Source organism: Chryseobacterium angstadtii (assembly GCF_001045465.1).
In the GTDB taxonomy this organism is placed as follows: Bacteria; Bacteroidota; Bacteroidia; order Flavobacteriales; family Weeksellaceae; genus Chryseobacterium; species Chryseobacterium angstadtii.
In genome coordinates, this window is the sequence record NZ_LFND01000002.1 from 230687 (window position 1) to 346029 (window position 115343).

104 protein-coding genes and 1 pseudogene (1 of these 105 cut by a window edge) are annotated in these 115343 nt (G+C 37.2%); 31 read left to right on the top strand and 74 right to left on the bottom strand.

Translation table 11 applies throughout. The features are described from left to right. From ACM46_RS06330 to ACM46_RS06350, 5 genes are all read left to right on the top strand, one after another. Positions 1–168: the end of an HYC_CC_PP family protein gene (locus ACM46_RS06330; protein WP_048505797.1), read on the top strand. Its footprint begins 237 nt before the window's first position; the window shows 168 of its 405 coding nt (coding positions 238–405); its start codon lies off the left edge, out of view; it ends in the stop codon at positions 166–168. A 68-nt stretch (positions 169–236) separates the two neighbouring features. After that, a complete protein-coding gene (locus ACM46_RS06335) occupies positions 237–1622 on the top strand; it encodes a TolC family protein (protein ID WP_048505798.1) in 1386 nt (461 codons plus the stop codon). Positions 1623–1637: 15 nt separating this feature from the next. Continuing rightward, on the top strand, positions 1638–4790 hold the full coding sequence (locus ACM46_RS06340; RefSeq protein ID WP_048505799.1) for an efflux RND transporter permease subunit: 3153 nt from the start codon (positions 1638–1640) through the stop codon (positions 4788–4790). Between the two features lie 12 nt (positions 4791–4802). After that, complete coding sequence (locus ACM46_RS06345; protein WP_048505800.1) at positions 4803–5891, top strand: efflux RND transporter periplasmic adaptor subunit; 1089 nt, start codon at positions 4803–4805, stop codon at positions 5889–5891. 8 nt (positions 5892–5899) lie between these two features. Beyond that, on the top strand, positions 5900–6328 hold the full coding sequence (locus tag ACM46_RS06350) for a hypothetical protein (RefSeq protein ID WP_048505801.1): 429 nt from the start codon (positions 5900–5902) through the stop codon (positions 6326–6328). A gap of 405 nt (positions 6329–6733) precedes the next feature. On the opposite strand, the gene ACM46_RS06355 is transcribed toward ACM46_RS06350, so the two are convergent. Together ACM46_RS06355 and ACM46_RS06360 are read right to left on the bottom strand one after the other, a co-directional pair. Then, positions 6734–6982, bottom strand: coding sequence for a NifU family protein (locus tag ACM46_RS06355; protein WP_002977212.1), 249 nt, complete (start codon positions 6980–6982; stop codon positions 6734–6736). A gap of 47 nt (positions 6983–7029) precedes the next feature. Continuing rightward, a complete protein-coding gene (locus ACM46_RS06360) occupies positions 7030–8139 on the bottom strand; it encodes an Mrp/NBP35 family ATP-binding protein (RefSeq protein ID WP_048505802.1) in 1110 nt (369 codons plus the stop codon). A gap of 158 nt (positions 8140–8297) precedes the next feature. Between ACM46_RS06360 and ACM46_RS06365 the strand changes: the two genes are divergently transcribed. Then, entirely contained in the window at positions 8298–8753 is a 456-nt protein-coding gene (locus ACM46_RS06365) for a hypothetical protein (RefSeq protein ID WP_048505803.1), read from the top strand. A gap of 504 nt (positions 8754–9257) precedes the next feature. Here the strand turns inward: ACM46_RS06365 and ACM46_RS06370 are convergent. Then, on the bottom strand, positions 9258–11600 hold the full coding sequence (locus tag ACM46_RS06370; RefSeq protein WP_083997351.1) for a TonB-dependent receptor: 2343 nt from the start codon (positions 11598–11600) through the stop codon (positions 9258–9260). Between the two features lie 100 nt (positions 11601–11700). Here ACM46_RS06370 and ACM46_RS06375 point away from each other — a divergent pair, with 100 nt between their 5' ends. Beyond that, positions 11701–14523 carry a GH92 family glycosyl hydrolase gene (locus tag ACM46_RS06375; RefSeq protein WP_048505804.1) on the top strand — a complete coding sequence of 941 codons (2823 nt, stop codon included), beginning with the start codon at positions 11701–11703 and terminating at the stop codon, positions 14521–14523. Between the two features lie 222 nt (positions 14524–14745). Here the strand turns inward: ACM46_RS06375 and ACM46_RS06380 are convergent, their stop codons facing one another. The 3 genes from ACM46_RS06380 to ACM46_RS06390 are packed head-to-tail and all read right to left on the bottom strand — an operon-like array spanning position 14746 to position 17332. Continuing rightward, on the bottom strand, positions 14746–15339 hold the full coding sequence (locus ACM46_RS06380) for a hypothetical protein (RefSeq protein WP_131707549.1): 594 nt from the start codon (positions 15337–15339) through the stop codon (positions 14746–14748). A 13-nt stretch (positions 15340–15352) separates the two neighbouring features. Further along, a complete protein-coding gene (locus ACM46_RS06385) occupies positions 15353–16075 on the bottom strand; it encodes a phytanoyl-CoA dioxygenase family protein (protein ID WP_048505806.1) in 723 nt (240 codons plus the stop codon). A gap of 6 nt (positions 16076–16081) precedes the next feature. After that, on the bottom strand, positions 16082–17332 hold the full coding sequence (locus tag ACM46_RS06390) for a dicarboxylate/amino acid:cation symporter (RefSeq protein WP_048505807.1): 1251 nt from the start codon (positions 17330–17332) through the stop codon (positions 16082–16084). A 223-nt stretch (positions 17333–17555) separates the two neighbouring features. Between ACM46_RS06390 and ACM46_RS06395 the strand changes: the two genes are divergently transcribed. The 4 genes from ACM46_RS06395 (at position 17556) to ACM46_RS06410 (ending at position 23345) form a co-directional block, all read left to right on the top strand. After that, the gene (locus tag ACM46_RS06395; RefSeq protein WP_048505808.1) at positions 17556–18044 is read left to right on the top strand and encodes a BON domain-containing protein; all 489 of its coding nucleotides are present in this window, start codon (positions 17556–17558) and stop codon (positions 18042–18044) included. A gap of 7 nt (positions 18045–18051) precedes the next feature. After that, a complete protein-coding gene (locus ACM46_RS06400; protein WP_048505809.1) occupies positions 18052–18471 on the top strand; it encodes an SH3 domain-containing protein in 420 nt (139 codons plus the stop codon). Positions 18472–18567: 96 nt separating this feature from the next. Next, the gene (locus tag ACM46_RS06405; RefSeq protein WP_048505810.1) at positions 18568–21285 is read left to right on the top strand and encodes a TonB-dependent receptor; all 2718 of its coding nucleotides are present in this window, start codon (positions 18568–18570) and stop codon (positions 21283–21285) included. A gap of 200 nt (positions 21286–21485) precedes the next feature. Further along, complete coding sequence (locus ACM46_RS06410; RefSeq protein ID WP_048505811.1) at positions 21486–23345, top strand: CocE/NonD family hydrolase; 1860 nt, start codon at positions 21486–21488, stop codon at positions 23343–23345. A gap of 202 nt (positions 23346–23547) precedes the next feature. On the opposite strand, the gene ACM46_RS06415 is transcribed toward ACM46_RS06410, so the two are convergent. From ACM46_RS06415 to speB, 3 genes are all read right to left on the bottom strand, one after another. Continuing rightward, the gene (locus ACM46_RS06415) at positions 23548–24159 is read right to left on the bottom strand and encodes an alpha-ketoglutarate-dependent dioxygenase AlkB family protein (RefSeq protein WP_048505812.1); all 612 of its coding nucleotides are present in this window, start codon (positions 24157–24159) and stop codon (positions 23548–23550) included. 350 nt (positions 24160–24509) lie between these two features. Then, positions 24510–25370, bottom strand: a complete 861-nt coding sequence (locus ACM46_RS06420; protein WP_048505813.1) for a bifunctional helix-turn-helix domain-containing protein/methylated-DNA--[protein]-cysteine S-methyltransferase — start codon at positions 25368–25370, stop codon at positions 24510–24512. Positions 25371–25439: 69 nt separating this feature from the next. Further along, positions 25440–26297: an agmatinase gene (speB, locus tag ACM46_RS06425; protein ID WP_048505814.1), complete on the bottom strand. Its 858-nt coding sequence runs from the start codon at positions 26295–26297 to the stop codon at positions 25440–25442. A 390-nt stretch (positions 26298–26687) separates the two neighbouring features. Here speB and ACM46_RS06430 point away from each other — a divergent pair, with 390 nt between their 5' ends. Continuing rightward, entirely contained in the window at positions 26688–27347 is a 660-nt protein-coding gene (locus tag ACM46_RS06430) for an HAD family hydrolase (RefSeq protein WP_048505815.1), read from the top strand. 183 nt (positions 27348–27530) lie between these two features. Here the strand turns inward: ACM46_RS06430 and ACM46_RS06435 are convergent, their stop codons facing one another. The 6 genes from ACM46_RS06435 to ACM46_RS06460 form a co-directional block, all read right to left on the bottom strand. Then, complete coding sequence (locus ACM46_RS06435; protein ID WP_048505816.1) at positions 27531–28925, bottom strand: type III PLP-dependent enzyme domain-containing protein; 1395 nt, start codon at positions 28923–28925, stop codon at positions 27531–27533. A 110-nt stretch (positions 28926–29035) separates the two neighbouring features. Continuing rightward, a complete protein-coding gene (locus tag ACM46_RS06440; RefSeq protein ID WP_048505817.1) occupies positions 29036–29872 on the bottom strand; it encodes a tyrosine-protein phosphatase in 837 nt (278 codons plus the stop codon). Between the two features lie 35 nt (positions 29873–29907). Next, on the bottom strand, positions 29908–30555 hold the full coding sequence (locus tag ACM46_RS06445; protein WP_048505818.1) for a thiamine diphosphokinase: 648 nt from the start codon (positions 30553–30555) through the stop codon (positions 29908–29910). Further along, on the bottom strand, positions 30545–31114 hold the full coding sequence (locus tag ACM46_RS06450) for a cob(I)yrinic acid a,c-diamide adenosyltransferase (protein ID WP_048505819.1): 570 nt from the start codon (positions 31112–31114) through the stop codon (positions 30545–30547). Before ACM46_RS06450 ends, ACM46_RS06445 begins: the two co-directional genes overlap by 11 nt. Before the next feature lie 297 nt (positions 31115–31411). Continuing rightward, entirely contained in the window at positions 31412–33832 is a 2421-nt protein-coding gene (locus ACM46_RS06455) for a TonB-dependent receptor plug domain-containing protein (protein WP_048505820.1), read from the bottom strand. Positions 33833–34132: 300 nt separating this feature from the next. After that, positions 34133–34717: a hypothetical protein gene (locus tag ACM46_RS06460; protein WP_048505821.1), complete on the bottom strand. Its 585-nt coding sequence runs from the start codon at positions 34715–34717 to the stop codon at positions 34133–34135. 179 nt (positions 34718–34896) lie between these two features. Here ACM46_RS06460 and ACM46_RS06465 point away from each other — a divergent pair, with 179 nt between their 5' ends. Beyond that, a complete protein-coding gene (locus ACM46_RS06465) occupies positions 34897–35388 on the top strand; it encodes a DinB family protein (RefSeq protein ID WP_048505822.1) in 492 nt (163 codons plus the stop codon). Between the two features lie 245 nt (positions 35389–35633). Here ACM46_RS06465 and ACM46_RS06470 read toward each other — a convergent pair whose 3' ends face one another. Next, on the bottom strand, positions 35634–36590 hold the full coding sequence (locus ACM46_RS06470; protein ID WP_048505823.1) for a helix-turn-helix transcriptional regulator: 957 nt from the start codon (positions 36588–36590) through the stop codon (positions 35634–35636). Between the two features lie 253 nt (positions 36591–36843). Beyond that, the gene (locus tag ACM46_RS06475) at positions 36844–38571 is read right to left on the bottom strand and encodes an ABC transporter ATP-binding protein (protein WP_048506147.1); all 1728 of its coding nucleotides are present in this window, start codon (positions 38569–38571) and stop codon (positions 36844–36846) included. 225 nt (positions 38572–38796) lie between these two features. On the opposite strand from ACM46_RS06475, the gene hmpA reads away from it, so the two are divergent. Then, on the top strand, positions 38797–39999 hold the full coding sequence (gene hmpA / locus ACM46_RS06480) for an NO-inducible flavohemoprotein (RefSeq protein ID WP_048505824.1): 1203 nt from the start codon (positions 38797–38799) through the stop codon (positions 39997–39999). 6 nt (positions 40000–40005) lie between these two features. Continuing rightward, positions 40006–40455 carry an Rrf2 family transcriptional regulator gene (locus ACM46_RS06485; RefSeq protein WP_048505825.1) on the top strand — a complete coding sequence of 150 codons (450 nt, stop codon included), beginning with the start codon at positions 40006–40008 and terminating at the stop codon, positions 40453–40455. 626 nt (positions 40456–41081) lie between these two features. On the opposite strand, the pseudogene lptB reads toward ACM46_RS06485, so the two are convergent. Then, a pseudogene (lptB, locus tag ACM46_RS06490) lies at positions 41082–41807 on the bottom strand (LPS export ABC transporter ATP-binding protein); the annotation flags it as partial. A gap of 229 nt (positions 41808–42036) precedes the next feature. On the opposite strand from lptB, the gene ACM46_RS06495 reads away from it, so the two are divergent. The 3 genes from ACM46_RS06495 (at position 42037) to ACM46_RS06505 (ending at position 43419) form a co-directional block, all read left to right on the top strand. Beyond that, the gene (locus ACM46_RS06495; RefSeq protein ID WP_083997353.1) at positions 42037–42336 is read left to right on the top strand and encodes a TM2 domain-containing protein; all 300 of its coding nucleotides are present in this window, start codon (positions 42037–42039) and stop codon (positions 42334–42336) included. A 119-nt stretch (positions 42337–42455) separates the two neighbouring features. Next, positions 42456–43184 (top strand): hypothetical protein, encoded by a 729-nt coding sequence (locus tag ACM46_RS06500; protein WP_048505826.1) that lies wholly within the window; start codon positions 42456–42458, stop codon positions 43182–43184. Positions 43185–43230: 46 nt separating this feature from the next. Then, positions 43231–43419 (top strand): bacteriocin, encoded by a 189-nt coding sequence (locus tag ACM46_RS06505; RefSeq protein ID WP_048505827.1) that lies wholly within the window; start codon positions 43231–43233, stop codon positions 43417–43419. A gap of 81 nt (positions 43420–43500) precedes the next feature. On the opposite strand, the gene hemB is transcribed toward ACM46_RS06505, so the two are convergent. After that, complete coding sequence (hemB, locus tag ACM46_RS06510) at positions 43501–44490, bottom strand: porphobilinogen synthase (RefSeq protein ID WP_048505828.1); 990 nt, start codon at positions 44488–44490, stop codon at positions 43501–43503. Between the two features lie 119 nt (positions 44491–44609). On the opposite strand from hemB, the gene ACM46_RS06515 reads away from it, so the two are divergent. From ACM46_RS06515 to ACM46_RS06525, 3 genes are all read left to right on the top strand, one after another. Further along, positions 44610–44960 carry a T9SS type A sorting domain-containing protein gene (locus ACM46_RS06515; protein ID WP_048505829.1) on the top strand — a complete coding sequence of 117 codons (351 nt, stop codon included), beginning with the start codon at positions 44610–44612 and terminating at the stop codon, positions 44958–44960. 104 nt (positions 44961–45064) lie between these two features. Further along, positions 45065–45976, top strand: a complete 912-nt coding sequence (locus tag ACM46_RS06520) for an ABC transporter ATP-binding protein (protein WP_048505830.1) — start codon at positions 45065–45067, stop codon at positions 45974–45976. A gap of 4 nt (positions 45977–45980) precedes the next feature. After that, positions 45981–47291: an ABC transporter permease gene (locus ACM46_RS06525; RefSeq protein WP_048505831.1), complete on the top strand. Its 1311-nt coding sequence runs from the start codon at positions 45981–45983 to the stop codon at positions 47289–47291. A 304-nt stretch (positions 47292–47595) separates the two neighbouring features. Here the strand turns inward: ACM46_RS06525 and ACM46_RS06530 are convergent, their stop codons facing one another. The 9 genes from ACM46_RS06530 to ACM46_RS06570 all read right to left on the bottom strand — a co-directional run bounded on the left by ACM46_RS06530 (position 47596) and on the right by ACM46_RS06570 (position 55733). Continuing rightward, positions 47596–48264, bottom strand: coding sequence for a porin family protein (locus ACM46_RS06530; protein WP_048505832.1), 669 nt, complete (start codon positions 48262–48264; stop codon positions 47596–47598). Between the two features lie 21 nt (positions 48265–48285). Then, positions 48286–49158, bottom strand: coding sequence for a succinate--CoA ligase subunit alpha (gene sucD / locus ACM46_RS06535; RefSeq protein ID WP_048505833.1), 873 nt, complete (start codon positions 49156–49158; stop codon positions 48286–48288). A gap of 91 nt (positions 49159–49249) precedes the next feature. Next, positions 49250–50152: a UDP-3-O-(3-hydroxymyristoyl)glucosamine N-acyltransferase gene (locus ACM46_RS06540; protein WP_048505834.1), complete on the bottom strand. Its 903-nt coding sequence runs from the start codon at positions 50150–50152 to the stop codon at positions 49250–49252. 70 nt (positions 50153–50222) lie between these two features. Further along, positions 50223–50786, bottom strand: a complete 564-nt coding sequence (gene efp, locus ACM46_RS06545; protein ID WP_048505835.1) for an elongation factor P — start codon at positions 50784–50786, stop codon at positions 50223–50225. A gap of 17 nt (positions 50787–50803) precedes the next feature. After that, the gene (locus ACM46_RS06550; protein WP_048505836.1) at positions 50804–51196 is read right to left on the bottom strand and encodes a hypothetical protein; all 393 of its coding nucleotides are present in this window, start codon (positions 51194–51196) and stop codon (positions 50804–50806) included. 18 nt (positions 51197–51214) lie between these two features. Further along, complete coding sequence (lpxA, locus tag ACM46_RS06555) at positions 51215–52012, bottom strand: acyl-ACP--UDP-N-acetylglucosamine O-acyltransferase (protein ID WP_048505837.1); 798 nt, start codon at positions 52010–52012, stop codon at positions 51215–51217. Further along, complete coding sequence (locus ACM46_RS06560) at positions 52013–53410, bottom strand: bifunctional UDP-3-O-[3-hydroxymyristoyl] N-acetylglucosamine deacetylase/3-hydroxyacyl-ACP dehydratase (RefSeq protein ID WP_048505838.1); 1398 nt, start codon at positions 53408–53410, stop codon at positions 52013–52015. It lies immediately after the preceding gene. Further along, positions 53403–54434 (bottom strand): UDP-3-O-(3-hydroxymyristoyl)glucosamine N-acyltransferase, encoded by a 1032-nt coding sequence (lpxD, locus tag ACM46_RS06565; protein WP_048505839.1) that lies wholly within the window; start codon positions 54432–54434, stop codon positions 53403–53405. The genes ACM46_RS06560 and lpxD overlap by 8 nt, the downstream gene beginning before the upstream one ends. Positions 54435–54506: 72 nt before the next feature. Further along, positions 54507–55733: an HD domain-containing protein gene (locus ACM46_RS06570; protein ID WP_048505840.1), complete on the bottom strand. Its 1227-nt coding sequence runs from the start codon at positions 55731–55733 to the stop codon at positions 54507–54509. A gap of 218 nt (positions 55734–55951) precedes the next feature. Here ACM46_RS06570 and ACM46_RS06575 point away from each other — a divergent pair, with 218 nt between their 5' ends. From ACM46_RS06575 to ACM46_RS06600, 6 genes are all read left to right on the top strand, one after another. Beyond that, positions 55952–56725, top strand: a complete 774-nt coding sequence (locus tag ACM46_RS06575) for an NYN domain-containing protein (protein WP_048505841.1) — start codon at positions 55952–55954, stop codon at positions 56723–56725. 112 nt (positions 56726–56837) lie between these two features. Then, on the top strand, positions 56838–58481 hold the full coding sequence (locus ACM46_RS06580; protein WP_048505842.1) for a S41 family peptidase: 1644 nt from the start codon (positions 56838–56840) through the stop codon (positions 58479–58481). 167 nt (positions 58482–58648) lie between these two features. Next, positions 58649–59689, top strand: a complete 1041-nt coding sequence (locus tag ACM46_RS06585) for a YncE family protein (protein ID WP_048505843.1) — start codon at positions 58649–58651, stop codon at positions 59687–59689. 18 nt (positions 59690–59707) lie between these two features. After that, entirely contained in the window at positions 59708–60247 is a 540-nt protein-coding gene (locus ACM46_RS06590; RefSeq protein ID WP_048505844.1) for a thioredoxin family protein, read from the top strand. Between the two features lie 233 nt (positions 60248–60480). After that, the gene (gene porX, locus ACM46_RS06595; protein WP_048505845.1) at positions 60481–62025 is read left to right on the top strand and encodes a T9SS response regulator signal transducer PorX; all 1545 of its coding nucleotides are present in this window, start codon (positions 60481–60483) and stop codon (positions 62023–62025) included. Between the two features lie 227 nt (positions 62026–62252). Further along, positions 62253–63017 carry an exodeoxyribonuclease III gene (locus ACM46_RS06600; RefSeq protein WP_048505846.1) on the top strand — a complete coding sequence of 255 codons (765 nt, stop codon included), beginning with the start codon at positions 62253–62255 and terminating at the stop codon, positions 63015–63017. Between the two features lie 58 nt (positions 63018–63075). Here the strand turns inward: ACM46_RS06600 and ACM46_RS06605 are convergent, their stop codons facing one another. From ACM46_RS06605 to ACM46_RS06830, 46 genes are all read right to left on the bottom strand, one after another. Continuing rightward, positions 63076–63447 (bottom strand): septal ring lytic transglycosylase RlpA family protein, encoded by a 372-nt coding sequence (locus tag ACM46_RS06605; protein WP_048505847.1) that lies wholly within the window; start codon positions 63445–63447, stop codon positions 63076–63078. Between the two features lie 657 nt (positions 63448–64104). Then, complete coding sequence (locus ACM46_RS06610; RefSeq protein WP_131707550.1) at positions 64105–64803, bottom strand: hypothetical protein; 699 nt, start codon at positions 64801–64803, stop codon at positions 64105–64107. 36 nt (positions 64804–64839) lie between these two features. Then, positions 64840–65466: a hypothetical protein gene (locus tag ACM46_RS06615; RefSeq protein WP_048505849.1), complete on the bottom strand. Its 627-nt coding sequence runs from the start codon at positions 65464–65466 to the stop codon at positions 64840–64842. A gap of 436 nt (positions 65467–65902) precedes the next feature. Beyond that, positions 65903–67204 carry a 30S ribosomal protein S12 methylthiotransferase RimO gene (rimO, locus tag ACM46_RS06620; protein ID WP_048505850.1) on the bottom strand — a complete coding sequence of 434 codons (1302 nt, stop codon included), beginning with the start codon at positions 67202–67204 and terminating at the stop codon, positions 65903–65905. Positions 67205–67298: 94 nt separating this feature from the next. Further along, positions 67299–67844 (bottom strand): dTDP-4-dehydrorhamnose 3,5-epimerase, encoded by a 546-nt coding sequence (rfbC, locus tag ACM46_RS06625; protein ID WP_048505851.1) that lies wholly within the window; start codon positions 67842–67844, stop codon positions 67299–67301. A gap of 33 nt (positions 67845–67877) precedes the next feature. Continuing rightward, positions 67878–68447, bottom strand: a complete 570-nt coding sequence (locus tag ACM46_RS06630) for a sugar transferase (protein ID WP_048505852.1) — start codon at positions 68445–68447, stop codon at positions 67878–67880. A gap of 17 nt (positions 68448–68464) precedes the next feature. After that, positions 68465–69601, bottom strand: a complete 1137-nt coding sequence (locus ACM46_RS06635; RefSeq protein WP_048506149.1) for an aminotransferase class I/II-fold pyridoxal phosphate-dependent enzyme — start codon at positions 69599–69601, stop codon at positions 68465–68467. Between the two features lies 1 nt (position 69602). Continuing rightward, positions 69603–70244, bottom strand: coding sequence for a NeuD/PglB/VioB family sugar acetyltransferase (locus ACM46_RS06640; protein ID WP_048505853.1), 642 nt, complete (start codon positions 70242–70244; stop codon positions 69603–69605). 136 nt (positions 70245–70380) lie between these two features. Then, a complete protein-coding gene (locus ACM46_RS06645; protein ID WP_048505854.1) occupies positions 70381–70992 on the bottom strand; it encodes a sugar transferase in 612 nt (203 codons plus the stop codon). A gap of 42 nt (positions 70993–71034) precedes the next feature. Next, positions 71035–72459 carry a hypothetical protein gene (locus ACM46_RS06650; protein ID WP_206541000.1) on the bottom strand — a complete coding sequence of 475 codons (1425 nt, stop codon included), beginning with the start codon at positions 72457–72459 and terminating at the stop codon, positions 71035–71037. Between the two features lie 71 nt (positions 72460–72530). After that, on the bottom strand, positions 72531–73736 hold the full coding sequence (locus tag ACM46_RS06655) for a glycosyltransferase family 4 protein (RefSeq protein ID WP_048505856.1): 1206 nt from the start codon (positions 73734–73736) through the stop codon (positions 72531–72533). Between the two features lie 3 nt (positions 73737–73739). Continuing rightward, a complete protein-coding gene (gene wecB / locus ACM46_RS06660) occupies positions 73740–74876 on the bottom strand; it encodes a non-hydrolyzing UDP-N-acetylglucosamine 2-epimerase (RefSeq protein ID WP_048506150.1) in 1137 nt (378 codons plus the stop codon). Continuing rightward, positions 74824–76038 carry an O-antigen ligase family protein gene (locus tag ACM46_RS06665; protein ID WP_048505857.1) on the bottom strand — a complete coding sequence of 405 codons (1215 nt, stop codon included), beginning with the start codon at positions 76036–76038 and terminating at the stop codon, positions 74824–74826. The genes wecB and ACM46_RS06665 overlap by 53 nt, the downstream gene beginning before the upstream one ends. 3 nt (positions 76039–76041) lie before the next feature. Next, positions 76042–77160 (bottom strand): polysaccharide biosynthesis C-terminal domain-containing protein, encoded by a 1119-nt coding sequence (locus ACM46_RS06670; protein WP_048505858.1) that lies wholly within the window; start codon positions 77158–77160, stop codon positions 76042–76044. Next, positions 77160–77585, bottom strand: coding sequence for a WxcM-like domain-containing protein (locus tag ACM46_RS06675; protein ID WP_048505859.1), 426 nt, complete (start codon positions 77583–77585; stop codon positions 77160–77162). The genes ACM46_RS06670 and ACM46_RS06675 overlap by 1 nt, the downstream gene beginning before the upstream one ends. A gap of 34 nt (positions 77586–77619) precedes the next feature. Continuing rightward, positions 77620–78618 (bottom strand): NAD-dependent epimerase/dehydratase family protein, encoded by a 999-nt coding sequence (locus ACM46_RS06680; RefSeq protein WP_048505860.1) that lies wholly within the window; start codon positions 78616–78618, stop codon positions 77620–77622. Positions 78619–78633: 15 nt separating this feature from the next. Next, positions 78634–79824, bottom strand: a complete 1191-nt coding sequence (locus tag ACM46_RS06685) for a glycosyltransferase family 4 protein (protein ID WP_048505861.1) — start codon at positions 79822–79824, stop codon at positions 78634–78636. Positions 79825–79869: 45 nt separating this feature from the next. Further along, positions 79870–80904 carry a polysaccharide biosynthesis protein gene (locus ACM46_RS06690; RefSeq protein WP_048505862.1) on the bottom strand — a complete coding sequence of 345 codons (1035 nt, stop codon included), beginning with the start codon at positions 80902–80904 and terminating at the stop codon, positions 79870–79872. Between the two features lie 41 nt (positions 80905–80945). Then, positions 80946–81710: an AglZ/HisF2 family acetamidino modification protein gene (locus ACM46_RS06695; RefSeq protein WP_048505863.1), complete on the bottom strand. Its 765-nt coding sequence runs from the start codon at positions 81708–81710 to the stop codon at positions 80946–80948. 5 nt (positions 81711–81715) lie between these two features. Then, positions 81716–82330, bottom strand: coding sequence for an imidazole glycerol phosphate synthase subunit HisH (gene hisH / locus ACM46_RS06700; protein ID WP_048505864.1), 615 nt, complete (start codon positions 82328–82330; stop codon positions 81716–81718). After that, complete coding sequence (locus tag ACM46_RS06705; protein WP_048505865.1) at positions 82327–83475, bottom strand: N-acetyl sugar amidotransferase; 1149 nt, start codon at positions 83473–83475, stop codon at positions 82327–82329. The genes hisH and ACM46_RS06705 overlap by 4 nt, the downstream gene beginning before the upstream one ends. A 32-nt stretch (positions 83476–83507) precedes the next feature. Continuing rightward, entirely contained in the window at positions 83508–84680 is a 1173-nt protein-coding gene (locus tag ACM46_RS06710; RefSeq protein WP_048505866.1) for a glycosyltransferase family 4 protein, read from the bottom strand. Beyond that, positions 84680–86005 carry a hypothetical protein gene (locus tag ACM46_RS06715; protein ID WP_048505867.1) on the bottom strand — a complete coding sequence of 442 codons (1326 nt, stop codon included), beginning with the start codon at positions 86003–86005 and terminating at the stop codon, positions 84680–84682. Before ACM46_RS06715 ends, ACM46_RS06710 begins: the two co-directional genes overlap by 1 nt. Next, a complete protein-coding gene (locus ACM46_RS06720; RefSeq protein ID WP_048505868.1) occupies positions 86005–87288 on the bottom strand; it encodes a lipopolysaccharide biosynthesis protein in 1284 nt (427 codons plus the stop codon). The genes ACM46_RS06715 and ACM46_RS06720 overlap by 1 nt, the downstream gene beginning before the upstream one ends. Positions 87289–87290: 2 nt before the next feature. Then, a complete protein-coding gene (locus ACM46_RS06725; RefSeq protein WP_048505869.1) occupies positions 87291–88220 on the bottom strand; it encodes a UDP-3-O-(3-hydroxymyristoyl)glucosamine N-acyltransferase in 930 nt (309 codons plus the stop codon). A gap of 6 nt (positions 88221–88226) precedes the next feature. Further along, positions 88227–88862 (bottom strand): PIG-L deacetylase family protein, encoded by a 636-nt coding sequence (locus tag ACM46_RS06730; protein WP_241485974.1) that lies wholly within the window; start codon positions 88860–88862, stop codon positions 88227–88229. Continuing rightward, positions 88852–89883 carry a Gfo/Idh/MocA family protein gene (locus ACM46_RS06735; RefSeq protein WP_048505871.1) on the bottom strand — a complete coding sequence of 344 codons (1032 nt, stop codon included), beginning with the start codon at positions 89881–89883 and terminating at the stop codon, positions 88852–88854. Before ACM46_RS06735 ends, ACM46_RS06730 begins: the two co-directional genes overlap by 11 nt. Before the next feature lie 11 nt (positions 89884–89894). Next, positions 89895–90467, bottom strand: a complete 573-nt coding sequence (locus ACM46_RS23095; protein WP_048505872.1) for an acyltransferase — start codon at positions 90465–90467, stop codon at positions 89895–89897. A gap of 9 nt (positions 90468–90476) precedes the next feature. After that, a complete protein-coding gene (locus ACM46_RS06745) occupies positions 90477–91604 on the bottom strand; it encodes a DegT/DnrJ/EryC1/StrS family aminotransferase (RefSeq protein ID WP_048505873.1) in 1128 nt (375 codons plus the stop codon). A 41-nt stretch (positions 91605–91645) separates the two neighbouring features. Beyond that, entirely contained in the window at positions 91646–92836 is a 1191-nt protein-coding gene (lhgO, locus tag ACM46_RS06750; RefSeq protein WP_048505874.1) for an L-2-hydroxyglutarate oxidase, read from the bottom strand. 6 nt (positions 92837–92842) lie between these two features. Beyond that, complete coding sequence (locus tag ACM46_RS06755) at positions 92843–94138, bottom strand: nucleotide sugar dehydrogenase (protein WP_048505875.1); 1296 nt, start codon at positions 94136–94138, stop codon at positions 92843–92845. After that, positions 94138–96531, bottom strand: a complete 2394-nt coding sequence (locus ACM46_RS06760) for a GumC family protein (protein WP_048505876.1) — start codon at positions 96529–96531, stop codon at positions 94138–94140. The genes ACM46_RS06755 and ACM46_RS06760 overlap by 1 nt, the downstream gene beginning before the upstream one ends. Positions 96532–96540: 9 nt before the next feature. Then, positions 96541–97362, bottom strand: coding sequence for a polysaccharide biosynthesis/export family protein (locus tag ACM46_RS06765; RefSeq protein WP_048505877.1), 822 nt, complete (start codon positions 97360–97362; stop codon positions 96541–96543). A 35-nt stretch (positions 97363–97397) separates the two neighbouring features. Further along, positions 97398–99326, bottom strand: a complete 1929-nt coding sequence (locus ACM46_RS06770; RefSeq protein ID WP_048505878.1) for a polysaccharide biosynthesis protein — start codon at positions 99324–99326, stop codon at positions 97398–97400. 373 nt (positions 99327–99699) lie between these two features. Next, on the bottom strand, positions 99700–100155 hold the full coding sequence (locus tag ACM46_RS06775) for a regulatory protein RecX (protein WP_048506151.1): 456 nt from the start codon (positions 100153–100155) through the stop codon (positions 99700–99702). 58 nt (positions 100156–100213) lie between these two features. After that, complete coding sequence (glyA, locus tag ACM46_RS06780) at positions 100214–101479, bottom strand: serine hydroxymethyltransferase (RefSeq protein ID WP_048505879.1); 1266 nt, start codon at positions 101477–101479, stop codon at positions 100214–100216. A gap of 118 nt (positions 101480–101597) precedes the next feature. After that, positions 101598–102014 carry an arsenate reductase ArsC gene (locus tag ACM46_RS06785; RefSeq protein ID WP_048505880.1) on the bottom strand — a complete coding sequence of 139 codons (417 nt, stop codon included), beginning with the start codon at positions 102012–102014 and terminating at the stop codon, positions 101598–101600. 15 nt (positions 102015–102029) lie between these two features. Then, a complete protein-coding gene (locus ACM46_RS06790; protein ID WP_048505881.1) occupies positions 102030–102488 on the bottom strand; it encodes a DUF6428 family protein in 459 nt (152 codons plus the stop codon). Positions 102489–102543: 55 nt separating this feature from the next. Further along, the gene (locus ACM46_RS06795) at positions 102544–102870 is read right to left on the bottom strand and encodes an ArsR/SmtB family transcription factor (RefSeq protein ID WP_048505882.1); all 327 of its coding nucleotides are present in this window, start codon (positions 102868–102870) and stop codon (positions 102544–102546) included. Between the two features lie 109 nt (positions 102871–102979). Next, positions 102980–103879 (bottom strand): NAD(P)/FAD-dependent oxidoreductase, encoded by a 900-nt coding sequence (locus tag ACM46_RS06800; RefSeq protein WP_048505883.1) that lies wholly within the window; start codon positions 103877–103879, stop codon positions 102980–102982. Between the two features lie 236 nt (positions 103880–104115). Beyond that, positions 104116–104868 (bottom strand): subclass B1 metallo-beta-lactamase, encoded by a 753-nt coding sequence (bla, locus tag ACM46_RS06805; protein ID WP_048505884.1) that lies wholly within the window; start codon positions 104866–104868, stop codon positions 104116–104118. 78 nt (positions 104869–104946) lie between these two features. Beyond that, positions 104947–106464 carry a glycosyltransferase family 39 protein gene (locus tag ACM46_RS06810; RefSeq protein WP_048505885.1) on the bottom strand — a complete coding sequence of 506 codons (1518 nt, stop codon included), beginning with the start codon at positions 106462–106464 and terminating at the stop codon, positions 104947–104949. A 135-nt stretch (positions 106465–106599) separates the two neighbouring features. Then, positions 106600–107793: an efflux RND transporter periplasmic adaptor subunit gene (locus ACM46_RS06815; protein WP_048505886.1), complete on the bottom strand. Its 1194-nt coding sequence runs from the start codon at positions 107791–107793 to the stop codon at positions 106600–106602. 134 nt (positions 107794–107927) lie between these two features. Then, positions 107928–109199: an ABC transporter permease gene (locus ACM46_RS06820; RefSeq protein WP_048505887.1), complete on the bottom strand. Its 1272-nt coding sequence runs from the start codon at positions 109197–109199 to the stop codon at positions 107928–107930. A 124-nt stretch (positions 109200–109323) separates the two neighbouring features. Beyond that, positions 109324–110553 carry an ABC transporter permease gene (locus ACM46_RS06825; protein WP_048505888.1) on the bottom strand — a complete coding sequence of 410 codons (1230 nt, stop codon included), beginning with the start codon at positions 110551–110553 and terminating at the stop codon, positions 109324–109326. A gap of 98 nt (positions 110554–110651) precedes the next feature. Further along, complete coding sequence (locus ACM46_RS06830) at positions 110652–111341, bottom strand: ABC transporter ATP-binding protein (RefSeq protein WP_048505889.1); 690 nt, start codon at positions 111339–111341, stop codon at positions 110652–110654. A gap of 424 nt (positions 111342–111765) precedes the next feature. Here ACM46_RS06830 and ACM46_RS06835 point away from each other — a divergent pair, with 424 nt between their 5' ends. The 4 genes from ACM46_RS06835 (at position 111766) to ACM46_RS06850 (ending at position 115090) form a co-directional block, all read left to right on the top strand. Then, positions 111766–112740: a ribonucleotide-diphosphate reductase subunit beta gene (locus ACM46_RS06835; protein ID WP_048505890.1), complete on the top strand. Its 975-nt coding sequence runs from the start codon at positions 111766–111768 to the stop codon at positions 112738–112740. Positions 112741–112751: 11 nt separating this feature from the next. Continuing rightward, positions 112752–112970 (top strand): hypothetical protein, encoded by a 219-nt coding sequence (locus ACM46_RS06840; RefSeq protein WP_048505891.1) that lies wholly within the window; start codon positions 112752–112754, stop codon positions 112968–112970. A 116-nt stretch (positions 112971–113086) separates the two neighbouring features. Beyond that, positions 113087–113374, top strand: coding sequence for a hypothetical protein (locus ACM46_RS06845; RefSeq protein WP_048505892.1), 288 nt, complete (start codon positions 113087–113089; stop codon positions 113372–113374). Between the two features lie 48 nt (positions 113375–113422). Continuing rightward, the gene (locus ACM46_RS06850; protein WP_277619848.1) at positions 113423–115090 is read left to right on the top strand and encodes a ribonucleoside-diphosphate reductase subunit alpha; all 1668 of its coding nucleotides are present in this window, start codon (positions 113423–113425) and stop codon (positions 115088–115090) included. Positions 115091–115343: the final 253 nt, after the last annotated feature.

A 115343-nucleotide genomic window follows, 5' to 3' on the forward strand; every position in this document is an offset into this window, starting at 1 on the left:
AATCTGCCTGTTAAGTTTTTATCGGCTTCCATTCCTTACCATAATTTAGGAACCGTATTTGAAATTTCAGGGACTTATTCAGAACAGCCACCTACCCTTTTCGACTTCACCGAAGATCGCTCAAACTATCCTTCCCTATACATTCTCCATTGCGTTTACAGAATTTAGAATAACATTGAATCTTGTCGTCCCAAATCCGGGATCCTAATGTTCAATATTCATTCTAAATCAATCTTATGAATTCAAAATATAATGCCCTCATCATACTGTTGGGCTGCCCCGCCATTTTCTTTGGGCAGCATACCAGCCTGGAAGATGTATTGACGAGAGCCGGGAAAAACTATCAGTCTATCCAGAAAAAAGAAGTCTATATCAAAGCTTCCCATGAACGGCTGAATCTTCAGAAAACCTATTATTTGCCGGAAGTCACCCTGATGGCCCAGCAAAGTTTCGGAACCATCAACGCACAAAACGGCCCTATGTACAGCCAGGGTGGACTGGGAGTAGCTTCCACTTCAATGCCTCTTGCAGATCAAAACTGGAATGCTGCATTCGGAAGTTTATATCTCGCCAATATCAACTGGAACGTCTACTCTTTCGGAAGGCTTAAAACCAAAGAACAAATTGAAACCTCCGATATTGAAGTACAGAAATCTGATCTCAATCAGGAGATTTTCCAGCATCAGATCAAAGCAGCCGGAGCATATTTTAATTTACTGGTAAGTCAGCGACTGGAAAATGTACAGTTTGAAAACCATAAACGCTCAGAAGTCATTTACACCATTGCAAAAGCAAGAGCCGAAAGCGGATTAATTCCCGAAGTGGATGCTTCACTGGCGAAAGCAGAAATGTCTAATGCCCAGACTGCCATTATCAATGCCAATGATCATGTTCTGGAATACAATAAAAAACTCGCCGATCTTTTGGCTGAAAACTTCACCAGCTATCAACTGGATCATTATTTCAGTGAAAATACGCCCTTAATGATGGCCGAAACCTCTTCATTGGAGAAACACCCAAGTATCCTTTTTATTAACCAAAAAATTAATAAAAGTAAATTTCAGGAAGCTCATCTGGCCACCACAAGACTCCCTTCACTTTCTCTCTTCGGAGTTTTCCAGGGACGGGGATCCGGTTTTGGATGGAATTATGTTCAGGACAATTCGGCCTACACTTCGTCTTATTTAAAAGGAGCCGGTGTAGACCGGATGAATTACATCTTCGGGTTTAATTTAAGCTGGAATCTTACAGACTTTTACAGAAACAGCTCAAAGGTTAATGAACAGAAACTGATGACTAAAGCTTTGGATTATGACCATCAGCTGCTTCATCAGGAACTGACCAATCAGCAGAGTCTCGCAGAATCGAAATTCAAAAATGCACTGTCCAAAGTAACTGAAGCCAAAGTACAGATGGAAGCCGCCACTGATGCTTTTCACCAGCAGAAAGCTTTGTACGAAAACGGATTGACTACTATTGTGGATTTTACGCAGGCATTGTATCTGCTGAACCGCGCAGAAATCAATTATGAAATTGCGAAAAACAATTCCTGGCAGGCCGTCGTACTGATTGCGGCTTCCACGGGAGACATTTCAACGATTACCAGAGCCATTATCCATTAACCTAAAAACAGACTCATGAATCTTATAAAGTTTGCATTACGCAGACCGATATCTGTAATGGTATTGGTACTCGGCCTGCTGTTCTTCGGAATCAAGGCAGCCAAAGATGTAAAAGTAGATATTCTTCCGGAGATGGATCTTCCGGTAGTTTATATAGCCCATTCCTTCAACGGATATACTCCGCAGCAGATGGAAGGGTATTTTACCAAAATGTATGTGAATATGCTTTTGTTCACGAACGGAATCAGAAGCATAGAATCCAAAAATACACAGGGACTCACCCTGATGAAAGTTAATTTTTATGAAGGAACCAATATGGGGGAAGCCATTGCACAGATCAATGCGCTTTCTACCCGTTCACAGGTATTTTTACCACCCGGCGCACCGCCTCCATTTATTATTCGCTTCGACTCGTCTTCGCAGCCTGTAGGACAACTGGTATTCCGAAGCAGTACACAGACGAATAATCAGCTGCAGGATATTGCCAATTTCAATGCGCGTCCCTTCCTGATTGCTATTCCGGGACTTACTACTGCGCCACCGTTTGGAGGAAGCCCACGAACCATAGAAGTGAATGTAGATCCGTACAAACTCCGCGCGCACAGCTTATCTCCGGAACAGGTGGTTGAAGCCATAAGCCGTAACAATATCACGTCTCCGTCCGGAAATGTATATATTGGTGATACGAACTATTTAACTCCAACCAACAATACGGTAAAAAAGGTTGAGGAACTGGGAGATATTCCTCTTTTCAAAGGAACAGCAGATAACGTGTATATCCGTGATGTGGCAACAGTAAAAGACGGGGCGGATATCGCTACAGGTTATGCTTTAATTGATGGAAAACGCTCCGTTTATATCAATATTGCAAAAGCCAGTAACGCTTCTACCCTTGATGTGGTCAATAAACTGAAGGAAGCGTTGCCAAAGATTCAGAGGAATATGCCTGAAGGCGTACAGATCTCCTATGAATTTGACCAGTCAGTATATATTTCCAGTGCTCTGAAAAGTTTGATTGTTGAAGGAATTCTTGGAGCCTTACTTACAGGACTGATGGTGATGCTGTTTCTCAATGACAGACGTGCCGCTCTGATCGTTATTCTCACCATTCCGATTTCTGTTATTTCCGGAGTTTTATTTTTAAAATTATTCGGGCAGTCCATCAATATCATGTCGTTATCCGGACTGGCATTGGCCATCGGAATTCTGGTAGACGAAAGCACGGTAACCATCGAGAATATTCACCAGCATTTTGCCATGGGCAAAACCAGAGCTCAGGCCATTTGGGATGCCTGTAAAGAAATTGCCTTTCCAAAATTACTGATCATGCTCTGTATCCTGGCTGTATTTGCTCCTGCCCTGATGATGAGCGGAATCCCGGGATCTCTGTTTATGCCTCTGGCCATGGCGATCGGGTTTTCTATGATTGCTTCTTTCATCCTGTCGCAGACTTTTGTTCCTGTGATGGCTAACTGGATGATGAAACATGATCCTAAGACCTGTGAAAATCACAAGCCGGATTGGTTCAGTGGTTTCCGTGACCGTTTTGTTGGCTTTTTATCTTCATTGATGAAACGAAGAAAAATCATGGTCAGCATCAGTCTTGCAGCTGCATTATGTGCAGGACTGGCACTTTATCAGATTACGGGAAAAGATGTCCTTCCGACAGTTAATTCACGACAGTTTCAGGTCAGAATAAAAGCTGCCGAAGGAACCAGAATTGAAGTTACGGAAGTCAAAGTGAAAAAGTTTTTAGAGCATCTTAAAAATAAGGTAGGAAAAGACAATATTGCCATTTCTTCGGTATTTATCGGGCAACACCCTTCTACATTCGCTGTAAGTCCGATTTATTTATACAATGCCGGACCTCATGAAGCGTTAATGCAGGTCGCCATGAAAGAATTCAAAGGAAATTCAGATGAGCTGAAAGATGAGCTCCGTGCCTACTACAAAGAAAAAATGCCTGATCTGCAGATTTCTTTTGAACCAATAGAACTCACGGAAAAGATTCTAAGCCAGGGTGCCAACAATCCAATCGAGATCAGAGTTTCGGGAATGATGAAAAAAATGAACAGGATGTATGCGGAAAAGCTTTTAACCAAACTGAAAGAGATTGAATATCTGCGCGACCAGCAAATTCCACAGTCTATGAGCTATCCTGCCCTACAGATCAATATAGACAGGGTACGTGCAGCACAGCTTGGACTGGATGCTCAGGATATTGCCAAATCACTGGTTGCTGCAACCGCTTCCACCCGCTATACCAACAAAAACTTCTGGGTTGGCGGTATGATGGGAATTGCCTATGATGTACAAGTACAGACGCCTCAAAATATTCTTAACAGCAAAGAGGAACTGGCTAATCTACCTCTGTCTAAAAATGCGGACCGTCCTGTTTTAGGTGATGTTGCTTCTATAACCTCAGCCAAAGAACTTGGAGAAAGCTACAATCTCGGGACTATGGGTTACACCACGGTAACTGCAAATACCCATAAAAAGGATCTGGAACAGGCTTCCAAAGATGTAAAAAAAGCCATCGAATCTTTGGGTGAACTACCTAAAGGAGTGAATATTGAACTCGCCGGAATGACTCCTGTGCTGGATGAAACACTGAGCAGTCTGGCTTCGGGACTTCTCGTTGCTATTGTGGTGATATTTCTGATGCTTGCTGCTACTTTCCAGTCTTTCCGGGTATCGCTGGTTATTTTAACGACTGTTCCGTTCGTTGTTGTAGGATCACTTGCTTTGCTTAAACTTACCGGTTCTACGCTGAATCTACAGTCTTATATGGGACTGATCATGTCAATCGGAGTATCTATTGCCAATGCGGTCCTGCTGATCAGTAATGCCGAAACCATCAGAAAATCAACGGACAATGCTCCGGAGGCAGGAATTGAAGCGGCCAAACTCCGTATTCGTCCTATCATCATGACGACTCTGGCTATGGCTGCAGGAATGCTTCCTATGGCTATAGGATTCGGAGAAGGAAGTGACCAGGTTGCCCCTTTGGGTAGAGCCGTGATTGGAGGACTGATCTTCTCTACGTTCTCTGTACTCGTTATTCTTCCGTTAGTATTCGGATGGATGCAGAAAAATGCAGGAATCGTTTCACCATCGCTGGATCCTGAAGATAAGGAAAGCATTCATTATTTAAATCCCAACCCATAAATTTTTACATCAATGAAAAACATTATAATATATACAGCCATTACTATAGGTCTCATGAGTATTCAGGTTTCCTGTAAAGAAGAAAAAACCTCTGCTCCACCTGCAGAAATGAAACCTATGATGATGCACAGCATGGAAACTGTGGAGATCAAAAAGAGCAATCCCAAAGTGGAATTAAAACTTCCCGGTGAACTGATTCCGGATCAGGAAACTGCTTTATTCGCGAAAATACCGGGTTATGTAAAAAAGATCAACGCAGATATTGGTTCTTATGTGAGTGCAGGACAGGTTTTAATGGTTCTGGAAGCTCCTGAAATTCAGTCACAGGCTGCTAATGCCAAAGCCAGATGGCAGGCACAGGAGGCGATTTACGTTGCCACCAAATCTAATTATGACAGAATGTACAGAGCCAATGAAACCAAAGGAGCTATTGCGAAAGATGCATTAGATCAGATTACGGCAAGAAAACTCTCGGATCAGGCTCAGGTAAATGCGGCGAAATCAGCGTACCGGGAAGTACAGGACATTAACCAATATTTGGTTATCCGTGCTCCTTTCAGTGGAATTATTACGGAAAGAAATGTAGATCTGGGAGCTTATGTAGGTCCGAATGGCGGCGCTCCGCTGATGGTGATTCAAAATACCTCAAAGCTGCGTTTGAGCCTTTCGGTTCCTGAAGCTAATGTTCAGTATCTGCAGACCGGAGATACTATTTCATTCCGAATCAGCGCCATTCCGGAGAAAAACTTCAAAGCGACTATTTCCAGAAAATCAGGATCGTTGGATGTAAAGTTGCGTTCAGAGAAAATTGAGGCAGATTTTATTAATCATTCAAGAGAATTAAAACCTTTTATGATTGCAGAATCCGTTATTCCTCTACAAAACCGGGAAGCTACGTTCTTTATCCCGAGATCTGCCCTGGTAGAAAGTAATATGGGGATTTATATCATCAGAAATGAAGGAGGCAAGACCAAGTTTGTTCCTGTAAAAAAAGGAAGGATACTGAACGATATGATCGAAGTTTTCGGAGAACTGTCTGAAGGTGATAAGATCATTAAAAAAGGAAATGAAGAAATTTTAGAAGGAGTAAACATCAAATAATATCAATAATGAAAACAATATTCAGAAACACAGCCCTTATTATTTTTGGAGCGACTATTCTATATGCCTGCGGCAATGAAAAAAGTAAAAGTACTCCACAACCTGAACCTGTGCAAAAAGTACAGCCTGTAGCCTCTTCAGGGAAGTATAAAAAAGGAGATCAGGTCCCGAATGAAACCGTCTGCATGGTTAATAATGCCTACATGGGCAAAAAGCAGATAGAAGTTCCGCATGACGGAAAGATCTATTATGGCTGCTGCGAAATGTGTGTGGAAAAGATCCCCAACGACAAAAGTGTACGGGAAGCCATAGATCCTTTTAATGGAAAAAAAGTGGATAAAGCTACAGCTTATATCGTAATGATCAGTGATGAGGGAGAAGTGGCTTATTTTGAAAACGAAGAGAACTACAAACAGTTTTTAGCACAAAACTCATAATCTATATTTTTCTAATCTTGTTTTTGAGGCCTGGTGAATTTTTTCATCGGGTCTCTTTTATTTAGGGTGATAAAAAGTTTTTTGGTTAAACGCAATGGCGCAAGGAGTGATGAATAGGGCTCTTTTAAGGCGCGAGGATTTTATCTGTGATAAAATGGTATAGTGTGATTATAACTGAAAAAAGAGGATTGGGTGATTTGTTTTTTTATACAAAGTTTTAATTTAATCATGCATAGCTTAGAGTACAAAAAGAGGGAATCAATTTCATTGATTCGATGAAGTGGATGGATTCATAATGCTGTAAAAATCTGTAGAATTGGTGGGATCTTTTATACAAAATCTGAAATCAGAACAAAAAAAGACAGGCTTAAAAAACCTGTCTTAAAAAATATTTCGTGTAATTTTTTACTCTACATTGATTACTTTTTCAATTTCCGGAGCATGTTGCTTAATGGTATTCTCCACCCCTAGTTTCAGGGTAGAAAAATTCAGCGAACATCCGGAACAGTTCCCCAAAAGTTTTACAAAAACCTGGTTGTCCTTCACGTCAATAAGCTCAATATCACCTCCGTCCTTATTCAGGAACGGTCTGATGCTTTCCAGAGCTTCCATTACTCTCGTTACAGTATCTTCGTGTGTTATATTTGTTTCCATATTTCTTTTATTCAATTCGGCTTTTTTCAAACTTGAGTTGAAAATAATTATTTTTTTGCTTTCGGTGAGCATCCTGCCATCGTTGTAATCTTTACAGCTTCTGTAGGAGGAAGACTTTTGTTTCTTTCTACCAGGCTTTCCACCATATTTCTTGCTGTTTCAGTGTAGATTTCTCCTATTTTAGAGCCTTCCTGAAGCGCAGCTGGTCTTCCAACGTCTCCGGCTTCTCTGATGCTCTGGATCAACGGAATCTCTCCCAATACCGGAATCCCCAGATCTTCAGCAAGATACTGAGCTCCCTGCTTTCCAAAAATATAGTACTTGTTATCAGGAAGTTCTTCCGGCGTAAAATACGCCATATTTTCGATTAATCCAAGAACCGGGATGTTAATACTTTCCATCTGGAACATCGCAATCCCTTTTCTTACGTCTGCCAATGCCACATGTTGAGGGGTACTTACAATCACAGCACCCGTAACAGGTACTTCCTGAATAATGGATAAATGAATATCACCAGTTCCCGGAGGAAGGTCTATCAAAAGGAAATCCAATTCACCCCAGGCAGCATCTCTGATCATCTGATTCAAAGCTTTTGATGCCATAGGACCTCTCCATACCACAGCCTGATTGGCTCCTGAGAAATACCCTATTGAGAGCATTTTCACCCCATAATTCTCTACAGGCTTCATCATGCTTTTTCCGTTCACTTCTACAGAGATTGGTTTTTCACCTTCGGTATCAAGCATGGTAGGAACGGAAGGACCATAAATATCGGCATCCAGCAATCCTACTTTAAAGCCCATTTTAGCTAAAGTAACCGCCATATTTGCAGAAACCGTAGATTTTCCTACGCCCCCTTTTCCGGAAGCAATAGCAATAATATTCTGAATTCCCGGGATCTGTTTACCTTTGATCTGACTCTGCTGAATCTCACTTGGTTCCGGAGAAACAATTTTAAGTTTTAAGTGAATATCTTCTCCAAATTCACTGGCAAAGGCCTGCTTCATAGCTGCCTCCAGCTTTTTCTTTTCGTGCATTGCCGGTGAATGGGCAGTCATGTCTATATACACATCGTTACCCATTATTTGAAAATTACTCACCAAATCGTCTACTTCTATCTCTTTAAGGAAATCTTGAACCTTTTCTTTCGTCAACATACTAAATATAAATTGTTCACAAATTTACGGTTTTTTTTGACAATTTAGAATCAATAAAATCTATAACCTCATGTGATAAATAAGATGACAAAACAGACTTGCCACATATTTCTTATCTTCACAGGCAGAATAGAATTTCACCATCACAAAATACACGTATGAACCCTACCGCTTATCCTTCTAAATATGCTTCTCCCAAAGGTATCTTCACTGTTGGAAATACCCGATTCAAATGGTATGATCTTGCCGAAGACCCTGCCGTTATTTCCTCTCAGGATATCAATAATGCCAAAATATGCATTGAAAATGCTGACGAAAATTTCCAGAACAAAGATGATCTGGGATTTGTGATTATGCACAGATGCGGCGAAAAATATCTGCTGCTGGTCTGTACATGGAGAAGCGAAAACGAACTCTGGGAAAGTGTGTATTACGATGGTTCCGGAACGTTTGAAGTCTGGGACAGAAATCAGGTTCATCTTCCCACCTATTGTGTATGGGAAATGGGAATTGTATATCATGAATCCCAATCCTGGAAAAGGTTTCTGGGCACGGACCGAACAGAATCTCACAAGCAAAATTATTTAAATGACAGGTTCGAAGGAGAAGTTTAAATGATATTAATCAGCTTTTCATTTTTTTGATTGTAAATTTTTCTACCACAAAAGGCACAAAAGTTTTTTACTACTGTTCTGCCTTTAGGTGTAGATTGAGATTAAATGTATTAAAGCCCACATAAGAAAAAATAAAAAATCCGCAGCTATCTCTTAGAATAAAATCTCCGTTTCATCAATAGGAACGGGCTTTAGCCCGTTCAACCAATAGATCCCCATTCATCCGGCTTCAGCCAAAACCTAAATTCCCAAATTCAAATTCCACATCTGTGTCAATCCGTGCAATCTGTGGTAAAAAAAACAAAAAATCCGCTGCCATCTCTTGAATAAAACTTTCGTTTCATCAATAGGAACGGGCTTTAGCCCGTTCAATCAATAGATCCCCATTCATCCGGCTTCAGCCAAAACCTAAATTCCCAAATTCAAATTCCACATCTGTGTCAATCCGTGCAATCTGTGGTAAAAAACACAACAAACTCCCCATCACTCCCACTTCAGCCAAAATTAATTCGCCCTGTTCTTCTCATCAAACTTAACATTACGATCTGCTCCTTTCACCTTTTTATTCCCAAATGTATAAGTTACAGACAAAGTAAGCCTTCTCGCATCATAATAATTATTGTAATAATGCGTCCCGGTAGTATAAAAAATCTTGCCTTTGCTCTTCGCTTCTTTAAAAATATCTGAAACAAACAGATTCATCTGCAGACTTTTCTCCATTAAGTTCAGTTTCAAACCTGTTGCTAAACTTCCCGCATAATCCATATACACATTCCCGGAATTGGAAGGTAGTCTGAACCAGTAATTAAGAATAATCTGTACCGTTTTACTTTTGTTAAGTGAAATATTATTCTGAAAGTCAAAATTATAGCTGCTTCCTTTTCTTGAGGCAGCATCTGTCGCAAACACTTTGGTTTCCATATAAGAAAGATCCGCTGAATAATTAGCTTCCCAGCATGAAAAGAAAGTATCGTAATAATTGAACGTTACTCCCATACTGTTCTGATTGTAATAATTTTCGAAAGTACTGATTCTGTTCTCTCCTTTCAGATTGGCCAACTGGCCAAACGCTTCTACCGTTCTCTGGAAATAAGCGGATGTGGATAGTTTTCCTTTATAGATATGAGAAAATTCAAAATTATGATTAACAGAAGGCTTCAGAAGAGGATTTCCTGTAAAATAGGAATTGATATTAATGTACCATCGGTAAGGATTGATGGCACGAAATCCCGGCCTGTTGATTCTCTTGGAATAATTCAAACTGAATGTATGGTTCTCGTTACTTTTATAGCTAACATAGGCTGTGGGGAAAAACTTTCCATAAGAATTTTCCGTTAGCTGCCCCGAGGTCAGAGAATTTCCGTTCACTGTGGAATACTCATACCGGATTCCTGCTTTGGCAGACCATTTTTCACTGAAACTTTTTTCAAAGCTGAGGTAAGCAGCATAATTCTTTTCATTGTATTCAAATACATTGCTTTTCAGAGGATCTGTAATGAAGTTTCCGTTATTCAAATTCTGATACGAAATATCTGAATTGTTATCAAAATTCGTAAACTTTATTCCTGTTTCCATTTTAGCAAACTGATAAGGCAAAGTAAGATCTGCCTGTCCGGAATAGATTTTATAATCGACTCTGGACGGTGTTTTTACTACAAAGCTGTCCCCGTCGCTTTCCGTTGTGGTAAAATCAATTAAACTTTCCGGAATATTAGAGAAATAGTTTCCGGTAATACTCAGTTTATGATCCAGTTTTCCAAATTTAAGATCATAATAAGCACTTGCCGTCTGCTGCCGGTTTTTAGCTCTGTGTTCCGCATAGGTAGAAAGATTGTTCGTAAAATTTCCATTCTGAAAATACCTTGACGTATTTTCGATATCCATATTGGAGTGCCCGAATCCGTAATCATAAATAAAACCTATATTGGATTTTGCTCCTATCTGATAATCAACACTTAAATTTGCACCAAGTCCATCCCCGAAATCCCTCCTGTTATCCGAACTTTTAAGACCGTCTGCTCCTTCTATTGTATAATTTTCGTAAGATCTTTTCTGGTAGTCGTAATGTCGCAGCTTCAGCGAAGATCGCAGTTTTTCATTTTGATAATTGACCGTTGCACTGTTTGAGAAACCTGTATACGTCTGCTGCTGAAGACTTGTAGTAAGGCTTCCGCTCCAGCCCAGATTCTGGTTTTTCTTTAAAACGATATTAATTAACCCGCTGTTTCCCTGGGCTTCATATTTTGCAGGAGGGGTTGTAATCACCTCTATTTTTTCGATATTTTCAGATCTCAAACTTTTAAGATAAGTGACCAGCTCACTTCCGGAAATATTGACTATTCTTTCATTAATCATTACGGCTACTCCGTTTTTTCCTGCAATGGAGACTCCCGAATTATCATCCACTTTAAGCAGCGGCGTTGCTGCCAATGCTTCTGCACCGTCCATCCCCTGTGAGGCGACAGAATTAGACACATTAAAAATAAGACGGTCTGCTTTTCTTTCAATCATCTTTTTCTTAGCGGTGAGCGTGACTCCTTCAATCTGTTTTTCCTTTTTTTTCTCGATGAAAAAATCCTGTTTTGTATCTCCGTTTACCAGGATATCCGCTGAAGATATTTCTGTCCCGTCCTGGATAAGCTGGATATGATAATGACCATTCTCAGGAAGTTTCAGGCTGAAATTTCCTTTCTCGTCCGAAATAGCGGTCTGTTTCTTCTGATCTTTAACAGCTATGATCTCAATGTATGAAAGAGAGGTTCCTGTCTGCATTATTTTTCCTGTAATGCTTTGTGAGAAGGCTATGATAGGTAAAAGCAGCATTAACGGAAGTAGTATTTTCTTCATGTGTTTTTTGTAATCGTTTTTAATAAGACAATCCCTGTCTTTCTTTTATTACATGCTGTTCTGTTGATTTTCAATATATTCGTGGGTATAAAATCATCCTATGAAAAAAAGACTGGCCATTTTCTCACTGTTCATTGCCCAGATCATATATTCCCAGAATTATTCCCAATATGTAAACCCTTTTATTGGAACCGGAGGGCACGGGCATACCTTTCCCGGAGCTATTGTTCCGTTCGGAATGGTACAGCTTTCACCTGATACGAGGATAGATGGAAGCTGGGACGGCTGCAGCGGCTATCATTATTCAGATTCTGTGATCTATGGATTTTCTCATACCCATCTGAACGGAACGGGAGTTTCAGATTATGGGGATATTATGCTGATGCCTACTATGGGAAATGCAAGCTTAAACTCCAAAGACTATTCTTCAAAATTTTCGCATAAAAATGAAAAAGCTTCGGCCGGATTTTATTCTGTTAAACTGGATAAAAATAATATTGATGTACGTCTGACCACGACAAAAAGAGTCGGCTATCATGAATATACTTTTAACAAAGCAGGAGATGCCCATATTATTTTAGACTTAAATCACCGGGATAAACTCCTTGAAGGAGAAGTAAAAATCATTGATGACAAAACCGTTGAGGTTTTCAGAAGAAGTGAAGCCTGGGCAACCAATCAGTATATCTATGCCAGAATTGAATTCTCAAAACCTATGTTTGAAACAAACGCATATGAAGAACATGCTGTGTTACCAAAAGGTAGTATACAAAAAAACAATTTCTACTATGGAACCCAAGTAAAAATCGCTTTTTCAAATAAAGTCAAAAAGGGTGAGAAAATTCTTGTAAAAGTTGCTATTTCTCCCACAGGTTATGAAGGAACGGAGAAAAATATGCTGGCAGAGGGAAAATCCAATGATTTTGAAACCATAAAAAAACAGGCTGAATCTGACTGGGACAAAGAACTTTCGAAAATTGAAGTGAAATCTGATAATAAAGACCAACTTTCTGTCTTTTACACCGCTTTGTACCATGTTTTTACCCAACCAAACATCAATATGGATGTGGACGGAGGCTACAGAGGCCGGGACAATAAACTTTATACCGCAAAAGGCTTTGATTATTATTCCGTTTTTTCACTTTGGGATACCTTCAGAGCAGCTCATCCGCTAATGACCCTGATCGACAGAAAAAGAACGGCAGATTTCATCAATACCTTTATCAAACAATATGAACAGGGTGGAAAACTTCCGGTTTGGGAACTGGCTTCCAACGAAACGGAATGCATGATCGGCTATCACGCTGTTTCGGTGATTGCAGATGCGATGGCGAAGGGAATTAAGGGTTTTGACTATGAAAAAGCATTTGAGGCCTCTAAAAATTCTGCTATGCTGGATATTTTCGGGTTAAATGCATACAAACAGAACAATTATATCAGCATTGATGATGAGCATGAAAGTGTTTCAAAAACTGTGGAATATGCTTATGATGACTGGTGTATTGCCCAAATGGCCAAGATTTTAGAAAAAAAAGAAGATTATCAGTATTTCATGAAGCGTTCTCAAAACTGGAAAAATCTTTACAATCCAAACAATGGCTTTATGCAGCCCCGAAAGAACGGCAACTGGTATGAGCCTTTCGATCCAAGAGAAGTGAACAATAATTATACGGAAGGAAACTCATGGCATTATTCCTACTCGGTACAGCAGGATATTCCCGGACTGATTGCTGCGCACGGCGGAAAGGAAAAATTTGAACAGTTCATTGATGCTATTTTCGCTGCACCGGATAAAACAACCGGCAGAGAGCAGGTAGATATCACAGGACTAATGGGACAGTATGCTCAGGGAAATGAGCCGAGCCATCACATTGCTTACCTGTACAATTACGTAGGAAAACCGGAAAAGACAGATGCCAAAATCAAATATATTCTTGATCATTTCTATAAAAATACGCCAGACGGACTGATCGGAAATGAGGACTGCGGCCAGATGAGCGCCTGGTATATTCTAAGTTCAATGGGTGTTTATTCTGTCACTCCGGGACTTCCTGAATGGCAAACGACCACTCCTTATTTCGATGAGGTTAAAATTCATCTGGAAGACGGAACCACAAAAATAATTACAAAGAATACAGGAAAAGCAGAACTTCAGAAGCTGGGGTTTGAAAATATTAAGCCTGCAAAAGATTTTAAGTATACACAATTGACAGCTTCCCCGGTGATTGCCTCTGACAGAATCTTCGATTTTTCTGCAAAAGTAGAAATCACTCCGCTCAATGCAGGTGATAAAGTATATTATATGACCCTGAGTGACAGCGATGCCAATGTCAGAAAGACTTTTACAGCTTACAAAGGGCCTTTTACAATCAGCAAAACGACTCAGGTTCATGCCTACTCAGAGAGAAATGGTGAAAAGAGTTCAGTAACGATGGCTCGATTCAACAGAAGGCCTAATTATTGGGACATCGATATCCATTCAAAAGCAACCCAGCAATATACCGCTAATGGAAAACTGGCACTCATCGACGGAATCAAGGGGGATATCAACTGGAGAAAAGGAGAATGGCATGGCTATCAGGGGCAGGATTTTGAAGCGGTTATTGATTTTAAATCACCTCAGCAGATTACCAGTCTGTCCTCAACTTATCTTCAGGACAGCAGAGCCTGGATCTTACTCCCTAAAAAAGTGGACTATTATGCTTCCATGAACGGAAAAGATTTTATCCTCCTGAAAAGCATCGACAATACGATTGATGCTAAAGATGAAAAAGTACAGATTCAAAATTTCAGTACGGAGATTCTTCCTACTGAAGCCCGCTACATCAAGGTAAAAGCCTATTATTACGGAAAGCTTCCAGAATGGCATCAGGGAGCTGGCGGTGAGGCATATATTTTTATTGATGAGATTTCTGTGAAATAGATGATATGAAGCTGGAAGTCTGAAGAGGGAAGTTAATGGAGGTCTGAATAATGACTGAACCTCAATTTTATTGACTTTTTGGAGATTCACCTGATTAAATATTAAAAAAATAACTGCAAAAGCAGATCTACGGACAGGAAGTAACTTCCCTCCTCCCTCTTCCTGACTAAAAACAAAGCCCTTCGAAAAATTCAAAGGGCTTTGTTTTGTTATGGATGTTTATCAATCTCTATCTAGCTTATACAAATCAAAAATACCGGGGGAAATTTTCAAGTCGGGTCTGAAAAAAGTAATCCCTTTTATGAAATGCTTTTTTAATAAATTTCCATTAGTAATGATAGATTCTGCTTCTATGAATAATGCTTTTATTACGATTTTATCTGACGCATCATCAAATATATAAAAACACAAATCCATATCGGTATCGGTCTGATCAAGATTGATAAAAACGTCATATTTTCCGTCCTCAGGATGTGGCATCAGTTGATTGTACTGTATTGATTTTACTAAACCCTGATTAGTGTAATAATGAATTCCCGCTCTGTCAACCGTTGTCCTGATTATTTTCGTGCCTGATTTTTCTTTTAATTTTACAATCAGAAGCCATATAAATCCCGCAGCAACGAGTATCGCCAACACAACCATTAAAATTTTCAGTTCAATCTGAATATTTGAGGTTATGGTAATCCATGCCATCAAAATTGTCATCAGCGGTGTCAATACGGCGAATATTGAAAAAAATATTTTAACGGCTAAAGTCCAGCCTTTAGATATTTTTGAGTCAATAGCCGGAAATTGATTTTCCTCTGATACCATTTGATGTAGGATTTTAATTCATTCTCTCGGACCATTGCAGTTCCTGTGGCAGTTCCAGATCAGAAAATTCTATATGGATAACTCTTCTTCTCCTTCCGTCTGTTGTTCTGTTCGAACCGTGAAGCGTAAGGGGTTTCATAATCATAATTCCACCTTTCTCTACGTTACAGATTTCTTCTGTTTCCGTATTCCAGTCGATGGTTTCCGGTCTGTAGATTCCTTTGGCATGCGATCCCGGAACTACTTTTAAAGCTCCGTTATTTTCATCGGTATCATCCAGATGGATTCTGATGGTACAGATATTTTCAAGGATAGGCAAAGGAGGCTGTACCGCAAACTGATTCTTCTTGGTAGTCCATGGTCCAAAACCCTGCATATCCAGTTTTTTGTCTACTGAAATTGTCAAGTCCTGGTGATAGGCAACATACCAGTTTGAGGTTTCCGGCTTATCAAAATAAATACTTTTTACAGCAACATATTTTTCTCCGAAAAGCACTCTGACAATGGTTTTAACAGTATCATTAAATACCAGCTCTTTTACTTCAGGAATTTCTTTTAAGAATTGTCTTACTGCAAAAAGATCATCGGATTTTCTGAAATTCCCTCCTGACGTATCCGCATTTTGAATGGTCTCCGTAATTTTTTCAATCTCTTCCTCAGAAAAAACGGAAGGAATTACGGTAAAACCTTTATCAAAAATATTGGCTTTGTGGATTTCTAAATACTGCTCCGTCATATTCTACTAAACTTTCTGAGGGGTATTTTCAAGCTGACCTTCCCATTTGGAAACAGCTGAAGTAGCCAGTGCATTTCCTAATACGTTGGTCATACTTCTTCCCATGTCACAGAAATGGTCAATTGGCAGGATCAATGCGATACCTTCCGGCGGAATTCCAAACATGGAACAGGTTGCTACAATAATCACCAGTGATGCTCTCGGAACTCCGGCAATTCCTTTTGAAGTAAGCATTAATACCAAAAGCATGGTAATTTGCTGCCCTAAGGACATTTCAATACCGTAGATCTGTGCAATAAAGATGGAAGCAAACGTCATATACATCATACTTCCGTCCAGATTAAACGAATATCCCAAAGGCAGAATAAAAGATACGACTCTATTATTACATCCGAATTTTTCAAGCTCTTCCACAAGTTTCGGGAAAACAGCTTCAGAACTCGTTGTAGAGAAAGCAATCAGCAAAGGTGCCTTGATTCTTCTCAACAGTTCGAAAAGGCGGTTTCCTAAGACCATATACCCTACCAGGAGAAGTACTACCCAAAGCACAGCCAGGGCGAAGAAAAAGTCTCTCAGATAAACGGCATAGACTTCAAATATTTTAAACCCGTTCATAGCCACTACAGCAGCAATAGAACCTAAAACACCAAGCGGAGCAAACCACATGATGTAGCCTACCATTTTAAGAATAGCGTGGGCAATAATGTCAAAAAGTTTAACGACCGGTTTTGAATATTCCTCTCCTAAATTAGCGAGAGCAACTCCAAACATGATAGAGAAAATAACGATCTGAAGTACCTCGTTGGTAGCAAAAGCTTCAAATAAACTTTTAGGGATCATATGTTTTACAAAGTCTTCCAGAGAAAAACTTTTACTGCTTTTCAGAAGGTCTTCCGCGGCTGCAGCATCCTGGATCGGGAGTTTGGTCACATGCCCCGGTTCAAGCCAGTTAACAAGCATCAGCCCGATAAAAAGAGAAACCAGTGAAGCCGAGATAAACCACAGCATTGCTTTTGTTCCTACCCTTCCGATCATTTTAATATCGCTCATTTTGGCAATTCCCACGACCAGCGTGGTGAAAACCAATGGCGCAATGATCATCTGTACCAATCTGATAAAAACAGTTCCCAGCAGTTTAATATTCTTGGAAAAAGGTTCCGCACTTTCAGGGTATTGCGTGTGTACCACCCCTCCAATTGCTACTCCCAGAAGCAGTGCAACGATAATGGCAATAAAAAGTTTATTTTGTCCTTTCATATATATAGTTCAATTCCCACAAATATAATAGTTTTTCAATTGGTACAAGATTTTGTCATAATCCTGTTAAGTCGAGATTAAGTTTATAATACATTAAAATTAAATCGCTGATTCAGAAAATATTGCAAAAAATTTCTAAAACATTTATTGAGTTTTTATTCTTTTGGTACAAATTTTATTATTACATTTGATTGTATTAACAACCTTAAATAAATATACAACTATGAAAAAAACTATCGCAATGGCTGCATTAGCTGTAGCTATATCTTTTGGAGCGGTTTCTTGTAAAAAGAAAATTTCTGATGCCGATCTTCAGACTCAGGCTACAACTGTCGTAACTTCTAATCCCAATGCTTCTGTTGAAGTAAAAGAAGGAGTTGCTCATTTAAGCGGAACTTTCGCTGATCAGCAGTCTAAAGATGCCATGATCACAAAACTAAAAGCTATTACCGGAGTAAAAGACGTTATGGATATGTCTACTATCGCAGCACCGGCTCCTGTAGCCCCTGTAGAAACAGCTTCTGCTGTAGATCCTGCGGTTCAGAAAAAAGTTCAGGATGCTGTTAAAGATTTCCCTTCTGTAAAAGTAGAGGTTGTAAACGGACAGCTTACGCTTACAGGAAATGTTTCAGGCCTTCAGGCAAGAAAAATCAAAGAATCTGTAGATGCTTTGAAAATCGGAAAGTATAACAATAACCTAGTGGTAAAATAATTTTAAAATGAGCACATTACAAGATAAATATTCAAGCGTAGTTTCAGCAGCACAATCTGCAGGAATTTCCAATCTTCAGGTTCAGGAACAGGATGGTATCCTTTATGTTTCAGGAAATGCATCCAATACTGCTGCAAAAGATGCCGTATGGAATGCTTTGGGAGCTATTGATTCTACCTATTCTGCTTCGGATATCAATATTGACGTACAGGTTGCAGGATTAGCTTCAGGTGCTGCTTTAACGGTAGCTACTGAGGATTCTAACCTTAACATCAGACAGGAGCCTTCTACTGAAGCTGCTGTAGTAGGAAAAGCTGCAAAAGGTTCTTCAGTAACTTTGATTGAGCAGACTTCTGATGACTGGTGGAAAGTGAAAACTGATGACGGTCAGGAAGGATATGCTTATTCAAGATATCTAAAAGCGTAATTTTTTTTGAAATATTGAATTTTCAATAAAAATAAATATAAACATCTCCGCAAGGGGGTGTTTTTTTTATATTTTTACGCCTCTAAATAAGCATTAATGAAGAAAATCTTATTGTTGCTGTTATTGGCATTCAATAGTATGGTGCTGCATGCCCAACATTTATACATCAATGGAAAAGTAACCGATTCCGATAAAAAAACCATAGAAAATGCCACCGTATATCTTCTTAAAGAAAAAGACTCTTCCATCGTCAATTATACATCCACCAATAAAGAAGGTAAATTTTCCCTGAAAACAGATGCTCTGAATGAGCCTTCGATTTTAAAAATTGATGCGGAGAAATTATCCATCTATTCCAAAAGGATTGAGAAAATCAGCCAATCTATTTCACTGGGAGATATTGAACTGGAAAAAAATAAGGTTCAGAATATTGAGGAAATCAAGATTACGGTATCACCGGTAAAGATCAAGAAAGACACGATTGAATTTAATGCTTCAGCCATCAAAGTAAAACCGGACAGCAAAATCGAGGAACTTTTGAAACAGATTCCCGGCGTGGAGGTTGATAATGACGGAAAGATCACGGTTGGCGGAAAGGATGTAGACCAGATTATGATCAATGGAAAACCTTTCTTTGATAAGGACGGAAAAATTGCCCTGAAAAACCTTCCCGCCGATATCATCAAAAATATCCAGTTTACGACCACCAAAACAAAAGAGGAGGAGCTCAGCGGAAAATCTTCAAAATCCAATACAGCTACCATCAATTTTAATATTGACGAGAAAAAGAATAAAGGACTTATTTCAAGACTTACGCTGGGATATGGCTCTGACAAACGTTATGAAGGAAGTACATTACTCAGCTATTTTAAAAATGACACCAAAATAAGCCTTATTGCCTCTTCCAACAACATTAATTCTCAGGGGTTTTCCAATGATGATGTTTTTGACAGTATGGAACGCGGCAGAGGCTCTTCTATGATGTCCGGAAGTTCTGGTAAGGGAATTCAGAGGTCTACGACCGTAGGAATCAATTACAATGATCAACTTGGAAAACACATTGATCTGGATAATTTCAGCCTTACCCGTTCCAATTCTGATTCGGAGACAGGATCTAAGGTATCCAGAACTACCCTTCTTCCGGAATATACGCTCAATACCCGTTCTGAGAATAAGAGTGAAAGTGAAAACCAGCAATATAATTTCGATACTTCGGCAAGAATCAGACTGGATTCTCTTTCCAGTATTTATTTTTCACCCAAATTCAACAGTACACGCAGTTCCAGTTTTAGTAATTCTACCTCTGTAACATCAAGAGATCAGACACTGCTGAATGAGAACAGTTCTTACTCCACCACGGATTCAGAAAGCAATACTTTTACCCCTTATATTTATTTTTTAAAGCAGTTCAGAAAGAAAAAACGTTCTTTCAATGCAAAAATGAGCAGTACCATCTCGGAGTCCAAAAATGCCAATCTCAACAAGTCTCAGACTGTATTTTATTCCGGAGCTGATCAAAATGACAACAGAAATCAATTATCCAGGAGTAAAAATCAGAATAATATTTATGGTTTCAGTGCCGGATATACGGAACCTGTCTCCGATTCTGCTATGGTAAGTTTTGAGATATCATATAACTCAAAGATGTCTAAGAATGCCAGAGATGTTAATGATTTTAATATGGGTTCGGGCGATTATTCGGATTACAATACACCTTTATCCAATAGCCTAAGACAAACAATAAACCAGATCACACCTCAGCTGTCTTTTGAAATCAATAAAAAGAAATTCAGTCTGTGGGGATCCATGAATATTGATCTTTCAGACATGAACGTGAATTCGGTCTATAACGGACAGCAATACAGCCTGCAGAAAAACTTTGCTCTTCCTGCATACAGTTTTAATTTCCGGTATAGTTTCTCGGACAATAAAATGCTGAGTATTTACAACTATTCGGGTTTTACCATTCCCGGTGCAGAGCAGCTGACTCCTTACGAAGATACCTCAAACCCTCTGATCACCTACATGGGGAACCCTAATCTTAAAAATGCCTGGGCCAACAACAGTTCCCTGTTTTTCAACAATTACAACATTGTGAAAAATATGAATTATTATGTCAGCATCAATTTTACGTACAGGAATAACGATGTTGTTAATTATTCACGCTACGATAATTCGGGGAAACAGCTTATCACCTACGATAATATAAGCGGTAACAAAACAATGAGTGTAAGCGGAGGTTTAAGCAAAAGTTTTAAATGGAATGACAGTAAACTCAGTATAAACCCAAGATTTAATTTGCAGTACAGCTATAATAAGGGATTTATCAACGGACAATTGTTTACTACGAATTCATACAGTCTGAATCCCGGCCTGAATCTGACTTATGATCTGAAGGATAAACTGACTATAAAACCTTCCTACAGAATTGGGTACAATTTTTCCAAATATACCAACTACAGCATTGACAATGTGAATACTGCGAACCAGTCTTTAAAACTGGAGCTGACCAATTATCTTTTCAACAGCCGGCTTGTTTTCGGAAATGATTTTGAATATAATACCAATTCCAATATTGCCCCGGGTTTCAAAAGAGATTTCTACTTCTGGAATACCAGCTTAGGCTACTCGTTCTTTAAAAAACAGCTTACCGCAAAAATGAAGATTTATGATGTTCTGAATCAAAACCAAAGTGTCCGTAGAACCTTATCCACCTCTTATATTGAAGACCGGGAAGATCTTATCCTGAGACGTTACATCATGTTCTCTCTGAGTATGAAATTGAATAGATTTGCAGGAAAAAAGATGCAATAGCCGTGAAAAAGCAGTTTTCTCATCGCAATAAAAGAATCTGCTTAATCTGCAAAATCAGCGAACCTGAAAAATATTCCGCAGCTCAAACAGATAAACCTGACTCTTTATTTTTCATATTCTTCTATACTTTCTGTTGAAAGATTGAGCACAGTTAGTATATCGGAGCTATTTTATTTCTAAATTAGCGACAAATTTTATTTATGAAGATCCATATTTCAATTTTATTTATTTTCTTTTTTATCCTCGGAAGCGCACAGCCTTCCAACCAGAAGGATAGTTTCGTAAAAGATAATTTTACAAAAAAGGAATTCTATATTACGATGCGTGACGGAGTAAAACTTTTCACATCCGTTTATATTCCTAAGGATATTTCCAACAAAAACAAATATCCGTTTCTGATGCAGAGAACCTGTTACAGCATTGCTCCATACGGTGAAAACGAATACAGAGCGAAACTGGGCCCGAACCAGTATCTGATGAAAGACAAATATATTTTTGTATTCCAGGATGTACGCGGAAGGTATATGAGTGAAGGAACTTTCACCAATATGACTCCACAGGTAGACCGTAAAACAAAAAAGGATGTAGACGAGAGCACCGATACTTATGATACGATAGACTGGTTATTGAAAAATATTAAAGATAATAATGGTAAAGTAGGACAATACGGAACTTCGTATCCCGGGTTTTATACCGCAGTAGGAATTCTGGCGCAGCATCCTGCATTGGTTGCTTCTTCACCACAGGCTCCTATTTCGGATTTCTGGAATGATGATTTCCTTCACAACGGCAGATTTATGCTCGGTTATTTCAGAACTTTTCCTGTTTTCGGAATTCAGAAAACAAAACCTGAAAACAAAGCATGGTATATGGATACTTTTGTGAAGCAGACTTCAGAAGACGGTCTTAAATTTTACAGAGACATGGGAACTTTAAAGGATGGCTATGAAAAATACTACAAGAACAATTTTTTCATGACTGAGATTATGAATCATCCCAACTATGATGAATTTTGGCAGAAAAGAAACCTTCTTCCTCATTTAAAAAATGTAAATCATGCCGTAATGACTGTTGGCGGATGGTTTGATGCAGAAGATCTTTCAGGGCCTTTAAATATCTATAAAACGATTGAAAAGACAAGCCCGAAAGCAAAAAACACTATTGTAATGGGACCTTTCTCACATGGCGCCTGGGCGCAGGAACAGGGGAAGCATTTCCACAATCAGATTTATTTCGGTGACAGTATTGCTACCTACTATCAGAAAAATATAGAGACAAAATTCTTTAACCATTATTTAAAAGGCAACACGAAAGAAGATGCGGGACTTCCTGAAGCATTAATGTATGACACTGGTGCTAAAGAATGGAGAGAATTTGCTTCTTACCCACCGAAAAATGCTCAGAAAATTAATTTCTATCTGGCCAACGGAACTTTAAAGAACGCCTCTGGACAAGGTTTTTCTGAATACTACAGCGACCCTAACAATCCTGTATTAAGCTCAGACAACCTGAAAGATTTCAACGGATTTACGCCTAAGAATTATATGTCGGAAGACCAGAGATTTGCCGTTGGAAGACCGGATGTTCTGACATTCACAACGGATGTTCTGACTGATGATATTACTTTCGCAGGGGAAATTATGGCCAAACTGAATATCGCGTCCTCTTCCACTGATGCCGATTTTGCTGTAAAACTAATTGATGTATATCCTGAAGATTTTAAACCTGCAGAAAAGAAAGACGGGGTAATTTACCCTAACTATCACCAGATGGTAAGAAGTGAAATCATGCCTGCAAGATTCAGGAATTCAAGAGAAAAAGGAGAAGCTTTGGTGGCCAATCAAAAAACGGCTGTCAATTTCAGATTGCAGGATGTAATGCATACTTTCAAAAAGGGACATAAGATTCAGATTCAGATCAGCAGTACATGGTGGCCGCTGTTTGCTGTGAATCCTCAGAAATTTATGGAAAACCCGAATTTTGCTACAAAAGAAGATTATACAAAAGCTTTTATCAAGATTTTCAATGACAGCTCTATTGAGGCTGAGGTATTGAAATAAAGATAGAGGTGGTGGCTTCAAGAGCCTCCAAAGGTAGTATTGATAATAGTTTACAAAAACATAAAATCCGGTCGCTTTGAGAATTCAGCGGTCGGATTTTTTTATTATAGGGAATGGTGTGGCTTCGAGGGGCTCAGCCACCAATCGGAATCTCTCTCTTAACCTAAAAAGGTGACTGAGGTTCTCGAAGTCACCTTTTTTTTCACTCCTCAATCGTTCTGAAAGTAAGGTTCACTCTCGGTGTTTTTACTTTCGTTGTAGGAGGAAGCCTGTGCAGCCAGTTTTCCTGTGTGGTTCCTTTCATGATCAGTAAACTTCCGTCTTCCAGGAATATTTCTACTTTTTCTTTGGTTGTTTTATGCTTGAAAAGAAACTTTCTTTCTGCTCCGAAAGTCAGGGAAGCGATGGCTCCGTGTTTTTTAAGATCCTTTTCACCGTCGCTGTGATATGCCATTCCTTCGCTTCCGTCATGATACAGGTTAAGCAGGCATGAATTATAGGTTTCTCCGGATACTTCCTCGCATTTTTTCTTCAGTTCGAGCAGTTCTGGAGTCCAGAATCTGGCATGTTTTGTCCGTTTTGAATAAGTGTATTCAAAAGCTCTTTCTCCAAACCAGGCTACTTTTCTTTTGGTTAAAATTAATTTCCCAAAGATAACTGCCTCGTCATTTTCCCAGGGAATCTGATTGAGCAGATAATCGTAAAAGAAATGTGACTTCTCTTTTCCGAAAACCTTCCCGTAATAATGTACTGTTCCATCGTTAGGAAGAATATTTAAAGGATATTCTGATATTTCTTCAAACAGACTGTTCATGATTTTTAATTGGTAAGAATATTATAATGAGTTGATGTTTTTTAAATAATTTTATTAACCACAAAAGTCACAAAAGTTTTTTAAGTGATGATTAAAACACAGAATAAAGGGCACAATTAAGCTTTAAAAAAAATCAAAGATTTTTATATTGTACTAGGTCTCCAGGTATACATATTTGCTGTGTTTACATCAATAGGAACGGACTTTAGTCCGTTTTAATATGATAACAATATTCAATCCGGCTTTAGCCAAAATCTATATTTTATGAACTTTAATGGGTTCCTCAAGCTTTTAAACTTCTGAAAATTAAGTATTAAAAACCTTTGTGATTTTTGTGGTAAAATAATATGCTAAGGTAAAACAGAATTTCCGGAATAGACCTGTGAACTTTCCCAGCCCACCATCAGCTGTTTTCTGTCGCTTCCCCATCGGTACCCTCCAAGATTCCCTGTAGACTGAATCACCCGGTGACACGGAATAAGAAATGCCACAGGATTGCTTCCAATTGCTGTTCCTACAGCCCTGGATGCGCCCGGATTCCCTATTTTTTCTGCCAGATTTCCGTAAGTAGAAAGTTTCCCCATTGGAATGGTAAGCAAAGTTTCCCAGACTTTCAGCTGAAAATCGGTGCCTTTAAGGTGTAATTTAATCGTGTTGAGTTTGGTCCAGTCTTTATCGAATATAGATAGTGCGTTTTTCTGAAGGCTGTCCTGTTTTTCAAAAAAAGAAGCATTGGGGAATTTATGTTTCAAATTTCCCAATGCTGTTTCTTTATCGTCTTCAAAAGCCATATAGCAAATCCCTTTTTCTGTGGATGCCGACATTACATATCCAAAAGGGCTTTTGGAGAAGCTGTAATAAATCGTGAGGCTCTTTCCGCCGTTTTTATATTCCGCCGGAGACATTCCTTCTATTTTCACGAAAAGGTCATGAAGCCTGCTCGTGCTGGAAAGTCCCGTCTCGTAAGCGGTATCAAATAAACTCGCTTTTTCTTCTTTCAGTAAGTTTTTGGCATGTTCAAGACTGATGAACTGCAAAAACTTCTTCGGACTTGTTCCCGCCCATTCCGTAAATATCTTCTGAAAATGAGCCGGACTCAAATGAATTTTCTCTGCCACTTCCTCCAAACTTGGCTGAAGTCTGAAATTGCTCTGGATATATTCTATCGCTTTGGCAATTCTGTTATAATCTATCTGACTTTGTGCGGACATAATATTTCTTTTTTACCTCACAAATTTCCGAAGAATATACAGCAGAAAAAATCTGATTCTTGCGGAATTTTAGTTGTTGTTATAGATGTGGTTGTAAGCAAGCATTTTGTAATATAGCTTAGCCGCTAAGAAAGCAGTTGGTTTAGCCATAGGAGAATCCATTAATTCTACAATATCAAAGGCTACCACATTACATTTTTCAAATACTCTTCTTAATAATTCTAATGTAGGATACCACTGTAAACCGCCTGGCTCCGGTGTTCCCGTAGAAGGAGCAATGGATGGATCAAAAGCATCAAGGTCAATTGTAATATAAACGTTTCCTGAAACTTTTTCTAAAACATCCTCAATCCAGTTATCGTTCGTGGCGATCTCGTGAGCAAAAAACACTCTTCCTTCCGGCAGGTATTCAGCTTCTTCAGCATCCATAGAACGGATTCCCACCTGAACCAGATTATGCTTCTGATTGGCTTCAAAAACCGCACATGCATGGTTGGAAGTAGAGCCATGAAATTCAGGGCGTAAATCTGTATGCGCATCCAGCTGAAGAACGGTAAGGTTTTCAAACTTCTCTCCTACCGCACGGATAGAACCGATAGACACAGAGTGCTCACCTCCGAAAAGGGTAAATACTTTTCCCTCGTTGTTCAGAAGTTCTTTTGTTTTTTGATAAACCGCTTCTGTCATTGCTTCAGGAGTAGAATTTTCAGACACTTCTCCGGCAAGATACACACCGTCAAGGAAAGGCTCAGTTCCTGTTTCAATATCATAAAGCTCCATATTTTCAGAAGCATTTAAGAATAATTCAGGGCCTTTATCAGCTCCTTTTCCCCATGTTGAAGTTCCATCGTAAGGAACGGTTACCAACATTACTTTAGAATTTTCTAACGTTGCATTTTCTTCAGGAATTCCTGCGTATGTTCTCATGTTTTATTTAAAAATTTAAATGATAGATTGATTCCACAAAGATACAAAGAGTTTGTGAGTTTGAGGGTAAGTGGGTTATAGGATTTTGGAGTGCGGGAATACGAGTTTCGGGATTCGGGTTTATGAGTAAGAGAGTTTGAGGGTTTGAGCGTTATAAATTATGAGTTATTAGTTTTGGGATGCGGGGTGCGAGTTTGAGAGTTGCGGGATTCGGGGTGAGAAAGTTTACATCAGGAAATCCGAAAATATTGAATGAGCCACCAGAAGCAATCTTCTCTGTCTAAAATCTGATGTCTGATATCTGAAATCTTGGTTCTTGGCTCTTGATTCTTGATTCCTGATCCCCTTTCCCCTTTCAAAGCAAATCCCTACTTTTGTAAAAAACAAAATATGTCCTTAAAAGCTGTTCTTTTCGATATGGACGGGGTTATTGTAGATACGGAACCACTTCACAGAAAAGCTTATTTCAAAACATTTGACGAACTGGAAATTGCTGTTTCCGAAGAACTTTATTCCTCCTTTACCGGAGCTTCCACGAAAAGAGTCTTTGAAACACTCATCGGGAAATATAGTCTGTCTCATACCCACGAAGACCTTTCTGCAACCAAAAGAGCCTATTTCAAAGATTATTTTGACAACGATGAAGAATTTGATCTGATTCCCGGAGTACGAGAATTAATTAAGCATTATCATGAAAGCGGTATCAAACTTATTCTGGCTTCTTCAGCAACAATGGTCACCATCAATATGGTTTTTGAAAAGTTCGGGCTTGAAAAATATTTCAGCGGAAAAATAAGCGGGGCAGATCTGAAGGAATCTAAACCTCATCCCGAAGTATTTCTTCTGGCCGCAAAAATGGCGGAAGAACCTGTAGAAAACAGTATGGTGATTGAGGATTCTACGAATGGAATACTGGCTGCCCACAGAGCTGAAATTTTCTGTGCTGCCTATAGAAGTCCGCATTCAAAAAATCAGGATTATACTTTAGCTGATATTGTGGTTTCAGATTATGAAGAACTGGAACTGGATAAGCTTTCAAAATATTTTTAAATGAAAAAGCTCTCAAAATTTGAGAGCTTTTGTTTTTATATTGGTCTTATCATCTGAAGCGAAGATTCTTAATCGTTCTTAATTCTTAATAGTTAAAAATTAAAATATTAAGAAATAATTGAGCTGTTAAGAGTATTAAGGTGAGATTGCTTCGTCACTTCGTTCCTCGCAATGACAGTCCTGTTATTTGTAGCCTAAGATTTTCAAAATATCTTCAGGTTCCTGCTTCTCACGGAAGATTTCATACTGCAGTTCGCCGTTTTCATCTTTCTGGATCAGGACGTGTCTCGGCTGAGGCATCAGACAGTGGTGAACACCGCCATATCCTCCGATTGTTTCCTGATATGCTCCTGTATGGAAAAATCCGATATACAGAGGTTTTGTATCGCTGAAAACAGGTAAATAGATGGCGTTGGTATGCTGTTCGGAGTTATAATAATCATCCGAATCACAGGTCAGTCCTCCTAAAAATACTCTTTCATAAGTATCTTCCCATCTGTTCAATGGAAGCATGATAAAGTGTCTTGAGATGGCCCAGGTATCAGGAAGTGTAGTCATGAATGAAGAATCAATCATATTCCACTTCTCTCTGTCGTTCTGACGTTTCTGAGAAATGATTTTATAAAGGTTTGCACCGCTCTCTCCTACCGTAAAGCTTCCGAATTCAGTATAAATATTAGGTTCTTCCACTCCTTCCTCTTCACAGAATTTTTTGATCTGAGAAACGATTTCTTCCACCATATACTGATAATCGTATTCGAAGTTTAAAGAAGTCTTAATTGGGAAACCTCCACCGATGTTCAGTGAATCCACTTCCGGTGCAATTTTCTTCAGACGTGCATACACACGAAGACATTTGTACAATTCATTCCAGTAATAAGCCGTGTCTTTGATCCCTGTATTAATGAAGAAGTGAAGCATTTTCAGTCTTGCATTCGGGTGTTCGGCAATTTTCTGGCTGTAATAAGGAATAATATCTCTGTATCCTATCCCCAGTCTTGAGGTATAAAATTCGAATTTAGGTTCTTCTTCGGAAGCAATTCTGATTCCGATATCGAAAGTGGTATCAATGCTTTCGGTAAGTTTATCCAGCTCGCGGTAGTTATCCAGAATAGGAGTAATGTTTTCGAAACCGCTGTTGATCATCTCGGAAATTTTAGCCAGATAATCATCGGTCTTGAATCCATTACAGATCACCTCGATATTTTTATCTACTTTACCTTTCCCATAAAGAGATTTTACAATATCCATGTCATATGCCGATGACGTTTCGATAGAAATATCATTTTGCAGAGCTTCTTCAAGCACAAAGTTGAAATGACTGGATTTTGTACAGTAACAATAGGTATAATTCTTTTTATATTCGGTTTTCTCAAAAGCTTCCCTAAACCAGCTTTTCGCCTTTTGGATATTTTGAGAAATTCTCGGCAGATAGCTAATTTTTAGCGGAGTGCCGAATTTTTCAACGACTTCCATTAAAGGAACATCGTGAAATAACAAATTGTTCTCAGAAACATTAAATTCCTCTGTAGGAAAATACAATGTCTGATCAATAAGTTCCGAGTACTTTATTTTCATTTCTTGACAAGTGAATTACGAAATGCAAAATTGCTAAAAAAGTTTGATTTTTAAGCGTTAAATTTATTATAAATTTAAAAACAGCCTCATTCAAAAACCATTATCGATTATTAATTTGTAAACTTCTTAATATATTCTTCCCTCTTATCTTCCGAAATCCCCAAGACCTGTTGAATATAAACATCAATTGAACCATATTTCTTATTGATTTCATCAAAAGCGGCATCCAGGTAAGCGCTTTCAACCCAGCTTAGTTTTTCAAGAACTTTTACATCCATCTTAGGATACATAAAATGCAGATTATCAGCCAGATGAAGTCTTTTGAAAACAAGTTTTTGTCTGTAATTATTGGATAAAAGATAGTCGTTGTAAATGGTTTCTTTATCAAACTTTAAAATCGTCAGAATTAAAGCCGTTGTAATTCCTGTTCTGTCTTTTCCTGCGGTACAGTGATAAAGAACAGGCTGTTGGGATTCCAGAATTCCGGTGATTATCTTTCTGATCACTTCAGGATTTTCTGTCACATATTCACGGTAGAAATCAATCATCCTTTTATCTGCATCGGAACCGTTTACTTTTCCTTTTAAGACCAGTTTTTTTGCCTGGGTAAGCTGATCTCCCTGATCTTCAAAAGCGGAATATTGATGGTAAACAATATCCGTAGGAAGATGGTCCGGCTTGTCTGATATTTCTTTCGAATTTCTAAGGTCTATTATTTCCTTGATTCCCAGTTTCTCTAATTCTTTGAATGATTTTTTCTTCAGCTTATGAAGATGTCCGCTTCGGTAAAATTTTCCTTCTTTTAAAACTTTTCCTTCTGTATTTTTAATATTCCCTACCGTTCTGAAATTATATACCTTTTTGATTTTAATGGTATTTTCTGTTTCACGCTGACCATATTCCGGCTGCGTAAAGTTCTGTGTCTTGCAGGAAAACACACAAAACATGCCTATAAACAGAACTGATATTTGTATTAACTGTTTCAATATATTCCGGGGTATTCTATTTCATTGATTCCTACAAAAAATAACAGATCTCCGGATTCATACTGAATGGAAACCTCATCTTCAACGGCAAAATTTCTTGTCCCAATTCTTGACGTAATGCTTAAACTTCCATTAGTTAAAGGCCAGTTCAATCCGGTAGTTGTTATATTGTCTACGAATGGAAAGGGATAAAGTGAAATCATTTTATTTTTAGCCCCTTTCAGTTTAAAATTGTTCGGGACAAAATAATATTCGGAAAACTCATCATAAAATTTGATGTTTAACCGATCTTTAAAAGCATAAGCAACAGTAAGGTTTCCTAAAAAATGATCCTGTTCACCGCCACTTCCTCCAAAAACATCTACAGAAAGAAAACCTCTTTCCAAAATGATTTCCAGGGCTTTGTGAAAATCTGTTTTATCCTGATCCAGTGTAAGAATAAATTTCCCTTCATAAACACTTTCATCTGCTCCTGAATGAGAATCGAAATCTCCGGAAATAAAATCCAGTTTATCTAATGGAAAACCAAGCTTTTTCAGATAGTGAAAGGCTCCGTCCGTACAGGCTATTAAACCGTATGGATCTAAGTCCGGAAAGGATTTCGGATGATCTCCGTTGATGAAAAGTAATGCTTTATCTTTCATTCGGATTCCAGTATTCTTCCGGTTCGTTGTTGATTTTTGAAATATATCTTGCCAGAACAAAAAGATAATCGGAAAGTCTGTTCAGGTATTTAATAAGTTCTGGACGTACTTCCTCAGATTCATTTAAGAAAACCAGGGAACGTTCTGCTCTTCTGCAAATGGTTCTTGCCGCATGTAAAAATGTAGCGGGTTTTCCACCACCGGGAAGAATAAAATACTGAAGCGGCTCCAGCTTTTCTTCAAAAGCATCCATCCACTGCTCCAGCTCTTCGATTTCTGTTTCTGAAATAATAAGAGGCAAGCGGGATTTTCCATTGGCAAGCATTAATTTATCCACTGGTGTTGCAGCTTCTGAACCTACTGTAAACAGATCAAACTGAATTTTTTTCAGCTGTTTCAAAACCTCTTCATCCTCAATATGGCTTTTGGAAATTCCTATAAATGAATTAAGCTCATCTATATTTCCGTAGCTGTCTACTCTGGCGCTGGCTTTTGAAACTCTGGTTCCGCCGTATAAAGCGGTCTGTCCTTTATCTCCTGTTTTTGTATAAATTTTCATACTACTAAAATACTTTATTTTGCACAATGAGAAAAGTAAAATACAGGAATGTCTGTAAGAATTATGTTTTGGCTAAAGCCATATGGATTATACCTATTTTTTAAACGGGCTAAAGCCCGTTCCTATTGAATATTGAAATTTCCGTAGCACTGACTTTTGAAACTCTGGTTCCACCGTATAAAACTGACATTAGAAATTAATGTCAGTTAATAGTTACGTAAACGGGGTTTTATATCTTTTGGATTACTTTCCCTTTGTTAAGTATGAGAAAGCAATGCTAATTTTTTTATTTACAGATTAAAAAGTATAATTAACATTTAGCTGGAAAGTTGTTCCGTTAAACCCAAACTGATTTACCTCCCAGGGATATTTGAACCTTCCTCCAAGATCTGTTACTACATCTCCTTTACTGTCTATTACATTCGGATAAATATTAAATAAATTATTTACGACTCCGGAAACTTTAAGATCTTTGGTGATTTTATATGTTAAAACGATGTCTGTAATCACCTTACCGGAAAATGTCTGATCTTTGGCAGGATCAGTTGCATGTTGCCATGTAACAGAACCAAAATAAGTATTATTAAGGTTAAAGTTAAACTTTGAAATGTCATACGAAAGACTAAGAATGGTTTTTGTTTTTGGCCTAGCAGAGATAATTCTGGATTGTTCTTTTCTATCAAAAAAGTTTTCTGAGTATCCATTTTCAGCCAAAATAGACGGAACGGCAATATTATCTACTATCTTAGTTTCGTTATAATTGAAAGCAGCAATAACTCCCAATCTTCCTTTGCCAATAGCGGAAGTATAATAATTAGCTACGAAATCTACCCCTTCAGTAACTGTATTTACAGCATTCGTGAAAAACTTCAGAGAGGTAATTTTATTATTGTCTAATATCACTTCCACAGGGTTTGTTGTATCCGGACTACCCGGAGCACCGGTCTTGTAACCAATATCTCCTGAGAAAAGCACCCGGTCTTTAATTTTTATTCTATAATAATCTGCTGTAATCGTCAGGTTCTTAAAAGGTTTTAAGGCAAATCCCCCGGTAATGTTAAAGGCTTTTTCAGCATTTAATTTTTGTACCCCAAGATCAGATCTTACAATTTGAGAGTCATTGTTAAAAGTACCCTGATTAGCTACAGTATTCCCTGTAATTTTGGTTTGAACATTGGAATAATAAATCTGGTGTAATGAAGGTGCCCGAAATCCTGTAGAAACAGACCCGCGGAAAACTAATTTATCATCCAACAATTTATATCTTGCATTTCCTTTCCAGGAAACATTATTTCCAAAATCACTAAAGTTTTCATATCTCACAGTTCCACCAACTAACAAGTTTTTCGTAACATCCCATTCAGAATTTATATAAGCTCCCATATTCTGACGGTTTTTATTGATTTCATTTTGAGGCTGCAGTCCTGGAAACGATTCTGCACCACTTCCTATATAAGAAGCCTCCTCTCCTGCCCTTGCCTGATAGTTCTCATTGCGTACTTCAACGCCAGCTCCTAAAACAAACGCACCAAAATTCCGGTTGATGTCTATGTTTCCTATAATATTACTAAACTGATGACCACCTGCTTTAAAACGGGTTGGTGAATTTCCACCCAAAGATGTATTAATGGTGTTTCCTACAACATAATCTACCGCATTAGAGCCAAAGGTAGCACTACCATCAAAATTCCATTTTCCAAATAGGCCCTTCCACCCGGAGGTTAAATTATAATCATAAACATCTGTTTTAAATTCCGGTTGAAATCCATTGTAAGGTTGCCCTTCCGGAGTTAATAAACCAAAATCTGAACTTACCCAATAGGGTGTTCTATACAAACCATAACTAGTCCCATTCCTGTAAGTAGTACCACCAAAAGCATAAAACTTGCCTGTTTCACCTGTTGGCAATTCAAAATTGACAAACATATTGGCAACTTTTGTCTCCGGCTGTCCTATAATCATTCCTAAACCAGGATTAGCCTGCGTCCAGGCATTATCAACACCAAAAAGTTCATCTTTGGTAACAGAACCTGCACGGTTAGTTCTATTTTGGGAAGAATATCCCAATGTAAGGTTCAAACTTCCATTTTTTGCCACTTTGATTCCTGTATTAAAATCTGCTCCGATATTAAAGCCGTCTCCTTTTGAAGTAATACCTGAAAAAAGATTGACGGTACTTTTTCCAACGCTGTTCTTAAGAATAATATTGATCACTCCAGCAATAGCATCAGAGCCATATTGTGCAGATGCACCATCTCTTAAAACCTCTACATTCTGTAAGGCAGCAGATGGAATACTCTTCAGATCCGTACCTACCTCACCTTTTCCCGGCGTATCATTTACATAAATTAAAGCACTTTGATTTTTTCTTTTACCATTAACCAAAACTAATGTTCTGGAAGGGCCTAATCCCCTTAAATCTGCCGGATCAAAATGAGCCGTTGCATCAGAAACGGTTTGCTGTGACGAATTAAAAGAGGGTACCGAGTACGTCAAAGCTTTATCAAAAGTAACTTGTCCTGTGGATTTTAGCTGTACTGCCGAAATATTATCAATAGGAATTGCTGATGTAATGATGGTTCTAGGCTTAGTTCTACCTGTAGTAACCACAACTTCATCTATACTATTTTCTTTTACACCTTCCTGAGCATATACCATAGTACCCGCTCCGCTTAATACCAATACACAAATTTTCTTATTGAATGATTTTCTTTTCATATGTTGTTAATAATTCAATAAATCTAGTGAAAATATAAATATTAAACACTAAAAACGGAAATATAATATAAATACATTTCCCAACTTATGCAATGAATATTATTATTATTCTATAAAAAACGAGAATTGATTTACAAAATACGAAGTGGCTTATTAATAATCGGAAAAGAAATAATAATAACTGAATAAAATGATCTCATCCATTCCCAAACGTATTTTTCAACAGATTGAGCCTGCTTAGCCAGTGTCTCTCAATGACTGTGTATAAAAAATGGCCGGATAAATCCGGCCACTCACAAATTATTTATTTACCTCTACATATTGTATGATGGTCTGGTTTTTGGGATTATAGATTATGGTACTGTTGTTTGGAAACCTTTTCAGTCTGTAATATTCTATATTCTTATCGTTTTTGATGTCTTCCAGAAAACTGGTATCAAAAGTATTTTCAGGCAGGAATTTGGAGACAAAGGTAATTTTGTCTATAATGCTTTGCCCATCTATTTTACGGGCTGTTTTCTCTGATTTATTTTCATCGGAAGTAGGCTGCTTTTCCAGAAAAGGAAGCAGTACGGCAATGTCCGATTTGTATTTAAAGATATATCCTTCGGAACCGTTTGGAAATTTAAATTTCTTTCCGGTGTCTTCTGAAACTACAGGTTTTCCTCCATCCGGAAATACCTGATTAAATTTTACGTCTTCAGAGTTGGTTAGAGAGTTAATAGATTCACTTACCGTTTTCTTTACTGTTTCTTCTACTGCCTGTTGTGCTTTCTGTTGCACGGTCTCTGTAGTTTTCTGAACAGTCTGGTCTATCTTCTCTTCGATTTTATTACATGAGATTAATAAAAAAACAGGAATAACAGGCAAAATATACTTCTTCATTACGTGATTTTAATAACTGGTACTTTTTTATCAATGCAATTTACATCTAAACGGCAAAACATACCCATATATTTTAATAAAGAAATAAAATATTTTTTCACCCACAAAAACACTACTGACAAACTGTTGTCATAACCCTGTCTTACCTTTGTATCAACAACAAACAAAATAATACCATTATGACAACTACAGCAACAGCAACAAAACAGTTTATGAATTCTCAGCAATTACTTGAAGATTGGCAGGGACACAGAAATCTTACCCGAAGAGTGATTGAAGCTTTCCCTGAAAAAGAATTATTCGAATTTTCTGTAGGAGGAATGAGACCGTTCGCTAAACTGGCGGTAGAACTTATCAGCATCGCGGGACCTGCTCTGAAAGGAATTGTAGATAGAAACATGGAGGCCTATAATGAGGAAGGATTTGCACCATCCACCAAAGAAGATATTCTAAAGAAATGGGATGAGGAAACGGAAGTGATCAATCATTATTTTAATCAGATTACTGAAGAACGTTTTCAGGAAACCTTCAATTTATTCGGTCAGTACGAATTTCCGGTATACCAGAACATCCTTTACTTCGTAGACAATGAAGTTCACCACAGAGGTCAGGGATACGTTTATCTGAGAGCATTAGGAATTGAGCCTCCTTTTTTTTGGGAGAGATTTTAGGATCACTTATTCCTTTGCTTAGACTGAAAATGATGATTCAATTCAGACAAAAAGACGGAACTTCAAAATCACAAAACCAATCATTCAGATTATCCATACCTTAAATTAGACACCCCGGTTTTGTTGTTCCTGATTTTTGTTCTCAGCTGAAGTAGAGCTTCTTTATTCAAATTATTATAAATTTCCAAAGCTCCGGCTGCCCGAATGGGCAGCCGGAGTTTATATTTTTATTCAGAAAATTATTCTTATTCTTCCAGGTTTCTGGAAATATCTGCAGCCAGGTTTCTGAGTTTTGTCTTTAAAGATTCCGGCTCTAAGACGGTGGCATAATCGGCAAAAGTAATCAGCCAGCGCGGGAAGCCTTCTTCTATCCATTCTGTATCGAAAATCATTTCCATTCCGTTTTCTGTCTCCCTTTCTTCAATAAATCCGTAATATCTTCTGGAATTAACGATATGCCCCATTATTTTTTTCTCTACTAAAAGTCTGACCTTTGTTTTCTCACCGTCCGAATATTTTCTGTAATCATTAATCTGGCCGTATTCCTGAGAAAAAGTATTTTGCGTTTTAAAGATCTGTAGAATTCTGTCTACCCGGAACTGCCTGAAATCTTTTCTCAATGTACAAAAAGCCATGATGTACCAGTAATTGAATTCAAAAAAAACGCCTACCGCTTCCACTGTTCTGTTCGTCACTCTTGAATCCACCGTTTTATACTCAATGATCAGCTGGGTTTTGTCAGCAATACTTTCAAGAATGGTGGGAATGACGTTTTTGAGTTCGTTTCCGGTCTGGGCATGGTAATTAAAAACATCGATCTGTTTTTCAATATTCTCTATCAGATTTTTATCCGAATGCCGAAGCACTGAACGCACTTTTTCCATGGCAGTCTGATAATGATTTCCCAGACTTTGATGAGAAAATTTCTGCATCAGTTTTTCCGCAGTAATGAAACTCAGGACTTCTTCTTTTGTGAACATCACCGGAGGAAGTTTATAACCGTCCATCAGTGAATATCCGTTACCGGCTTCTCCGATAATAGGAATCCCTGCATTTTCCAGAGTTTTCACATCACGGTAAATCGTCCGGATGCTGACATCGAATTTTGTGGCAAGGTCCTGTGCCCTTACTATAGGTTTCGACTGCAGCTGGGTGAGAATAGCCGTTACTCTGTCTATTTTTTTAAGATAGTGATCGTTCATATTGGTAGAACAAATCTATCAATCTTTTTTGAATTAACGCAGAACAAAAGGATTACAGGGAAGGTTTGTTTAAATTGATGAAGGATGAATTTGGCAAAACGCTAAGACGCTATCTTTTTTAAATACATGCTGCTTTAAGGCGCAAAGGATTTTATCTCCGATAAAAATGTACACCGCCATTACAGCCTAGAACGGGATTTACAGTTTACAGGAAAAAAAGTGTGTTGCTTTATGTTAAAGACCATATATCAAATCAATTATCTTTAAAAGAATTCACCAGTTTATCCAAATTTAAACTCCTCGCAGAAGCATCAAAAATTTCACGGTATGTACCATTAAGCTGAACCAGCTCATTGTGGGTTCCGTTTTCTACAACTCTCCCCTTTTTCATTACATAAATGGTATCTGAATCCAGAATCTGTGACAGAGAATGGGAAATAATCACTACAGTACGCCCTTCCTTGATGGCATCCAGTGAATTTTTAATCTGTTCCGTAGCAATAGCATCCAGGCTGGCAGTAGGTTCGTCCAGAAAAATAATCGGTGGATTTTTGAGAAATAATCTGGCGATGGCAATTCTCTGCTGCTGCCCTCCCGATAACTGAGTCGCATCATGCTGATAACCGTCCGGAAGATCCAGAATTTGCTCATGCAGGTATGCTTTTCTTGAAGCTTCCTCGATTTCCTCAAAACTGGCATTCATATCACCATAGCGGATATTGTCTTCAATACTTCCCTGAAAAATATGATTTCTCTGAAGGACCAGCCCAAGATCGTTCCTCAGAAAAGTATTATCAAAATCATTTAAATCAACATCATCCAGCAGGATCTCTCCCGAATCGGGCAGATAGAATTTACAGAGAAGATTGATTACCGTGGATTTTCCGGCTCCGCTCAATCCTACCAAAGCCGTTGTTTTCCCATTTTCGATTTTCATGGAAACATTGTGCAAAGCTTTTGTTCCGTTGGGATAAGTGAAATCTACATTTTTCAATTCAAAATTACCTTTGATCTGATTTTCTGTAAAAGTTCCGTTCTGTTCTTTTTCATCGTCTGCATTCAGAATTTCAAAATAACCTTCGGCATAGATCATGGCATCGTTCATATCATCATAAATTCTGTGCAGTTGGCGGATAGGAGCCGAAATATTGTTAAACAGCATAATATGAAGCATAATAGCACCAATGGTCATTTGCTGGTCAAGAACGAGATAAACTGTCAAAAGAATGATTAAGACTACTCCAAACTGTTCTATAAAAGTTTTTAAGCCGTCATAAATAAAGTTGGTTTTTCTGGTGTACATCTGGCTTTCCATAAGCTCCATCTGCAAATCGTACTGCTTTTTACCTTCGAATTTTTCCCGGACAAAACTTTTAATAACCATAATGGAATTGATCAGATTCAGCAGTCCCGAAGTTTTCCTTTCCCTCTGATTTCTGAGCTGGCGGCGTACTCCACTCAGCTTCCTGGCCTGCAGTGAGCTTATATAAAAATAAATAGGAACAATAATCGTGGAAACCATTCCTACATATACATTCTGCATGTACATAATGATAAGAGCGATAATGGCATTGGAAAAAAGCGGCAGAATATCTATGAAAAAATTCTGTACCAGCTTTGTCAGGCTTTCAATACCACGGTCTATTCTGATCTGCAATTTTCCCGACTCATGATTTTCATCATTAAAATACGCTACTCTGTACATCAGAATTTTGTCGATGGCAGATTGGGCCAGGACAGAGCTTACGTTGATTCTTATTTTTTCACCATAAAATTTCTGTCCGAAGTTGATAAAAATATTAAGGAGTTCTTTTCCGAGTAAAATAATGGAAATTACTACCAGAATATGGATGCCTTCAGACATCGGATGCGGAAGATGTGTTAATGTCGTCACCTCATCTACCGTATATTTCAGGACAATGGGGTTCACCTGTGCTGCAAGAGCTCCTAAAAAGGTAAGAAACAGCGTCCCGTAAATCATTAAACGGTACGGTCTGATAAATGGAACAAGCTGTTTATAGATTCCAAATAAGGTGACGGTTCTGTTAAAAGGTTTTGCCATGAGAATTCGTTAAACAAAATTTATGCATTTTTTACGAGAAACAGATCTTTCTTTTTAATAAAGTTTCAAAATCATATTGTTGTATTTTAAATACAACAATTAAAAATATTTTTGTAGCTTTGTCTCAATATTAAATAAAACAGAATGAATTCTAATCAAAAAAAATTAGTCAAATCTACCGTTCCGGTATTACAGACAAACGGTACAGATCTTACCAGACACTTTTATACAAGAATGTTTAAGCACCATCCTGAACTGAAAAACTTATTCAATATGAGTAATCAAGCCAGCGGAAAGCAGCAGCATGCTCTCGCAGGAGCCGTATTGGCCTATGCCGAACATATTGAAAATCCCGAGGTTCTCATCAATGTTTTAAAATCTATCGGGAACAAGCATGTAAGTCTTAATATCACTCCGGAACAATACGATATTGTGGGACATCATCTGGTTTCTTCCATCAAAGAAGTATTGGAAGAAGCAGCCACCGATGATTTAATAGAAGCCTGGACAGAAGCTTATAATGAACTGGCTCAGATCATGATTTCTATTGAAGCAGATCTCTATGAATCGAATGTAAAGAAAGAAGGCGGATGGAAAGGCTGGAGAACCTTCATTATTTCTGAAATTATCGAAGAAAGCAGTGAGGTGAAATCTTTCTATCTGAAACCAAAAGATCAGAGACCGATTGCAGATTATCTTCCGGGACAATACCTTTCCGTAAAATTATTTATTCCCGGTTTGGGGCATGAACAGGCCAGACAATACAGTCTCTCCTCCGCTTTTAATCCGGAATATTACAGAATATCTGTGAAAAGAGAGAACAATGGTAATGCTCCTGATGGTGTGGTTTCCAATGTACTGCATCGTAAAAAAGCAGGTGATGAGATATGGGTAAGTGCACCTTCAGGAGTATTCCATGCCGGTGTTGAAAGCAATCAGCCTTTGGTACTCATCAGCGGAGGGATAGGTGTAACGCCGCTTCTGAGCATGCTTGAAACCAATAAAAAAAGACTTCAGGAAAATACTACCGTCTGGCTTCACAGCTGCAGAAATGAAAAGGTTCATGCCTTTAAAGAGCAGATTGATCTTCTGAATCGGGACAATGAATGGCTTACGACCCATATTTTTTATGAAACATTAGCTCAAAACGGCAATGATTCCGTAAAAGAAGGCAGAATAGATTTAGCTGAACTGAAAGACGAAGTACTGATTGATGATGCAAAGTATTATATTTGTGGACCGGAAGTCTTTATCAAAGTACAGTACAATTCCCTGATCAAACTTGGAGTTGCACAGGAAGACATTCTTTATGAGGAGTTTGGTCCTCAATTACTTCATTTTAATTAAACACCCATGAAACTGAACCATTTTACCGATTACAGCCTGCGTGTATTGATTTATTTAAATAAAAAAGGCAATACAGCTTCATCTTCACTGGACGAATTGTCCGGCGAGCTGGATATCCTGCGTAATCATCTCATTAAAGTGGTTCAGTTTTTATCTAAAGAAGAGCTTGTTCTCACAAAAAGAGGCAAAAACGGAGGAATTTTCATCTCCGAAAAAGCCCTCAATACCGGATTGGGAACCCTCATTCATTTATTGGAACAGGACGACTCTCCTATCATTAACTGCCATTCAAAGCCCTGTGTTTTCATGCCTTTCAACTGCCGGTTGAAATTTTTCTTAGATACCGCTTATCAGGCTTTTATAGACAGCATGAACCAGCACCGTTTATCTGATCTGGTTTTTAATAACTGGGAAAGTATTTTCTCAGGCCGCCAGAACAAAGGAAACAATGCTTAATTACAAAAAGTTTTAGGCTGAGGCTAAGAATTGAGGCTAAGTGACGTGAATGGTGAATGGAAATTAAAGAATCAAGAACCAAGAGCCAAGATTTCAGACATCAGATTTTAGATGGAAGAGATTGCTTCTGGTGATTTTGGGAGCCTCAGCCACTAGATATTGGTTGGCTCATTCAATATTTCCGGATTTACTAACATAAACTTTCAAACCCCGCATCCCAAAACTCATAACACTCAAACCCTCCTACTCTCAAACCCGAATCCCGTACCCCGAATTCAGGCTCGCACAATTTACCCTTCGTAAAAATACGTTGTAAGATAATGAAGTTCCGGCTGGCTGGCCGCTTTAGATTCAGCTTCTGCCTGCTCCAGAGAATATTGTGATGTCAATTCTTTTCTTTGGAAAACAAAAGAATTATTGGCATTCTTGTCTACGACTTCACTGAAAATATGTTCAATTTCCGAATTAGCCATGGATGCAAAACTGGTATCTTCAATACCGTACATCAGTCGTAGATCGTCAAACTGACTGAATTTTTCATCTACAAACCCCTGCAGCTGTGCTTTTGAATCAAAATTCCCGGCCCACATGTTGTAAATATATTTTTTCTTTTTTGGTTTGTCTAAGATACTTTGGTAGACGAAGTTTTCTCCAAGATAAGCCTCTCTTACCTGAGGATCGTTGGCAAGATCTTCCGGAAGTCCTTCTTTCAGGATATTCCCTTCAAACATGATGTATGTTTTGTTGGTAATGGCCAAAGTCTGCTGTACATTGTGGTCAGTAATCAGAATCCCGATATTTTTATCTACCAGACTTCTTACAATCTTCTGGATATCTTCTACGGCAATAGGGTCTACCCCTGCAAAAGGTTCATCAAGGAGGATAAAGTTCGGGCTTGTTGCCAGGCATCGTGCGATTTCTGTTCTACGTCTTTCCCCACCGGAAAGAAGGTCACCTCTGTTTTTACGTACATGCTGCAGCGAAAATTCTTCAATCAGTTCATCACACTTAATCTGCTGCTCACGTTTTGACAATTTGGTCAGCTGTAAAACACCCATGATATTTTCTTCTACAGACAGCTTTCTGAAAATGGAAGCTTCCTGAGCCAGATATCCGATTCCTTTTTGCGCACGGCGGTACATGGCATCTGTAGTAATCTCCTGCTTATCGAGAAAAATTTTTCCGGAAGTAGGCTTAACCAATCCCACGATCATATAAAACGAAGTGGTCTTTCCTGCTCCGTTCGGACCAAGCAAACCCACAATTTCTCCCTGTTCCACTTGTACAGAAACCCCTTTTACTACTTTTTTAGGACCGTATTCTTTGATTAAGTTTTCTCCTCGTAAAATCATAGGAGCAAAGATAAAGTTTTTTTGAATTCAAATTTTAGATTATAAAACTGTATCCAAGGTTTTTTGAATGAGTTTTTTTATTCTTATGGTTTGCTGCCTCAATATTTCTGGTCTTCAGCTACTTTTTACAGAAAAAGAAAGCAGTTTACCTCCTTATTTTGTAACTCCGGGGAGTTTTATTCGACATATTAATCAATTATTTTAATCATCACACAAAAAAAAATTAACAATGGAAAATTACGGCTATACTAAAACAGAAGATGCTCAGAACCAAAATCAGCAAACGAATGTACCTTACCGTTCGGAAAAGAAAATTCCGGCTGCCATATTAGGAATTCTTGTAGGCTGGCTGGCTTTAAATAAATTCTATCTGGGTTATACCAAAGAGGGAGTGATTCAGCTTGTTCTTAATATCATTACGTTCGGAGCAGCTTCTATTATTCCTTTTATTGAAGGGATCTTGTATTTATTTATGAGCGATAAGCAGTTTGATGATACCTATGTGTATGGGAAGAAGGGATGGTTGTAGAGTGGGAAGGATAAATTGAAAAAGGCGAAAGGGTAAAGGAGGCTATTCACCCTTCCTAACTTCTCGCCTATTTATTTTATTTCCTTATTTTTATACACCAAATCAAAAAATCAAATACTATGGAAAGTAATCAAGACCTGACGGATCTGCTTGCGCTGGATCTGGGGATAAATATTGTAGACAGAAGGCCCTATGCGAAGGAAGTTTTCAAATGGCAGGATATGGATCTGCTTCCCCACTCTTCCACAGACACCCTGCTGTGCGAAATATTTGAATGGAATGGAAGAAACTGGAGAACTACAGGCAACAATCTTATAGGATATCTTTTTTCCGGCGACCAACTCAATACCGTAAAAGAACAGCTGATTAATTCTCCCAAACATCCTGCTCTGATTCCGGATTTTGAATTCACAAAAGACAGCATGGTTGAATATGGCCTTTCTCTTCCTTCTTTATTCAATATCGGGGTCAACGGAAATATCAAAAATGCCAAAAGTTTTTCGGTAAGGGTCAACGGAGTTACCAAATCCAGAATTACCAATATTGATAATCCGGGAATTGAAATTCTGAAAAATTATTCGCTGTTTACCCAGAGTAAATCTAAAACGTACAGAAAAAATATTAAGTTCAATTATCTGAGTACTTCCCTGTTCTATGCTGAAAGTGTGGAAATTTTTCTGGAAAAGGAGTCAGGTGTAGGCCTGGATGTAAGTTTTCAGACTACCAATGTGGAAGTGGATGCTAAAATTGATACAGAAACAAAGAAGCATTTTGTTTTAAAATATTCCGGAAATCAGGCTCCTTTTGCAGCTAAATTTACGAAAGGAAAAGATTTCAACATTATGTGATAAATTTTCATTATTTTAGTTTTTACTAATTTATAAAATATTTGTCATGAAAAAATTAACAAAAAAAGATTTAAAGAACATTAATGGTGGAAGTTTAAGATTCCCGGATGCTAACGGAAATTGTCCGGCAGGATGGTACCTTTGCCCTACTAACGTTTGTGTGGATGATAACGGAGGAGAAAACCCTATCCAGCCTGGACATCGCCACTACAGAGCATGTTTCGGAAACAATTAAGAATATTTTTTACTTCATATAATTGAACTGCCCCTGAAAATTACTTTTCAGGGGCAGTTTATTTTTAGCTGATAGTTTTAATTATTTATTCAGAATCATGGCTGCTTCTTTGGCAAAATAGGTAAAAATCATATCTGCTCCGGCTCTTTTGAAGCAAGTAAGGCTTTCAATAATTGTTTTATCATTATCCAGCCATCCGTTTTGTGCAGCGGCTTTTACCATAGCATACTCTCCGCTTACATTATACACTGCGATAGGAAGATCAATAGCTTCACGTACCTTAGCAACGATATCCAGATAAGGAAGTCCCGGTTTGATCATGATAATATCGGCTCCTTCATCAACATCTTTGAATACTTCGTTTAACGCTTCGCGGGAATTGTGAAAATCCATCTGATAGGTCTTTTTATCTTTCGGAATTTCCATATTGTCTTTCGGCGCGCTATCTAAAGCACTTCTGAAAGGTCCGTAGAAAGAACTTGCATATTTTGCGGAATAGCTCAGAATTCCCACATCTGTAAATCCACTTTCTTCTAAAGCTTCACGAATAGCCAGTACTCTTCCATCCATCATATCGCTTGGGGCTACAATGTCAGCTCCTGCTTCGGCATGTGATACAGACATTCTGGCCAGTGCATCATTGGTAGCATCATTCATAATCTTACCATTTTCAATAATCCCGTCGTGACCATAGATTGAATAAGGATCTAAAGCAACATCCGGCATTACAATCATCCCGGGAACCGCATCTTTGATAGCTTTAATCGTCTGCTGCATGAGCCCGTCTTTGTTCCAGGCTTCTTTTCCGGTATTGTCTTTCAGATGTTCTGACACTTTCATGTACAGATTGACAGATTTTATGCCTAAAGAAAATAATTCTTTACATTCTTTCACCGTCAGATCTATGCTCCTCCTGAAAATTCCCGGCATCGACGGGATTGCTTCCTGCTGGTTTTCGCCCTCCATTACGAAGATAGGCATTACAAAATCATCAGTTGTAAGGGTATTTTCTCTTACTAAACTTCTGATAGATTCATTAACTCTAAGCCTTCTATTTCTTGAATGCATCATTTTGGAATACTTTTTGAATAAGTTTCTACAAATTTACTACAACTTATATAAAAAAACTATTGTATAGAATTGTAGAATTGCTTATTTTTGTTTTAATACATTCGAGAAATTATAATTTGATGAAAAAACTTTTACTTTTATTCTTATTCACAGGCGCTTTCGTTGGATTTTCCAACAATATGCAGGCACAGCTGAGAGAGCCGGGTTCCACTACTCAGAAATCTGATGACGGTGTTTTGGTGGCCTATCCCAATCCTGCCAAAGACTTTCTTTTGATCAAAGCAAAAGATTCCGCTTTAAAAATCAAAAGTGTCACTTTTTATTCCATTTTAGGAACGCAGGTAGCCAACTATTCTGTCAACATGAATTCCGGAGAAATTAATATTGAAAAACTGAAACCCGGAAAGTATCTGATTCGCTATATTTTAAGCGATAACACCCAAAAGGTAACGCAAATTGTAAAACAATAAAATTAAATCCTGATAATCATCAGGATTTTTTCTTTTACATCTGTTCTCGCCTAATATTTCCGTAACTTTCAGAACTTTTTTGTACTCATTATAAAAACAATTTAATGCTTAAAGCTGAACATATCAGAAAGACCTATAGTGCCGGGAAGAAAGTAGCACTGGATGATTTCAGCATCCATGTACCCCAGGGCAGTATTTATGGTCTTCTAGGCCCAAACGGAGCCGGAAAAACATCTTTTATCCGTATCATCAACCAGATTACCCAGGCAGATTCCGGCGAGGTACTGATCAATGGAAACAAACTTAATCCCAGCCACATCAGAGATATCGGTTATATGCCTGAAGAAAGAGGGCTTTATAAAAATATGAGCGTGGGCGATCAGATCCTTTATTTTGGAGAGCTTAAAGGAATGAGTAAGAACGACGCTTTAAATGAAGCCAAAAAATGGTTTGAAAAACTGAATATCGATCAGTGGTGGAAGAAAAAACTATCGGAACTTTCAAAAGGGATGGCCCAAAAGATCCAGTTTGTGGTAACGGTTCTTCACCGACCTCATCTTCTGATTCTGGATGAGCCTTTTTCCGGTTTTGATCCTGTAAATGCCAACTTAATCAAAGATCAGATTATTGATCTTAAAAATAACGGAACCACAATTATTCTTTCTACCCACAGAATGGAAAGTGTTGAAGAAATGTGTGATTATGTAGCACTGATCAACAATTCAAAAAAAATCATTGACGGAAGGGTTTTTGACGTAAGGGAAAAGTTTAAGAAAAATATCTTTGGGGTTACCCTTTCTGAAGTGGATGAAACTCAGTTTGAGCATTTTAAAAACAGACATGATATTTTTAATTTCTCCAACGAGAACAATCTGATTTCATTCGATCTGAAAAATGAGAGCAGCCAAAACGAAATCCTTCTGGATCTTGTGAATATTGGAAAGGTGAGATCATTCGACGAAAGAATTCCAAGTATGAACGAAGTGTTTATTAATGCGGTAAGTAATCATTCTTAATTTTATGAATAATATTTTTTTAATTACGAAAAGGGAATTTCTTACCCAGGTTAAGAAAAAATCCTTCATTATATTAACGCTGCTTGCCCCTCTTCTTCTGGTTGGTTTTGGTGCCATAATCGGGCTGATGTTTAAAGCTAATGAATCGCACAGCATCATTGAAGTTGTGGATAAAAGCGGACTTTTCACCAATCAGCTGAAATCTAATGACAAACTGAATTATGTATTTGTTTCCGCTGCAGACGAAAAATCCAAGATCAATAATCTGAAAGACAACGAATCTCTGGATGGTATACTTATTCTTCCCGAACTGAAGAATCATGATTATACAAGTCTGGAAAACAGTACAAGACTTATCGTAAATTCTAAGATGGGCTTTGATACGAAGCAGAAGATTGTTTCCGATATCAGCGATGTTATCAAAAAAGAAAAAATCAAACAGCTCGGTATTGAAGAATCCCAACTGAACAGCCTTGATAAGGGATTTATTTTAAAAACCATTAATGTATCCGATAACAACAAAGAAGATTCAGATCTTGCTTTTGGGGTAAAAAGCGGTTTAAGTATTCTCCTTATGTATGTTACGTTTATGTTTATTATTATTTACGGAGTAAGGGTAATGAGAAGTGTACTTGAGGAAAAAAACAACCGTGTGGTGGAAATCATTATTTCTTCTGTGAAACCTTTTGAACTGATGATGGGCAAGATTTTAGGGGTGACCCTGGTCGCTTTGACTCAGTTTCTGATTTGGATCTCGATGTCCGTTGTAGGAGCATTGGTTTTAAATACTGGATTTTCATCTTTTCAAAAGAATATTCCGGGCGGTAATGAAGAACTGGCCAGCAAACTGGATATTACACAGATTGCTACCCAGGTTTCACATAGCCTCCTTGAACTGAATTTCCCGCTGATTATCTTTGTATTTATTGTGTTCTTTCTTTTAGGATATATTTTCTACAGTTCCATCTATGCTGCCATAGGTTCTGCTGTAGATAATGAAACAGAGACTCAGCAGTTCACTTTATTTGCCATTTTACCCCTTACATTAGGGATGTACGGAAGTTTCTCCCTGATGAACAACCCTGACGGACCGCTTGGTTTCTGGCTGTCTATTATTCCTTTTACCTCTCCGGTTGCCATGATCGCAAGAATTCCTTTTGGTGTTCCTGCATGGCAGATTGCTTTGTCTATCGTGCTGTTGCTGGGAACTACCATTTTCATGATATTCCTGGCTGGAAAAATCTACCGCGTGGGGATTTTAATGTATGGGAATAAAGCGACCCTGAAGGAGATCTGGAAGTGGATCAGAGGATAATGAATTTAGGGCTGGAAGCCTGAAAATGGAGAATGGAAGTACTGAAATGGATTACTGTTGCTCTTCATAACATTATATAAAACAAAAATCCTGGAAATTACTTTCCGGGATTTTTTATGTCTGAATAACTTGTTATTATATCTTGAGATATAAAGAGATCTGAAAATGGATCAAAGGATAAGTCTAAAAGTTCTTTTGTCTTGAAACAAAGTGAACCAAAAATTCAAGGCTGGAATCTTCCGCTAAAAATAAAAATCCCGGGAATTAAAATTCCCGGGATTCTTTTATCTGAATACTGAATATTCTATTTGAAGATATAGCTCAAACTTAAGCTAAGAACCTGCTCCGATTTTCCTTTATCAGTACCTCCTTTTTCTTTGGCAAGATCAGGATAAGTATCGGAAAGACCTAAATCATATTTAAGAGCTAATTCAAGCTGTCTCTTGTAGCTATAGCCTACTCCTAATCCTAAAGCAAAGTTGAAGCTTGCTGCTTTCCCGCTTACAGAAGGATATAAAGGATCGGTAACATCCGGATCATAGTAAGATCTGTCTGCCGGCGCATTTTTAACATTCTGGCTCATCAAGAAGTTAAATCTTGGTCCTATCATTCCAAAGAATTCTGATTCTGCTTCAGAAAAATATCCTTTGAAATAAACAGGTACGCTCAGGTAGTTGTTTGCATACACGGCATTATAACCATCTTTTCCTTTAGCATCTTTATCTTTTCCGGTTTCTCCTGCACCATAATACACCACTTCCGGCTGTAAATAAAACTGGTTTGCTTTTCCAATCGGGATAAGAGCCAAAGCTCCACCCTGAAACGCATATCTTGGACCAGAAGGGTTATGAGCATTTCTTACTCTGGAATAGTTACCTCCTGCCGTAAGACCAAATCTGGTATTAGCAAAGTCGATTTGGGCGAAAGACAGTGTTGAAAGGGCCAATGCTGAGGTTAATAAAAGTTTTTTCATATGTTTTGTTTTGTATAGCTATTATCCTAGAATTTTCGCCACAGTAGCACCAATGTCAGCAGGAGAATCTACAACGTTGATTCCGTTTTCTCTCATGATTTCCATTTTTGCCTGAGCAGTATCTTCATCACCTCCTACAATAGCACCAGCGTGTCCCATAGTTCTTCCTTTAGGAGCAGTTTGTCCGGCGATAAATCCTACAACCGGTTTAGTAGATCCGCTAGCTTTATACCATCTTGCAGCTTCAGCTTCCAATCCACCACCAATTTCACCGATCATTACTACGGCTTCAGTTTCAGGATCGTTGATGAATAATTCAAGCGCTTCTCTTGTAGTAGTTCCGATGATTGGGTCACCACCGATACCGATTGCAGTAGAAACACCGTAACCAGCTTTTACTACCTGATCAGCTGCTTCATAAGTAAGAGTACCTGATTTTGAAACGATACCTACTTTACCTTTTTTGAAAACGAATCCTGGCATAATACCAATTTTAGCTTCTTCAGAAGTAATGATTCCTGGGCAGTTCGGACCGATTAATCTACAGTCTCTGTCAGCGATGTAAGATTTTACTTTTACCATATCTGCTACAGGAATACCTTCAGTAATACATACGATAACTTTGATACCAGCTTCAGCAGCTTCCATGATAGCGTCAGCAGCGAATGCAGGTGGTACGAAAATGATACTTACGTTCGCTCCGGCTTTTTCAACAGCGTCAGCTACTGTATTAAACACAGGTTTTCCCAAGTGCTCGGATCCTCCTTTTCCTGGAGTAACACCTCCTACTACGTTGGTTCCGTATTCAATCATCTGGCCCGCGTGGAAAGTACCTTCGTTCCCTGTAAATCCTTGTACAATTACTTTAGAATCTTTGTTTACTAAAATTGACATTTTATTGATGTTTTAATTTATTTAAATATTTTATTAATGCTCACAAATTTACTTATTTTTCTTTGATTTTGGACAAAACCAAGAGAATAGTTTATTTGAGATTTCTCAGCTTTACTTCTTTTTTCAGATAAGTTTTGAAATCTTCTGCAAACATCCCGATGTAGGTTCCTTTTTCGAGATCTCTATTTACTCCGGTTTTACCCAACAGAACAGATCCTGCCTCAATTTTATTACCTGAAGCAATTCCCACCTGTCCCCAAAGGGTCACCTCATCACCAATCACACAGCATCCTGCAATTCCCACCTGTGAAGCAATCAGACATTTTTTCCCGATCACAGTATCGTGCCCGATCTGAATCTGATTATCCAAAACCGAACCTTCTCCAATCACCGTAGAATCTGTCACACCTCTGTCAATGGTACATCCGTTCCCTATTTCTACATTGTTTTCAATGATTACATTTCCCACCGAGATCAGACGGTCGAAATTTCCGTTCAGTTTTCTGTAATAAAAAGCGTCTCCGCCTAAAACCGTATTGGCCTGGATAATCACATTATCCCCGATTTCAGTTCTGTCACCAATAACCACATTAGGAAAGATCAGAGTGTTTTTCCCGATCTTCACATTGTTTCCAATCACTGCTGAAGAATGAATTTTTGTTCCTTCTCCGATTTCAACATCATGAAGTTCTTCCGTGAAATTATATATTCTTGTGAAGTGGGTATTAATTTTATTGAAATCTCTGAAAGGATCATCAGAGACTAAAAGAGCTTTTCCTTCCGGACAGTCCACTTTTTTATCAATCAGAATAATGGTTGCAGCAGAATTGAGTGCTTTATCATAATATTTCGGATGGTTCACGAAAACAATATCACCCGGTTTTACCATATGAATTTCATTGGTCCCTAAAATCTCAAAGTCCTCGGGGCCAACAAATTCTGAGCCTATTAAATCTGCGATTGTTTTCAGCTTTTGCGGAGAATGGAATCTCATAACAATTAATTTTCTTATAAAAACAAAATTCGGACTGCCTGCGCAAACCGAATTTATGTAAATTTCAATATTATTTTACTCTTTCTAAGTAGCTACCGTCTTCTGTGCTTACTTTAATTTTGTCTCCCGGCTCTATGAACAAAGGAACCATTACTCTTGCTCCTGTTTCAACGATTGAGTTTTTAAGAGCGTTGGTAGCTGTATTTCCTTTTACACCCGGATCAGCTTCTATTACTTCAAGATAAACCGACTGAGGAAGTTCAGCAGAAAGCGGAGTTTCGTCAACTTCTTTCAAAATGATGGTTACTTCTTCACCTGCTTTCATAAACTGAGCGTTTTCAATCATCTCTTTATTCAGATATAGCTGAGAGAAATCATCATTGTTCATGAAGTGGAAACCATTCTCATCATCGTAAAGATACTGGAACTTTCTGGTGATTACTTTTACTTCTTCAATTTTGTGTCCTGCAGAGAAAGTATTATCAATCACTTTCCCGTTGGTTACGGACTTCAATTTTGTTCTTACGAAAGCAGGACCTTTCCCTGGTTTTACGTGAAGAAATTCGATTACTTTAAAAATATCGTTACTGTACTCAATGCAAAGTCCCTTTCTGATATCGTTACTTGTTGCCATTAATTTATTTTACTGTTTTATTTTGTTTTAAAAACGGGTACCCCAACTGAAGCAGATCCCTGAACTCTCTGATTGCCCAGCGGAAGCGTATTTACCACAGTTCCTGATGGCGAAATATATGAACCATTGTTTGTATTATTAAAGTTCATATTATTCTGCTGAAGCTGATTGACATTATACTGCACGGCCGAACTATTCTGAGAGCTTTTGATGTATGATTCGCTATACTTGTTTTTCTGCATAAAGCTCCCTACATTTTTTTTAGCAATACTATCATTCTGTTCCCTGTTTGTTCTTTCAATAAGAGGTCTTGAAGGTTTTTTTTCAGCTTTTGAATCTGAACTTACTACCTGCTGTCCCCATACTGATGCCGAAGCTAAAAATGCCAGGGTTAGAAATAAATTTTTCATTGTGTTTTTTTTATGGAATTACGAATTACTGTCTTTTCCGGTTCCGTATCCTTTTACAATACCTCTCGGTGAGTTCTGGATAAACTGAAGGATCTCATCTCTTTCAGCAGTCGGAAGCATTTCTTTTTCTATGTGGGAAATAGCCTGGGAAACATTCATCTTCATCTGGAAAATAGCTCTGTAGATTTTTTGAATCTCAAAAATCTTTTCATTCGTAAATCCTCTTCTTCTCAATCCTACGGAATTGATCCCAGCATAAGACATCGGCTCTCTTGCTACTTTTACGTAAGGCGGAATATCCTTTCTTACCAGAGTACCTCCGGAAATCATCACATGTTTTCCGATTTTACCAAACTGATGTACAGCACTAAGACCTCCCATCACCGTATAATCACCAATTTCTACGTGCCCGGCAATACCGCAGCCGTTTACAATGATCACGTGATCTCCGATAACACAGTCGTGTGCAATGTGAGAAGTAGCCATAATCAGGCAATTCTTCCCTATTTTAGTATACCCAAGAGCTTTTGTTCCCCTGTTTACCGTTACACATTCCCTGATGGTAGTGTCGTCTCCAATGATTGTCTGTGTATCTTCACCATCAAATTTAAGATCCTGAGGAATTGCAGAAATTACGGTTCCGGGAAAAATTCTACAGTTCTTCCCGATTCTTGCTCCATCCATAATGGTAACATTTGAACCGATCCATGTTCCTTCTCCGATTTCCACGTCTCCTGCAATTGTAGTAAATGGTTCTACAATAACATTTTTGCTGATTTTTGCACGTTTATCTACGGCGGCTAATTGATGAATCATTTAATCAACTTTATTTTTTGCAACTTGAGCCATTAACTCTGCTTCTACAGCCACAGTATCTCCTACATATCCGTACCCCTGCATGTGTACAATTCCTCTTCTGATAGGCTCTATCAATTCAATTTTGAAAATCATAGTATCACCAGGAACTACTTTTCTCTTGAATTTCACTTTATCAATTTTAATGAAGTAGGTAGAATAATTTTCAGGATCCGGAACGCTCGCCAATACCAGGATACCTCCTGTCTGTGCCAAAGCTTCTACCTGAAGTACTCCAGGCATTACAGGCTCTTTAGGGAAATGTCCTACGAAGAAAGGCTCGTTCATCGTTACATTTTTCAGACCAACCACATGAGAATCTGAAAGTTCAAGAACTTTATCAATCAATAAGAACGGTGGTCTGTGCGGCATAAGACGCATAATTCCGTTGATATCGAAAACCGGTTCTTTGGTAAGATCAAAATCAGGTACGTTTTTCTTTTTCTGAAGTTTCCACTGACGGTTCAATTTTTTGGCAAACTGGGTATTTACATAATGCCCAGGCTTGTTGGCAATTACTTTACCTTTTATTTTTACACCAGCCAGAGCAAGGTCACCAATTACATCCAGTAATTTATGTCTTGCCGCTTCATTAGGATAATTTAAGGTAAGGTTGTCCAGGATTCCGTTGGGTCTGATAGAAACATCATCTTTTCCAAACGCTTTCTTTAGTTTTTCAGTGGTATCAGGGGTAAGATCCTTGTCTACATAAACAATAGCATTGGAAATATCTCCACCTCTGATCAATCCGTGATCTAAAAGCATTTCCAGCTCATGTAAAAAGCTGAATGTTCTTGCAGAAGAGATCTCGTCTTTAAATTCTGAAATATTTTTAAGGGTAGCATTTTGGGTTCCCAATACTTTGGTTCCAAAATCTACCATAGTTGTCACTTCGTAAGTATCTGAAGGAATAATTGTGATTTCTGATCCGGAAGCAGGATCTACATAGTTCAGAACTTCTTTGATTACCAGATATTCTCTGGCTATATTCTGCTCTACTATTCCAACGCTTTCAATAGCTTCTACAAAGAATTTTGAAGAACCGTCCAGGATCGGAGGTTCAGAAGCATCCATTTCCAGAATAGCGTTATCAACGTCACATCCTACCAAAGCAGCCAAAAGGTGCTCACAGGTCGTAATTTTTACGCCTAATTTTTCTAATGTTGTTCCTCTTTCTGTAGCTACTACATAATTAACATCAGCTTCAACCTGAGGATTTCCCTCAAGGTCTGTTCTTACAAACACAAAACCTGTATTTTCTTTAGCAGGTTTGATGGTTAGTTTTACTTCTTTACCAGTATGAAGGCCAATTCCGGAAAGTGTTATTTCTTTCTGGAGTGTTTTTTGCATATCACTCATTAGTTTTATCTTTTGAGGTATTCTCAAGATTATTTATTCTTCGTACAATTTCAGTAAAATTCCTGAAATGAACATAGTTTCTAAGATAGTCGTTATAACTTATCGCCGGAGATCCGTAGAGTGTTTCTTTATCATTAACACTTGAATTCACGCCACTCTGAGCCTGAATTTTAACCTGATTTCCGATTTTGATATGTCCTACTACTCCTACCTGTCCGCCAATCTGGTTCCAGTCTCCAATGGTAGTAGAGCCTGCAATTCCTGCCTGAGCTGCAATCACATTGTTCTGTCCGATTTTCACATTATGGGCAATCTGGATCAGGTTGTCGATCTTCGTTCCTTTTCCAATGATGGTAGAACCAATAGTAGCTCTGTCGATACTGCAGTTTGATCCGATTTCCACATCGTCTTCGATGATCACATTTCCAAGCTGAGGAATTTTTTTGAATCCTTCAGCGGTAGGCTGAAATCCGAATCCATCGCCACCCACTACGGTATTGGAATGAATCACACAGTTGTCACCGATAATACAGTAGTCGTAGATTCTGGCGCCACTGTCTATTTTACAGTTTTTACCGATCTTTACTCCTTTACCGATGTACACATGCGGATAAATCTGCGAACCTTCCCCGATCCTGGCTTTTTCCGAAACATAAGTAAATGCTCCGATGTAAGCCTTTTCACCGATCACTGCAGTATCATGAATAGAAGAACCGGTTTCGATTCCTTCTTTTCTGCCCTGCATTTCCTGGTACAGATTCATTAAGATCTGAAAAGAAAGGTATGCATCCTTTACCACAATTAAGGTAGGATTATAAGTAACTTTATCAATAAGTTTTTCCGAAACAATAATAACGGAGCATTTTGAGGTATCTAAAAAATGAGAAAACCGATCCTGTGCAATAAAAGAAAGATGCCCTGATTCACCATTCTCAATTGGTGAAACCCCTGTAATAACCGTACTTTCGTCGCCTATTATCTGTCCGTCAATAAAACTTGCAATTTGCGAAGCTGTAAATTCCATATTCTGCAAAGATAAGAAATTCTGTAATTCGCAAACATTTTTTGGTTTTCGGAACGTGAATTTTAATATTATTTAAGAAATTATCTGGGAAATATCTCTTGGAAAAGTAAGAATATATCTGGCTGTCTTATGAACCATAAGCCCCGACAGCAGCTGGTCCTGCGACTCTTCCAACCTTATTTTTTTACCGCCTTTCTGAAGCAGATAAATTGGCTGTCTTTCGGTATCGTACGGCAATAATTTTCTTTTTATTTCATGTACAAGCTCCTTTCCATTATCAATTCCAAAAAAATCATTGGTATTTTTTATTTTTTCTTCAATAAATTCTTTTTCAAAAGGATGGGTTGAGATAACGGTTTTCGGAAGGTTTCTCTGGATCACACACCGGCACCAGTAAGAGAGAATAAAGTCTTCCGAATTCTGCCAGGATTTCATGGCATGAATTATATCATTATCGTCAAGTTGGGTAAAACGGTAAATATCTTCATCGGTGGCTGAAGTTTTTGCGCGGTGTAGGAAATAGGTCAGGTTTTCGCCTGCCGGAAGCTCCATACCCTGGGAAACCAGATATTTTGCTCTTTCCAAAATCTTCACCAAAAGAAATTCTGCCAGTGCAGAGGTTTTATGATAATACACCTGCCAGTACATGAACATTCTTGCGGTGAGGAAATTTTCAATGGAATAGACTCCTTTGGCATCTATGACCAGTTCGCCTTCACTGCAAACATTCATCATGGAAATAATTCTCTGGGTATTAATATTTCCTTCAGAAACGCCTGTAAAAAAACTGTCTCTGTTCAGATAATCCAGTCTGTCTACATCCAGCTGAGACGAAATAAGCTGATTGAAAAACTTGCGGTGGTATTTTCCCTGAAACATTTCAATAGCTACGGAAAGCTGCCCGTTGAATTCTTCATTCAATTTATTCATCAGGAGCAGCGAAAGTTTTTCATGATGCCAGTCGTCCATCAGCATATTTTCAAGAGCATGGGAAAATGGTCCGTGCCCGATATCGTGCATCAATATGGCAAGCATGGCTCCTTTTTCTTCTTCTTCAGAGATCTTAATCCCTTTCTGGCGCAATGTTTCAAGTGCCGTGAACATAAGATGCATGGCTCCCAAAGCATGGTGAAATCTTGTATGGGTTGCTCCCGGGAAGATTAGATTCAGAAGTCCGGTCTGCCCAATTCTTCGGAGTCTCTGAAAATAAGGATGTTCTATAACGTCAAATAAAATTTCGTGTGGGATTCTGATGAAACCATGAACAGGGTCGTTGATGATCTTTAGCTTGTTCTGCATTGAAACGTCGGTATTAGTAAACAAAGTTAGGGATTTTAAATTTTAGCATAATTATAATTTTCGTTCATAATCATCTTACAATTAATTGAAAATCTAAAAAATATTCCGATTGAATCGGCCTGTTTCATTAAATTTAAGTATATTAATCTTTATAAATTACTATAGTGATTAATTGATTAATACAGAGCTTAATTACTTTTCATACAACACCCGAACTTATGAGTGACAAAAAATTCAATATCGCTATTCTTATTGACGGTGATAATGCCCAGGCAAAATTATTAAAAGAAACGATTGAAGAGGTTTCAAAATATGGCAAAGCTACAATCAGAAGAATTTATGGAGACTGGACTTCTCAAGGGATGAATTCCTGGAAAGACCTTGTGAATCTCTATTCCATCAATCCTATTCAAAAATTCTCGTATACCAGCGGAAAAAATTCAACGGATGGCGCTATGATTATTGACGCCATGGATATTCTGCACGGGAAAAGTGTGGAGGGATTCTGTATTGTTTCTAGTGACAGCGATTATACCGGATTGGCCAAAAGGATTCGTGAGGAAGGGCTTTTCGTGATGGGTATAGGCGAGAAAAAAACACCGGAAGCTTTTGTAAAGTCATGTGATATATTTACCTATACTGAAAACATTACACCTAAAGCAAAAAAAGAAGGAAAAACCGAGACCAAGAAAGTCAAGGAAAATAAAACTGAAGGTGCTGCCAAAAAAGAAGTTCCAAGTCCTAAAACTCCTGATCCTGAAACTTTTCTTTCCAAAAAAGATGAGGAAACGATTTCAAAAGCATTTGAAATTTCTGCGAATGAAAATGACATGGCCTTTATTTCAACACTGGGTACGAATATCAGAAAGATAGATCCCAGCTTTGATTCAAGAACGTATGGATACTCTACTCTATCCAAATTATTTGATGATCTGCCTCACTTTGAAGTGGTGAGAAATGAAACCAATCATCCTTTATTGAAAAGGAAATAAAATATCATGTATCAATCCTGTTCCATTATCTGTAAAGCTTACATAGTTCTAAGCTTTGCGTGATATTGGTTTTACATTTACCTTTGATCACTTTAATCAACTCAGTCCCTTAATGAAAAGTTTATTCGTTTTCATCATTACCTTTTTAAGCATTAATTTTTCTGCACAGGCTCTATCCGAAACTCAAAAACTGGAATCGCTGTGTAAAGTCTGGGGATTTTTAAAGTATTACCATCCAAATGTTGCCAATGGAGATTTTGACTGGGACCAGCAGCTGTTTCAAAAAATAAACAGTCTTGACAAAATTCACGATAAAGACCAGCTTAACAGATTATATTCTGACTGGATTCAGAGTCTCGGGAAGGTAAGTGAATGTAAAAAATGTTCAAAAACAGATAAGGAAAAGACTTATTTTCTCCGGAATTTTGATCTCAACTGGATGAATGATCCTCTTTTATTTACGGAACAGGTCAGCCAACAGCTTCATTTTATTGAAAGTAACAGAAATCTCGGAAGCAGCCATTATTTTGGAAAGGGAGGGAAAAAGGTTTATTTCAGGAATGAAAATTCATATGGTGCAACATTCACTTCGAAACAGGTCAGCCTTCTGGAACTCTTCAGATACTGGAATCTGGTTGAATATTTCTTTCCGTATAAATATCAGACTGATCAGAACTGGAATGATGTTTTAAAAGAAATGATTCCGAAATTTCTTGCAGTCACTGATGATGAAAGTTATCATCTTACTCTTGCCGAGCTGGTGACAAAAGTTGATGATTCTCATGCATTTTTATATTCACCATTAATCAATTCCAGCCAATACGGAAGGAGAAAGGTTCCGATAGAATATATGTATGCAGAAGGGAAACTGGTTGTCACTACAATCATCAACAACAGATTCAATGAAGAAACTCCTTTAAAAACGGGTGATATTATTTATGATGTCAATGGCAGAACGATTCCTCAAATGGTCAACAGCCTGGGCAAATATGTTCCGGCTTCCAATTCCTGGGGAAAGATTAACAAGGTAAAAAATCTTCTCCTTTTCAGCAATCAAGATTCTATCAGCATAAAAATTGAACGAAACGGTGAGAATCTGAGTATGATGGCTAAAACTTATCTGCTTAAAGATATTCTATGGGAAAAGCCTGCTGTTCAGGAAAAGTGGAAATTTCTGGATGCGGCTCAAAAAACGGGTTATGTCAATATGGGAATTATTGAAAAGAGTGATCTGGATGATATGTATGAGGATTTAAAATCTACCGAATCTATTATTTTTGACCTCAGAAACTATCCCAAAATGACTATTTTTCCGCTTAGCAGAATGATTCTCCCTGACCAATCTATTTATTATCAGTTTAATTTTCCGGAGACAGATTATCCAGGTAAATTTTACAGCTCAAAAAACAGTATCGGTAAAAAGAATCCGGAGTATTACAAAGGGAATGTCATTGTTCTGGCAGACGAAAATACCCAGAGCCAAGCAGAAACCACCACCATGATGTTCAAGCAGCATCCGAGGGCAAAAGTAATCGGGAGCAATACTTCAGGGGCGAATGGTGATATTATCCGTTTTAAAATTGCAGATCTGGACACTTGCTTTACGGGGCTTGGCGCTTATTATCCTGACGGAAGGGAAACCCAAAGGATAGGAATTGTCCCGGATATTCTGATAAAACCTACTGTAAAAGGTATAAAGGAAGGAAAAGATGAAGTTCTGGAAAGAGCTTTACAATACATTAAAGAAGGAAACTGATTGATTTAAAGAAATCCCATAAAACAAACACACTAACACACAGCTACTTGAGATAAAATTTCATTCATTTTTCATACCTGTTGTAAGGATTGTACCTGGGTTACGACTACGTTTTAAAGAATTAACATTAAAGTTCTTTATCCAGTTTAACCAATAAAGCAATATTTATGAAAAATTATTATTTTACTCAATCTGCGAATTTAAAAGCCCTGTTTCTGTTTCTAGGCTTGACATCCATCTATTCATGTAGTAATGACAATGAAAGTAACATGTCTGACACCTCAAAAAAAATTGAGGAAAAGGTGGTTATTGCCAATCGAAATGCCGGCAGCCTAAGTTTTATAGATGCCAACACGAATGTCATTACAAAAACGCTGTCTATTCCGAACTCTAATCCTATGTATGTAGTGTATGTTCCCAAAACTGACAGAATTTATGCAGGTGACCGAGGGGGAAAGAAAATTCATGTCATCCATCCAAAAACCCAGGAAGTCGAAAGTTCAATCAATGTTGGGGACGGGGTTTTTCACATGTGGGCAGACGGACAGGGAAAAGAACTTTGGGTAATGAATGACATTGACAATACAATCTCAGTCATCAATCTTAGTACAAACTCCGTTACCAAGACCATCAACGTAGATCTGAAGCCTCATGATGTATTTTTAACGCAAGACGGATCCACAGCTTATGTTTCCGTATTTACCGACAGTCCTACTTCTGACAAGATTTACAAATATTCTACCTCTACTTATACAAAGACAGGAGAAGCCAGTGTAGGAAAAGATCCTCATTTATTCCATGCCAATAACAGGTTGTTTGTTGCCTGCCAGTCAGGAAAATTATATACGCTCGACTCCAATACTTTAAACTCAATTTCAGAAAAAGATTATACGGGTGCTCACGGAATTTATCCTTCTCCTGATTACAGTAAGCTTTTCGTGAGTAATATAACAGGAGGTCAGTTGTATTCGATCACTTCTTCAACGGGTGATCCGATAAGCGGCCCAACAACTTCTCCCACTGCAACACCTCATAATATTGTCATCAATGATAAAGGAAGTAAAATGTTTGTTACCCATTCGGGAGCTGCTGCCAATACTGTTTCAATTTATGATATCAATCCACTTGGCGGAATAACTTATTCCACATCTGTTACGGCAGGAACAAATCCTTTTGGACTGACTTATTACAAAAGAGAAATCAACTAACCTTTAAAAGTCACTGTTATGTTTAAAGCCTATTGGGAAAAGGGTATTTCATTTAATGCCTATGTTGATACGATAAAGCAAAAAAAGGAATTTTCAGAAAAACATTTACTTTCTCATCAAAGGATACATCATGCACTGGAAAATTATGGTCCTTCAACTGACCAGCAGCAACATCTGCAAAAGAAAAATTTTTCAGGAAAGATATTGATTATTGCAGAAGGCTGGTGTGGAGACTGTAACCAGGCAATTCCAGTGATACATAAGTCTTTCGGTACCCAAAACTCTGTAAAAATACTTTACCGGGATGAAAACCCGGATTTGATGCAGCAGTTTCTAACCAACGGAAACATGGCGATCCCTATTGTGATTTTTCTGAATGACCAGAATAGGCCCGTATTTCATTGGGGACCCAGGCCAAAACATGGTATCGAAATCTTATCAAAACATAAAAACAATAATGAAAATTTCTCAAAGGAACTTTTCCTTTCCGAACTTCATGCTTATTATGAAAGCAATAAAGGGAATGATATTATTGATGAAATCATTTCTCTTTTATAGCAATCTGTAACCTCTTTTCCGATATAATTAATACCCGTTTTTCAAATAATTATTTTCTTTATAAAAAATGATTATTTAATCCTCTAAAAATTATATATTCATTGTTGATTATTATTAGTGAAACCGCAAGAATTCGTTTTAACTAATATTTAACTTTTATTGTCTCTAATTTGTGAGATTTTAAAAGGAATTGGTCAACATTTTGATGCAATAACCATGTAAAAAAATAAATTATGTCGGAAAAGATATTATGGATAGATGATGAAATAGATTTACTCAAACCCCATATCGTATTTTTAGAAAAAAAAGGCTACCAGGTAACGCCTGTTAATAATGTGAACGAGGCTCTGGAGCTTATGGATTCCGAGAAATTTGCATTAACGCTTATTGATGAAAATATGCCCGGCATTTCCGGATTGGAAGCTATTCCTATGATCAAAGACAAAGATAACTCTTTGAAGATCGTTATGGTAACCAAAAGTGAGGAAGAGCATATTATGGAAGAAGCCATCGGATCCCAGATCGCGGACTACATCCTTAAACCTGTAAATCCCAACCAGATTTTATTATCGCTTAAAAAGAATCTACAACAGGATAATCTTGTAGAACAGAAAACGATTCTCCAGTACCAGCAGGAATTCAGAAACCTGTCGATGGAACTTTCCTATATCAGAACGTATCAGGAATGGGCGGAGTATTATAAGAAGATCCTAAGCTGGGAGATTAAATTTGATAAAGTAGCGGATAATGAGTTTTCCGATCTTTTGCAGTCGCAGAAAGAGGAAGCGAATATTCAATTTGCCAAGTTCATTGAAAAAAATTACGAAGACTGGCTGACGGATTCTGACAAACCGTTGATGAGCCATACTCTATTCAAAGAAAAAGTAAAACCTGAAGTAGAAAAAGAAAAAGTACTGCTTCTTATGGTGGACAATCTCCGCTACGACCAGTGGAAAGTGATTGAGCCTTTATTTACAAAATATTACAATAAGGTTTCGGAAGACTATTATTACAGTATTCTTCCTACGGCTACGCAATATGCGAGAAACTCTTTCTTTGCAGGTTTAATGCCTTCCGAGATTGAAAAACGTTTTCCGGATAAGTGGTTCAATGATAATGAAGAGGGGAATAAAAATGAATTTGAGCGCGACTTCCTGGAAGATCAGATGAAGAGAATCGGATTAGGGTCCAAATCAATGAAGTATCTTAAAGTCCTGAATGCAGATTTTGAGCGAAAGATTTACGATGACTTTAATCAACACAAAAACAATGACCTTCTTGTGATTGTTTACAACTTTATTGATATCCTGTCGCATGCTAAAACGGACAATCATATTGTAGATCAGCTTATCCGTGATGATAAGACTTTCAGATCTCTTACTTTTAACTGGTTTGAAAATTCGTCGCTTCTTAAAATCATCAAGACCGCAGCTGAAAACGGCTACAAACTTGTGATCACGACAGACCACGGAACTGTTTATGTAAAAAAACCGAGTAAAGTAGTAGGAGACCGTGAAACGTCTACGAATATCCGTTATAAAACAGGAAAAAGTTTAACTTATGACGACAGTGATGTTTGGGCGATTACCAATCCTGAAAAGCTGTTTTTACCTAAAGGGAATTTAAGTTCCAAGTATATTTTTGCGAAGAACAATATTTTCCTGGCTTATCCTAAAAATTATAATCACTTTGTGAATTACTATAAAGAGACTTACCAACATGGAGGAATTTCACTGGAAGAATGTATTATTCCTATCAGCATTTTAGAACCCAAGTAGTTTTTTTCATAGTTTATTAAATGCTGGGTTCAAAGCGGCAAAAATCTTTCGATTTTTGCCGCTTCTTTTTTCAGTTGCTTTTAAGAGTCTCAAAGAGTTCATATCTTAGCTAAAAGAATATTCATTATATCGTTGACCTATTATATTTGTCAGATATCGGATGATGTTATCACTGAATTTATTCCTTCAAAACACAACGAACAATTTAAAATATTTATAAAGAACTCATGAAGTTAATCACCTATAATGTTAACGGGATCAGAGCTGCCTTTACAAAAGATTTTTTAGGCTGGCTGAAGACCGCTGATCCGGATATTGCCTGTATCCAGGAGAGCAAGGCGGGAAACGATCAGATTGATATTGAAAGTCTTGAAAAAATAGGCTACCACAGTTATTGGCACTCTGCTGTAAGAAAAGGCTACAGCGGGGTTGGAATTGCCTCAAAAATCAAACCTAATCATGTAGAGTACGGATGTGGTATTGAAAGCTATGATAACGAAGGCAGGATCATCCGTGCGGATTTTGACGATTACTCAGTAATTTCGGTATATGTTCCTTCTGCGAGTAATATTGAAAGACTGGAATTTAAAATGCAGTTTTGCCATGATTTCCTGGCTTACATCAAGGAGTTAAGAAAAACGATTCCTAACCTTATTATTTCCGGGGATTTCAATATTTGCCATCAGGCTATAGATATTCATGATCCGATCCGTTTAAAGAACGTTTCCGGCTTCCTGCCGATGGAACGGGAATGGATGACGAGTTTTATCGAAGAATGTGAACTGATTGACAGTTTCCGTTTTTTTAATAATGAACCTGACAATTATACGTGGTGGAGCTACAGACAAAATTCCAGGGCTAACAACAAAGGCTGGAGACTGGATTATAATTTTGCGACCTACACCCTGAAAGATAAATTGTCCAGAGCGGTCATCCTGAAGGAGGCTATGCACTCTGACCACTGCCCTGCTTTGCTGGAACTGAACGTTTAGGAAAGAAAAGCAAAAAGCCAGCTGAATCAGCTGGCTTTTTTAGTTTAAATCATAAATTTTAATCGACAATTTCATATTCCACCGGAATTGTACCATGACTGATATCTCCGATTTCATCGAACGCAGCTTTAGAAATATCTAAGGCTCTTGATGCATGGAAAGGTCCTCTATCATTAATCTTCACTATCACCTGTTTTCCATTGTTCAGATTGGTAACTTTAATATTAGTCCCAAAAGGAAGCGTTCTGTTTGCAGCGGTGAACTTTGAGTTACTAAAGATCTCTCCGCTAGCTGTTTTTCTACCATTAAATTTATCGTGGTAGTACGATGCATAACTTGTTTTCTTCGCATCTAAGGTATTTGCTGTAAAAGAGTAAACACCCAGGGTTGAAATCATCATTATGATTACGAGAATGAATCTTTTCATCATCTTGAATTTTATTGGTTTTGACGGAGCAAAAGTATAAGGAATGTTCTAAAGTCCCTACTCCATATGTTAAAAACCGTTAACAAAAACCCAATTATATGTTAACAAACCCTGTAAGATCCTATTAATAGGGGTTTTAGGTAGTACTGTTAAAAAACGTTAAAAAAACAAGCTAAAAGTTAACATAATTAACTTATTCATTAAAAATATCAAAATTCAATTTATTCAATATTTTGATAATCAACACATTAAGTAAAAGCTAAAATATTAAATATAAGGGCCTGATCTGTTTTAAAAATTAAAAATTTTAAGATCTAAAAAGTCTTGAATGATTTTATCAGAGCATAGTAAAGGCTATTTACCTATTACACTAATCCTTATTTTAACAAAGCTATTTAACACTACAGCTTATTATACATTAAATCTGATTGATTAAAATTACTTTTAAATGATAACTTCTCTACTTTACCATCAAATTGAATACCAAAGAAATCTGTGGCATTTATTAATTTATGATCTGAAGACTATTAATTAATTGTTATCCTATCCTATCCTATCCTATCCTATCCTATCCTATCCTATCCTATCCTATCGTTCATTACTAAAAAAGAAAAACCAATGAGAAGCTCATTGGTTTTATTTTATATAATAAGAGTAGTCTTATTTTAAGTATTCAATTACATAGTCATATGTTCCTGAAGGGTAAACAACAGACATGCTTGGAGATCCTGTAATTGCATTTCCAGCAGAAGTTGCAATGGTATAAGAATATAAGCTTCTATCGTAAACTGTGTTTGTACCTGCTTTATAGATAGTGATACCGTATAAGGCTGTCATTCCAGTTGGAGCCGGAACGTTTACTGCAGTAGAAGTACCGTTAGCTGTAAACTGTCCTTTCATTGCATAGATAGGAGCGTTGTTTACTAAATTATTGGTAGCCACTTCAGTAGAGGTAAAGTTAGTTTTAGGAGAACCTCCTATTGGTAACCACTGTCCTGATGCAGAAGAGAATGCAGGAGTTGGAGTTGGGTTACTAAAATAGTAAAAACCAACAGCAACCGTTTGATTACCAATACCTGAACCTGTAGCAGGAGTAGTACCAGCAACAGAGTTGTAAACAATCATACCATCATACGCAGTAGGAAAGTTAAGAGCACTGGTTACAGGTGTAGCAAATGTAAACGTAGTTAAATTTGTTCTAGGAAAAGCGATTCCTTTTCCATTATTAGCAGATGTTGTAAATCCATTTGCTGAAGCATCTAAAAATGCAGACTGAGTAGCTATGGTAGCACTTACTGTACCGTTTGATCTTACTTGAGCAAAAGTAGTGCTAGATGCCGCTACAAGGGCTAACAACACTGATTTTAAATATATTTTCATAACTGTGTTTTTGTATTAGAATGAACTATAACTATACCAATTTGTCCCATCACAAATGTAAGACAATGAACCTCCAGATTGAAGAGGAGTAGTTTGAGCAGTACTATGAGCTCCACTCACACTGAAAAAAGCTCCATTGGTAGCATCTATAAATGTAATAACTTTACCATTCGTTTTAGTTAATGTAGCCAGGTTAAATGTAACATTGGATGTTACAAGAACTGCATTATTCAAATCTGCATCTGATATTGTAGCAGCAGTTTGTGGTCTTACAGTCATACCAGCTGGTGCAGCACCTCCACCGAATGGTTTCCATTCAGGAACTGTGTTATCAAAGTAGTAAAATCCAGCACCAGTAATTTTAGCTTTTCTTGGACCGGCTCCAACTCCAGAAGTAATGTAAACTATAGCACCATTTTGTGGAGCGCCATAGGTACCTGCGGTGTCATCTTTAGCAGTAAGATCTGCTGCGGTCATTCGAGGGACTAGTAAAGCATCAGGTCTTGAATTGTCTGTTGTAGTAGCTACTACGTCTAACGTTGCGGAAGGTGTAGTTGTGTTTATACCTACACGTCCTTGCTGAGCCTTGGAAACTGCCGAAAGGCCAACGAGCATCGTCGCTGTTAATAAAATTTTTTTCATAAGTTTTTAAAGATTTTAATTACACTATTTTCCATCAATATTTCCAAAACGGAAAATGCATCCCAACTTGTGCCTACCACAAAGCCTATTAAATTAAAGCTCATTTAAGATAGGCAACTGCCTGAAGCATTTGATTTTAAAACATTGCTTATTGCGCAAATTTAAGACATAATTTTCGAATTTATTCATTTTATATAAAAAAAATAAAACACTTTCTATCACTAAAATACTAAACTACTAATAATCAATATTATACACGATTTACTAATACTATAAACAGCGTTAATTTTTATTAATATTTTGATTTAACTCTAAAAAAAATAGCATTATAATAATTATGATAAATACTAAGATTATAAACAGCGTTAATTTTTATTAGTATTTGATTTAACTCTAAAAAAATAGCTTTGTAATAATTATGATAAATACCAAGTTGTTATATCAACTCACCATATAAATCAAACTCTTCTGCCGAAGTAATTTTTACCTCTGCAAATTCCCCGATTGAGATATAGGTATTATCTGCGGAAACCAATACTGTATTATCTACATCCGGAGAATCGTATTCTGTTCTTCCGATAAAATAATTTCCTTCTTTTCTGTCAAATATACATTTAAAGACTTTTCCGATCTTTTCCTGATTTTTCTCCCACGAAATCTGAGACTGCAGCTCCATAATCTCTTCCACTCTTGCCTCTTTCACTTCCTGAGGGATATCATCTTCCAGTACATAAGCGCCTGTATTTTCTTCATGAGAGTAGGTAAAGCATCCCAATCTGTCAAATTTCTGTTCTTTTACCCAGTCTTTAAGCTCCTGAAATCTTTCCTGAGTTTCTCCCGGATACCCTACAATAAGAGTAGTTCTCACTGCCATATCCGGAACTTTTTCACGGAATTTAGCCAACAAAGCATCTGTTTTCTCATGAGTTGTTCCACGTTTCATGGATTTCAAAAGATCGGAATTGATATGTTGAAGGGGAATATCTATATAGTTGCAGACTTTAGGCTCTTCACGGATGATGTCCAGAACATCTTCAGGGAAACCACTCGGGAATGCATAATGAAGACGGATCCATTCGATGCCTTCAACTTTTACTAATTCTTTCAGCAGTTCTCCAAGAGCACGCTTCTTATAAATATCAAGACCATAATAGGTAAGATCCTGTGCAATAAGAATAATTTCTTTTGTCCCTTTTTTTGCCAGCTTCTGAGCTTCCAAAACCAGTTTCTCGATAGGGGTGGAAACATGCCCTCCTCTCATCAAAGGAATCGCGCAGAATGAACAAGGTCTGTCGCAACCTTCAGAAATTTTAAGGTAAGCATAATGTTTAGGGGTCGTGGTAAGTCTCTCTCCTACCAGCTCATGTTTGTAGTCTGCACCAAGATGCTTCAAAAGAACCGGAAGATCTCTTGTCCCGAAGTACTGATCTACATCCGGAATTTCTTTAATAAGATCCGGCTTGTATCTTTCGGAAAGGCAACCTGTAACAAAAACTTTTTCGACTTCACCTCTGTTTTTGGCATCTACATAATCCAAGATGGTATTGATGGATTCTTCTTTAGCATTATCAATAAAACCACATGTATTGATCACTACGATATCTCCGCGGTCTTCATGAACTACTTCTTTCCCATTGGCTTTCAGCTGGCTCATTAATACTTCAGAATCATATACATTCTTGGAACATCCAAGTGTAACCACATTGATTTTCTTCTTCCCTACAGATTTTGTGCGCATCGTTTTGATTTTGAGTGTGCAAAGATACAAAATAATAAAGAGTAAAGATCAAAAAATAAAAACCACTCTATAGAAGTGGTTTTCAGTATTTTATTTAAAAGTTTTTCTCGTGGAAGCCGGGTGCATTCAGATCTTTTTCGGAAAGTATCATTTTGTGATCCTCCACCTTCCAGTCTATATTAAGATCCGGATCATTGAACTTTACGCTTCCTTCAGACTCTTTGTTGTAAAAATTATCACATTTATAAGAAAAAATTGCGGTTTCACTCAGTACAGAAAATCCGTGTCCGAATCCTCTGGGAACATACATCTGTACCTTATTTTCTGCTGTAAGTTCTATCCCGAACCATTTTCCGAAAGTGGGGGAATCTTCTCTAAGATCCACTGCTACATCCCATACTCTTCCTTCCAGACAGGAAACTAATTTTGCCTGAGCATGTTCTCCTTTCTGTAAGTGAAGTCCTCTGAGAACTCCCTGGGAAGACTTTGAAATATTGTCCTGAACAAAATGTCCGTTCATTCCGGTAAGTTCTTCAAATTTTTTTTCATTGAACTTTTCGAAGAAATAGCCTCTGTCATCTTCAAATATAGTGGGCTCTATAATGTAACAATCCTTGAGTGGGGTTTCTTTTATTTTCATTTTTTATTAGTTTAGGAAAGCTTTGGACAGTTTTTATTTAAAAATTACAACTAATGTTTTCCACATAATCTTCATATCATTTTTGAAGGATCTATTGTTCAGATAGATTAAATTCATTTTTACTTTGTGAGGAAAAAGTACTTCATCATTGTATTTCAGAGGATTTTCCTGATTTTTAAGAAGATTTTCCTCATTTCTGTATGTTATACTTGCCTCACATGTCAATCCGGGTTTCAATTCCAACACCTGTCTGTCCGTCCCTTCCAATTGGTCATAATATCCCTCAACATCCGGTCTTGGTCCTACAAAGCTCATTTCTCCTTTCAGAATATTGAAAAGCTGAGGCAGTTCATCCAACTTCAGTTTTCTCAACACTATTCCGGTTTGGGAGCAGGTATTTTTATTTTGATGGATGGTTCTGAGTTTATAAATCATAAACGGTTTTCCGTACTGCCCTATCCTTTTTTGGACAAAAAGCCCATTTGAGGCAGTATCAATTCCGGCTACAATCAATAAAACAATGAATAGCGGCGTCAGAAAAACAATGAGAATGAATGCAAAAACAGCATCAAAAACATTTTTCCAATATGCATACTGACCCATCTGCCGCCCAGAAATATTTAAGATTGGAAATAAGAAGTAATTACCTGAGCAATTCTTACTCTTTCCTCATCAGACAGGTTAGATCCGGATGGCAGGCACAGTCCATTATCAAAAAGTTTTTCTGAAACATTGGTTCCATAATAAGGGGCTTTTTCAAAAACAGGCTGCAGGTGCATTGGCTTCCATAAAGGTCTTGATTCTATATTGTCTTCCAAGAAGGCCAATCTCAGACTCTCACGGTCTTTTCCGGTAATTTCAGGATCTACAATAATGGCAGACAACCAGTGATTCGAATAATAATCATTACCCGGTTCCGTAAATACTGTTACTCCGTTTATATTTTTGAAAATTTCTACGTAGAAATCATGCATTGCTCTGCGCGCAGAAACCCTGTCTTTAAGAACTTCCATCTGCCCTCTTCCGATTCCGGCTACAATATTGCTCATTCTATAATTGAATCCAATATGGGAATGCTGGTAATGCGGAGCATTGTCTCTTGCCTGAGTAGACAGAAATACTGCTTTATCTTTGTCTTCCCGAGTATGGCATACTAAAGCACCACCTCCTGAAGTTGTGATAATTTTATTTCCGTTAAAGCTCAAAATTCCGAATCGGCCAAATGTTCCGCAGCCTCTTCCTTTATAAGATGAGCCTAAAGCTTCAGCAGCGTCTTCAATCACAGGGATTTGATATTCTTCAGCAATGGCTGAAATTTCATCCATTTTTGCAGGCATCCCATACAGGTGGACTACAATAATGGCTTTCGGTTTCTTTCCATTTTTTATCCTGTCTTCTATTGCTTCTTTCAACGCCTTAGGGCACATGTTCCATGTATCCGGCTCGCTGTCTATAAATACGGGCTTAGCTCCACAATAGGCTATAGGATTGGCAGAAGCAGAGAATGTCATTGACTGGCAGATTACCTCATCATCATGCTGTACTCCACATTCTATAAGAGCAAGGTGAAGGGCTGCTGTTCCTGCAGACAGTGCAGCAACTTTTACATTGCTTCCCAGGAACTGCTCCAGATCATCTTCAAATCCGTTTACATTGGGGCCTAAAGGTGCTACCCAGTTTTCTGCGAAAGCTTCGTTGATATATTTTAATTCGTTTCCGCCCATGTGGGGTGAGGAAAGCCATATTTTATTTTCCATATTAATCATTGAATTTTATTGGTTTTGCCGGAATTCCAACTGCTGTACAGTTGGCGGGAAGGCTCTTATATACTACTGCGCCCGCCCCAACTATGGTATTTTCTCCTATTTCAAGAAGGTTTATAATTTTCGCGCCGGTTCCTACATATACGGCTTCATTGATCACAACTTCTCCGGAAATATTTACAGTCGGCATAAATGAACTGTATTTTTTTATTCTGGTATCATGGCCTACGGTACAGGAAAGATTAAGGATAACAAAATCTTCAATTTCAATATCTATCGTAATGATAACCCCTGCACAGATAATATTTCCTTTTCCAAATTTGACGTTATCCTGGCCAATAATAACAGACGGATGAACCAGATTGGGGAATTCAATATTGGAATTGATGATACTTTGTATAATTTTTTTCTTTGTTTTTGGGTCTCCTATGGCTACTGCAATACATAAAGATTCTTCTACATCATTAATCTTTTCGATCTTTCCCAAATAAGGAATTCCATTAATAGGATGGTCATAATGTTTATCATCATAAAAACCTATCAATTCAAATTGTCTTTCTTTCTGGTTAATATGATCGATTAACATTTTTACTTCACGCCCAAATCCTCCTGCTCCAATAATTGCTATTTTTTTCATATTTATTTCTTTTAAAACGGATGTACCGATTTATATTTTTCGTAAAATTAATAGTATTCTATCTTAAAACATGGTTACACTTTATAATTTCTTTTTAAAATACTAAAATCAAAGAAATTTTCTATCCGATAGAATATTATTTAATATCATCTCCGGTAAAATACTCCATAGTTGATTCTCCCTGTTGGTTGATTCCTTCTCTTATCAATACTTTTTTTATTGTAAGAAAGATAATTTTAAGGTCTAGTAAAAAAGAAATATGGTCTACATACCAAACATCAAAATCAAATTTCTGCTTCCATGAAATTGCATTTCTTCCATTTACTTGTGCCCATCCGGTAATTCCTGGTTTTACTTCGTGTCTTCGTGCCTGATGTTTGTTGTAAATTGTCAGATATTGTACTAAAAGCGGACGTGGGCCAATAAGTGACATATCACCTTTTATCACATTTATAAGTTGTGGGATTTCATCTAAAGAAGTTTTTCTTACAAATAAGCCTACAGTTGTTAATCTTTCAGCGTCTGATAAAAGTTTTCCGTTTTCATCTTTTTTATCATTCATTGTTTTAAACTTGATAATACTGAAGATTTTCCCATTTTTCCCGGGTCTTTTTTGAAAGAAGAAGGGTTTACCATTATTGGCAAAAACAAGACCTATCATGACAAGGATAAAAATTGGGCTCAATAGGAGCAAACCAATAGCCGATAAAAAAAAATCAATGACTCTTTTAAAAAAAAATCTGTACACTTTTTATTTTATTAATTATTAATAGTTTTTACAAATATCGAATCAGTCTTTTGAAAGGTTCTTAGCGTTTCCATCAAACTTGTTGAGCTTTGTATTGACTGTATTTTCTCTTAAATAAAGTCCTGTTGCAAAATTAAGGATATTATTCTGTTCAATATTTATCTTTCCTTTCATTCCAAGATTTACTATAATACCATATCCTTTGAAAGATTTATTGGTGGTGTTTACTTCATTATTTCTGATGGTAAACCCATTATTATTAGCTTTATTATCGGTTGAATTTAAAGAAATACCGGTATTGAAAGTATGAATTATATTATCATTAATGTATATCTGTTTGCCTGCGGATTTATTTTTAAGCATAAAAGAGATGCCCACAGCAGCCCCGGAGCCTTTTATCACATTCTGACTGACAGTAACATCGTCAAAGTACCCTACTAAAGAAATGTTATTGTATGAATTATTAATTTTGTTATTCTTTATTGAAATATTTTCTGTCTTTATATTTTCAAACTGATTTTGAAGCATAATGGCAGAATTGAGGCCGGATATTGCTGTAATGGTATTATTATTAATGCTGATATTTCTGAAATATTGGCTCCCTGCCGTAGTGGAACTGGTTATTGAAGATGAATCATCAGGATTTTTTATCGTAATGATGTTATCTGATATTACCGTATTTACAGAACTTCCGTTAAATCTCACAGCTCCCCACATCACATTGCTTATGGTATTTCCTTTCACCGTAATATTATCGCAGTCATCATAAAAATCAATGGCAAAAAGACGGTGAAGACCAGAATTACTTCTTCCGGCATTATTGATATAGTTATCGATGATATCAACTTTCCCCTCTCCTTTTCCCAGTCCGTAACCGGAAATTGCAGAAATTCCAAAATCCGGATTATCATAAGATTCATTGTCAAATCTATTTTTGAGAATTGATACTACCCCATTAGGACTTGAACCTACCACTACATGTTCCATTAAATATTTCTGGTTCTGTTTTTTTGAACTGAAAAAATTATCATGAACAGATATTTTACCATAGCTTTCAGTAATCTGAACTGAACGGTTGTATAAATTTAAAAATTTAGAATTTTTAATCTCTATATTCTGACATCCTTTAAAACCCAGTGCGCTATTGTACACATTAGGATAATCTTTTTCAGTATAAACCGGCAGAGCAGTTCTATACATCTCAACATTCATCCCGTCAATAACAATATTTTTAGAGTTGACAAAGTTTAAAAAAAATCCTGAAAACCTCTTATTTGAATATAAAACAGAGTTTTTAAAAGATAATTCTATATTATTCAGATTTTTAATACTGATTTCTTTATTGAATTCAATAGTATAGCCATCAATTATTCCCACAGCGTTTTTTTTTGAAACGTCCTGCAGAAACCTGGTCAATGACGCAGTATGATCTTTTTGAGATTTCTGTGCATATGCCGAATAGCTCACTACCGGCTTTTGTGCCCACATAAAACTGCAAAAAAATAAAAATATGAGAACAATCTTTTGTTTATCCATCTCTATGATTCTATTATGGTGTGATACGATTTCTTTGCCTGAAACTCTCTCTCAAGAAATTTCCAGCTGTTTTGTCTCATTGCTTCAAATTCAGTACCATCCATGCTGATAAATGCATCAACTGCATTAGTCATTGCTTTCAGGTCTCCTGAATACACAGCTAATCCACAACCATTTTCCACAATATCCGTTCCAATATCCGTATTTGGATCTGTAGCAGCTAAAACCGGCATTTTATACTCAAGATAAGAAAGCAGCCTTGATGGATAATTCGGAATTGTAAAATCCTTGTGTAAGAAGATCAAGCCTACATCACAGGTCTGTACCAGCAGATCATAATCTGCTTTAGGAACGGCAGAAAGAAGTAATGCATTTTTAGGTTTAAAAGAGTCAAACCAGTCTTTTATTTTATCATATTCCGTTCCTGAACCTACCACGACAAAGAAAGTACGGTCATCTTCGGCTTTCGCTTTCAAAGTTTCTATCAGGAAATCAATTCCCTGAGGTTTCCCTAAGTTTCCTCCGTAGATAAAGATTTTTTTATCCGTTGGAATTCCGTATTTTGTTCTTACCGTATTCTTTTGTTCATCCGAAGGACTTTTAAAAGGCTGCAGCTGAATAGAATTTGCGTTGATCTCTACTTTTTCTGGTGAAATACCCGGATTATGATCCAGTACAAATTTCACGTTTGCCCGGGACATGCATCCTATCTTATCTGAAATGGCATACAACTCTTTTTCTTTTTTCAGAAAGTATTTGTACAATACGCTTTTATCAGACATTAGTTTCATATCTACTGCGTTTTGCGGAAAGATGTCTTTCAGCAGCAGGTATGTTTTTGCATGGTCTTTATTTTTTATGTACTTAACAAGACTTGTGAATGTAATGGGAGGTGTAGAATAAATAACCAGATCAAACTTTACATCAGAAAAATTTTTCTTGATAGCCTTTAAAAACAGTTTCTCAATAGTAAGGGTAGAAATTCCTTTTTCTATAAAGTTGGTTTTCTGAATATTCAGGGTTTTCACATTCAAAAAAACAGCATTTCCTTCTTTTCTTACTGTCGTGCTCTGATTTTCCCTTCTTTCCACAGGTGATACGATATAAACATGATGCTGATGGTCGGAAAACTCCCGCATCAGATCATGATAAATACCACGTTCCTGTAATGTATTTATTTTTGCTAAAGTAAGAAATAGTATATTCATTGATTAGCTCTTTCTCCACACCACTCTGTTGACGTAGTCGGTATAGCTTAAAATTATTCTGACAACTTTCTGTGAAACATTCGGCATTGAGTAATCCGATACCGGTCTGTAGTTTCTCTCTTTTCCTATTTTTTGCTCTTCAAGCTGCACAAGCCCCTGAAGAATTCTCTCAGGAGAGAGACCGACCATCATTACGGATGCTTCTTCCATAGCTTCCGGTCTTTCATGAGCATCTCTGATATTAAGCGCTCTGAAATTCAGAATGGAAGACTCTTCCGAAATGGTTCCTGAATCAGAAAGTACAGCATAACTTCTCATCTGAAGGGCATTGTAATCATGAAAACCGAGTGGTTTCAGGAATTGGATTTCCGGTCTTACTTCCAATTGCATCTTGTCTATCATATTCCTTGTTCTAGGATGTGTAGATACAATAATAGGATATTGGAATTTTTCTGCAATTGCATTAAGACTGTCTATGAGGCCTCTGAAGTTTTTTTCAGAATTGATATTTTCTTCCCTGTGAGATGAAACGACGAAATACTTCCCTTCTTCAAGATTGAGCCTAGACAGAACGTCGGAGCTTTCAATCCGTGGAAGATAGTGATTTAACACTTCAAACATCGGAGAGCCTGTTTTAATAATTCTGTCTGCAGGAAGACCTTCTCTTAAAAGGTATTCACGGGCAATATCAGAATACGTTAAATTTATATCTGAGGTATGATCTACAATCTTACGGTTAGTTTCTTCCGGCACACGCTGGTCAAAACATCTGTTTCCTGCTTCCATATGGAAAATAGGAATCTGTCTTTTCTTAGCAGGGATAGCACACAGGCAAGAGTTGGTATCTCCCAGCACCAAAAATGCATCCGGCTGCAACTCTTCAAGAAGCGGATCTATTTTAATTAAAATATTTCCAACCGTCTCGGTAGCTGTTTTTCCGGCAGCTTCTAAGAAAAAGTCAGGTTTTCTAAGTCCTAAATCTTCAAAAAAGATCTGATTAAGTTCATAATCATAATTTTGCCCGGTGTGGACAATAATATGTTCAACGGCTTGGGACGCATCCAAAGCAGATAATACTCTCGACAATCTAATAATTTCCGGCCGCGTACCCACGACTGTCATTACTTTTAATTTTTTCATCATAACAAAATAATATTATAGATATAATTACTGCTGCAAAGCACCAGAATTCTACATTATCAAAAATACAGTACGAAGTCTGTACCAATACCAGATACTGGATAAAAAATAAAAAATAAGGCAGATAATATCTGTTCTGCTTTATATATTCCGGTTTGAACTTCCACAGGTCTTTAAAATAAAGAACAAACAAAATTATCCCGGTTACTCCCATCGTCATAGGTACTTCTACAAAAATATTATGGGGATACATTCCATTTTCAAATAAGGTACGGCCCCCAAAAGGGATATTATTCATAAAAATCTCCCAGCCTTTTGCTAAATAATGAGATCTTCCATAAGCGTTTCCTTCAAAAATAGCGTCATAAAGCCTTATAATATACTCTGTAGCATAGGAACTGTGCCTAAGTCCATAGATACCGGCCACAAAAATAAGTATAAAAAGTGCCATTCCAAGCCAATATTTCAGCTTATTAATATAGAGCAACAATACCAGTATAATTACGGCTACAGCCAGAATAGGGCTTCTGGCGGATGATATATACAAGGCAAAAAAACCCAGAAAAACCCCTAAAGCGGGTTTTAGTTTTTTTGATGGGTTTAAAAAATAATAAAACACAGACAATATGATCAAAGAAAGCCCATAATGCCCGGTACTGATATAATACCGGGAAAAAATTCCCGGTGATCTTGAAAAATGTTGTGTTGTAAGAATCTCATAAAGAAAGCTAATCCCCATTATGATTAATAAAAAATGAAAGATAAAATAGGTAAGCTTTTCTGATATTTCTTTGGTGATATTGATGCATAAAATAGCTATCAGCGGAACTAGATTTCTACAAATGGATTTAATATACACCCAGTATTCCATATTCTTCACTTCCGGCTCGAAAGCATAATTTTGGAAGCTGTAATAAGATTTAAATGTGTAAAAAAGCCAAAATAGTGTTGTGAAAATGATGGTCCATTTTCTTTTACTGACATTCTCAAAATTCAAAAAAATAACATAGAGGCTTATCAGAAACAATACGCCTCTAAAAGGAATTGAAAAATATTCATTGGGAATCTTAGCCGGCAACGCAAATGAATAAAAAAAAATATATCCAAAGGTTACCAGAAACAGAAACAGAAGTTCCAGATTATTTTTCTTCAATAAGATCATAGGCTATACTTCCACAAAGTAGGTATCTGCATCTTCAGGATTAAAAGGTTCATTGATCCAGAAAATGGTATAAAGCTCCTCTTCACCGATATTTTTAATATTGTGCGTGTACCATATTGGCATGTCTACATAGGCGGGCTCTGTTCCGTCCAGATAAAAATCCAGCACTTCATCGGTATCTATTTTGCGCAGCTGAATCAGAGCTTTTCCTTTGATAACAGCAAATCTTTCAATTTTTCTTGTGTGAAAGTGATTTCCGCGCGTAATTCCCGGCACTGTAGTTGAAAAGGAACACTGACCTCCGATTCCCAATCTTATCACTTCAACGAAAGCTCCTCTTGGATCTGTATGCTGGGTAAATTTAACTGGGTAATGATTTTTAATATCAAAATAGCAACGGAAAGTATTGAACAGGTTTAAATCAAATTTTGACTCCAATACCGGAACCTCACCATTCTCAAAGTATAATTCTTTATAATTCTCAAGTTTTGCCAATACCTCCGAAACTTTATTTACTGAGGTATGCGGTACTTCATATAGGTCTTTGCTTACGCCTGCATCTACCTGGCTGATGATGTTTTGTACCAATTCTCCTACATAGATCAGCTTTACTTCTCCGTCATTATCAATCACAGGAGTTTCACCATGGGTAAGTTTATGGCAGAAGGTAGCAACAAATGAGTTGTAATTGGGTTTTCCAAAGGGACCAAAAACATTCGGAATAATCATACCTGTAAACTTTCCTCCTGCTTTTTCCGCCCAGGCTGCAAGGATCTCGCGGCCTTCTTTTTTGGATTTCCCATACAAGTTGTCTCTTTCTTCCTGTGATGAAGATGAAAACAGAATATGTGCTTTAGATTCTGTTCTGTCTAATGAGGCTGCCAATTTTTTTACCAGCTCTACATTACTGTTATAAATGATTTCAGGATCCGGATGGCGGTTCATGGCGGCAAGATGAACAATCACATCACATTGCTTCACAAATTCGTCCATTTTCTCTGGACTGTCAAAGTATTCCTTTTGAAAGTCTACTCTTTTAAAATCCTCAGGTCTCAGACCTAAAGTATTGTATAAATGTGAACCGACAAAGCCATTCTGCCCGGTAATTCCTATTCTTTTCATTATGATATTCTTTTAAAATAATCTATTGGAAACCTGTAGTCATCATTAACTTCTCCTAAAGCATGATCTACCATTACCAATAGTTTCGCTCCGCGGGTTTTAGCCTGTATGGCACTTACATATCCTTTGGGCATATGCAAAACATCGAGGGTATCTGATTGTATTTCGTAATCAATAATTTCAGATTCTGGTGATGGGTTTTCCCAGCTATCTATCTTTATTAATTTTATACTAAAACTTCCTGCCACTGCAGAAAACCAACGCTGTTCAATCTTATGACCTGTCCAGCCTCTGATTAATTCAGTATCTGCATTTTCGATGCAGTAAATTCTTTTTATATGGCCTGCATTGAAGGTGTTGTTGAAAAACAGACTTCCTCTTTCATCTGAATGTTTTCCCCCTTTAATAAATTCAGGTGTTTCCATAAGGTTTAAATCGTTTTTTTAATATTTTCTGATATTAGTTATTTTGAATATTATTAATCCCATTCATATACTTTTTATACCAATGTACCGTCAGTTTAATCCCGTCTTCAATATCTACGGCTGGAGACCAGTTGAGCTGTTGTTTTGCTTTTTCCGGGCTTACTGCTCTTCTCTTTATATTATCAATTTCTCTTTCGGGATGTTCTTCCACCATTAAATCCGGAAGATGTAGTTTCAAAATCGAAATAAGCTTATTAATAGAAACCTCATGGCCTGTGCTAATATTAAATATTTCGTTTACAGCTTCATCTGAGATTGAAGATAAAATAGTGGCATTTACTGCATCTTCGATAAATGTGTAGTCCCTTGTCTGCCTTCCATTTCCAAAAACCTCCAAACTGCTTCCTGTAAGTGCTCTATGTATAAATCTACCTAAAACGCCACAGTGTTCTTTATCAAAGGACTGGCCATAACCATACACATTTGAGTATCTTAAAATAGTTACAGGTATTTTATATTTTTCTGCATACATCAGGGTATAATGCTCACTTAATAGTTTTGTTGCGGCATAATTACTTACGATTTTTGGAGAGACTTCTTCATTAAATGGAATATCACAGCCATCCATATTTCCATATACAGAGGAAGAGGAAGCAACTACAAATCTTTTAAGCTTGGCTGGATTATTATCTTTCAGGTAATTCAATATTCTCAGCGTACTGAGTGCATTTACATTAAGGTCATGTTCAGGATTTTCTCCGGATACGGTGATAGGAGAACATGCAAAATGAAAAATATAATCAGAGTCGTCCATATGCTCTGAATAATCTTCAATATTTAATACATCGGTATTAAAAAAGACAATTTTATGCATATAATCTGACAGTACATCAGAACTGCTGTTACAGCAATCATCAACAACAACTACAGAGCAATCAAAACGTTCAATCAGGGATTTCACTAAATTGTGTCCTATGAATCCCATTCCTCCCGTTATCATAACTTTTTTACTATTCAGAGCAGTCGAAAGCATACATTATTTGTATTTTTAAATTATATAAATCAGGGAATAAATAAGACCACCAATTGCTTTTTTTGCAATAATTTCGTAGCTTAGGTTTTCCCTTGCTGTTTTTTCAGCACCTTTTTTCATTTTGTCCAGCTTTCCAGGAACAGAAATTATCTGTTCAATGGTTTCAGCAAATTTAATAGGTATAATATTATCTTTATTAATCTTAATAATATTTTCATTAAAATTAAGATATGACATATCCTGCTCTCCTGCATCTCCTGCCACTAAGGGCAAACGCATTCCTATTGCCTGTTGCCATAAAACGGACTGACTTGCCGGAAAAACAGCGACGTCTGAAATTGCCATAAATTCATAAAACATATCCGAAGTCAGCCATCCTGTAAAATGTATCTGATGCCCGTCTGCGCTTTTTTCAAGCTCTTTAAAATATTCCTCAGAGCCGCTGGCAGGAGCTCCGAAAACAATCAAATGAACATCTTTTCTGTTTAAAACTTTTACAGCTTCAATTGCAATTTCGGTCATTTTCCTGATTTCCAGTTTACCTCCTGTAATCAAGACATAATCATCATTATTTATATTTAGTTTTTTTCTGACAACACCTCTGTCTATTGTGTTTATAATATCATCTGAAATACTGCAGTCACATCCCAAAGGAAGTAATTCTGCCTCATTAAGAGGTAAATCATATACTTCGTTCAAAAATTTTGAACTTGCCGGTGTTGCAAAAAATATTTTATAAATATTCTTTTTATACCGATTTAATATTCCTTTCCATACTATCTTATGAAGAATATTCAACGATAGCCAATTTTGCGCAGAGTTACTGTAATCAGCTTCAGAATACAGAATAATCTTACATTCTTTTTCTTTTTTAAATCGAACAGCATCTTTGAGGTTCAAATGAACTCCATTAAAAAAAATGAAGTCGGGCTTTTCAGAAGAAAGGATGCTGTAAACATCTTTAAAACTTTTAATCCTCTTTTTTATATTCAACTTATAAGGCTGCCTGTATATTTTTATGCCATTATGAACTTCAACTGAAGCCTTTTTAGTGTAATAATTATGGCTGTAAAAATCAAACGGATTATCGGTAACGGAACAGATTACGAAAACTTCAAATCCAAATTTTATATACTGTTTCGCTAATTCATTTTCAATATAAGTCAAATCATTTCCATAAAAATCCGTTATTATTGATATTTTCATTTTACATCATGATTTTTATACATTAAAAAATAACTTGAAAACAGACTAATCAGGGTACTGCATTATATCTTCACCAAAAACTTCTTTTCTTATTAACGGAAGTTTCATCAAAAGATTTTTCATCCCTTCTACATTTTGTTGTTCGGTATTATGTGAATGATAGTCTTCTATTTTGGAAATATCACTCATTCCTTCAGAAAAATACTGAGCATAATTCAGATCCCTGTTATCTGCAGGAATTCTGTAAAAATCACCCATATCTTCCGCTTTAATCATTTCCTCGCGGGTACAAAGTGTCTCATAGAGTTTTTCACCATGCCTGGTTCCGATAATTTTTATCGGGTTATCTACCTTAAACATCTCTTTTAATGCCTGAGCAAGTTCGCCAATAGTTCCCGCAGGAGCTTTATTCACAAATAAATCACCCGGATTTCCATGTTCGAAGGCAAATAATACCAAATCTACGGCTTCTTCTAAAGACATCAGGAACCTGGTCATATTAGGATCCGTAATCGTCAATTCTTCTCCATTCTTTATCTGTTTGATAAACAATGGAATAACTGACCCTCTGGATGCCATTACATTTCCGTATCTTGTAAGACACACTACGGTTTCATCCAGATTTCGGGCTGCGGCAACTGCTACTTTTTCCATCATCGCTTTGGAAATCCCCATAGCGTTGATAGGATATGCAGCTTTATCTGTACTTAAACAGATCACTTTTTTCACCTTATTTATGGCGGCGGCATCAATCACATTTTGTGTGCCTTCAACGTTTGTTTTTACCGCCTGCATTGGGAAAAATTCACAAGATGGAACCTGTTTCAGTGCTGCTGCGTGAAAAACGTAATCTACCCCTCTCATGGCAGGCTCTACACTTTTATAATCTCTAACATCTCCGATATAAAATTTCAGTTTATCATTTTTAAACTGATTTCTCATATCATCCTGCTTCTTTTCATCGCGGGAAAAGATACGAATTTCTTTAAAATGGTCTGTATTTATAAATTTTCTCAGTACAGCGGTTCCAAATGAACCTGTTCCTCCTGTAATAAGAAGTATTTTATCTTTTATCTGCATATGCGTTTTTAATATTTCTGTTTCCGTGATGTTTATTTTTTCTATTTCTGTATTAATTTTTCCTTTTCCTCAAAAGTAGGATAATTTATTAAAACAGCCTTATAAACTCCTTTAAATACAAACAGACTTCCTGCTGCAACTCCTATTATTCCATGTTTATCAATTACCTGCTTCACATCGTTCAAAGTCCCGGCGCCTCCCAAAACGGTAAGCGGAAGTGATATTTTTTCTCTTACCTTATTAATTAAAGCCATATCATAGCCTTTCATAACGCCATCCTGATCTATAGAATTGATGACTATTTCACCAGCCCCGAGCTTTTGTGCTTCTTCTACAAACTTAAACGGGTCTATTCCCGTAGATTTTTTACCATTGTGAGTATACACTTCGTATCCTCCAAAAAGTTTTTTCTTTACATCTAAAACTACAATTACACTTTGTGAACCTACACGTTCAGCAATTTGGGTAATAAGCTGCGGGTTTTGAAGTACAGCAGAAGAGAGTGCTATTTTTTCTATTCCAAGTCCAAAAATCCTCTGGGCCTGTTCTACAGTTTTCACACCACCGCCATAGCAAAGCGGCATTCTGGACTGATTGGCTATTCTTTCAATCAGGCTGTAATTTGGCTCAAGACCTTTTGCTGTTGCATCGATATCAAAAATGGCAAGTTCATCGACTTCCTTTTCGTTAAATATCCTCACTGCATTGATAGGATCTCCAACGTATTTTGGATTTTTAAAATTGACAGTTTTTACAAGTCCATTATCCTGGATCAAAAGACTTGGTATAATTCTAGGCCTCAGCATTTTAATTATAATTTTGCAAAGTTGTGTAATAAAATTTCACCATAATGGTGGCTTTTTTCGGGATGAAACTGTATTCCGTACTTATTGTCATGGTGAGCCGCCGAAGCAAATTCACCTCCATAGTCCGTAATAGCCATAATATCTTCCTGATTGTTACAGTGGAAATAATAGGTATGCAGAAAATAAAAGATGGAATCATTTTCCAATCCTTTAAACAGTTCAAGATCTTTAACCGGTTTTACATCATTCCATCCCATATGAGGAAGTCTTGTTATCTGATGAATTTTTGTTTCGTCGAATTTTTTAACAGAAGCATCAATCCATTTTAAACCATCTAATTTTCCCTCATCACTATTATTGGCCATCATCTGCATTCCTACACATATTCCGATAACGGGAATGTTTTGGCCAAGCACAAGATCATCCAACTTATCTCTCATTCCAGAATTATTCAGCTGGGTCATAGCGTGATCGAAGTGCCCTACCCCTGGAAGTATAAGCTTTTGTGCTCCTTCCAGATCTTCCCTAGTTTTGGCTATTTTTACCGGAACATCAACTCTTTTGTATACATTAACAAAGGCATTGATATTTCCAACACCATAATCAATAATCGTTATCATCTGAATAATCTTTTTTCAAGACCTAATTTTCTCATGGTCTGGGCCCCAATTCCAATTAATGATCTTTTATTTTTATAGTCCTTGTAGGTTTTGTTTTCACCTTCAAATATTTTCTGAAGCTCATCTGTAGTAAGATCCAACTTATTGGCTACATATTCGAACTCTTTTAGTAAAAATTCTTCAGAAAGTTCAGGTTTAGAAACTCTTTCCAAAGCTTCTTCTCTTGTCATCTGCCCCGTAAGAATTAAACTGGAAAAATGAGCTTTTCTTTTCTGGTATCCGAACTTTCTAGGCATCCAATAATCCTCAAAGAATCTGGTAAATCTTGATTCATGATGCTTGTGCTGAAAACTCTCCCACCCGTATTTGTCCAACAATAACTGCTCAACATCTTTTTTGATATATGGCAAACAGTTCAAAGGCTTATACACCTGCATTCCCAAAATATATTTGTAATACAGCTTATAGCTCATAATATCCACAATCGGGAATGTTTTAAGGTCTTTTTTTCCGAATTTCTTGTGAATATCCAAAATTAAAGTTTTGTCTATTCCCGGATAGGCCCCCCATTCTTCAGGTTCCCGACAGCATTCGGTAGAAAAGTTCCCACCGGTAAGAACGTATTTTATTTTATTTTTTTTGGCAAATTTATAAAGCCCTGAAAAGAACGCAATATCCTGTGGCATATCCTGATCTGCAATCTGAGATTTCAAAAATGCTACCTGAAGATCTTTCATTTCTTCCCAGTTGATTACTTCGGTATACAGATCCAAGTTAAGTCCATTTACCAGTTTTTCAATATTGCTTACCGCTCGGTCTGTATTCCATCCGGCATCTACGTGAAAAATAAGCGGACGTAAACCCATCACTTCTTTGGCAACATACGCTGCATAAGAACTGTCCAGCCCTCCACTCAATCCAATAATACAGTCAAAGTCTCTATTTTTACCGTCTTTTTTAATTTTTTCAGCTTCCTGCTCTAATTCTTTCAGTCCTCTTTCATCGGTATGCCAAGTGGGTAATATGCTTTCAATATAGTTGACATAATAATCACTTTCTCCTTTTTCATTGAAAACAATATTAGGATCTGTAGTATCCATTATTGTTTTCGTGCAAATCTGGTATGAATTATCTTTTTTTTCCATTTAAATTTATGATCTTTATTTTACGTATAAAATTATACAAAAGTGCGATTAATTAAATAATTCCAGTCTAAATATTTATCTCTTGTTTTTACTGAGGCTTCTTTCATCCTGTTATAGGCCTGGTTATCTAATGTTATGCTTTTTATATGATTAATTAAATTTTCTTTAGTAATCTCGTTGGGTTTCATTTCAAGTACCGCACCAAACTCATTAATATAATCGAGAGATTGTCCTCCGAAATCTCCGATAATCAAAGGGAGCTCGGATGCTATAGCCTGTAACCAAACAATTGACTGACTGGCAGGAAATACAGCTAAATCTGATGCGGATAGATATTCGTATACTTCACTATTACTAATCCATCCTGTAAAATGAATATTGGGATTATTGCCAGCAAGAGCTAATAATACTTCCTTATATTTCTGGTTGGCGGCATCTGCATCTCCTACAATAATAAGATGAAGATCCGGATCATTAATTTCATTAAAGGCTTTCAGAAGAAGATCAATTCTTTTTAATTCGGTGAATTTACCTCCGGAAAATATTAGTTTCTGGTGATCCTTCATTCCATACCGTTCTCTAATTTCTGTTCTCTTACCACTTTTCTTCACTTCCTGAACACGGTCTACATCAGCACCTAACGGAAGGACTTCCATCTGATCTTCACGAACGCCATACAGTTCTGTTAAAAAAGTTCCACTTCCAGGTATGATGGGGAAGAACTTCGTAATATGCTTTCTTACAGGGTCCAGATATACTTTCCTTCTTATAATTTTATGGAGAACATTAACAGATAACCAACTTCCGCCAGAATTACTGTAGTCCGCATGATAATCCATAATCATTTTTACATGAGGATTTCTTTTTTTGTAATCCAGCATCTCCAACATATTAGGCATAATATCATGAACATACAGCAAATCCGGTTTGAATTCTTCCACAATAGGGGTGATATTCTTGTATTTCTTTATTTTGCCTCCGAAATTAAACTTAAAAGGCAGTTTTATAATTTTCGCTCCATGATCATAGTATACCTTTTCCGGCTTCGAATTATCATGGATATTATTGTAGTAATCAAATACATTTTCATAGGTAGAAGTGATTACAGTGACCTCATGCCCATGCTTCATATAATATTTCACTAAAAGATTTTCCTGATACTCTAAATTTTCTATATAGAGCTCACACAACATAAGAATCTTCATTATTTTTTAATTATATTATTATTATTAAGTAAAAACATGAAAAATAATAACCCTCCGGAGAGTAAAGTTGTAAACATGGATACATTCATTAAGGCAACACAAGAAACGGTAATAAGCAAAACGCCTAAAATTTTGCTACTATTGGATGAAAATGAATCAAATAAATAGAATACAAATGATCCGAAAATCCCAATGATAATAACTCCCAAATATCCTACCGAAGACAAACCATCTGTAATAAAGAAATTAGCATTCGCATTGAATTTATCAATATCAATAAAATAGGTTCCCACTTCAACTCCCAGCTGATCTTTGTATGGGTATTCCACCAATTTATTAATAATAGAGATATGACTAAAATAGGTATGTGGGTGGTTTTCAAAAAACACATTATAATACACAGACATTAAGGTACTGGTATATAATGTTCTAAACAGGAAAATACCTGAAATGGCAAAAATAATATCATTAACTATTTTAACATCCACAAACTCATTACAAAATAATAAAAAGGCCGTAGGTATAATAAGAAATTTTAAAAATTTGAAAATCTTCCTTTTATCCGGTGATGCAAATAATCTATAAATCAGGTATATTAATATAATAGAAAAAATATACTGTTTGTTTGCCATAGTCATATATAAAATAATAAGACCTCCAATGCCTATTATTTTTTTTGATTTATCGTTCTGAATAAGGCCTACACTTAAAATAAACGGGAAAAAAGCATTACTCAGCCATAATATGATATGCCCTGCAAAAGCAGACTGTTCCTGGATTTCCTGTCCTGCAAAACGGGTTTCATATACTTCATCGGATGAGAATATATTCACAAATGTTAAACTGTTCCTGTACAGAAAAACAATATAGATAAGCATTGAAAAAACCACAAAATAAAAAAGAGTCCAAAAAAGACGATGTGGAATATTGAACGGCTTGGGTTTAAAAAGTTTCACTGCATAAAAAAGACACAAACACATGAATCCTATACAATAGCTTAAACAGATGATAAGTTTTTGATCAAAGAGTATTTTTTTGTCAAAAAAGGCACCTGTAATCATAGGTATATAGGTAAGTATATAAAGTATCCAAAGGCCAAACATACTTGGTCTCACAATTTCTTTCGGAAGAAAAACAGAAGGCAGCACTGCAAAAAAAATGTAAAAACCCCACAGCTTTATAGTAGGTTCATCTTCATCCAAACCAAAATATCCCCAAGTGGGTACCAGATATGAAAGAAATCCGATTCCCAGCAATACACTGAAAATCAAAGAAGAGATAATTAAATTAAATCTAAGTTCGGGTTTTAAACTTTTTTCCTTCATTAATTAAAATTAAACGTTTTTTGTTTGGCGATTCTGTATGATAATACTATAAAAATAATATTAAAAAGTAGTGAATTTAAGGTAAATAAAATAAGAGATACCGAAGCATCATTAAAAACTTTAAATCCTAAAAAGATCATAATACCGCCTGAAACTGCATTCAGAAACTGAAGCCTCATCAAAATTTTCTGCTTTTCTCTGATATTGAACAATACATTAAGTGGAGTAGAAATAAATTCTACGAGTAAGAGAACTGATAAAATCCTTGCAAATACTCCGGCATCATACCATTTTTGCCCAAATACAATGACAAAAAGGTAAGGTGACACTATAAACAAGAACAGGTAAATAGGAAAAGACATTGCTATCAATTTTTTAAATGTAGACCTATAGAGGTCTTCGCAATTTCCATTTTTCCTGATTTCGTCGATAGCATCATTTCTGAATACATTTCCAATAGCTGTTGTTATAACAATATTGGGAAGTCTCAACATTCTGTTGGCCATAGAAAAAAAGCCTACAACAGTAGTACTGTAAAGAGCAGAAAATAAAATAGGAATAAATTGCTGGCTGGCAGTTAATGATAAATCTGAAAACAGCATGTATCTGGGAAAAGAGCTGTATTGCTTGGCAACCGATTTAATCCCTGTAAATACAAACAAATCTTTTTTCAGATCTTTTTCAGTGAATACAATATAACAGCTTGAAATCACAGCTCCTAATATCAGTGAAATGATCATTCCTTCTGTCCGGTGAAAAAAGCCAAAAACTATACTGCACAATGCTGTAAAAATAACCTGGATAGCATTGGCAATAGTGATTTTCTTATACATCTTTTTTCTCTGCAGCCAATAAATAGCTCCGGAAAAAACAGCAATAAAAAATATATAGAATGGTGCAAGATAAATCCACCAATACTTAATAATCTGAAGATCAATATACTGAATTAAAAACTCTTTCAGTACTGTAATTATCCCCAAGTATATTGCCGAAACAAAAAAACCAATGTATAATATAAGTTGAAATATTTTTTTAGCATCAGTATCTTTTTCCGGCAGTCCTATGGCAAGTTCAAATCTTCCCGTAGAAACTACTGCAGAAATCACCATATAACTTGTAAAAAGAGAAAGCAGGCCAAAAGCCTCTACAGAATATAATCTGGAGAGGAGCGGCGAAGAAGCAACCACAATTGCCTGGCTAATAATGGTACCACTAGCCAGTATTGCCACATTTTTAAAGAATGCATTGGATTGTATCCTGCTTATAATATTTCTAAAACTCAAAATTATTTAAACAATTTTTCATTCATAATCTTCTTCTTAGCCAAAACCTGAGAAATTTCTTCTGCCGGGCTTCCTATAACTGTCTGCCCATCTTCAACGTTTTTCACTACTACTGCAGACAAGCCAATAGTAACGTCATTTCCTATTTTTTTCTGATTGAGGATGGATGATGAAGGAGCTACCCATGTATTTTCTCCAATCTGTACGCTTCCGGCTACCATTGCATTGGCAATAATAAGACTGTTCTTCCCTATTTTTACGCCGTGTGCAATATGTACCAGATTATCCACCTTTACATTATCCATAAGAATAGTACTTCCCAGTACAGCTCTGTCTATACAGGTATTATTTCCTATTTCTACATTATTTCCAATAATTACATTCCCAATGTGTGGAATGAAAACATACTCACCAGTTTCATCTTTTTCATATCCGAACCCTACTCCACCGATCGTATTATTGGCTCCGATAATAACATTTTCCCCTACAATCGTATCACTTTTAAGAGTGGTATGATGATCTATTACTGTATGATCTCCGATGGCACAGTTATCTTCTATTACAACATACTCTCCAATATAGGTATTCTGTCCTATAGTAACATTATCTCCAATAATTGCCGTTTTCGCAATACCCACTTTTTTAGCAGGCATAAAAAACTCAGTCAATGCTTTTTGAAAAGCCAGTCTTGGGTTTTCGAATAAGAGATAAGTACAACCTTCACTGATATATTCTTCGGGAAACTCACCACATAAAATAATACCTTTAGAAATATTTTTCAGTCTGTCGCCAAATTTAGGAGATACCCACATCAACACATCATCTCTTTGATTGTCTGCATCTAACTGAATAGCATTGATAACATTCTTTTCAGTATTTCCTATTACCCGTAAAGGATTAAGTTTTCCAATTATTTCTGTAAGTATTGCCATCGTTTATTATTTTATTGAAAGTCTTACTACCTCAAAAGTCTCGGCATATTTTACTCCGAACTGCACTCCTCTCGCTACTGCCAGAGAACGGATAAAATCAGCACTTAAATAATCTCTGAATCCTTGAGATTTATATTCTTTCAATGCATCTATTTTTTTATTGATATGCTTTTCTTCCAGGGAAATATAGCTCTGTGTATTAAATGAAAGGTTGTTCCAAATCAGTTCATAGCTGAAGATTGACTTCGTTTTAAATGCTCTGATTCCTTCATTGGCTATCGTGGAATGATCCTGGTGAATATCGTTGATACTTGGTAACAGCACCAGATCAATATCCTGATGTATTCTCTTAAAACGGATAAGCTCTTCTAATATTTCCTGTCTTGCATAGTTAAGTTTTCTTACCTGATAGTTAAAGATGATAACGTTTTCATCCTTTACCCCCAATACTTTGGTAGCGGCTCTAACTTCAGTTTTCAGAATATCTTTTGGAAAACCTTCCGGTACAGATTCCTCAGCTGTGGAAAAAGCCATATAATAAACTTCTGCTCCTTCCTCAATCAATTTAGAAATAAATCCTCCGGCTCCTAATTCACCATCATCTGTGTGGGGAGCCAAAACTAAAACTTTCTTAAAGCTCATAATGATCGTTTTTTTTCAATGCATAAATTCTTTCAATGATATCCACCACTTTCAATCCTTCAAGAGCATTGGTGGTAATGGTATTTCTGCCTTTCAATACATCTACAACGTTTTCGATGATGTAATGGTGGTTCGCAGCAGATCCTTTATAGGCACCATAGTCGTTACCCGGATTGGTAGGTGCCAGTTCAGGCATTTCGTAATCTTTTACATTACAAACTTCCACTTTATCCATATACTGCCCTCCGATTTTTACGGCACCATTCTCTGCAATGATCGTCATTGAACTTTCAAGGTTCTGATTCCAAACTGAAGTGGAATAATTTAAAGATCCCATTCCGCCATTGACGAAGTCGAAACTGATGAAGCCTGAATCTTCAAAATCTGTAAGGTTCTTATGATTGAAATCTGCAAATTTCCCCTGGATATTGGTAATATCTCCGAAAAGCCAGTACATAATATCTATAAAATGCGAGAACTGAGTAAACAGAGTTCCGCCGTCCAGATCTTTCTTTCCATGCCATGATTCCGGCTTGTAGTATCTGTCGTCACGGTTCCAGTAGCAGTTCAGCTGTACCATATATATTTTTCCAAGCTTTCCGCTTTCTACCATTTCTTTGATCCAGGCAGAAGGTGGTGAATAACGGTTCTGCATTACTGCAAATACCTGCTTGTGCTTGTGAAGCGCCTGAAAAATAAGTTGTTCGGCGTCTTGCTTATTAAGGGTCATTGGTTTTTCTACCACGACATGTTTTCCGGAAGCTACCACTTTATGGGCCTGCTCAAAGTGAAATCCATTAGGAGAAGCAATATTGATAATATCTGCTTCTATTCCTGAATTAAGAAACTCATCCAGCGATGCAAAAAAAGGAACATTATAGCTTTCTATTCCCAACGCGGATTTATCTTTTACGTCAATCAGAGCTACCAATTCGCACTCTGAATTTCTTGAAATCATTTCGGCATGCCTTTTTCCGATATGCCCGCAGCCTACCACCGCAAATCTTATTTTATCAGACATCTGTATCTTTTTTAAATTTTCGAAACTTTATTATTTTCTAATTTGTATTGTTCTCCACTTTCTTCGCAAACCGCAATCCCTTCATTATTAAAATGAAGTCGCTGTCCGAATTCACTCATCCATCCCATATGTCTTGCCGGATTTCCTACTACTAGAGCATAATCCGGAACTTCTTTTGTAACCACGGCTCCGGCACCAATGAATGCATACTGCCCTATATTATGACCACATACAATGGTTGCATTGGCCCCTATTGAAGCTCCTTTTCCTACATGTGTTTTCAGGTATTCATTTTTCCTATTGACAGCACTTCTCGGGTTGATTACATTGGTAAAAACCATTGAAGGCCCGAGGAAAACATCATCATCACAGGTAACTCCTTCGTAGATGGATACGTTATTCTGAACTTTTACATTGTTACCTAAAACTACTTTTGGGGAAACCACCACATTCTGTCCAATATTACATTTCTCTCCCAAAATACAACCCGGCATAATATGTGAAAAGTGCCAAATTTTACTTCCGGCTCCTATCTGACAACCTTCGTCAATAACAGCTGTTTCATGTGCAAAAAAATCCGACATATTTATTTTTTATGAATTAAAATAGTTTTTAATCTCTGAGATGATATAATCTAAAACCTGTTGGTCAAATTCAGTATGAACAGGAAGTGAAATAACCTCTGAACACAGCTTTTCTGTAACCGGAAGGCTGAATCCGTTCTCTACATACTGCTGGAAAGCTTCCTGTTTGTAAAGCGGTAACGGATAATAAACCATACTTGGAATATTTTTTTCTGCTAAATACTTCTGTAATTCATTCCTTTTACCGTTTTTCACTTTAAGCGTGTACTGATGGAAAACATGGGTAGAATTTTTGGCTCTTTCCGGAACTGTAATTTCAGAAATACCAGCTAAATGTTCGTCATAATAATCCGCCATTTTATTTCTTGCTGCAGAATATTCATCCAGACGGGTAAGTTTTACTTTTAAAACGGCTGCCTGAATAGTATCCAGTCTTGAATTACATCCTAAAACCTTATGATGGTATTTTTTTTCCTGCCCGTGGTTGGCAATCATTCTTATTTTCAGGGCTATTTCATCATCATTTGTCATCAAAGCTCCTCCATCTCCATAGCATCCAAGATTTTTTGAAGGGAAGAATGAAGTACATCCGATATGTCCTATCGTTCCTGTTTTTTTAACGGTTCCATCTGAAAAGGTATAGTCGGAACCAATAGCCTGGGCATTATCCTCAATCACAAAGAGGTTGTGTTTCTCTGCAAATTCAAGGATCTTCTCCATATCTGCACTCTGTCCGTATAAATGAACAGGAACAATGGCTTTGGTATTGGGAGTAAGGTATTGTTCTAAATTATCAAGCTGAATATCAAAAGTATCTTCATTCACGTCTACCATGACAGGTACCAGTCCAAGAAGGCCTATTACTTCGGCAGTAGCAACATAAGTAAACGCAGGGCAGATCACTTCATCCCCCGGTTTCAGATCCAGAGCCATCATAGCTATCTGCAGCGCATCTGTTCCGTTGGCACAGGGAATAACATGTTTTACATTCAGGTATTTTTCGAAGTCCTGCTGAAATTCTTTTACTGCAGGCCCATTAATAAATGCCGTATTATTGATACAATCCTGTATACCGGCATCTACTTCCGTTTTTATTTTCTCGTATTGACCTTTAAGATCAACCATTTGAATTTTCATATCTAATTTTTGGTGTTGGATTTCCACATCTAAAGTGGAAATTAATTTTCTATCAGTCCGCTAATTTTATTTCCTATGGCAAGGCATGAAGTTGCAGCAGGAGAAGGAGCATTTCTTACGTGAATAATATTTCCGTTTTTCACAATATCGAAATCATCTATCAAACCTCCGTTTCGGTCACATGCCTGAGCTCTTACTCCGGAACCTCCGGGAATAAGGTCGCTTTCCTGTATTTCTGGCATCAGCTTTTGCAATGCTTTGGTAAATGCAGATTTGGAAAGAGAACGGTGCATTTCTCCCATACCTGTCTTTCCGTATTTTGCTACGATTTTTCTGAAACCAGGCCACATCAATGTCTGCATAGTTTCTTCAAAATTAAAATCAAAAAAGTTATAGCCTTCTTTTTTAAAGGCTAAAACAGCATTAGGGCCTGCCTCAATATTACCATCAATCATTCGGGTAAAATGAACGCCCAAAAATGGGAAACTGGGATCCGGAACCGGGTAAATAAGGTGTTTTACCAGGTATTTTTTTTCATCTTTTATTTTATAGTATTCTCCTCTGAAGGGGATAATGACCACATCGTTTTCCTTATTGGTCATTTTGGTGATCTTATCGGAATATAATCCTGCACAGGAAACCAATTTCTTAGCTTTAAATTCAGAAACTCCAGCTTTTACAATGATTTCTGAACCACTGTCAATAATGCCTTTTACTTCATGATTAAATTTAACTTCTCCGCCAAGTTCTTCAAAAAGTTCCTTTATTTTAGCAGCAATTCCCGGATAATCTATAATTCCTGTCTGAGGAACTTTAATCGCTTTAATTCCTTCGCAATGCGGCTCTATTTCTCTGAATTCATCTCTTGAAAGATACTGCAAATTCTGAAGTCCGTTCTCAACCCCTCTTTTGTAGATGTTATCCAGCAGAGGAAGTTCTTCCTGTGATGAAGCCACAATTATTTTCCCACAGAGATCATATTTGATTCCATATTTCTCGGCAAAATTAATTACGGTATTGTATCCTTCAATACAGTTTTTAGCCTTTAAGCTTCCCGGCTTATAGTATATTCCACTATGAATCACTCCACTGTTGTGACCGGATTGGTGCAGCGCCACATCTTGTTCTTTTTCCAGAACCAGAATCCTGGATCCCGGATTTTTAAGTTTAGCCTGGTACGCTGTGGCAAGTCCTACGAGACCTGCACCAACAATAATGATGTCATAGTTCATATTTGATTATAATCTTGCGTCTACCAAATTTCTGTCTAAACATGCTTTGGTATCAAAAACCACTGCATTATCATTCTTCAAAGTGTTGAGATCCATTTCAAGGAATTCGTTGTGAGAAACGGCAATGATAAGTGAATCATATTTTTTTCCTTCCTGAAGAGTATCCAGAATATCAATTCCGTATTCATGTTTTACTTCTTCTTTGCTTGCCCACGGATCATAGATATCTACATTGATCCCGTAATCTTTAAGCTCGTTATAAATATCTACAACTTTGGTGTTTCTTACATCCGGACAGTTTTCTTTAAAGGTAACTCCTAATATAAGTGCCTTTGAATCTTTAATGATACTTCCCTTAGCAATAAGAAGCTTTACCACTTTAGATGCCACAAATTTTGCAATAGAGTCATTAACGCGTCTTCCCGATAAGATTACATCAGGATGATATCCAAGCTGTTCTGCTTTATGAGCAAGGTAATAAGGATCTACTGAAATACAGTGTCCTCCTACCAATCCCGGTTTATATTTAAGGAAATTATATTTTGTTCCGGCAGCTTCCAGCACGTCATTAGTATCAATACCAACCCTGTCAAAAATTAAAGCAAGTTCGTTCACAAAAGAGATGTTAACGTCACGTTGTGCATTTTCAATTGCTTTTGAAGCTTCTGCCACTTTAAGGCTTGGTGCTTTATGGGTTCCGGCCGTGATAATCTTTTTATATAACTGATCTACTTCTTCGGCGATTTCTTCGGTGGATCCTGAAGTTACTTTTTTCACACTGGTGAGTGTGTTTACTTTGTCTCCCGGATTGATTCTTTCCGGAGAGTAGCCCACGAAAAAGTCTTTATTAAACGTAAGCCCTGAATATTTTTCAAGAATAGGAACACATTCTTCTTCCGTACAGCCAGGGAAAACTGTAGATTCATAAATAACAATGTCATCTTTCTTAATGATCTCACCCAACATTTTAGATGCAGAGATCAGAGGATTAAGATCCGGAGCATTGTATTTGTCAATAGGAGTAGGAACTGTTACTATAAAAACATTGGCATCACCAATCTCAGATAACTGGCTGGTTGCTTTATATCCTAATACTCCATTGGATTCTTTATATTTTTTAAGTCCGTCATTAAGCTTGTCAAGATCTGCTTCCAGTGTGATATCTTCTCCATCATTCAGTTGGTCTACACGAAGTGCATTGATATCAAATCCTAATACAGGATAATGACTTGCAAATTCAAGGGATAATGGAAGGCCAACATAGCCCTGACCAATAACGGCTATTTTATATGTTTTCATCATTAACTAAGTTTATTTTTAAGTTTTTCAAACCATGTTTGTTCTTTGTGGTGTGTATATCCGTAACCATATTTGTTGTTGTACCCTAAGTTTTCATTGCTTACATCATTAAGGACAAAACCAACATTTTTGATTTTATTGGCATCAATATTATTATTAGCAAACTCCAGAAGTTCCTTCTCTGTATATTTCGATCTGGATACATAAATAGTAACATCCGCAAGTTCTGAAATCAGGAATGTATCTGTTACAAGAAGTAATGGGGCCGTATCTAAAATAACATAATCATACTTTGTTTTTAACTCTTCAAGAAGCACTTCATAACGTCCATTAGAAATTAATTCTGTAGGATTAGGAGGAATCATTCCTGAATAAATAACATCCAAATTGGGATTAAATGAAGATACGTGGATAATATCCCCAGTTTTCGTATCATCAGAATAAAGAAACTCTGTAAGTCCCTTTAAGCCTTTTCTTGCAGGATTATATCTCTGAAGCTGCGGATTTCTGATATCCGACCCAATAATAATTGCTTTTTTCTTAGGATTAGCTAGTGTTAAAGCTAAATTAACGGATGCAAAAGTCTTTCCTTCCCCTTTTACCGTGGAAGTAACAAATACCACTTTTCCTTGTTTATTTTTAGGAAGCATGAAATTCATATTGGTAATAAGAATTCTGAAGGCTTCTGCCATTGGCGTAATATCATTCACCTGAACAATATCCGGATCTCCTTTTTCTAAGCTAGGCAGTTCTGCAATAACCGGCGCATGTACTAGCTTCTCAAGATCATGCTTAGTAACTACTTTATTATTAAGAAGTTGTGATAAGTATATAAAAACAAAAGGTAACAGTAAGCCTATCGCAAGTGCAGCAATAAGGATCACGCTGCTTTTAGGAGATACAGGTCCGGGAGATGCATATGCTGCATCTATCACTTTTGCCTTAGGAGCCACAATAGACTGAGAAATAGCTGTTTCTTCTCTTTTCTGAAGTAGGAGCAAATAAAGATTTTCCTTAATTTGCTGCTGTCTTTCAATGCTTCTGAACATCTTTTCGATAGAAGGAAGTTTGGAAATTTTTCCAGACACCTTATTCTGCTCACCCAAATATTCATTTCTAGCCAATTCAAGTCCTACCTTATTTCTTTGCAGACTCTGCATAATGGATGAACGCATGGAAGTAATCTGTTTGGTAACATCTACTACAGCCGGGTTTTCAGGAGTTGCAGATTCCAAAAGCCTGTTTCTTTGTAATACTAACTGGTTATAGGTAGAGATTCCAGATACTGCTTCAGGGCTGTTTAATCCTATATTGGCAGGCAGCACCTGATATTGCCCTTGCTTGGAAACATATCCGATAAGGGCATCTGTTAATTCCAACTGGGCGTCAACATCCATCTGTTTTGCTCTTGCAGCTGCTGAGCTTTCCAAATTGATTTTGGCTTCAGTTTCAAGATCTGTAAGATTGTTTTTTGATTTAAAACTTTCTTTTTGATTTTCTACCTCACCTAGTTCCCCTGATAGTTTTTTGATTCTGTCTTCAATAAAATCCAATGTTTTTTTCGACTCTGAGTTTTTATCAGAAATTGCATCGTTATTATAAGACATAACCAGATTATCCAATATGTCTTTCGCTTTCGAAATTTGTGGATATTTATAACCAAGCTTTAATACTGTAGCGTCTTTAGTTGCTAAAGCCACATTAAGGGGCCCTTGAAGACTGTTTACTTTGGCAGCTACGGTAGAAATATAAAGTTCTAGATTTTTAATATCAATTCCTTTAACCGCAGAAGGGTCAAATTTTGGATTTTTGGTAATTATAATATTAGCATATGGCAGACTAATCGTTCTGCCGTATGTGGTAACAATCTCTTTAGGAAGTTTCTCAGAACTCAAAGTAAGTTTTTCTCCATCTATGGCTAATTGCAACCCATTATTCAAAGATTTACTCGGCTTTTCAGAAATAACTTTCACTTCAATGGGAGAAGTTTCTTTGTATAATTCCACAGTAGTAAGCTTTCCTTTTGCAGAAATATTGGTCTGAAGATTCTGATTAACGACTACTTCCCGCATCATTTTCTTAGACTTCAGGATTTCTATTTCATTAGCAATACTGTTCGTCTTGAGTCCTCCAATACCTGATAGATCGGGTAAAACGCCTAAATCAGTGCCTACAGGAGAAGAAGAAGAGTTCTTGGCATCTTTTATAAGTATAGTAGACTGTATGTCATATACAGGAACCATAAATCTCAATGAAATATAGCCTATTACAAGTGCAATAAAGGCACTTACAACAAACCAAGGCCACTTTCGCAGATATGGTTTTATAATTTCATTAATATTTACATTTGAGCTGTTATCTGCTTCTGAAAGTGTGGAAGATTGCTGGTGGTCCATCAATTTTTTTTATTTCTTATTAAATAAACTTACTACTACAGCAATAGCTGTCACCCCGATAGAAACGGCAGTTAAGATAAGTCCTGTGTTTGGATTTTGTTTTGCGATAAGGTCTTTTGTATTGTTTGAAGAAACAATAATGGCATCGCCCTGTTTAAGATAATAATACGGAGAGTTGATAAGATCTGCATCCTGCAGATTCACACGTCCATGCGAAACCACTCCGTTATCTGTTCTAATTACCAGGATTTCATCTCTTTTACCATACATCGTAAGATCTCCGGCAAGTCCCAAAGCGTTTAAGATAGTTGCCTGCCCATTGGCAATAACATAGTCTCCCTGCCTGTTCACTTCTCCTAATACAGTCACTTTAAAATTGGCAAGCCTAACATTCACTGAAGGATTAATAACAAATTTAGTCATTCTCTCTCTCAATTCATCTTTAAACTCTACGAGAGTTTTATTGGCTGTATTAAGTTTTCCCAGCACAGGAAAGTCTACATCTCCATTTGCATCTACAATATAGGTAGGTCCTGTGATAAGTGTAGCTCCCTGATTAGGTGTATTGCTCCCAGCTAAAGTATTACTCTGAACAAGTTCAGAAGATGAGTAATTTTGGTTAAATGGTTTCACCACATCCATATCTTTTGCTGTAATCAGAATAACCAGCTGATCACCAGCCTGTATTGTAGATTTAGAGTTTTTTGCAGATGCTTCTAGGGCTACCTTCTCTATATTCTGCATATAATTAAGGTCATTATGTGCATTCTGATTGGTCTTACACGAGACCAACGATAATGCCAGAGATATTGCCAATAATTTACTCTTCATATTTTAAAATTGTACAAATATACATTTATATTTTTCTATTTATCTAATACTTCGTAGACCGAATTATTACTCTTAAATTCCGGAACAATCGTTTTTAAAATCTTTACAACCTCTACTTTATCTTTGAGTAGTGAGGCATCTGTAATCAAATTAGTGAGACCCTCTATTTCAGAGAACGACATGGCAGGATCTTTAGAAATCATGATCTTTTCATTATGAGTAGGAAGTGTTTTAGCATTGTCGCTCAACAGTTCCTCATATAACTTCTCACCTGGCCTTAATCCTGTGTAAATAATTTTAATATCAATATTAGGTTCAAATCCAGATAATTTAATCATCCTTCTGGCAAGATCAAGTATTTTCACAGGTTCCCCCATATCAAAAACAAAAATCTCACCTCCTTTTCCCATAGTTCCGGCCTGAAGAACAAGCTCACAGGCTTCCGGAATGGTCATAAAATACCTTACAATATCCGGATGGGTAATGGTAACCGGTCCACCGGCTTCAATCTGTCTTTTAAAATGAGGAATAACTGATCCGTTGGATCCCAAAACGTTTCCGAATCTGGTTGTAATAAACTTCGTTGTATTTCCTTCAACATATTGCAGAGACTGTACAAATAGTTCAGCAGCTCTTTTAGAAGCTCCCATCACGTTCGTAGGATTTACCGCTTTATCCGTAGAGATCATTACAAACCTGTTCACCTTATACCGGCTTGATAAAACAGCAATATTTTTTGATCCCAAAACATTCACCCGAATTGCTTCATTAGGGTTTTCTTCTACTAAAGGAACATGCTTATAAGCAGCAGCATGATAAACCATTGCAAAGTTGTAAGTTTGAAAAAGCGGTTCGACTCTATGTATATTAGACACGTCTGCTAAAACAAATTTAAACCGGATATGAGGAAATTTATTCTTCATTTCAAGTTCAATATCATAAAGAGGAGTTTCTGCCTGGTCCAGAACAACAATTAATGCCGGGTTAAACTGTGCAACCTGTCTTACAATTTCGCTACCAATAGAACCTGCCCCACCTGTTACCAGTATATTTTTATTGAAATGTCTGCTTTTTACTTCCTCACTTTCAATTTTTATAGGTTTTCTATTGAGTAAATCCTCAATCTGAAGGTTTCTGATAGCCACTCCCAAATCGCTGTCTCTCAGTTTTTGTACGGAAGGTGCTTTAAATATGTTTAAGTCTTTTTCTAAAAACAAATTCACCCATGAGTTCATTTCATCTTTAGACATCATTTCTTTAACAATAATAACTCCGTCAATAATAAGCTCATCTTTAGTAGCCTCTTCTATTCTTCTTTTTTCATAAATCGGCTTCCCCAATAAGGAAGCTCTTTTGGAATCGGTTCTTTGAGTCAGGAAACCTACCACCTGATAAGGAAGGCTTGGGTTATCCAAAATAGCCCGGGCTATAGCAATAGACTGCTCATCTATCCCAAGTACCAAAATTCTTTTTTTCAGGGAACTTCTTCTGTATTCTCTTACGATGTGAAAAAACTCTTTCACATATAATCTGAAGAGAAACAACCCCATGAAAGAAATAATAAAATACAGAATCAGAAATGCAGTCAGGATGAATTTTCCTCCTGTCATCCAAAAATAGATCAGATTTACCATCCCCACCACAGTCATTGTACAGAAGCAGGAAATCAATAATTTAAAAAGATCTATAAAAGTAGAGTGCCTGATAATCCCAGCATAGGTTTTGAAAAAATACATAAACATGGTATTCACCAGAATAATAAAAGCAAATACAGTACTTTTGTCTTCATGATAAATAAACTCTTTCTGAGTAATTTTTTCAATAGTGTAGGTTGAAAGAAATAGTGACATGACCAGAATAATAATATCTATTACAAGTATTATCCATCTGGGAAGGTATCTTACGTCTGAGAGATTGACAACATTATCCCCTCCGAATATTTTTTTTCTAAGAGAGCTGTACATTGTCTGTATTTGTGTTCATATTTTTTATAATAAGGTATAAGATCTGATTATCCAATATTAAAGATAATTCTAATACAATCATGCAAAAATAAAATAAAATTCGAACAGTCAATTTAAAATTCAAAATAATTTGACTTATTCTTTTTGCGCATGCCTATTCACTTGCGAAACTAATAATTCTATTCTACTAAACAAAAACCTTTGACAAAAATCATACCATAAAAAAACTTCATAAAAACAGAAATTAGCAATTAAAGAATCCATTCCCCTTATAAAACACAGAAATTATACCCTAAAGAATCTTCAAATTAACGATTTTTTATCAAAATATTGAAAAATAATTAATTCCCCGCCAATTGAAATGATAAAATCCCTATTCAAAAATATCTGTTATTTTCTCATATTCAAAACCCCTGCTCATCAAATATTTTATTGTTTTCGATTTTTTCTGATATTCTTGTCCTTTTTGCCTGGAATGATAATCTTCATAGATCTTCCTGATCATTTTTATATAATCATCTTCGTCTATTTCATCAAAACAGCTGCTTATCAGCTTATCCGTAATCTGTTTCTGTTTCAGATGCATTTTGATCTTGGCTCTGCCCCAGTGCTTGATATAAAACTTCCCTCTGATATAACTTCTTGTAAAGCGCTCTTCATTGAGATAGTTTTCTTTCATAAGATAGAGGATAATCTCATCTTTTGCCTCGTCTATCAGTAAAAATTCACGCATCTTCTGTTCCACTTCCGCGTGGCAGCGATCCTGATAAACACAATAGTTCACCAGTTTCAGTTTAATTTCATCAAAAGTGAAAGACTTCTTCTCCATAGCAGACATAAAAAAGAATGGACAGATGCCCATTCTTTATGTTATATTTTAAGTAATATTAATAGTTGAATAAAGCTCTGCCTTCCATCAGTTCATTCACTTTCTTTCTTACAGAACCAATCACTTCTTCATTCTTGATATTGTCCACCACTTCAGAAATAAGTCCTGCAATAGTATCCATATCATTTTCTTTAAGACCTCTTGTAGTGATCGCAGCAGTTCCCAGTCTGATACCGGATGTAGTGAACGGTGATTTGTCATCAAAAGGAACCATATTTTTGTTACATGTAATATCGGCAAGTACCAAAGCTTTTTCAGTTTCTTTTCCGTTTACATTTTTATTTCTAAGGTCTACCAGCATTAAGTGGTTGTCTGTACCTCCGCTTACAATATCAAAACCTCTGTCGATCATAGCTTTTGAAAGAGCCTGCGCGTTGGATCTTACCTGCTTGGCATACGTTTCGAACTGCCCGTCAATTGCTTCAGCAAATGCTACCGCTTTACCAGCGATAACGTGCTCCAAAGGTCCACCCTGAATTCCAGGGAAAACAGCTCCGTCCAGCACCTGGCTCATCATTTTCGTTTCTCCTTTCGGAGTTTTATGGCCGTATGTATTTTCGAAATCTTTCCCCATCATGATCATTCCTCCTCTAGGACCTCTTAAAGTTTTGTGGGTAGTAGTGGTTACTACGTGGCAGTGTTCAAATGGAGAATTCAATAGTCCTTTAGCTACCAAACCAGCCGGGTGAGCAATATCTGCCCAAAGCGTTGCGTCTACTTCATCTGCAATTTCTCTGAATTTTGCATAATCAAGATCTCTTGAATAAGCAGAGAAACCAGCGATCAGCATTTTTGGTCTTTCTCTAAGGGCAACCTCTCTCATTTGGTTGTAATCAATAAGTCCGGTTTCTTTTTCAACACCGTAAGAAACTACCTGATACTGGATTCCGGAGAAGTTCACTCCTGAACCGTGAGTAAGGTGACCTCCCATGGAAAGATCCATTCCCATGATTTTATCTCCTGCTTTCAAAACGGCAAGATAAACGGCAGCATTAGCCTGAGATCCGGAATGCGGCTGTACGTTCACGTAGTCTACACCGAAAAGTTCCTTTGCTCTGTTGATGGCTAATGTTTCAACCTCATCTACTACTTCACAACCTCCGTAATATCTTTTTCCGGGATATCCTTCAGCATATTTGTTGGTCAGTACACTTCCCATTGCTTTCATCACGTTCTCAGAAACAAAGTTTTCTGACGCAATAAGCTCTAATCCATGGGCTTGTCTTTGTCTTTCTTTTTCAATCAGGTCGAAAATAATGTCCATTTTACTTTTAGTTTTTGAAATTTTTCACCCCAAATGTACGGAATTTCCTGCAAGGTTCCGGTATGAGAAAATATGATTTTAGCCTTAAAATTTTATAAAATTTCTTTATTATGCTTCATCACCGTTTTTCTTCTATCAATTTTTTACAATAGCTTTTAATCTGATTTCTGGTTTTTGCAAATTCCTGATTGACTTCATCTTCTGTTCCCACAAATTTTGAAGGATCCTGGAAGTTTTGATGAAAAATATTTGTTTTAAAAGGAAAGTAAGGACAGCTTTCTTTTGCATGATCGCAGACCGTAATCACCATATCAAATTCCATATCTTCATATTCATCAATAGAATTGGAAGTCTGGCCGGATATGTCTATCCCGTCGTCTTTCATGGTTTGAACAGCTTTTGGATTCAGTCCGTGGATTTCAATACCTGCGCTGTACACTTCCGCTCTATCTCCTGCAAAATATCTTAAATACCCTTCTGCTATCTGGCTTCTGCAGCTGTTTCCCGTACAAAGAACAAGGATTTTTTTCTTCATGATATGTAGCAGATATTAGCAGCATCCTGCTCCCGGAGCACAGCATGTATCGGAGTTGTTTTCTTCGTTTTGTTTTACAGGTTCTATTCCGCAGGCATCTTCAGCCAGGCAGACCGTACGTTTATTTTTCAGGACAAAGTGCTTTCCGTTAAACTCCAGATCATATTTTCCAATGGTCTGGCTTTGGTATTCCACTTCAATTTCAAAATCTCCGATTCCCAGTTTTTCTTCCGATAAATTAATAATGTGCAGCAACTTTCCGGGTTTGAGACGATGCTCGTAGTCGTCTGCATCCCATAGCTGAAAATTTACCCTTTCTTCTTTTCTGATGGTTCCCCCGCAGTCGATAAAGCTTTTGGAAACCATTCCTATCTCCGTTACATGGAAATGTTCCGGTACATATGTTCCGTTTTCCAGCTGAAATTCTACATTTTCCAATACAGGTAAAATGGTTTTAATTTCTGATAATTTCATAATTTAATAGTTAATTGTTATAATGCAATATTACGATAATAAAAGGCAAAAAATTTTAACAGCAATTTTGTTTTTTGACTGTAGAAATAATGTTTGAGAAAAAAGCATTCAAAATTTCAAAAACCTTTTCATCAATACAGTAGCACACCGAATTACCTTCAATATTTCCTTTGATGAGTCCTGCATTTTTTAATTCTTTCAAGTGCTGCGAAACGGTAGGCTGCGCAAGAGGAAGCTCATTCACAATATCACCGCAGATGCATTCATTTACTTTAAGAAGGTATTCTATGATTGCAATTCTGGCAGGATGTCCTAAAGCTTTGGCAATGACAGCCACTCTATTCTGCTCGTCCGTAAAGAAATCTGTTTTTGTAGCTCCCATTGATATTTAATTATATCGCAATATTACGATAATGTTTTTAAACAGCAAAATAATATAAAAAAATCCCTGCAGAAATTTCCGCAGGGATCACCACATTTTACAATATAAATTAGAAATCTTCTTCAGTAAGTTCTTTATTCACCACTGCTCCGGTAAAATTTCCCTGAGCAACAGCATTTGCAACGGATCTCATCATCGTCACATTATCTCCGCAGGCAAAAACACCCGGGATATTGGTTTTCTGCATACCATCTGTTTTCACAAAGCCCTGTTCGGTAAGTTCTACGTCCAGATTTCCCGAAGCATTGATACTCTGTTCAAAAGATACTTTAGCATATAAAACTTTCATGGAAATTTCCTTTCCGGATTTAAAGATCATTTTCCGGATATTTCCGTTTTCATGTTCTATCTTTTCAATTTCGTCCTCAACTAAACTGATATTGTTCTGAGCAAGCTTTTGTTTCTGCTCTTTGGAAAGAACAGACTGTCCGTTGGTAAACAAAAAGAGATCTTTCGTAAGGTTGTACACCAGCTTTGAAAAGTCATAAGCCATATCTCCATCCGAGAGTATTCCGGTGACTTCATTTCTCACTTCATACCCATGACAGTATGGGCAGTGCAATACGGAAATCCCCCAACATTCAGCAAATCCGGGAATATCCGGCATGATGTCTTTAATTCCGGAGGCAAGAATCAGCTTTTTAGCATGAAATATTTCACCTGCTGAAGTTTCAACATCAAATCCGGGATCTGTATTTTTCAACTTAATGGCTGATCCCTCATAAAAGTTCACGGTACTGTATGCTGCAACCTGCTCACGGGCCAGGCCGGAGATTTCCTTCGGGGTCTTTCCGTCATGGGTAATAAAATTATGGGAATGCGGAGTTTGTCTATTGCACGGTTTCCCGCTGTCGATAATTAAAGTATTTCTCAGAGATCTCCCTAAAGACATACCGGCTGATAATCCGGCGTAGCTCCCACCTATAATAATAACGTCGTAATTTTTCATTTTTTAACTGATAAATGATGATTGATGTATGATGAAAGATAGCAAGTATTGAAATAAACCATCAGGCTCTCCAATTCATCTCTTTAATTTATACAAAGTTAAAATAAAAAACCATTAAAGACACATTGTTGCATTAATATTTTCTATCATGTTTAATTGATAAAAGGGAAAATAAAAAAGCAGCTGATTTAATCCCTCTTAAATCAGCTGCTGTAAATATCGCTTTAACGTCAATATCAGTTATCTTTAAATAATTTGATGGTATAGTCCAAAAGCTCCTGCCCTCCTACTTCTCCATGGCCCGGCATCACTATTTTAACATCCGGATATTGATTTTTCACTTTTGTAACGGTTTGAGACCATGCATGAACATTAGCATCTCCGAGGTAACCTTTCGTAGCCTCCATTTCTTTAATCAAGCATCCGCCGAACATGGCTTTCTCATCCGGAACATAGGCCACTACATTGTCTTTTGTGTGCCCTTCACCAAAATACTTCACCAAAATTTTATGCTTTCCGGCGTTGAGTGTGATGCTGTCATTAAATCCGTTTCCGGGAACATTTGCTCCGGCTTTCTTTGACAATTCTATGGTTTGATTATTAGCGTAAGACGGAATTTTATTTTTGTCGAATTCTTTAAGACCTCCCAGACAGTCATCATGGAAGTGGGTTGCCACAACGGCATTCACTTTCGAATGAAGGCTGCTCTTGATCCAGGCAATCAATTCTTCAGAGCTTTTATCATTAGTCGGTGTATCCAGAATAACGGTCTCGTTTCCGTCTTTTACAATCATTCCGTTGCATTCCACTTTTCCGAAAGACTCTGTATTTAAATAAGAGATATGCTGATAAATACCATCCGACAGCTGAATTACAGACAGATTATCTGTTTTGTACACCACTTTAGCTTTCTCCTGATTTTTCTGAGAGGTACAGCTAAAAGCCAACAATGCTGAGGATAATAATATAATTTTAGATCGTGATTTCATAGGTTCATTACATTCCAGCGAAATTAGAAAATAATTGAGGTTCTGAAGCCAACTTGCATAGTTAATTAAGTGTTAATGTTACCACTTCATTTCATCAATTTCGTTCTGGATTCTTTTATTGATATTAATCCTGGCTCCTTCGAAACTAAAGACCGCAGTTCCTTTTTCTCTTGCAAATTTATTGTCTATTGAACCTGCTTTCTTCGAACTTTTAAAATAAGGACCTGTTTCTTTAATTTCTTTTTCTTCCGTAGGGAATTCTTTCACCCGGATCAGGTTATCATATTTTTTAGTAAGATCAAACCAATAGATATAATCCGCATTAAATGACACCGCTTTTATTCCTTTCTTTGAATAATAATTGATGGCTCCTGCCTGACCATAATTGTCGCACAGCACCAAAGTAGTCCCGGATGCAGACAGCTTTGAATATTCTTCATCTACTTTTTGAGCAAGTTCTTTCCAGCCCTGCATATCTGCAAAATCCTGAGGAAGGGGATGATTTTTACCATCCTCCCAACGAAGCAGTCCCATTTTTTCATACTTTTCCGGGTGGTTTACAATATATTCAGGACTTTTATTGGGAAAAGCAAGGTTGTACAAAGGCAGAAATAAAAGAACAGGAATGAAGATCAACACGGGTTTCAGAAATCTCCCCCATCTTTTTTCGAAAATATTTCCCAGAAAAACGGCACCGAATGCTATCAAAACAGGATAAAGACCGATGGCATAATAATCTTTAGCTCTGAACAGCAAAAACAGCCCGATGGTAATGATATACATCCAGAAGAAAGATCTGAATTTCTCAAACGGTTTATAGAAAAGCAAGGCGTATAATCCGGCAACGACCACCAATATTGAGCCTATGAAGAAAAGAATCTGGGATTTAAAGAAATTCAGTCTGTCCACATGTACCAGTTGTCTTTCGGAAAGTTCTTTCATATGATGGATGACCGGAAACCCATTATTGTACTGCCATAAAAGATTGGGAAGCATAATGAGCAAAGCCAATAATCCAGCGCCGTACAGATGAGCCTGAAGAAAAATCTTTCTTTGCTTCGTTAAAAGAACGGCCGGAACTATTCCCAGCACTGCAAAGACAATATTATATTTATTCAGGATTCCTATTCCGAAGACCACGCCAGCAGCATAAAGCCATTTTATTTTTTCAGAATTAAAGTACCTGATCAGAATATAATAAATAAGTGTCCACAGTAAAACTTCCAGCGAGGTAGGCTGAAAAAGCATATTGAGACGAAGAAGTACTGAAAGCAAAATACCAGTTGCCGCCAGAATTTTAGCATATAAATTTCCATGAAGTTCTTCAACTATTTTCCATACTACAACAATAGTCAATGCTCCGAAGAGCGCCGGAAAAAATTTAACCCAAAACACGGAATTACCAAGCGATTTGATCAGCCATGCCAGCCAGGAATTAACAGGTGGTACAGAAAGATATCCCCAGGCAAGATGATTGCCCTGATCAAGATGCAGATATTCGTCTCTATGGAGTTCATATTCCGGGCTGATCAGGGAATATTGGAGAATGAATTTTGCGACGATAAAGAAAAAGAGAATGAGGTAATTTTTCTTCATAGCTTCATGACTATTTATTGTTACTATTTTCTTTAAGACAACTGATTAAAATAATCCATTACAATGATTAAAAATAAAAAAATCCCGGGAAAAATTCCCCGGGATCTTACAGTTTAAATATATAGTGGTCGTTTACTATTTTTTCTTTTCTTTAAGCTCTTCTTTGTCTTTGTCTGAAGGGTTCCATACTTTCACTTCCGAATCTTTGGTAATTCCGGAAAGGATCTGAACATTGATTCCGTCGCTGGCTCCTAGTTTCACATAGACTTTTTTGAACTTTCCGTCTTTTTGTTTTACTTCTACAAAAGGCATATCCTTGCCGTTTTTCTTCTCGTACTGGATAAGTGATTCATCCAACAGCAAAGCATTCTTTTCGGATTTCAGAACAATTTCTCCGTTTGCAGAAAATCCGGCTCTGATGTATTCGTTATTAGGATTGGTCACATCACCTTCCACCGGGAATTTAATGGTTCCCAAATTGTCTTTTCCTTTAGGAGCAATCATCGTTAGTTTTCCCGGGAACGTTTTGTTCTGTAGGGCACCGATTACGATTTTCATATCCATTCCCTGCTTCAGTTTTCCTGCCTGGGCCTCGTCTATTTCTCCCTGGAAGATCAAAGAATTAAGATCTGCAATAGAACAGATGGTGGTACCTGCATTGAAAGAGTTGGCCTCAATTACCTGGCTTCCTACTTTTACAGGAACTTCAAGAACAGTCCCTGATGCTTTGGAACGGATCTGCGTTGTAGCCAGTCCCTGAAGTTCAGGAGTTGCTCCGGTTTTTACAATCTGCAATCTTTTCTGAGCGGTAGCCAGCTGCTGATTCGCATTTCTAAGAGCCTGCTGTTGGGAAAACAACTGTTGTTGTGAGTTTAAGTAATCCTGCTTGGAAACCACCCCTTGTTTATATAGACTTTCCTGCATGGAAAATTGCTTCTGCATGTTATCAACATTCAATTTAGCATTACTGATCTGCAGCTGTGAGTTCACCACTTCCTGCTGTGCGTTGTTCACGTCAGCGATGTTGGGAATAATTCTCACGGTAGCAATCAGCTGTCCGGCTGTTACTTTGTCTCCTTCATCTACTAAAATTTTGTCAATGATTCCAGCAATATTCGGCTTGATCTCAATTTCTTCTTTCGGAACTATTTTTCCCGTTGCCATTACCTTGTCTTCCATGTTTTGATAAGTAGGTTTTCTGGTCAGGAAAGCTTCACTCTGTTTAGAATTTGATTTCACGAGATACCCGATCCCGGAGAACAATGCCACTGCAAATAAAAGCCCCACTACAATATAAATGGCTTTTTTCCAAGTGAATTTCTTTTTCATATATCTAGTTTATTTTTTTTATTAAAAGATTGAAGGATTAAAGGATTTAAATATTAAAGAAATCATTTATCATTTTCAAATTATTTTATTTTCAAATTAACACATCATCAAATCAACCCATCATCACATCAGCATTATTCTGATCTCAAAGCTTCAATCGGTCTGATCTTTACAGCCCGCTGCGCCGGAATCATTCCGATAATAAGACCCAGAACGACCATAACGGCCATGGCTCCAAATACATTTCCGTAATTTACCGTAGGATTGTAGAATGGAAATTCGTCCTGATTCTGGGTGACTGCATTTAAAATAATGAGCACGAATATTCCGCACATAAACCCGAGAATCCCCGAGGACAAGGTAATCACCACACTTTCAAGCAGGATCTGGTTTCTCACTTCGGCAGGTTTTGCTCCCAAAGCTCTGCGGATCCCGATTTCTTTCGTTCTTTCTTTTACGGTAATCAAAAGGATATTTGAGATAGCAATAACTCCGGCAAGAATAGTAAGTGTTCCCACAATAATGGTCAGAAGCTGCATTCCGGTAAGGAAACCTGTCAGTTTTTTAAATTCTTTTCCCAAATTGAAGCTCCCAAAGGCATTGGTATCTTCCGGTGATACTTTATTTTTGGTTTTCAGTACCTGTTTTACATCTTCTTCTACGCCGCCTACGTTGGCGTTAGGTTTACTTACAATGGCAAACATGTCTATCTGGTCTCCTGCATTGTACATCTTGGTATAGGTGGAAAGAGGAATAAATGCAGTCCGGTCATTTTCAAAACCGCCTCCTTTTTTCACTCTGAACACACCGATCACGTTAAAAAACAGACCTTTGATATTCACCTGTTTTCCAACCGGATCTTCTTTTTTCTTGGCATCAAAGAAGTTTTTGTAGATCTCTTCTCCAATCACCACTACATTTTTATTTCCAAGAACATCAGCATCATTAATATAGCGACCGAAAATAAGTTTCTTTTCAGAAATTTTATTTCCCACCGAATAATCTCCCGTAAGAGAATAGGTTCCGTTTTTGCCGTTTCTCGACATAGATTCCCCCGCTGTTCCGGTGAAGCTTCCTCTGGCATTCTGCGGAGAGATATAATCAATGGCAGTCACTTTTCTTTTCAGCATATCCATATCGGATAAATTAAGATGAACTTCTCTTCCTTTCGGGAATCCATCATAAGGAATAGATGTTTTCTGAGCCCAAAGAAAGATGGAGTTGGTAGCAAATCCTGAAAACAGTTTATCGAAACCATTTTCCATTCCTTTTGCTGCCCCCAGAAGACTCACATACAAAAACATTCCCCATCCTACTCCAATCATGGTAAGGAACGTACGAAGCTTATTATTCCTCAGTGAATAATAAATTTCCTGCCAAGTATCTTTTTTAAATAAAATGTTCACTTCTTTGAGTTATAAGTTTATAATAATATATGAATGATGAATGATTATTAATAAATGATAATACACTGAAAATCATCCCATCTCCACATCAACAAATCATCACATCATCTAAATTACCGCATCATTATTCCGTTCTTAACGCCTCTATCGGTTTAATTCTGGAAGCTCTGTACGCAGGAACAAACCCTGCAATAAGTCCTGAAAATACCAATGCGATAAACGCCATAAAAATGGTGATCCACCCTACACTAGGACTTTTGATGAAATATTCTTCAAGACTGTCCCCTATTAAACTGAGGGCCAATACGCCTATTGCCACTCCTACAATCCCTGAAACTACTGTGATCACAACACTTTCCTGTACGATAAGCGCCACAATACTTCTCGGCTTCGCTCCGATGGCCTTACGGACACCTATTTCTTTGGTTCTTTCTTTTACGATATAAACCATAATATTACTGATCCCGATAATTCCTGCCAGCAATGTTCCCATGCCGATAAATCCTACAATAAGGGTAAGTACTGCCATAAACTGAAAGGTTTCATTCATGTTTTTGGCATTGTTCCAGATACGGACTCCGTTTTCATCATCGGGAGCAACATTTTTTCTGGATTTTAACCGGTCTTTAAGTTCATCACCATATTTAATTGCCTCTGCGGGAGTCAGTTTTTCATTATAAGCAATAAATACCGTAGATACTGTATCAGAGCCTTTTTTCATCTGCTGAAGGGTTGTAATAGGAACGGCAATATGCCTTTCGTCCCAGTCGCCTCCATCATCGGAAAAAACACCTACCACTTTGAACATGGTTCCGTTGATGTTCAGATCTTTTCCTATCGGGCTTCCGTTTTTGATCAAATCACGCTGAACCATTCTACCTATGACGGCTACATTCTGCTTTCTTTCAAGATCCATAGGCGTAAGATAGCGCCCATCCAGCATTTTTCTGTTTTCAATAACCTTTTCTCCGGGCTCACCACCGTTCACCTGATAAGTCCCGCTTTCTTTGCCGTACTTTACCATTAAACTGGTGCTGTATCTTGGGTTGGCATCGCCTACTTTGTCTTTATCTGTATTGATCAGGAAATCGTAGTCGTCATTATTCATCGTGACCGTTCTGTCCGACTGCAGCCCTTTATAAGCCATAGTGGTTTTACCCGTGTAGATCGTGATAAGGTTCTGGGCATCTCTTGCAAAACCTTCGGTAAAGGCATTCTGAAGCCCCTTTCCTATTCCGAAAAGAACAACAAAGATGAACAGCCCCAAAGCCACCGTAAACCCCGAAAGCACCGTCCGCAATACATTACTGCGGATAGAACTGAATATTTCCTGCCAACGATCTAGGTCAAACATTTCTTATTGGTATTTAAAGATTGAAAAATTTAAAGATTAAAAAATTGGATTTTAAATTTTCAAATCAACACATTATCAAATTTTCAAATCAGCACATTCTACAAAACAACCTGCTTAATAAACTCATCACTTTCAATGATGCCATCTTTCAGGATTACGTTTCTTTTGGTTTGTGCAGCTACATCCGGTTCGTGGGTTACAACGATGATGGTTCTTCCCTCATTATTGATATCCTGAAGAAGTTTCATAATATCATGCGTTGTTTTGGAATCCAGTGCTCCGGTTGGCTCATCTGCCAGCACTACTTTAGGATCTGTAATCAGAGCTCTTGCAATAGCCACTCTCTGTTTTTGTCCTCCGGAAAGCTCGTTGGGAAGGTGATCTGCCCATTGTGCAAGACCTACTTTCTTCAGATATTCCATCGCTTTCTTGTTACGCTCTTTTCTCGGAACATTCTGATAATATAAAGGAAGCGCTACATTTTCCAGAGCCGTTTTATAGCTGATCAGGTTGAAAGACTGAAAAATAAAACCAAGAAATTTACTTCTGTATTCCGCAGCTTTTACCTCAGACAAATGCTCGATCGGGACCGTGTCCAGTTCGTAAGTTCCTGAATCTTTTTCATCCAGAATACCGATGATATTAAGAAGGGTAGATTTTCCGGAACCGGAGCTTCCCATAATAGAAACAAACTCGCCTTCGGAAATATTAAGATTAATTCCTTTAAGAACGTGCAGCTTGCTTTTTCCTGTATCGTATGATTTATGTAAATCCTGAATTACTAACATTAAGTGATGCTTGTTTTATACCCAATAAGTAGATGATATTTTCAATTTGTTACAAGAACAAAAATTTATTCGAATATTTTATTGTTTAATGGTTTTATCCTTTGTTTATAGGCAATTACATTAAATCGTTTAACCGTAACTGTAATTTTTCATTTATTTTCCACGAATAACCCCGTCTAAGCCATTATTCGTGCTGGTTTCATGTAAATGTGGAAAACTTTTAGAGTTAAAACTCAGCCAATTAGTATTTACCCCTTTTAAAATCAGTTCTTTTTTTCGAACTTTGTCATTAGTTCTTTACAAGAAACCGACACTTTTGAATGTGAATATGTTTCAAGTGTAAATACCAAAGATACAAGAAGTTAAATATTACTTCAAAGTTATCCACAGTGATGCAAATTATTTAATTTAAAGATATTTTAATATGGGAATTTTCGATAAAAGAGTAAGTTACAAGCCATTTGAATACCCTGAGGTTCTTCAGTTTGTAGAGGCGATCAACAAATCGTTCTGGGTACATTCGGAAGTGGATTTTACTGCAGATGTTCAGGATTTTCATTCGCAGTTAGAGCCGCACGAAAAACATGCTGTGAAAAATGCACTTTTAGCTATTGCACAGATCGAGGTGTCCGTAAAGACATTCTGGGGAAACCTATACAATCATTTACCAAAACCGGAACTTAATGGCCTGGGAGCTACTTTTGCCGAATGCGAATTCCGTCATTCCGAAGCGTATTCCAGATTGGTAGAAGTATTGGGATACAACGAAGAATTTGCCAACGTTATAGAAATTCCTGCCGTAAAAAAGAGAATAGATTTCCTTTCAAACGTGCTGAAACACGCCAATTCTACAACACCTAAGGAATATGTATCTTCTCTTCTGTTATTCAGTATCCTGATTGAAAACGTATCACTTTTCTCCCAATTTGCGATCATCCTTTCTTTCACCAGATTCAAAGGATACATGAAAAATGTTTCCAATATCATTGCATGGACATCCGTTGATGAGCAAATCCACGCCAATGCAGGAATCTATCTGATCAACAAGATCCGTGAAGAACAACCTAACCTGTTGACAGATTCAGATATCGAAGACATCTATACATTGGTAGATCAGTCTATAGACCTGGAAAGTGAAATCCTTGACTGGATCTTCGAACTTGGAGAGCTAAGTGTTTTCTCAAAAGAAGATCTTCTTAATTTCATGAAATACCGTGTAGACGACAGCTTAAAGAAAATCAATATGGAAACCCGTTACAACGTATCTCCGGAACAATACCGCCCAATGGTATGGTTTGAAGAGGAAGTTTTCGCGAACTCCATGGATGATTTCTTTGCTAAAAGACCTGTAGATTATACGAAACACGATAAGAGTATTACAGCGAACGATTTGTTTTAATTAATATTTACATGGAACTTAAATTAGAAAATATTAGTGTAATGTATCCTGACGAAGACTCTAGTATTGATAGAGATTTAGTCTTAAGAGTTGACCTTGATGAAGAATCATTACATTTCGATTTGATTGATAAAGTAAAACCTACTGGTGGGTTTGCTTTAAATAAGAAAGAGGTGGGGATTTTAAGGGACTATCTAACTTCTATTCTCAAGAATAAAATTATTAATTAATTAAATAGAGCGCAAGCGAAGCGAGCGTCAAAGCAGATAGTATTAGCAATATTACACTTCATCTAAATAAAATTCCACCGTTCCCGGGAATAGTCAGATAATTCAAAGCACAAAAAATGATCAATGTAATCGTAACCTATACCGTAAACCCTGAATACGTTTCAGAAAACAAGACCCACATTCAAACGTTTCTGGAGGATTTTAAAAATCTGGATCAGGAAACATTTGAGTACAAGGTATATTTAAAAGAAGACGGCGTTACCTTTTTACATTATTCAAATTACATCAATGAAGAAGTTCAGCATGCAGTTTTGAATGTTCCGTCTTTTAAGGAGTTTCAAAGATTAAGAGACGAAAGCGGTCTGAACAATACACACAAAGTAGAAATTTTACAATCAATATAAAAAACAACAAAATTCCGGAGCACCCAACCTGTTCCGGAATTCGAAAATATAACATCTATGGAAGAGCAAAATTCAAATATATGGTGGCTCAATGAAGAGTCTGAGCAGATGCTGAACAGAGGGTATCTGTTAAAAGGGGAAACTGTAGACGGAGCCATCGACAGAATTACCACTGCAGCAGCAAAAAAATTATACAAGCCGGAGCTACAGCCCGCTTTCAAAGAAATGATCACCAAAGGATGGATCAGTTTCTCTTCTCCTGTCTGGGCCAATATGGGAACACAGAGAGGGCTTCCTATTTCCTGTTTCAACGTTCACATTCCGGACAGTATTGAAGGAATTACCCACAAAATGGGTGAGGTGATCATGCAGACGAAAATCGGAGGTGGAACTTCAGGATACTTCGGAGAATTGAGAAACAGAGGAACTGCTGTAACAGACAACGGAAAATCTTCAGGAGCGGTATCGTTCATGAAATTATTCGATACAGCTATGGATGTGGTTTCTCAGGGAGGCGTAAGAAGAGGTGCTTTTGCTGCCTATTTGGATATTGACCATGGTGATATTGAAGAATTTTTGTCCATCAAAGATATCGGAAGCCCGATTCAGAACCTGTTTACGGGAATCTGCGTTCCTGATTACTGGATGCAGGATATGATTGATGGTGATATGGATAAACGTAAAATCTGGGCAAGAGTTCTTGAAAGCCGTCAGCAGAAAGGCCTTCCTTATATTTTCTTTACCGATAACGTTAACAGAAACAAACCTCAGGTGTATAAAGATCTTGGAATGCCTGTTAATGCAAGTAACCTTTGCTCTGAAATCATGCTTCCTTCCACAAGAGAAGAATCTTTCATCTGCTGTTTATCTTCCATGAACCTTGAGTTATACGACGAGTGGAAAGATACCGACGCCGTAAAACTGGCTGTTTATTTCCTGGATGCCGTTTTAACTGAATTCATCGAAAAAACAGAAGGTAACTACTATCTGCAGGGAGCAAGAAACTTTGCTCTACGTCACAGAGCTCTTGGATTGGGAGTTTTAGGATACCATTCTTATTTACAGAAAAATATGATTCCGTTTGAAAGTTTTGAGGCGACTCAGTTCAACGCAAGAGCTTTCAGACATATTAAAGAACAGGCGGAAACCGCATCTAGAGAATTAGCCAATATTTATGGAGAGCCGGAACTACTGAAAGGCTACGGATTGAGAAATACCACCACTATGGCTATTGCTCCTACCACTTCAAGTTCTGCCATACTGGGACAGACTTCTCCGGGAATAGAACCGTTTGCTTCCAACTATTATAAAGCCGGTCTTGCTAAAGGAAACTTTATGCGTAAGAACAAGTATCTGGCGAAATTATTAGAAGAAAAAGGTCTTGATAATGAAGAAACATGGAGAACAATTATGTTGAACCACGGTTCTGTTCAGCATTTGAAAGAACTTACAGAGGAAGAGAAAGCCGTATTTAAAACGTTCAAAGAGATTTCTCCGATGGAAATTATCTCTCAGGCTGCTCAAAGACAACAATATATTGATCAGGCTCAGTCTCTGAATTTACAGATTCCTTCCACCATGCCGGTAAAAGATGTGAACTATCTTTACATTGAGGCCTGGAAAAAAGGAGTAAAAACGCTTTACTATCAGAGAAGCTCTTCAGTTTCTAAAGAAATGATGGTGAACTTTGTTACATGCTCCGCTTGTGAAGCATAAAATAGGCAAATAATAAACATCTGCATAGATAAAAAGCACGCTTTTCAGCGTGCTTTTTTGTTGTTTTCAAATTTTAACAAAATTTTAACAATTGTTTTTAAAAAAAATATTTTATCCAAATCATTCATTAATGCTAAAAATATTAACCTCTTATTCTCTAAATAGTGACAATAATCATTATATGTTTGATTCTCAATCTAAATTCTGGTTTTAAATTTGATATCTTTGTAAAAAATTATTTCAAACCAAACCT

Coding starts and splice junctions, on each gene's coding strand:
- speB (WP_048505814.1), bottom strand. CDS start 26,297: ATGAGAACATACGCAGGAATTCCTGAAGAAAATGCAACGTTAGAAAAT.
- ACM46_RS06630 (WP_048505852.1), bottom strand. CDS start 68,447: ATGGGTCAGTATGCATATTGGAAAAATGTTTTTGATGCTGTTTTTGCA.
- ACM46_RS06520 (WP_048505830.1), top strand. CDS start 45,065: ATGCTTAAAGCTGAACATATCAGAAAGACCTATAGTGCCGGGAAGAAA.
- ACM46_RS06505 (WP_048505827.1), top strand. CDS start 43,231: ATGAAAAAATTAACAAAAAAAGATTTAAAGAACATTAATGGTGGAAGT.
- ACM46_RS06605 (WP_048505847.1), bottom strand. CDS start 63,447: ATGATGAAAAGATTCATTCTCGTAATCATAATGATGATTTCAACCCTG.
- ACM46_RS06420 (WP_048505813.1), bottom strand. CDS start 25,370: ATGTCCGCACAAAGTCAGATAGATTATAACAGAATTGCCAAAGCGATA.
- bla (WP_048505884.1), bottom strand. CDS start 104,868: ATGAAATCACGATCTAAAATTATATTATTATCCTCAGCATTGTTGGCT.
- ACM46_RS06725 (WP_048505869.1), bottom strand. CDS start 88,220: ATGGCAATACTTACAGAAATAATTGGAAAACTTAATCCTTTACGGGTA.
- ACM46_RS06675 (WP_048505859.1), bottom strand. CDS start 77,585: ATGGAAACACCTGAATTTATTAAAGGGGGAAAACATTCAGATGAAAGA.
- ACM46_RS06495 (WP_083997353.1), top strand. CDS start 42,037: ATGGAAAATTACGGCTATACTAAAACAGAAGATGCTCAGAACCAAAAT.
- ACM46_RS06515 (WP_048505829.1), top strand. CDS start 44,610: ATGAAAAAACTTTTACTTTTATTCTTATTCACAGGCGCTTTCGTTGGA.
- ACM46_RS06485 (WP_048505825.1), top strand. CDS start 40,006: ATGAAACTGAACCATTTTACCGATTACAGCCTGCGTGTATTGATTTAT.
- efp (WP_048505835.1), bottom strand. CDS start 50,786: ATGGCAACAAGTAACGATATCAGAAAGGGACTTTGCATTGAGTACAGT.
- ACM46_RS06795 (WP_048505882.1), bottom strand. CDS start 102,870: ATGGGAGCTACAAAAACAGATTTCTTTACGGACGAGCAGAATAGAGTG.
- ACM46_RS06455 (WP_048505820.1), bottom strand. CDS start 33,832: ATGAAAAGAAAATCATTCAATAAGAAAATTTGTGTATTGGTATTAAGC.
- ACM46_RS06835 (WP_048505890.1), top strand. CDS start 111,766: ATGGGAATTTTCGATAAAAGAGTAAGTTACAAGCCATTTGAATACCCT.
- ACM46_RS06560 (WP_048505838.1), bottom strand. CDS start 53,410: ATGAGTGATATGCAAAAAACACTCCAGAAAGAAATAACACTTTCCGGA.
- ACM46_RS06615 (WP_048505849.1), bottom strand. CDS start 65,466: ATGAAAAAAATTTTATTAACAGCGACGATGCTCGTTGGCCTTTCGGCA.
- ACM46_RS06465 (WP_048505822.1), top strand. CDS start 34,897: ATGACAACTACAGCAACAGCAACAAAACAGTTTATGAATTCTCAGCAA.
- ACM46_RS06475 (WP_048506147.1), bottom strand. CDS start 38,571: ATGATTTACGGGACGCTGTTTCTTACCTTTTTAGGAGCTCTTGCAGCA.
- ACM46_RS06735 (WP_048505871.1), bottom strand. CDS start 89,883: ATGTCTGATAAAATAAGATTTGCGGTGGTAGGCTGCGGGCATATCGGA.
- ACM46_RS06500 (WP_048505826.1), top strand. CDS start 42,456: ATGGAAAGTAATCAAGACCTGACGGATCTGCTTGCGCTGGATCTGGGG.
- ACM46_RS06665 (WP_048505857.1), bottom strand. CDS start 76,038: ATGATCTTATTGAAGAAAAATAATCTGGAACTTCTGTTTCTGTTTCTG.
- lpxD (WP_048505839.1), bottom strand. CDS start 54,434: ATGGAATTTACAGCTTCGCAAATTGCAAGTTTTATTGACGGACAGATA.
- ACM46_RS06685 (WP_048505861.1), bottom strand. CDS start 79,824: ATGAAAATATCAATAATAACGGATTTTTATGGAAATGATTTGACTTAT.
- ACM46_RS06830 (WP_048505889.1), bottom strand. CDS start 111,341: ATGTTAGTAATTCAGGATTTACATAAATCATACGATACAGGAAAAAGC.
- ACM46_RS06550 (WP_048505836.1), bottom strand. CDS start 51,196: ATGAAAAATTTATTTCTAACCCTGGCATTTTTAGCTTCGGCATCAGTA.
- ACM46_RS06410 (WP_048505811.1), top strand. CDS start 21,486: ATGAAGATCCATATTTCAATTTTATTTATTTTCTTTTTTATCCTCGGA.
- hmpA (WP_048505824.1), top strand. CDS start 38,797: ATGAATTCTAATCAAAAAAAATTAGTCAAATCTACCGTTCCGGTATTA.
- ACM46_RS06395 (WP_048505808.1), top strand. CDS start 17,556: ATGAAAAAAACTATCGCAATGGCTGCATTAGCTGTAGCTATATCTTTT.
- ACM46_RS06815 (WP_048505886.1), bottom strand. CDS start 107,793: ATGAAAAAGAAATTCACTTGGAAAAAAGCCATTTATATTGTAGTGGGG.
- ACM46_RS06435 (WP_048505816.1), bottom strand. CDS start 28,925: ATGAAAATAAAGTACTCGGAACTTATTGATCAGACATTGTATTTTCCT.
- ACM46_RS06580 (WP_048505842.1), top strand. CDS start 56,838: ATGAAAAGTTTATTCGTTTTCATCATTACCTTTTTAAGCATTAATTTT.
- ACM46_RS06370 (WP_083997351.1), bottom strand. CDS start 11,600: ATGAAGAAAATACTACTTCCGTTAATGCTGCTTTTACCTATCATAGCC.
- ACM46_RS06680 (WP_048505860.1), bottom strand. CDS start 78,618: ATGCTTTCGACTGCTCTGAATAGTAAAAAAGTTATGATAACGGGAGGA.
- ACM46_RS06585 (WP_048505843.1), top strand. CDS start 58,649: ATGAAAAATTATTATTTTACTCAATCTGCGAATTTAAAAGCCCTGTTT.
- ACM46_RS06440 (WP_048505817.1), bottom strand. CDS start 29,872: ATGTTTTGTGTGTTTTCCTGCAAGACACAGAACTTTACGCAGCCGGAA.
- ACM46_RS06790 (WP_048505881.1), bottom strand. CDS start 102,488: ATGAAATTATCAGAAATTAAAACCATTTTACCTGTATTGGAAAATGTA.
- sucD (WP_048505833.1), bottom strand. CDS start 49,158: ATGTCAATTTTAGTAAACAAAGATTCTAAAGTAATTGTACAAGGATTT.
- ACM46_RS06540 (WP_048505834.1), bottom strand. CDS start 50,152: ATGAGATTCCATTCTCCGCAAAAGCTGAAAACAATCGCAGATTTAATA.
- ACM46_RS06635 (WP_048506149.1), bottom strand. CDS start 69,601: ATGGAAAATAAAATATGGCTTTCCTCACCCCACATGGGCGGAAACGAA.
- ACM46_RS06355 (WP_002977212.1), bottom strand. CDS start 6,982: ATGGAAACAAATATAACACACGAAGATACTGTAACGAGAGTAATGGAA.
- ACM46_RS06400 (WP_048505809.1), top strand. CDS start 18,052: ATGAGCACATTACAAGATAAATATTCAAGCGTAGTTTCAGCAGCACAA.
- ACM46_RS06360 (WP_048505802.1), bottom strand. CDS start 8,139: ATGTTGACGAAAGAAAAGGTTCAAGATTTCCTTAAAGAGATAGAAGTA.
- ACM46_RS06530 (WP_048505832.1), bottom strand. CDS start 48,264: ATGAAAAAACTTTTATTAACCTCAGCATTGGCCCTTTCAACACTGTCT.
- ACM46_RS06345 (WP_048505800.1), top strand. CDS start 4,803: ATGAAAAACATTATAATATATACAGCCATTACTATAGGTCTCATGAGT.
- ACM46_RS06375 (WP_048505804.1), top strand. CDS start 11,701: ATGAAAAAAAGACTGGCCATTTTCTCACTGTTCATTGCCCAGATCATA.
- ACM46_RS06825 (WP_048505888.1), bottom strand. CDS start 110,553: ATGTTTGACCTAGATCGTTGGCAGGAAATATTCAGTTCTATCCGCAGT.
- hisH (WP_048505864.1), bottom strand. CDS start 82,330: ATGATAACGATTATTGATTATGGTGTTGGAAATATCAATGCCTTTGTT.
- ACM46_RS06705 (WP_048505865.1), bottom strand. CDS start 83,475: ATGGAAAAAAAAGATAATTCATACCAGATTTGCACGAAAACAATAATG.
- ACM46_RS06575 (WP_048505841.1), top strand. CDS start 55,952: ATGAGTGACAAAAAATTCAATATCGCTATTCTTATTGACGGTGATAAT.
- ACM46_RS06570 (WP_048505840.1), bottom strand. CDS start 55,733: ATGCAGAACAAGCTAAAGATCATCAACGACCCTGTTCATGGTTTCATC.
- ACM46_RS06390 (WP_048505807.1), bottom strand. CDS start 17,332: ATGAAAGGACAAAATAAACTTTTTATTGCCATTATCGTTGCACTGCTT.
- ACM46_RS06710 (WP_048505866.1), bottom strand. CDS start 84,680: ATGAAGATTCTTATGTTGTGTGAGCTCTATATAGAAAATTTAGAGTAT.
- ACM46_RS06770 (WP_048505878.1), bottom strand. CDS start 99,326: ATGTACAGCTCTCTTAGAAAAAAAATATTCGGAGGGGATAATGTTGTC.
- ACM46_RS06525 (WP_048505831.1), top strand. CDS start 45,981: ATGAATAATATTTTTTTAATTACGAAAAGGGAATTTCTTACCCAGGTT.
- ACM46_RS06415 (WP_048505812.1), bottom strand. CDS start 24,159: ATGAACAGTCTGTTTGAAGAAATATCAGAATATCCTTTAAATATTCTT.
- rimO (WP_048505850.1), bottom strand. CDS start 67,204: ATGCGCACAAAATCTGTAGGGAAGAAGAAAATCAATGTGGTTACACTT.
- ACM46_RS06655 (WP_048505856.1), bottom strand. CDS start 73,736: ATGAATATACTATTTCTTACTTTAGCAAAAATAAATACATTACAGGAA.
- ACM46_RS06695 (WP_048505863.1), bottom strand. CDS start 81,710: ATGCTGAGGCCTAGAATTATACCAAGTCTTTTGATCCAGGATAATGGA.
- ACM46_RS06715 (WP_048505867.1), bottom strand. CDS start 86,005: ATGAAGGAAAAAAGTTTAAAACCCGAACTTAGATTTAATTTAATTATC.
- ACM46_RS06755 (WP_048505875.1), bottom strand. CDS start 94,138: ATGATGAAAACATATAAAATAGCCGTTATTGGTCAGGGCTATGTTGGC.
- ACM46_RS06460 (WP_048505821.1), bottom strand. CDS start 34,717: ATGAAGAAGTATATTTTGCCTGTTATTCCTGTTTTTTTATTAATCTCA.
- ACM46_RS06690 (WP_048505862.1), bottom strand. CDS start 80,904: ATGCAGATAAAAGATAAAATACTTCTTATTACAGGAGGAACAGGTTCA.
- ACM46_RS06600 (WP_048505846.1), top strand. CDS start 62,253: ATGAAGTTAATCACCTATAATGTTAACGGGATCAGAGCTGCCTTTACA.
- ACM46_RS06840 (WP_048505891.1), top strand. CDS start 112,752: ATGGAACTTAAATTAGAAAATATTAGTGTAATGTATCCTGACGAAGAC.
- ACM46_RS06470 (WP_048505823.1), bottom strand. CDS start 36,590: ATGAACGATCACTATCTTAAAAAAATAGACAGAGTAACGGCTATTCTC.
- ACM46_RS06380 (WP_131707549.1), bottom strand. CDS start 15,339: ATGGTATCAGAGGAAAATCAATTTCCGGCTATTGACTCAAAAATATCT.
- ACM46_RS06765 (WP_048505877.1), bottom strand. CDS start 97,362: ATGAAGAGTAAATTATTGGCAATATCTCTGGCATTATCGTTGGTCTCG.
- ACM46_RS06590 (WP_048505844.1), top strand. CDS start 59,708: ATGTTTAAAGCCTATTGGGAAAAGGGTATTTCATTTAATGCCTATGTT.
- ACM46_RS06405 (WP_048505810.1), top strand. CDS start 18,568: ATGAAGAAAATCTTATTGTTGCTGTTATTGGCATTCAATAGTATGGTG.
- rfbC (WP_048505851.1), bottom strand. CDS start 67,844: ATGAAAATAAAAGAAACCCCACTCAAGGATTGTTACATTATAGAGCCC.
- ACM46_RS06450 (WP_048505819.1), bottom strand. CDS start 31,114: ATGAAAATTTATACAAAAACAGGAGATAAAGGACAGACCGCTTTATAC.
- ACM46_RS06350 (WP_048505801.1), top strand. CDS start 5,900: ATGAAAACAATATTCAGAAACACAGCCCTTATTATTTTTGGAGCGACT.
- glyA (WP_048505879.1), bottom strand. CDS start 101,479: ATGGACATTATTTTCGACCTGATTGAAAAAGAAAGACAAAGACAAGCC.
- ACM46_RS06800 (WP_048505883.1), bottom strand. CDS start 103,879: ATGAAAAATTACGACGTTATTATTATAGGTGGGAGCTACGCCGGATTA.
- ACM46_RS06385 (WP_048505806.1), bottom strand. CDS start 16,075: ATGACGGAGCAGTATTTAGAAATCCACAAAGCCAATATTTTTGATAAA.
- wecB (WP_048506150.1), bottom strand. CDS start 74,876: ATGAAAAAATTAAAAGTAATGACAGTCGTGGGTACGCGGCCGGAAATT.
- ACM46_RS06640 (WP_048505853.1), bottom strand. CDS start 70,244: ATGAAAAAAATAGCAATTATTGGAGCAGGAGGATTTGGGCGTGAAGTA.
- ACM46_RS06340 (WP_048505799.1), top strand. CDS start 1,638: ATGAATCTTATAAAGTTTGCATTACGCAGACCGATATCTGTAATGGTA.
- ACM46_RS06670 (WP_048505858.1), bottom strand. CDS start 77,160: ATGAAAAGAATAGGAATTACCGGGCAGAATGGCTTTGTCGGTTCACAT.
- ACM46_RS06845 (WP_048505892.1), top strand. CDS start 113,087: ATGATCAATGTAATCGTAACCTATACCGTAAACCCTGAATACGTTTCA.
- ACM46_RS06445 (WP_048505818.1), bottom strand. CDS start 30,555: ATGAAAGATAAAGCATTACTTTTCATCAACGGAGATCATCCGAAATCC.
- hemB (WP_048505828.1), bottom strand. CDS start 44,490: ATGATGCATTCAAGAAATAGAAGGCTTAGAGTTAATGAATCTATCAGA.
- ACM46_RS06365 (WP_048505803.1), top strand. CDS start 8,298: ATGAACCCTACCGCTTATCCTTCTAAATATGCTTCTCCCAAAGGTATC.
- lpxA (WP_048505837.1), bottom strand. CDS start 52,012: ATGATTCATCAATTAGCCGCCGTAGATAAACGTGCAAAAATCAGCAAA.
- ACM46_RS06730 (WP_241485974.1), bottom strand. CDS start 88,862: ATGAGCTTTAAGAAAGTTTTAGTTTTGGCTCCCCACACAGATGATGGT.
- lhgO (WP_048505874.1), bottom strand. CDS start 92,836: ATGAACTATGACATCATTATTGTTGGTGCAGGTCTCGTAGGACTTGCC.
- ACM46_RS06430 (WP_048505815.1), top strand. CDS start 26,688: ATGTCCTTAAAAGCTGTTCTTTTCGATATGGACGGGGTTATTGTAGAT.
- ACM46_RS06745 (WP_048505873.1), bottom strand. CDS start 91,604: ATGAAAATTCAAATGGTTGATCTTAAAGGTCAATACGAGAAAATAAAA.
- ACM46_RS06335 (WP_048505798.1), top strand. CDS start 237: ATGAATTCAAAATATAATGCCCTCATCATACTGTTGGGCTGCCCCGCC.
- ACM46_RS06785 (WP_048505880.1), bottom strand. CDS start 102,014: ATGAAGAAAAAAATCCTTGTTCTTTGTACGGGAAACAGCTGCAGAAGC.
- ACM46_RS06810 (WP_048505885.1), bottom strand. CDS start 106,464: ATGAAGAAAAATTACCTCATTCTCTTTTTCTTTATCGTCGCAAAATTC.
- ACM46_RS23095 (WP_048505872.1), bottom strand. CDS start 90,467: ATGTCGGATTTTTTTGCACATGAAACAGCTGTTATTGACGAAGGTTGT.
- ACM46_RS06775 (WP_048506151.1), bottom strand. CDS start 100,155: ATGGAGAAGAAGTCTTTCACTTTTGATGAAATTAAACTGAAACTGGTG.
- ACM46_RS06760 (WP_048505876.1), bottom strand. CDS start 96,531: ATGGACCACCAGCAATCTTCCACACTTTCAGAAGCAGATAACAGCTCA.
- porX (WP_048505845.1), top strand. CDS start 60,481: ATGTCGGAAAAGATATTATGGATAGATGATGAAATAGATTTACTCAAA.